Source organism: Methylomonas sp. ZR1 (assembly GCF_013141865.1).
In the GTDB taxonomy this organism is placed as follows: domain Bacteria; phylum Pseudomonadota; class Gammaproteobacteria; order Methylococcales; family Methylomonadaceae; genus Methylomonas.
The window spans coordinates 461372-576714 of sequence record NZ_RCST01000001.1 but is presented as its reverse complement, the minus strand read 5'-3'; the positions used below and the strand labels follow the sequence as shown (position 1 = coordinate 576714).

At 51.4% G+C, this 115343-nt stretch carries 100 protein-coding genes, 3 tRNA genes, 3 rRNA genes and 1 pseudogene (2 of these 107 running past the window's edge); 36 read left to right on the top strand and 71 right to left on the bottom strand.

All coding sequences use genetic code 11. The features are described from left to right. The 22 genes from DDY07_RS23805 to DDY07_RS02510 all read right to left on the bottom strand — a co-directional run. Positions 1 to 157: the beginning of a hypothetical protein gene (locus DDY07_RS23805; RefSeq protein ID WP_216614698.1), read on the bottom strand. Its footprint begins 752 nt before the window's first position; the window shows 157 of its 909 coding nt (coding positions 1-157); the start codon lies at positions 155 to 157; its stop codon lies beyond the left edge, outside the window. 342 nt (positions 158 to 499) lie between these two features. Further along, complete coding sequence (gene ppsA / locus DDY07_RS02610) at positions 500 to 2893, bottom strand: phosphoenolpyruvate synthase (RefSeq protein ID WP_171694702.1); 2394 nt, start codon at positions 2891 to 2893, stop codon at positions 500 to 502. A 447-nt stretch (positions 2894 to 3340) separates the two neighbouring features. Next, on the bottom strand, positions 3341 to 3550 hold the full coding sequence (locus tag DDY07_RS02605; protein ID WP_171694701.1) for a CopG family transcriptional regulator: 210 nt from the start codon (positions 3548 to 3550) through the stop codon (positions 3341 to 3343). A gap of 476 nt (positions 3551 to 4026) precedes the next feature. Beyond that, a complete protein-coding gene (locus DDY07_RS02600) occupies positions 4027 to 6450 on the bottom strand; it encodes a TonB-dependent receptor (RefSeq protein ID WP_171694700.1) in 2424 nt (807 codons plus the stop codon). Positions 6451 to 6544: 94 nt separating this feature from the next. Then, positions 6545 to 7510 carry a FecR family protein gene (locus DDY07_RS02595; protein ID WP_253734388.1) on the bottom strand — a complete coding sequence of 322 codons (966 nt, stop codon included), beginning with the start codon at positions 7508 to 7510 and terminating at the stop codon, positions 6545 to 6547. Positions 7511 to 7596: 86 nt separating this feature from the next. Then, the gene (locus tag DDY07_RS02590; protein ID WP_171694698.1) at positions 7597 to 8151 is read right to left on the bottom strand and encodes an RNA polymerase sigma factor; all 555 of its coding nucleotides are present in this window, start codon (positions 8149 to 8151) and stop codon (positions 7597 to 7599) included. Between the two features lie 438 nt (positions 8152 to 8589). Beyond that, a complete protein-coding gene (locus tag DDY07_RS02585) occupies positions 8590 to 9726 on the bottom strand; it encodes a sensor domain-containing diguanylate cyclase (protein WP_171694697.1) in 1137 nt (378 codons plus the stop codon). Further along, positions 9719 to 10879: a nitric oxide-sensing protein NosP gene (gene nosP, locus DDY07_RS02580; RefSeq protein WP_171694696.1), complete on the bottom strand. Its 1161-nt coding sequence runs from the start codon at positions 10877 to 10879 to the stop codon at positions 9719 to 9721. The genes DDY07_RS02585 and nosP overlap by 8 nt, the downstream gene beginning before the upstream one ends. Before the next feature lie 137 nt (positions 10880 to 11016). After that, a complete protein-coding gene (gene rfaD, locus DDY07_RS02575; protein WP_033157344.1) occupies positions 11017 to 11958 on the bottom strand; it encodes an ADP-glyceromanno-heptose 6-epimerase in 942 nt (313 codons plus the stop codon). A 4-nt stretch (positions 11959 to 11962) separates the two neighbouring features. Beyond that, entirely contained in the window at positions 11963 to 12409 is a 447-nt protein-coding gene (gene rplI, locus DDY07_RS02570; RefSeq protein ID WP_033157343.1) for a 50S ribosomal protein L9, read from the bottom strand. A gap of 46 nt (positions 12410 to 12455) precedes the next feature. Continuing rightward, on the bottom strand, positions 12456 to 13319 hold the full coding sequence (locus tag DDY07_RS02565) for a hypothetical protein (protein WP_225893057.1): 864 nt from the start codon (positions 13317 to 13319) through the stop codon (positions 12456 to 12458). A 67-nt stretch (positions 13320 to 13386) separates the two neighbouring features. Continuing rightward, positions 13387 to 13617 (bottom strand): 30S ribosomal protein S18, encoded by a 231-nt coding sequence (rpsR, locus tag DDY07_RS02560; protein ID WP_020482464.1) that lies wholly within the window; start codon positions 13615 to 13617, stop codon positions 13387 to 13389. Between the two features lie 25 nt (positions 13618 to 13642). After that, entirely contained in the window at positions 13643 to 14068 is a 426-nt protein-coding gene (gene rpsF, locus DDY07_RS02555; RefSeq protein WP_033157341.1) for a 30S ribosomal protein S6, read from the bottom strand. Positions 14069 to 14209: 141 nt separating this feature from the next. Further along, complete coding sequence (locus tag DDY07_RS02550; protein WP_171694695.1) at positions 14210 to 15571, bottom strand: flagellar hook-length control protein FliK; 1362 nt, start codon at positions 15569 to 15571, stop codon at positions 14210 to 14212. A 27-nt stretch (positions 15572 to 15598) separates the two neighbouring features. Further along, positions 15599 to 16051, bottom strand: coding sequence for a flagellar export protein FliJ (gene fliJ / locus DDY07_RS02545; RefSeq protein ID WP_171694694.1), 453 nt, complete (start codon positions 16049 to 16051; stop codon positions 15599 to 15601). Next, positions 16051 to 17400 (bottom strand): flagellar protein export ATPase FliI, encoded by a 1350-nt coding sequence (fliI, locus tag DDY07_RS02540; RefSeq protein WP_033157338.1) that lies wholly within the window; start codon positions 17398 to 17400, stop codon positions 16051 to 16053. Before fliI ends, fliJ begins: the two co-directional genes overlap by 1 nt. Then, positions 17397 to 18101 (bottom strand): flagellar assembly protein FliH, encoded by a 705-nt coding sequence (locus tag DDY07_RS02535; RefSeq protein WP_171694693.1) that lies wholly within the window; start codon positions 18099 to 18101, stop codon positions 17397 to 17399. Before DDY07_RS02535 ends, fliI begins: the two co-directional genes overlap by 4 nt. Next, positions 18088 to 19098, bottom strand: a complete 1011-nt coding sequence (gene fliG, locus DDY07_RS02530; protein WP_033157336.1) for a flagellar motor switch protein FliG — start codon at positions 19096 to 19098, stop codon at positions 18088 to 18090. The genes DDY07_RS02535 and fliG overlap by 14 nt, the downstream gene beginning before the upstream one ends. After that, positions 19091 to 20842, bottom strand: coding sequence for a flagellar basal-body MS-ring/collar protein FliF (fliF, locus tag DDY07_RS02525; RefSeq protein ID WP_171694692.1), 1752 nt, complete (start codon positions 20840 to 20842; stop codon positions 19091 to 19093). Before fliF ends, fliG begins: the two co-directional genes overlap by 8 nt. Before the next feature lie 17 nt (positions 20843 to 20859). Next, positions 20860 to 21171 carry a flagellar hook-basal body complex protein FliE gene (fliE, locus tag DDY07_RS02520; protein WP_033157335.1) on the bottom strand — a complete coding sequence of 104 codons (312 nt, stop codon included), beginning with the start codon at positions 21169 to 21171 and terminating at the stop codon, positions 20860 to 20862. A gap of 55 nt (positions 21172 to 21226) precedes the next feature. Further along, positions 21227 to 22612 carry a sigma-54 dependent transcriptional regulator gene (locus DDY07_RS02515; RefSeq protein ID WP_301539337.1) on the bottom strand — a complete coding sequence of 462 codons (1386 nt, stop codon included), beginning with the start codon at positions 22610 to 22612 and terminating at the stop codon, positions 21227 to 21229. Further along, on the bottom strand, positions 22596 to 23801 hold the full coding sequence (locus DDY07_RS02510) for a PAS domain-containing sensor histidine kinase (RefSeq protein WP_171694691.1): 1206 nt from the start codon (positions 23799 to 23801) through the stop codon (positions 22596 to 22598). Before DDY07_RS02510 ends, DDY07_RS02515 begins: the two co-directional genes overlap by 17 nt. A 207-nt stretch (positions 23802 to 24008) precedes the next feature. Between DDY07_RS02510 and prsT the strand changes: the two genes are divergently transcribed. Beyond that, on the top strand, positions 24009 to 26810 hold the full coding sequence (prsT, locus tag DDY07_RS02505; protein ID WP_171694690.1) for an XrtA/PEP-CTERM system TPR-repeat protein PrsT: 2802 nt from the start codon (positions 24009 to 24011) through the stop codon (positions 26808 to 26810). A gap of 234 nt (positions 26811 to 27044) precedes the next feature. Next, on the top strand, positions 27045 to 27803 hold the full coding sequence (xdp1, locus tag DDY07_RS02500) for an exosortase-dependent surface protein XDP1 (RefSeq protein WP_084153326.1): 759 nt from the start codon (positions 27045 to 27047) through the stop codon (positions 27801 to 27803). 74 nt (positions 27804 to 27877) lie between these two features. On the opposite strand, the gene argC is transcribed toward xdp1, so the two are convergent. Beyond that, positions 27878 to 28906, bottom strand: a complete 1029-nt coding sequence (gene argC, locus DDY07_RS02495; protein ID WP_171694689.1) for an N-acetyl-gamma-glutamyl-phosphate reductase — start codon at positions 28904 to 28906, stop codon at positions 27878 to 27880. Positions 28907 to 28984: 78 nt separating this feature from the next. Here argC and DDY07_RS02490 point away from each other — a divergent pair, with 78 nt between their 5' ends. Then, positions 28985 to 29962, top strand: a complete 978-nt coding sequence (locus DDY07_RS02490; protein ID WP_171694688.1) for an NAD(P)H-quinone oxidoreductase — start codon at positions 28985 to 28987, stop codon at positions 29960 to 29962. A 2-nt stretch (positions 29963 to 29964) separates the two neighbouring features. Next, positions 29965 to 30810 (top strand): sulfurtransferase, encoded by an 846-nt coding sequence (locus DDY07_RS02485; protein ID WP_171694687.1) that lies wholly within the window; start codon positions 29965 to 29967, stop codon positions 30808 to 30810. A gap of 104 nt (positions 30811 to 30914) precedes the next feature. Here the strand turns inward: DDY07_RS02485 and DDY07_RS02480 are convergent, their stop codons facing one another. The 7 genes from DDY07_RS02480 to ettA all read right to left on the bottom strand — a co-directional run bounded on the left by DDY07_RS02480 (position 30915) and on the right by ettA (position 39110). Continuing rightward, complete coding sequence (locus DDY07_RS02480) at positions 30915 to 32210, bottom strand: adenylosuccinate synthase (RefSeq protein WP_171694686.1); 1296 nt, start codon at positions 32208 to 32210, stop codon at positions 30915 to 30917. Between the two features lie 42 nt (positions 32211 to 32252). Further along, positions 32253 to 33449, bottom strand: coding sequence for an ATP phosphoribosyltransferase regulatory subunit (locus tag DDY07_RS02475; RefSeq protein ID WP_171694685.1), 1197 nt, complete (start codon positions 33447 to 33449; stop codon positions 32253 to 32255). A gap of 70 nt (positions 33450 to 33519) precedes the next feature. Beyond that, a complete protein-coding gene (hflC, locus tag DDY07_RS02470; RefSeq protein ID WP_033157325.1) occupies positions 33520 to 34374 on the bottom strand; it encodes a protease modulator HflC in 855 nt (284 codons plus the stop codon). A 1-nt stretch (position 34375) separates the two neighbouring features. Continuing rightward, on the bottom strand, positions 34376 to 35569 hold the full coding sequence (gene hflK / locus DDY07_RS02465; RefSeq protein ID WP_033157324.1) for an FtsH protease activity modulator HflK: 1194 nt from the start codon (positions 35567 to 35569) through the stop codon (positions 34376 to 34378). A gap of 153 nt (positions 35570 to 35722) precedes the next feature. Beyond that, positions 35723 to 37000, bottom strand: a complete 1278-nt coding sequence (gene hflX / locus DDY07_RS02460; RefSeq protein WP_171694684.1) for a ribosome rescue GTPase HflX — start codon at positions 36998 to 37000, stop codon at positions 35723 to 35725. 11 nt (positions 37001 to 37011) lie between these two features. Then, positions 37012 to 37254 carry an RNA chaperone Hfq gene (hfq, locus tag DDY07_RS02455; protein ID WP_020482487.1) on the bottom strand — a complete coding sequence of 81 codons (243 nt, stop codon included), beginning with the start codon at positions 37252 to 37254 and terminating at the stop codon, positions 37012 to 37014. Positions 37255 to 37445: 191 nt separating this feature from the next. Continuing rightward, complete coding sequence (gene ettA / locus DDY07_RS02450) at positions 37446 to 39110, bottom strand: energy-dependent translational throttle protein EttA (protein WP_171694683.1); 1665 nt, start codon at positions 39108 to 39110, stop codon at positions 37446 to 37448. A 93-nt stretch (positions 39111 to 39203) separates the two neighbouring features. On the opposite strand from ettA, the gene DDY07_RS02445 reads away from it, so the two are divergent. The 5 genes from DDY07_RS02445 to DDY07_RS02425 are packed head-to-tail and all read left to right on the top strand — an operon-like array spanning position 39204 to position 42437. Next, the gene (locus DDY07_RS02445) at positions 39204 to 39905 is read left to right on the top strand and encodes a TatD family hydrolase (protein WP_171694682.1); all 702 of its coding nucleotides are present in this window, start codon (positions 39204 to 39206) and stop codon (positions 39903 to 39905) included. Further along, a complete protein-coding gene (locus DDY07_RS02440) occupies positions 39898 to 40653 on the top strand; it encodes a ThiF family adenylyltransferase (protein WP_171694681.1) in 756 nt (251 codons plus the stop codon). Before DDY07_RS02445 ends, DDY07_RS02440 begins: the two co-directional genes overlap by 8 nt. Further along, complete coding sequence (locus DDY07_RS02435; RefSeq protein ID WP_171694680.1) at positions 40646 to 41047, top strand: hypothetical protein; 402 nt, start codon at positions 40646 to 40648, stop codon at positions 41045 to 41047. Before DDY07_RS02440 ends, DDY07_RS02435 begins: the two co-directional genes overlap by 8 nt. A 56-nt stretch (positions 41048 to 41103) precedes the next feature. Then, entirely contained in the window at positions 41104 to 42021 is a 918-nt protein-coding gene (locus DDY07_RS02430; protein ID WP_171694679.1) for a methyltransferase domain-containing protein, read from the top strand. A 5-nt stretch (positions 42022 to 42026) separates the two neighbouring features. Beyond that, the gene (locus DDY07_RS02425) at positions 42027 to 42437 is read left to right on the top strand and encodes a hypothetical protein (RefSeq protein ID WP_171694678.1); all 411 of its coding nucleotides are present in this window, start codon (positions 42027 to 42029) and stop codon (positions 42435 to 42437) included. A gap of 22 nt (positions 42438 to 42459) precedes the next feature. Here the strand turns inward: DDY07_RS02425 and DDY07_RS02420 are convergent, their stop codons facing one another. The 10 genes from DDY07_RS02420 to DDY07_RS02375 form a co-directional block, all read right to left on the bottom strand. Then, a complete protein-coding gene (locus tag DDY07_RS02420; RefSeq protein ID WP_171694677.1) occupies positions 42460 to 43599 on the bottom strand; it encodes a carboxynorspermidine decarboxylase in 1140 nt (379 codons plus the stop codon). Then, the gene (locus DDY07_RS02415; protein WP_171694676.1) at positions 43596 to 44195 is read right to left on the bottom strand and encodes a 5-formyltetrahydrofolate cyclo-ligase; all 600 of its coding nucleotides are present in this window, start codon (positions 44193 to 44195) and stop codon (positions 43596 to 43598) included. Before DDY07_RS02415 ends, DDY07_RS02420 begins: the two co-directional genes overlap by 4 nt. After that, a complete protein-coding gene (gene miaA / locus DDY07_RS02410; RefSeq protein ID WP_171694675.1) occupies positions 44188 to 45126 on the bottom strand; it encodes a tRNA (adenosine(37)-N6)-dimethylallyltransferase MiaA in 939 nt (312 codons plus the stop codon). The genes DDY07_RS02415 and miaA overlap by 8 nt, the downstream gene beginning before the upstream one ends. Beyond that, the gene (gene mutL, locus DDY07_RS02405; RefSeq protein ID WP_171694674.1) at positions 45127 to 46989 is read right to left on the bottom strand and encodes a DNA mismatch repair endonuclease MutL; all 1863 of its coding nucleotides are present in this window, start codon (positions 46987 to 46989) and stop codon (positions 45127 to 45129) included. It lies immediately after the preceding gene. An 85-nt stretch (positions 46990 to 47074) separates the two neighbouring features. Further along, positions 47075 to 48625 carry an N-acetylmuramoyl-L-alanine amidase gene (locus tag DDY07_RS02400; RefSeq protein ID WP_253734387.1) on the bottom strand — a complete coding sequence of 517 codons (1551 nt, stop codon included), beginning with the start codon at positions 48623 to 48625 and terminating at the stop codon, positions 47075 to 47077. A 44-nt stretch (positions 48626 to 48669) separates the two neighbouring features. Beyond that, entirely contained in the window at positions 48670 to 49140 is a 471-nt protein-coding gene (gene tsaE / locus DDY07_RS02395) for a tRNA (adenosine(37)-N6)-threonylcarbamoyltransferase complex ATPase subunit type 1 TsaE (protein ID WP_171694672.1), read from the bottom strand. Further along, complete coding sequence (locus tag DDY07_RS02390) at positions 49140 to 50603, bottom strand: NAD(P)H-hydrate dehydratase (protein ID WP_171694671.1); 1464 nt, start codon at positions 50601 to 50603, stop codon at positions 49140 to 49142. The genes tsaE and DDY07_RS02390 overlap by 1 nt, the downstream gene beginning before the upstream one ends. Before the next feature lie 135 nt (positions 50604 to 50738). Continuing rightward, positions 50739 to 51026, bottom strand: coding sequence for a type II toxin-antitoxin system RelE/ParE family toxin (locus DDY07_RS02385; protein WP_171694670.1), 288 nt, complete (start codon positions 51024 to 51026; stop codon positions 50739 to 50741). Then, positions 51019 to 51231, bottom strand: a complete 213-nt coding sequence (locus DDY07_RS02380) for a hypothetical protein (RefSeq protein ID WP_171694669.1) — start codon at positions 51229 to 51231, stop codon at positions 51019 to 51021. Before DDY07_RS02380 ends, DDY07_RS02385 begins: the two co-directional genes overlap by 8 nt. A gap of 289 nt (positions 51232 to 51520) precedes the next feature. Beyond that, complete coding sequence (locus DDY07_RS02375) at positions 51521 to 52390, bottom strand: DUF5677 domain-containing protein (protein ID WP_171694668.1); 870 nt, start codon at positions 52388 to 52390, stop codon at positions 51521 to 51523. A 215-nt stretch (positions 52391 to 52605) separates the two neighbouring features. Between DDY07_RS02375 and DDY07_RS02370 the strand changes: the two genes are divergently transcribed. Continuing rightward, positions 52606 to 53187 carry a hypothetical protein gene (locus tag DDY07_RS02370; protein ID WP_171694667.1) on the top strand — a complete coding sequence of 194 codons (582 nt, stop codon included), beginning with the start codon at positions 52606 to 52608 and terminating at the stop codon, positions 53185 to 53187. Positions 53188 to 53413: 226 nt separating this feature from the next. After that, entirely contained in the window at positions 53414 to 54724 is a 1311-nt protein-coding gene (gene dctA, locus DDY07_RS02365) for a C4-dicarboxylate transporter DctA (protein WP_171694666.1), read from the top strand. Here dctA and DDY07_RS02360 read toward each other — a convergent pair. Further along, on the bottom strand, positions 54707 to 56062 hold the full coding sequence (locus tag DDY07_RS02360) for a type VI secretion system contractile sheath large subunit (RefSeq protein WP_171694665.1): 1356 nt from the start codon (positions 56060 to 56062) through the stop codon (positions 54707 to 54709). The two genes, dctA and DDY07_RS02360, sit on opposite strands and share 18 nt — an antisense overlap. Positions 56063 to 56183: 121 nt before the next feature. Between DDY07_RS02360 and putA the strand changes: the two genes are divergently transcribed. The 9 genes from putA to DDY07_RS02315 all read left to right on the top strand — a co-directional run bounded on the left by putA (position 56184) and on the right by DDY07_RS02315 (position 70654). Beyond that, positions 56184 to 59264 (top strand): bifunctional proline dehydrogenase/L-glutamate gamma-semialdehyde dehydrogenase PutA, encoded by a 3081-nt coding sequence (gene putA / locus DDY07_RS02355; protein ID WP_171694664.1) that lies wholly within the window; start codon positions 56184 to 56186, stop codon positions 59262 to 59264. A gap of 176 nt (positions 59265 to 59440) precedes the next feature. Further along, complete coding sequence (locus DDY07_RS02350) at positions 59441 to 62506, top strand: hypothetical protein (protein ID WP_171694663.1); 3066 nt, start codon at positions 59441 to 59443, stop codon at positions 62504 to 62506. A gap of 165 nt (positions 62507 to 62671) precedes the next feature. Continuing rightward, entirely contained in the window at positions 62672 to 63466 is a 795-nt protein-coding gene (locus tag DDY07_RS02345) for a ParB N-terminal domain-containing protein (protein ID WP_033157303.1), read from the top strand. 149 nt (positions 63467 to 63615) lie between these two features. Then, on the top strand, positions 63616 to 64662 hold the full coding sequence (locus tag DDY07_RS02340) for an alpha/beta hydrolase (protein ID WP_253734386.1): 1047 nt from the start codon (positions 63616 to 63618) through the stop codon (positions 64660 to 64662). Between the two features lie 126 nt (positions 64663 to 64788). Then, a complete protein-coding gene (locus DDY07_RS02335) occupies positions 64789 to 65565 on the top strand; it encodes an exodeoxyribonuclease III (protein WP_171694662.1) in 777 nt (258 codons plus the stop codon). A gap of 561 nt (positions 65566 to 66126) precedes the next feature. Continuing rightward, complete coding sequence (glnL, locus tag DDY07_RS02330; protein WP_171694661.1) at positions 66127 to 67182, top strand: nitrogen regulation protein NR(II); 1056 nt, start codon at positions 66127 to 66129, stop codon at positions 67180 to 67182. Next, positions 67169 to 68590, top strand: a complete 1422-nt coding sequence (ntrC, locus tag DDY07_RS02325) for a nitrogen regulation protein NR(I) (protein ID WP_171694660.1) — start codon at positions 67169 to 67171, stop codon at positions 68588 to 68590. Before glnL ends, ntrC begins: the two co-directional genes overlap by 14 nt. Positions 68591 to 68760: 170 nt before the next feature. Then, the gene (locus DDY07_RS02320) at positions 68761 to 70128 is read left to right on the top strand and encodes a hypothetical protein (RefSeq protein ID WP_171694659.1); all 1368 of its coding nucleotides are present in this window, start codon (positions 68761 to 68763) and stop codon (positions 70126 to 70128) included. 25 nt (positions 70129 to 70153) lie between these two features. After that, positions 70154 to 70654, top strand: a complete 501-nt coding sequence (locus DDY07_RS02315; RefSeq protein WP_171694658.1) for a hypothetical protein — start codon at positions 70154 to 70156, stop codon at positions 70652 to 70654. Here DDY07_RS02315 and DDY07_RS02310 read toward each other — a convergent pair. Further along, entirely contained in the window at positions 70640 to 71455 is an 816-nt protein-coding gene (locus DDY07_RS02310) for a DUF2066 domain-containing protein (RefSeq protein ID WP_253734385.1), read from the bottom strand. The two genes, DDY07_RS02315 and DDY07_RS02310, sit on opposite strands and share 15 nt — an antisense overlap. 96 nt (positions 71456 to 71551) lie before the next feature. On the opposite strand from DDY07_RS02310, the gene purM reads away from it, so the two are divergent. Further along, positions 71552 to 72595, top strand: a complete 1044-nt coding sequence (purM, locus tag DDY07_RS02305; RefSeq protein WP_171694656.1) for a phosphoribosylformylglycinamidine cyclo-ligase — start codon at positions 71552 to 71554, stop codon at positions 72593 to 72595. A 185-nt stretch (positions 72596 to 72780) separates the two neighbouring features. On the opposite strand, the gene DDY07_RS02300 is transcribed toward purM, so the two are convergent. After that, entirely contained in the window at positions 72781 to 73506 is a 726-nt protein-coding gene (locus DDY07_RS02300; RefSeq protein WP_171694655.1) for a PEP-CTERM sorting domain-containing protein, read from the bottom strand. 145 nt (positions 73507 to 73651) lie between these two features. After that, a complete protein-coding gene (locus tag DDY07_RS02295; protein WP_171694654.1) occupies positions 73652 to 75094 on the bottom strand; it encodes an alkaline phosphatase PhoX in 1443 nt (480 codons plus the stop codon). Positions 75095 to 75275: 181 nt separating this feature from the next. Here DDY07_RS02295 and DDY07_RS02290 point away from each other — a divergent pair. The 4 genes and pseudogenes from DDY07_RS02290 to DDY07_RS02275 form a co-directional block, all read left to right on the top strand. Then, positions 75276 to 75371 (top strand): annotated as a pseudogene (locus tag DDY07_RS02290) (JAB domain-containing protein); the annotation flags it as partial. A gap of 19 nt (positions 75372 to 75390) precedes the next feature. After that, positions 75391 to 76053, top strand: a complete 663-nt coding sequence (locus DDY07_RS02285) for a hypothetical protein (protein WP_171694653.1) — start codon at positions 75391 to 75393, stop codon at positions 76051 to 76053. 253 nt (positions 76054 to 76306) lie between these two features. Then, positions 76307 to 76447 carry a CHC2 zinc finger domain-containing protein gene (locus DDY07_RS02280; RefSeq protein WP_216614697.1) on the top strand — a complete coding sequence of 47 codons (141 nt, stop codon included), beginning with the start codon at positions 76307 to 76309 and terminating at the stop codon, positions 76445 to 76447. Continuing rightward, complete coding sequence (locus DDY07_RS02275; RefSeq protein WP_171694651.1) at positions 76444 to 76890, top strand: hypothetical protein; 447 nt, start codon at positions 76444 to 76446, stop codon at positions 76888 to 76890. The genes DDY07_RS02280 and DDY07_RS02275 overlap by 4 nt, the downstream gene beginning before the upstream one ends. Positions 76891 to 77836: 946 nt before the next feature. Here the strand turns inward: DDY07_RS02275 and DDY07_RS02270 are convergent. The 18 genes from DDY07_RS02270 to DDY07_RS02185 form a co-directional block, all read right to left on the bottom strand. Next, a tRNA-Thr gene (locus DDY07_RS02270) sits at positions 77837 to 77912 on the bottom strand. A 73-nt stretch (positions 77913 to 77985) separates the two neighbouring features. Beyond that, positions 77986 to 78828, bottom strand: coding sequence for a sulfite exporter TauE/SafE family protein (locus DDY07_RS02265; RefSeq protein ID WP_253734384.1), 843 nt, complete (start codon positions 78826 to 78828; stop codon positions 77986 to 77988). Further along, positions 78829 to 81279 (bottom strand): cation-translocating P-type ATPase, encoded by a 2451-nt coding sequence (locus tag DDY07_RS02260; protein ID WP_171694650.1) that lies wholly within the window; start codon positions 81277 to 81279, stop codon positions 78829 to 78831. Between the two features lie 69 nt (positions 81280 to 81348). Then, on the bottom strand, positions 81349 to 81963 hold the full coding sequence (locus DDY07_RS02255; protein ID WP_171694649.1) for a hypothetical protein: 615 nt from the start codon (positions 81961 to 81963) through the stop codon (positions 81349 to 81351). Between the two features lie 90 nt (positions 81964 to 82053). Continuing rightward, positions 82054 to 82305 carry a hypothetical protein gene (locus tag DDY07_RS02250; RefSeq protein WP_225587427.1) on the bottom strand — a complete coding sequence of 84 codons (252 nt, stop codon included), beginning with the start codon at positions 82303 to 82305 and terminating at the stop codon, positions 82054 to 82056. A 63-nt stretch (positions 82306 to 82368) separates the two neighbouring features. Beyond that, complete coding sequence (locus DDY07_RS02245) at positions 82369 to 82554, bottom strand: heavy metal translocating P-type ATPase metal-binding domain-containing protein (protein WP_171694647.1); 186 nt, start codon at positions 82552 to 82554, stop codon at positions 82369 to 82371. A gap of 178 nt (positions 82555 to 82732) precedes the next feature. Further along, on the bottom strand, positions 82733 to 82942 hold the full coding sequence (locus DDY07_RS02240) for a hypothetical protein (RefSeq protein ID WP_064009365.1): 210 nt from the start codon (positions 82940 to 82942) through the stop codon (positions 82733 to 82735). Between the two features lie 278 nt (positions 82943 to 83220). Then, positions 83221 to 84441 carry an aspartate kinase gene (locus tag DDY07_RS02235; RefSeq protein ID WP_171694646.1) on the bottom strand — a complete coding sequence of 407 codons (1221 nt, stop codon included), beginning with the start codon at positions 84439 to 84441 and terminating at the stop codon, positions 83221 to 83223. 176 nt (positions 84442 to 84617) lie between these two features. Continuing rightward, positions 84618 to 85031: a PIN domain-containing protein gene (locus DDY07_RS02230; RefSeq protein ID WP_171694645.1), complete on the bottom strand. Its 414-nt coding sequence runs from the start codon at positions 85029 to 85031 to the stop codon at positions 84618 to 84620. A 5-nt stretch (positions 85032 to 85036) separates the two neighbouring features. After that, positions 85037 to 85255, bottom strand: a complete 219-nt coding sequence (locus tag DDY07_RS02225; RefSeq protein WP_171694644.1) for a hypothetical protein — start codon at positions 85253 to 85255, stop codon at positions 85037 to 85039. Between the two features lie 310 nt (positions 85256 to 85565). After that, positions 85566 to 87170, bottom strand: coding sequence for an HNH endonuclease (locus tag DDY07_RS02220; protein WP_171694643.1), 1605 nt, complete (start codon positions 87168 to 87170; stop codon positions 85566 to 85568). Positions 87171 to 87927: 757 nt separating this feature from the next. Further along, positions 87928 to 90531 (bottom strand): alanine--tRNA ligase, encoded by a 2604-nt coding sequence (gene alaS, locus DDY07_RS02215; RefSeq protein ID WP_367650906.1) that lies wholly within the window; start codon positions 90529 to 90531, stop codon positions 87928 to 87930. 148 nt (positions 90532 to 90679) lie between these two features. Continuing rightward, the gene (locus tag DDY07_RS02210) at positions 90680 to 91000 is read right to left on the bottom strand and encodes a type II toxin-antitoxin system RelE/ParE family toxin (RefSeq protein ID WP_171694641.1); all 321 of its coding nucleotides are present in this window, start codon (positions 90998 to 91000) and stop codon (positions 90680 to 90682) included. Further along, positions 90997 to 91215, bottom strand: a complete 219-nt coding sequence (locus DDY07_RS02205) for an addiction module protein (protein ID WP_171694640.1) — start codon at positions 91213 to 91215, stop codon at positions 90997 to 90999. Before DDY07_RS02205 ends, DDY07_RS02210 begins: the two co-directional genes overlap by 4 nt. An 81-nt stretch (positions 91216 to 91296) precedes the next feature. Next, positions 91297 to 91812, bottom strand: coding sequence for a RecX family transcriptional regulator (locus DDY07_RS02200; RefSeq protein ID WP_171694639.1), 516 nt, complete (start codon positions 91810 to 91812; stop codon positions 91297 to 91299). After that, positions 91775 to 92827, bottom strand: coding sequence for a recombinase RecA (gene recA, locus DDY07_RS02195; RefSeq protein ID WP_171694638.1), 1053 nt, complete (start codon positions 92825 to 92827; stop codon positions 91775 to 91777). Before recA ends, DDY07_RS02200 begins: the two co-directional genes overlap by 38 nt. 88 nt (positions 92828 to 92915) lie before the next feature. Then, positions 92916 to 94208 carry a cobyrinate a,c-diamide synthase gene (locus DDY07_RS02190; protein WP_253734382.1) on the bottom strand — a complete coding sequence of 431 codons (1293 nt, stop codon included), beginning with the start codon at positions 94206 to 94208 and terminating at the stop codon, positions 92916 to 92918. A 28-nt stretch (positions 94209 to 94236) separates the two neighbouring features. Continuing rightward, on the bottom strand, positions 94237 to 94959 hold the full coding sequence (locus DDY07_RS02185) for a hypothetical protein (protein WP_171694637.1): 723 nt from the start codon (positions 94957 to 94959) through the stop codon (positions 94237 to 94239). Positions 94960 to 95317: 358 nt separating this feature from the next. Here DDY07_RS02185 and DDY07_RS02180 point away from each other — a divergent pair, with 358 nt between their 5' ends. The 3 genes from DDY07_RS02180 (at position 95318) to infA (ending at position 98605) form a co-directional block, all read left to right on the top strand. After that, positions 95318 to 95791: a hypothetical protein gene (locus DDY07_RS02180; RefSeq protein WP_171694636.1), complete on the top strand. Its 474-nt coding sequence runs from the start codon at positions 95318 to 95320 to the stop codon at positions 95789 to 95791. A gap of 378 nt (positions 95792 to 96169) precedes the next feature. Further along, positions 96170 to 98284: a bifunctional (p)ppGpp synthetase/guanosine-3',5'-bis(diphosphate) 3'-pyrophosphohydrolase gene (locus DDY07_RS02175; protein ID WP_171694635.1), complete on the top strand. Its 2115-nt coding sequence runs from the start codon at positions 96170 to 96172 to the stop codon at positions 98282 to 98284. Between the two features lie 102 nt (positions 98285 to 98386). After that, entirely contained in the window at positions 98387 to 98605 is a 219-nt protein-coding gene (infA, locus tag DDY07_RS02170) for a translation initiation factor IF-1 (RefSeq protein ID WP_013819653.1), read from the top strand. Between the two features lie 34 nt (positions 98606 to 98639). On the opposite strand, the gene clpA is transcribed toward infA, so the two are convergent. Continuing rightward, on the bottom strand, positions 98640 to 100916 hold the full coding sequence (clpA, locus tag DDY07_RS02165) for an ATP-dependent Clp protease ATP-binding subunit ClpA (RefSeq protein ID WP_033157262.1): 2277 nt from the start codon (positions 100914 to 100916) through the stop codon (positions 98640 to 98642). A gap of 9 nt (positions 100917 to 100925) precedes the next feature. Further along, entirely contained in the window at positions 100926 to 101249 is a 324-nt protein-coding gene (gene clpS, locus DDY07_RS02160; protein ID WP_171694634.1) for an ATP-dependent Clp protease adapter ClpS, read from the bottom strand. A gap of 125 nt (positions 101250 to 101374) precedes the next feature. On the opposite strand from clpS, the gene DDY07_RS02155 reads away from it, so the two are divergent. From DDY07_RS02155 to mtaB, 7 genes are all read left to right on the top strand, one after another. Further along, a complete protein-coding gene (locus tag DDY07_RS02155; RefSeq protein WP_171694633.1) occupies positions 101375 to 101830 on the top strand; it encodes an NUDIX hydrolase in 456 nt (151 codons plus the stop codon). Continuing rightward, positions 101827 to 102924, top strand: a complete 1098-nt coding sequence (gene mnmA / locus DDY07_RS02150) for a tRNA 2-thiouridine(34) synthase MnmA (protein ID WP_171694632.1) — start codon at positions 101827 to 101829, stop codon at positions 102922 to 102924. The genes DDY07_RS02155 and mnmA overlap by 4 nt, the downstream gene beginning before the upstream one ends. Then, on the top strand, positions 102914 to 104212 hold the full coding sequence (locus DDY07_RS02145; RefSeq protein ID WP_171694631.1) for an AAA family ATPase: 1299 nt from the start codon (positions 102914 to 102916) through the stop codon (positions 104210 to 104212). The genes mnmA and DDY07_RS02145 overlap by 11 nt, the downstream gene beginning before the upstream one ends. 2 nt (positions 104213 to 104214) lie before the next feature. After that, positions 104215 to 104907, top strand: coding sequence for an HNH endonuclease (locus DDY07_RS02140; RefSeq protein ID WP_171694630.1), 693 nt, complete (start codon positions 104215 to 104217; stop codon positions 104905 to 104907). Between the two features lie 48 nt (positions 104908 to 104955). Beyond that, positions 104956 to 106323 (top strand): adenylosuccinate lyase, encoded by a 1368-nt coding sequence (gene purB / locus DDY07_RS02135; protein WP_171694629.1) that lies wholly within the window; start codon positions 104956 to 104958, stop codon positions 106321 to 106323. A 20-nt stretch (positions 106324 to 106343) separates the two neighbouring features. After that, positions 106344 to 107573 carry a nucleoside recognition domain-containing protein gene (locus DDY07_RS02130; RefSeq protein WP_171694628.1) on the top strand — a complete coding sequence of 410 codons (1230 nt, stop codon included), beginning with the start codon at positions 106344 to 106346 and terminating at the stop codon, positions 107571 to 107573. 62 nt (positions 107574 to 107635) lie between these two features. After that, positions 107636 to 108922 carry a tRNA (N(6)-L-threonylcarbamoyladenosine(37)-C(2))-methylthiotransferase MtaB gene (gene mtaB, locus DDY07_RS02125; protein WP_171694627.1) on the top strand — a complete coding sequence of 429 codons (1287 nt, stop codon included), beginning with the start codon at positions 107636 to 107638 and terminating at the stop codon, positions 108920 to 108922. A 66-nt stretch (positions 108923 to 108988) separates the two neighbouring features. Here the strand turns inward: mtaB and DDY07_RS02120 are convergent, their stop codons facing one another. Continuing rightward, the gene (locus DDY07_RS02120) at positions 108989 to 109771 is read right to left on the bottom strand and encodes a VacJ family lipoprotein (RefSeq protein ID WP_171694626.1); all 783 of its coding nucleotides are present in this window, start codon (positions 109769 to 109771) and stop codon (positions 108989 to 108991) included. 90 nt (positions 109772 to 109861) lie between these two features. Here DDY07_RS02120 and rnt point away from each other — a divergent pair, with 90 nt between their 5' ends. Continuing rightward, positions 109862 to 110488, top strand: coding sequence for a ribonuclease T (gene rnt / locus DDY07_RS02115; protein WP_171694625.1), 627 nt, complete (start codon positions 109862 to 109864; stop codon positions 110486 to 110488). A gap of 121 nt (positions 110489 to 110609) precedes the next feature. Here the strand turns inward: rnt and grxD are convergent, their stop codons facing one another. The 6 genes from grxD to DDY07_RS02085 all read right to left on the bottom strand — a co-directional run. Continuing rightward, the gene (gene grxD / locus DDY07_RS02110; RefSeq protein ID WP_171694624.1) at positions 110610 to 110930 is read right to left on the bottom strand and encodes a Grx4 family monothiol glutaredoxin; all 321 of its coding nucleotides are present in this window, start codon (positions 110928 to 110930) and stop codon (positions 110610 to 110612) included. A 132-nt stretch (positions 110931 to 111062) separates the two neighbouring features. Then, positions 111063 to 111178, bottom strand: a 5S ribosomal RNA gene (gene rrf / locus DDY07_RS02105). A gap of 197 nt (positions 111179 to 111375) precedes the next feature. Continuing rightward, positions 111376 to 114270: ribosomal RNA gene (locus DDY07_RS02100) — 23S ribosomal RNA — on the bottom strand. Positions 114271 to 114592: 322 nt separating this feature from the next. Next, a tRNA-Ala gene (locus DDY07_RS02095) sits at positions 114593 to 114668 on the bottom strand. Between the two features lie 116 nt (positions 114669 to 114784). Further along, positions 114785 to 114861, bottom strand: a tRNA-Ile gene (locus tag DDY07_RS02090). A gap of 60 nt (positions 114862 to 114921) precedes the next feature. Next, a 16S ribosomal RNA gene (locus DDY07_RS02085) occupies positions 114922 to 115343 on the bottom strand; it runs 1112 nt beyond the window's last position. Together the 16S, 23S and 5S rRNA genes with 2 tRNA genes alongside form the textbook arrangement of a ribosomal RNA operon.

The window sequence follows — 115343 nt, the reverse complement described above, 5'->3', positions numbered from 1 at the left end:
GACCGTCATAAGTGTAATTCCAACCATCGGTTGCACTGGCCGCCGTTGTCGTGAAGGTGTTGTACATGACGTGCGCCGATGCGGTAGATGCACCCGCTGAAAGCGCAACACCCGCGACCGCCATCGAAACAGCTTTAGCCAATTTTGTTTTGATCATACGTTTTTTACCTTAAATCTTAAGTTTTAGGGAGAAAGCACCTTGAGCCCAGGACTTAACAATCTTGTAAGCCATCACTGACAGGCGCCTGCCTCCCTAACGCAATCCTTATGCCACCTATAAAACGTATTAATTACAAACAATTAGAATTTACTTATTCTCAGCCCCTAATCAAAGTCCGTGATTTAGCTCACAAAAAACAGGTGAAATAACATAATTTAGATTTTTCCCTTACTCGAGCAACCGTTTCCGACCAAAGTTCGAGAGCAACACAAATTTAGGTGTAACACGGTATTGAAAACATCAGCGGCAAGTCATAGAGCCATCAAACGCCCAGAGTAGCTATCGTCTCAACCTACGTTCTAAATCCAGCAGACGCTGGGTAGTCTGCAACACCGTATCCGGATTCAAGCTCATCGAATCAATGCCGATTTCGACTAAATATTCGGCCATTTCCGGGTAATCCGACGGCGCTTGACCGCAAAGACCTGAATGCCTGCCGTTGCGGCGAGCACCTTCCACCGCCAGGCGAATCATGGTCTTCACGCCGGCATCTCGCTCGTCGAAGTCATTCGCGACGATTTCCGAATCCCGATCCACTCCCAGAGTCAATTGCGTCAAATCATTGGAGCCGATCGAAAAACCGTCGAACAATTTGGCGAATTCGTCGATCAGGATGACGTTATTCGGTATCTCGCACATCACGTAAATTTCCAGGCCGTCATCCCCGCGTTTTAAACCCAGCTCTGCCATGTAAGCCAATACTCTCTCGGCCTCGTCTATGCGCCGACAGAATGGGATCATCAACACCACATTTTTCAGGCCCATTTGCTCGCGCACCCGTTTCATGGCCGCGCATTCCAGTGCAAACCCCTCGGCATAAGCCGGGTGCACATAGCGCGAGGCGCCGCGAAAACCGATCATCGGATTGGCTTCGTCGCGCTCGAACCAACGTCCGCCCAATAAGGTGGCGTATTCGTTGGTTTTAAAATCCGACATCCGCACGACCACCGGCTTGGGATAAAACGCCGCGCCGATCGTACCGACACCTTCCGCCAGACGTTGAATAAAGAACTCTTCCGGTCGGGCATAGCCTTCGGTCAACTGCTTAAGTTGCTCCGTTTCACCGACATCGGCGACTTTCTCCGGGTGAATCAAAGCCATCGGATGGGCCTTGATATATTCGGTGATGATGAATTCCATCCGCGCCAGGCCGACGCCATCGTTGGGCAGAAAGCTGAGTTTAAACGCCAACTCCGGATTGCCCAGATTGAGCATGATCTTAGTTTTTGGCCGCTGCAGTTGCGACAAATCCGTCTGCGTCACGTCAAAATCCAGCCGGCCGGCATAGACTTTGCCGACATCGCCTTCCGCGCACGATACCGTGACCAGGCTGCCGCTCGCTATCGCGGCTGTCGCGTTCTCGCAACCGATCACCGCCGGCACGCCCAATTCGCGTGCGATGATCGCTGCATGACAGGTTCTACCACCGCGATTGGTCACGATGGCCGCAGCGGTTTTCATCACCGGCTCCCAATCCGGCGTCGTCATATCGGCCACCAACACTTCGCCGGGTTTAAAACTACCGAGTTTGGCGACGTTGTCTATCACCCGCGCCTGACCCACCGCGATCTTGCTGCCCACGGCATGGCCTTTGACGATGGCTTCGCCTGCTTGTTTGAGCTGGTATTGTTCTAACACATTCCCGATTTTTTGCGAGGCCACGGTTTCCGGGCGGGCCTGCACGATATACAGCTTGCCGTCCAAACCGTCCTTGGCCCATTCCATATCCATGGGCCGGCCATAATGCCGTTCAATTTTCAGCGCGTAATCGGCCAATTGCAGCACTTCCGCATCATCGATACAAAATTGCCGGCGCTCGTGATTTGAGGTGGCGACGTTGCGAATCGGTTCGCGGGTACGGCCGTCGCTATAGATCATCTTGATTTTTTTAGCGCCCAGCGTGCGCCGCAATACCGCCTGATAGCCTTGCGCAAACGTGGACTTATGCACGTAAAACTCGTCCGGGTCGACCGCGCCCTGCACCACGTTTTCACCCAAGCCATAAGCCCCGGTGATAAACACGGCATCGCTGAAGCCTGACTCGGTATCCAGCGAGAACATCACGCCACTGGCCGCCAAATCGGAGCGCACCATTTTCATCACGCCAATCGACAAACCGATTTTGAAATGATCAAAGCCCTGATCCAGCCGATAATGAATCGCCCGGTCGGTAAACAGACTGGCAAAACAACGCTTGCAAGCATCCAGCAAAGCTTGGCCGCCGCGAATATTCAGATAGGTATCTTGCTGACCGGCAAAGCTGGCGGTCGGCAAATCCTCGGCTGTCGCGGAACTGCGCACCGCGACGGTTAAGTCGTCCTGATACTGCCGTTGTAATTGCCCAAAAGCATCCAGAATTTGCTGCTGCAAATCAGCCGGCAACGGCGCCGCATACACCAAATCCCGCGCCTGTTGCGCACGGTGCGCCAAGTCTGCAACGTCGTCGGCATCGACGTCGTCGAGTAAGGCGTGCAAGCGTGGCCAAGCATCGGCCTGGTCCAGCATATAACGGTAGGCTTCGGCGGTAATCGCAAAACCATTGGGGACCATCACCCCATCAGCGGCCAGCTCGCGATACATCTCGCCGAGCGAGGCATTTTTACCGCCGACCAGCGGAATATCGTTAATGGTAAGTTCTGCAAACCAGCGGATGTATTGATTGTGCGTGGACATGTTGCGCTCCTTGGCTGTTGTTATGCTTGTCCTGATAAGCATACGCCGTTGGCGGTAATCGGCAAGGTCTGGAGCTGTCGCCTGGGGCGGGTGTAATTCCGGTGAGCGAGGTTTTAGCGAAATTTTAAAGCGGGTGGATTGTGAAGGTCAGGGATAACTCCCCGCCCCGCCAAGAATCGGTGAATTATTTACGCAACAGATAACCGATTATCCCGCCTGTCGCCGCGGATAAGATCGACATCGCCCACTTTTTTTCCTCCGCGCTGGTGGTAGTTGCCACCAAAGTGGCGTAGCACAACCAGACGATTAAAACCACAAAACCGAGCGCAACAACAAATAGCGCTAAATCCTTGAATAAGCGGACATTCCGTTCGGCGTCGGCTTCCTACCGGTCAACCGAGACGCTGAACGTATGATTGGGCGGCGGATTATTGAGATCGATATGGCTCATAAGCCGATAATTTCGGTTTCCAGCTTTTGAGTTTCAGGTTCGACCAAACCGATTTTCAGGCCGCGCCGACGTCCGTCCCTGGCCGCCAGATACAGGGTGATCGCTTTGCGCAAAATTTCGCTTTTATTGGTATCGCCTTCCTCAGCGGCCTTGTCCAGTTCGCGATTCAGATCATCGGACAACACAACATTGAAACGTACAGACATGAGCAGCTCCTCTTGGTTAAATGATGTGATTTTTGTACAGATATTTTGCACATCAGGCAAGCAGAATGCGTGGGCTTCAGCCTGTCGAGTTTAATCAATTCGAAACCTGCTTGGCTGTCGCACATTTAGCCACGCCGAGCCGGTTCCGGACAGTATTAGCCAAGCGTCAAACTCACTGACCTAAACCCCGCCCGTAAGGTTTCGGACGGGGTTTGGAACGGGTTTTAAACCATCGGGCGGGAAGCCGATCCCTTGCGTTTAGGGATTTAAACTCAATCGTGCGGGTACGGTAATTTCGTGCCGCAGCGCGGCCGGAGTTTGGAATTCCCACGCAGCGCGTGGGAACGAGAACAGCACCCCTGGTTCCCGAGCTCCCGCTTGGGAACCAATCACTTGGAAGCTCTTGCTTCCTGTAGAGTTAGGAAGCTGGAGCTTCCAAGGCCGAGGTTCCCAAGCTAGAGGTTGGGAACCAGAAATTAGAACTCAACCCTAACCGATCCCATAAAAGTTCTTGGAGTACCTATTGTTATGAAATTGCCGCTGTTACTGCCTGAGTAATATTCCTTATCCAGTAAGTTATCGACATTGAACTGAGTAGTTACTTTGGATTTTCCAATTTTCATCTCGTAACTTGTCATTAACCCTACTGTCAAAAATCCTGGCAATTGATAGGAGTTCGCCGAATCCCCTTGTCTTTGGTCTAATCCAACAGCTCCAGCGCCAAATTTAAGACCTTTGAATGCAGTATTTCGAAACTCATAGGTACTCCAAACGCTGCCGGAATGTTCCGGCGCTAAAAATAAGCGCTTGCCTGTATTGCCGGGACCTCCATTATTGGTATTGTCTTTGGTGATCTCGGCATATGGCGTATAGGCATACGCGGTTATTACATTCCAGCCAGGTAGAATTTCACCGGTTACTTCAAATTCAATACCATGACTTTCAGCTTCACCAACTGCTCTAGGGGTGAAGAGCGGCGGTGTCGTACCGGGGACGCGGATATTTTGCTTAGTAAGTTCAAAGTAAGATAACGTAGCCCTTAATCTACCATCCCAAAACTCTGTTTTTAAGCCAGCTTCCCATTGTTGCGCCGATTGGGGAGGAAGGATTAGATTATCATTTCTAAATAAGGTGCTGGACGGGCCAAAGTTTTCGGTATAGCTCCCATACAACGATAACCAGGGCAATGCCTGCCAAAGTATGCCGCCACGAGGACTAATTCGGTCTTCTTTGGATGTTACCCGACCTAGGAGATGATTTTCACCTTCGGCATTGTCATATCGAAAGCCGCCTAATAGGTGCCAACCATAGGGCAGCTCAATTTGATCTTGAAAATAGAGTCCATACCAGGATTGAGTATAGTTATTGCGATCAACAGAATTCAATTGTGGAGCAGTGCTAAGATATACCGGGTTAAAAATATTAAAGGCGGGAGCAGGCGTACAACAGTTTCCGCGAATTTTGTCATCTTCCTGAAAGTGGTCGAAACCAAATAACAAGGTGTGTTGAGCAAATCCGGTTGTCAGTTTCCCAGATAAATTTACTGTATTCATGTAGCGCTGAGATTCAGTTTCAGGCGAAAGATTGAAAGACCGAGAAACAGCCCCGTTCGCAGCAGCAGAGCCAAAGAACAAAGTTCGGTTGTCGAAATCGAAAAATTCCGAAGTGAAACGATGGCTTAATTTCCAATCGTTGTTAAATTGGTGTGACCAGTTAAATCCAACCATCACTCTGTCCCCATCATTTTTGTTCACAAGAGGTTCGTGTAATGCCGTTTCAATGGGTACATTTGCAGGCCTATTTCCAAGCGGAGGGATTCCAGGATCTGGCGATTCGTTAAAGTGCTGGTACTCCATTTCAAATGTTGCTTGAGTTTGCTCGCTTATATTCCATTTCAGCACCGGTGCGACAAATACGCGCTCGTTATCAACGAAATTACGAAATGATCCGGCATTTTCATAAGCAATATTAAGCCTGTATAACAGAGAGTTATCATCTGTTATTGGTGCAGTTGCATCAATTGTTGTTCGATAAAAGTCATAGGAACCGAACTGTTGCTGCATTGAATAATAAGGTGTTGAAAGCGGTTGCTTTGTAACCATATTAATAATGCCGCCCGGTTCTGCCCGACCGAACAAAATCGAGCCAGGCCCCTTAAGTACCTCAACCCGCTCAAGATTAGCTACTTCTCGTTTAGTCGTCCCTCCACCTAAGATCGTTGGCAATAATACGCCGTCGCGATAGGTTGTATCATTCAGAAAGCCGCGCATGATAAAACTATCAGTGAATCCTTGGTTGCCTGGAAAAACCGTTACTCCGCTAACGTTCTTTAGCCCCTGCTCGAGACGTGTCACTTGCTGGTCTTGCAAAACCTGCTTGGAGACTACCTGCACCGAAAACGGTGTTTCCATGATCGGCGTGTCAGTCTTGGTCGCAGTGGAAGCATTAGGCAGGCTGTAATCAGCGTTATAAGGATCAGTCGAATCATAAACCGCCTTCCCCACCACCGTCACCGCCGGCATCGTAGCCGCCACGCGCGGCTCGGCAGTCGCGGCTGGTTCCACCGTAAACGTATCGTCCGCCGTCTTCCGCACAGTCAAGCCCGAATTCTGCAACATCCGCTGCATGGCCTGCTCCGGGGTGTATTGGCCGGACACCGGGCTGGAGCGGAGTTTGCCGACCAGGTCCGCCGGATAGAGCAAGCGCAGGTTGGTCTGGTAGGCGAGTTCGGTCAGCGCGCTGTCCAGGGCTTGCGCCGGGATATTGAAGGCTTGCGCGGCGTCGCCGGCCATCGCGGCCAGGCTGACAGTGCCGAGCAGTAATAATGCGGCAATAGGCTTGGGTTTAAACATACGGGCCCGGCCGGGATGGACGCTGCCGGTATCGAGTGATTTTTTCATCTGTAGTCCTTAACGTGGCGGCGGCACCATTGCCGCGTACCGATTAAGACGGACGGTTGGAAAAATCTTGTAATGGCGGCGGGATTATTTTGCGCTAGCCGTGCAACACGGTCAACCACGGCGTGATTTGGCTGATTTTTACCGAGAGGATTTGTTGCAGCATCACCAACGTGGCGGCGCGGTCCGCCAGCGGGAAAACGCCGCTAACCCTTAGCGCCGCCAGTTTGGCGTCGCTGATGACGATCTTTCCGGGGAAATAGCGGTCCAGTTCCGCAACTACATCGGCCAGGGCTTGATTTTTAAAGACCAGTTTACCGCGCTGCCAGGCGGCGCTTTGCTGCGGATCGGCCGCCACTGCGGCTTGCAGGCCGTCGGCGGCACTGTAAACCGCTTGCTGGCCTTCTTGAATTCGAGCGTCAGGCGGGTAATCCGGGGCGTGCAGACCTTTGACACCCACCGCGTGTTCCTGCACAGTGATGCGGGCGGCGTGGTCTTGCTGCAGTACTTCAAAGACCGTGCCTAAGGCTTTGACCACTGCGGTATCGGTAGCTACCTCAAACGGCCGTTTGCGGTCGGCGGCGACCTTGAACAAGGCCTGACCGTGTTTCAATGTCAGTTTGCGGCTGGCATCCGAATAGGCAACCGTCAATGCGGTATCGGTATTCAACAGTACCTGGCTGCCGTCGGCCAAAGTTACGGTTTTTTGTTCGCCGACAGCGGTGTAATAGTCGCTGAACCAGCGGTCGCCAAGGCCGGAAAACGGCAACACCAGCGCCAAGGCAACCGCGGCCGCGGCCAAGCCTCGCCAGACGGGCCGGCTATACCGGCGGCCCATGGCTTGCGCCGGTATCGGCAGATCCGTTACCGACCAGCCCTCGCCCATGTCCAACCACAGTTGTTCGGCCTCGGCAAAGGCGCGACGGTGCGAGGGGCTGCGATTTTGCCATTCGGCGGCCGCACGCCGCTCCTGCTCGCCGGCGTTTCCGGCGCGCAGCCGTATCACCCAATCAATGGCCTGATCGGACAAGGTGGTGATTTCGGAAACGGGTGCGTTACTCATCGGCATAAGGTGTGGACGGTTGAAACTATTATGACGGATGACGCGGCGGTTCTTGCTGATATTTTCCGGGCGGCCGGCAATTTGCTTCAATGTTGCTTGAGTCTGTCCCGGCAATGCCGCATGGCCCGCGCCAGATGCTTGGCAACCATGCTTTCCGAAATGCGCAGGCGGGCCGCGACTTCGGTATGGCTAAGACCTTCGACCCGGTTCCAGTAAAAAGCCAGACGGCAGTCTTCGGGTAATTCAGCCAAGGCCTGATGAATGGCTTGCAAGCGCTGGCTCTGCTGATAACGCTGCTCGGGGCCGGGGGAGTGTTCGGGAACGGCGTTGTAGGTGTCGTCGTCGACGTCCTGCTTGAGCCGATTCGCGCTAAGGCGTTGGTAGTCGATCACCAGATTGCCGACAACCCGAAACACGAAAGCCCGTGGATTCTCGATAGTGTCCTGGGTTTGCTGGCGGCTCAGGCGCAAATAAGCATCTTGCAGTATGTCTGCGGACAGGTCTTCCGAACCCAGTTTACGCACGATAAAACGACTGAGTTCATCGCGATGTTTATCGATGAATGCCGCAAACTGTTCGGCGCTGAGTTCGGCTTGCTCGCCGCTGTCGGAAGGTTTTGTGGAAAATACTTGGTCGGACATGTGCCATCGCTGCGTTATTGTCCTGATGTTATCAGCACAATACGCGCCCAATCGTACAAGCAAATAGAAATCAGGCTATTAAGTTTTTTCGCCGGCACATACCGGGAATGACAGACAGAGAAAATACGTGATATGCCACAGCGCTTTGCGGCGAATCCCTGATTGGCAGCGACATTCTAGGTTTGGTTACGCCCCGTGCGAAAGTATCGAGAATGTGTTTTGGTAAATCCGCGGGCGATGGTGCCGGGCGCACGAAATCGCACGCATGCTGAGCGCGTTGAGCCGAATCCGCCAGAACACCGGCATCTACCGTATCGAATAAAGCGCGGCCAGGCTGCAGCTAGAAGCGGTCAACCTCAGCAGCGGCGAGCAATCGGCAAGCACTTCGCAGCAGAAATTAACCGAATCGGGGCTATCCGGAAAGTGGACTAAAAACGCCTATTGCAATGGCTGGGCAGCTGCGACGACCTGATTGCGGCCAGAGTCCTTAGCTAGATAGAGCGCTTTGTCCGCTGCCCCGATCAAGGCCACCGGGGATAGACCGTTTGCCGGGTAGGTGGCTACACCAAATGATGCGGTGACATGGATACTGATGTCGGCAACGGCAATGGGCTGCGCGCCCAACGCCAAACGTATCGATTCGGCGCGTTCACTAGCGGTTTGCAGCGAAGTATCCGGCAACACCAGAAAAAACTCTTCGCCGCCATAACGGCAATCCAAATCGCTGGCGCGGGCATGATGCTTCAGGATGTCGGCAAATGCTTTCAAAACTGCATCACCGGCCTGGTGCCCATAACAATCATTGATCATTTTAAAATGATCCAGATCGCTCATCACCACGCTCACCTCGTAGCCTTGTCGCTCTGCCAACAGCAATTCACGTTCCAAATTCTCGTTGAGGAACAGGCGGTTATACAGTCCGGTCAACGGATCATGAATCGCCTGATATTGGAGTTGCTCGTGTAGCGCTTGGACTTGCCGCTCAGAGCGCAATCGCTCGCTAATATCCGCCAAGACCGCTATCAATGCAGGCTTGCCACCAATATCTATGGCCGGACTCACCGATACCTCCACCGTGATCATTTGGCCATTCCTACGCACGGCGTTGGCGACAAAATTAATTTTGGCAAGCTCTTGGTTCAGCGCTTTCTGCATCGCTGCGCGCACGGTAGGTTCATCGGCATCGCTGACGAGTTCCATGATGTCCATCGTCATGAGTTCATCGACCGGGTAATCGAAGATTGCCGCGAACTTGGGATTCACATAATGAAAGCGGTCTTCGATAATCATGGTGATACCGACCAAGGATTGATCCAGCACCCGGTGAAATTTCTCCTCGGCTTCCTGCAGGGCCCGATTGATCTTCTGGTTTTCCCGCAATGCCGCATCCAGTTCCTTTGTCCGCACCCGCACCAAATTTTCCAGCATGATGGTGGTTTGAAACTGATCAAAATCCGAATAGTGTTGAGTGGAACTATGCTCTACTCGATTCATTAAGGCTTCCACCACCTTATTCAGGCGAACGATTTCCGCCCTTAATCCGCTCTCTATATCGAGTGCATCTGTATCAATCATCCTCGCCACACCTATCTACTGCCCCGATGGCAACCGCGGCGAAGGTCTGATTCACATGCACGCCGCGAAACTGTTCGCCATAAGTATTGAAACCTATCACCCTGTTATCACTCAGGATTTGTTCCGCCTGCGCCGTCAACCCGCGCTGTACCAGCTCAAGCTTTCTAAGGACGCAATCGCAAGCGACAACAACCTGAGGTTGGCCTATCTCGGCCCGAATTTCGGCAAACACCTGTTGCAGACTTTCGATAGGATCGACGCCCAGCGCCACTCTCAATACCAAGCCTTCCTCAATCGCGCAGTAAAAAGTCAGGCTTTGATCTTGGTTGGCGCTACGAATCGCCCGCACATAATAGTTTCCGTCGATAGATACCACGACCGGCGCCGCGGCAAAGTGCGCTGGGCTTAAAGCGTCTGCCGAAACCCCAATGAGTCTGGCGTATTCCGACGCGGCTGGTAGGCCGTTGATTTCATATACGACGCGGCGTCTGGCATCGGCGAGAGTGACCACCAATCTTTCCGCGGTCGGCTCAAAATGCTGGGCTTTGAATATTTTGAACGGTAACGAGGTATGCACCAGCAACAACACGGCACTGTCCGCATGAAAGTCGCCCTCGCAATAAACGTATGTTTTATGGAACTGCAAGTCGTCGGCCGCCGAGCCGCCAATCATGGCGATATTGCCTAATGCGTCTTGTATCGCATGGGTGACCTGCTCTTCGCGCACCGATAAGCCGTCGATCAATAAAAAACCGAAGCAATTTTCCGCGTTAAGATGCGTCACTCTATCTTGCAAGCCATACAAAAGCTCGTTGGCAAGCGCGTGCCCTTCGGCGATGCGAAACTGTTGCAAATTAGGAATTAGGCCACTGGTTGCAATAAAATCCGGTGCGGAAAAGCCGACACCTACCAGGCTTTGTTGACGTAATCCTGCACCGCCAATTTCGCCGGAAGTCGTACAGCCAAGCACTTGGATACCTTGAAATCGACGTCTTATTTCGGAAGCCAGCACAGTTCGGTCATAACTATTCGAACAAAAGAAAATGACCAAGGTGGTGTCGGCGTGCTGCAAACCTAAAGCAAGCTCTTCGACCGCCCGCTGGGGGTCAGCTAAACAGGAATGGGCAATGCGAATTGCCTTGCGGGGACTCATCTGCGTTCTCGGCAGTTACTGTTGACGAATTAGGGAAATATTCTACAACCGGGCTCCAGACCATGCTGTAGAAAAATCGAGATTTGTCGTTATTTGCTTATAAAAATCATCTGGATCGATGACAGAAATTAACCTGACTAGCCGTTCAACCATTCCATATAAAGTTGTACGCCTTGCTCGACGGTTTGGAACGAATGTTTGCAACCAGCGGCGCGTAATTTATCCAGATTGGCTTCGGTGAAGCTTTGGTAGCAGCCTTTCAGGTGCTCGGGGAAGGGAATATATTTGATATGGCCGCGCTGGTGAAATTTGATCACCGCATTGGCTACGTCATTAAAGGTCTGGCTACGACCCGTGCCACAGTTGTAGATGCCGGACACTTGCGGGTTATCCAGAAACCAAAGATTAATATCTACCACATCGCCGACATAAACAAAATCTCGGCGCTGCTCGCCGTTGCCGTAACCGTCGCAACCTTCGAATAAGCGTAATTCGTCGGAATCTTTGATCTGGTTATTCAAATGAAAGGCTACGCTGGCCATACTGCCTTTGTGGGCTTCGCGCGGACCGTAGACATTGAAGTAGCGTAAACCCACCACTTGCGCGGTCAATTTTTGCTGTCTGCGCAAATATTGGTCGAACTGAAACTTGGAATAACCGTAGACATTCAGCGGACCTTCATAAGCCAGTTCTTCCTTGAAGGTTAAATCGGCACCGTAAGTAGCGGCGCTGGAGGCGTAAATAAACGGGATTTTATGGCTTTGGCAATAATGAAACAGCGTTTTGCTGTATTCATAATTATTGTCCATCATGTAACGGCCGTCCCACTCTGTCGTGCTGGAACAGGCGCCCTGATGAAATATGGCTTCTATCGCTTCGGCATGGAAAGCACCTTGTTGCAGTCGTTCCAAAAAGGTGCTTCTGTCCAGATAATCCGCTATCTTGCACTCGACCAAATTCCGGTATTTGATACCGTTGGTCAAATGGTCGACGACCAAAATATCATCATAACCGCGGGCATTCAGGCCCAATACCAGATTGCTGCCGATGAAGCCGGCGCCACCGGTTACGATGATCACGGTTTTACTCGGCTACCACTTTTACCGGCAGCGTAATAACGACGTCGGTATGCAGATTGATAGCAATGTCGTATTCGCCGATGTTACGGATGACGCCGTTTGGCATACGGATTTCGTGCTTCTCAACTTTTACGCCGGCAGCGGTAATGGCATCAGCAACGTTTTGTGTACCAACAGAACCGAACAAACGGCCTTCGTCGCCGGTTTTGTGGGCAATGGATACGTTCAATTTGCTGATTGCTTCGCCGCGAGCAGTTGCAGCAGCCAATTTTTCAGCCGCTTGTTTTTCCAGCTCGGCGCGACGCTCTTCAAACTCTCTGATTTTCTTGGGCGTAGCAGGCACTGCTTTGCCTTGCGGGATCAAATAGTTTCTGCCGTAACCCGCTTTGATGGTTACTTTATCGCCCAGGTTACCCAGATTGGCGGTTTTTTCCAGAAGAATGACTTCCATCGTTTTCTACCTCTTAGATCGACTTGATTGTCGAAAAATCGGGAGCTTACGCTCCATTTGGTTTTAGTTTATTTCGTAAGTCCAGCCAGGTGTCAGTCAGTCCGCATAACACGATCACCACCATCACATGCGGGATCAACATCAATGTGACATATAAAAAAGGCACCATGAAACGACTACCCTTCATCACCGAGAACGCCGCGTGCAACACTGCGGTGCCTATCATTGTGTAGGTCACCAGCAGCACCAGTAGCACGTTCCAACAAAGTTCCGCGGTTTTACCGGAAGTCAGCATGGCTACTCCGGCCACCAACAAGGTGCCTAATGTCAGATGCACATGCCCTTTCAACGCCAAAAACTCGGCTCTGAAACCGCCCGGGTTGTATAGCGCTGCTTGCCACCATCTGGCCAAAAACAAACCGAACAGCAAGCCGTAAACGCTGCCTGCCGCGGCAACTCCGGACATGAAATGCGCCAACAATTCTGCAGACTGCCTAATTTGCTCAAGCGGCACATCGGTTTTGCCTTCAAGCATGGGCTGCAGCATAAAGCTCAACACTTCGCGCCAAAGCTGTACCGGTTGGTCCTGAATCATGTAAATACCCAGCACCACCGCCACACCCAGCAACACGGCAATTTCAATTGCCAGTGTCAGATAACGGCCTTCGCGCAGTACTATCGAAATCAGCCAAACCGGTAGCCAAAAGGCCAGACCGTAAAGCAATGCGTACTGGTAATTACCGATCAATAAGGTGCTTAATACGGCGGCAGCCAGACATGAGCACATCAGCACATACAAGCCTTCGCTAGCCCCACGCCTCAATGTTACCAATGAGACAGCGGCTGAACTTACGATACTGACAGGAGGAAACAGCAGCGATAGCAAGGCCAGGCTGGATGCGACCGTCATGGCCTGCATCCGTCCTTTCATAATGAAAGTGGCCAGAAATTGCACGCGCTACGCCCCCCGTGCTAAATCACTTGTGTGCGTCGCAGAACGGCAACAAAGCCAGGAAACGCGCTTGTTTAATAGCGGAAGTCAGCTGTCTTTGATATTTCGCACTGGTACCGGTAATGCGGCTAGGAATGATTTTGCCGGTTTCGGTAACATACTCGCTCAATAAATCCAGATCTTTATAATCGATTTTGATCGCGTCTTCGCCGCTAAAACGGCAACCTTTTTTGCGTCTAATGTTGTTACGTGCCATCACAATTCTCTTGGTTCAATGTTGATTATTCGGAATCCGCTGCGACTTCAGTCTCAACGACTTCTACTTCAGCTTCTTCGGTTTCTTCTTCGACTTCTTCCTTAACTCGGCTACCGGCTTTTTGACCGTCGTTACCGCTGACAGCAATCGCGGAAGGCTCGGTTACGGCCGCTTTTTGCGCCAGAGTTTGGCTACGCAGAATGGCGTCGTTGAAACGAAAACCGCTTTCCAGTTCTTCAAGAGTGGCTTGATCGCATTCGATGTTCATCAACACGTAGTGTGCTTTATGAATTTTTTTGATAGGGTAAGCCAAATGTCTACGGCCCCAATCTTCCAAACGGTGAATTTTGCCTGCGGCTTCTTCAACGGTGGATTTATAACGCTCTATCATAGCCGGCACCTGAGCACTTTGGTCAGGGTGGACTAAGAAGACAATTTCATAATGTCGCATGATTTCTCCTTACGGGTTTAAAAGCCTCCCATCCGCTTGAACAGTGAGGCAAGGGGTGGGGATAAATTCCCCAAAAAGCTGGGCATTATAGAAATAGGCGCTGTTTTTGCAAAGCAATTTTTCAACAGCGCCTAAAGTTGACTAGGCAAACAGACTCAATAAGCCATTACTGGCGATGGCACGGCCTGCTTCAATTTCTTCGAGCATAGTGTTGGAGGGCTCGGTTGCCGCAGTATCGGCATGGCCTTGGCTTTGACTATTGCCACTGCGATTTTGCTCGCCGGCCATTTGGAAGGACTCGCGCCCCGGTCTTTGTTCTGATTGTTGCTGGGAAACATTAACATCCGCCAAATTCAAGTTTTGCCCACCCAACATTTCCCGCAACTTGGGGATTGCCGCTTCGATTGCGTCCCTGACCGCCGCGTGCTGGGCGGTGAAGACCACATTGGCTTGATCTTGATTGACATCGATCTTGATGGAAATAGGGCCGAGATGCTCAGGATTCAGCCGAATTTCAGCGGAAGGCACCGCTTGTTTATGCATCCACAACAATTTTTCGCCCAGCTCGGTGTTCCATTCCGGATGAGTCAAATGTTTTTCTATCGTCGGCGCTGACGTTTGCCCGACGCTATTTACCGATTTATTCAGCTGGTTGATGTCGGCCGTCATTCTCGATAACCCCACATCAGCCTCGCTACCGCCAATTTGCTGCTTCGGCACATCGCGCTGCTCGGTTTGAAAAGTATCAGCCGCGCTGTCTTGCGCAAATTGCGGGGACGCGCCGTCTTCGGCGGCCAGGGTTTTGGCAAAACCGCTCTCCGCTACCATCGTCTTCCGCCCTTCATCAGCGCCACTCAATGCCGTCAACGCCTCTTTTTTGGCATCCATACTCAACAGCTCCGGACTGTTTTTGATCGCAGACATCGCCTCGCTGGTTGCTACCGCTGATTTCAGCGCGTCGTTAACAACACTCACGCTATCCGCCACCGGCAAGGGCTGAGCTTGCGTGCTTACATAGATCGCAGCATTCACCGCCTGCTCATCATGTGCAGCCTCGATATTTTCCGTCACTATATCGGCAAGATTCTCTTGATCGGCCGATGCAACCGGTAAAACCGGAGCTTGCGGCGCGGCACCGGTGGCCTCCAAGCCTTGCAAGTATTGCAAAACATCCGCTAAGGCTTGCATGGTATCGTCGAGATTAATATCCTGATCAAGTTTGGTTGCCGTCGGCAAACTCTTGCCGAATAGAGCGGTAAAATCCTGCAAGCTTTGACTGTTCAGAGCATCCGCCCCCAATCCGCCCAGCTGCTGTAAATTCGCCAAGCCGGCGTCACCGGCCGCCCCTTTACTCAATAAACTGTTTTGCAATTGTGCCAGCTGCTCAAGCAGCGTCGCCGAAAACACGCCACCACCACCTTCGCCCAATAGAGCTGTCGTCGCAGCACCGGCGCTATCGGCGGAGGCTAATAGAGACAGCGGATTTAAACCTTGGATATTCATGGCATTTCTCCTGACATTTTTATTTAATCAAGCACTTCCCGTGCCATCCTTGCGTCCTGATCGCGCCGCCCGGTCGTCTTGCTCGGCCTGCTCGCGCTTTTGTTCGACTTTCATTTCTTCAATCAAAGCCAGCTCACTGACTTTTTGCAAACTTTTGGTACGTTGATGCGCCTCTTCCCAGCGCTTACGGGCCCGCTGCATCTCACGTTCATGGTTGCTTACGGTCTGCTGCTGGCTTTCGATAGCCTGATCGAGCTTATCGGCAAAAGCCCTGAATTCCATCAACTGACTGATGTTGATCCCCGCCTGCTGTCTGACGGCGAACTTACCTAAATAATCCAAACGGTAACTTTGTAAATTTTCCAGCTGGGCCTGCTGCTCTTGGAGTTTTTGCTGACAGATACCCAAAGCCTGCAAAGCGTCATGTTCCTGACGCGCATGTAAGTCGATAATGACTTTCAGTCGCTGCGACTTTTTCATCAGCTCGCCAGCAATTGCGCTAACTCGCTCAGACTCCGGCTCAAGTCCACCGATTCGTCCATGCTTTGTTGTAGAAAATCCATGATCGCCGGATTTTTTTCTATCGCTTTATCGATGCGCGGATCGGCTCCCGGCCGATAAGCACCGACGCTAATCAAATCCTTATTCTGTTGATAGATGGAATACAAACGCCGCAAATCGCGCGCCATTTGCAGATGTTCCGGTTCTATGATGTCCGGCATCACCCGGCTGATCGAGGCTTCAATATCGATTGCCGGATAGTGCCCCGACTCCGCCAACGACCGCGACAGCACCACATGGCCGTCCAACACACCTCGCGCCGCATCGGCAATCGGATCGTTGGTATCGTCGCCTTCCGCCAATACCGTATAAAACGCAGTAATCGAACCGCCACCTTCGTCGCCGTTACCGGCACGTTCCACCAATTGCGGCAATTTCGCAAACACCGAGGGCGGATAGCCCTTGGTAGCCGGCGGCTCGTCTATCGCCAAAGCGATTTCCCGATAAGCCTGGGCGTAACGAGTCAAAGAGTCCATCAGCAACAACACGTCCAGGCCCTGGTCGCGAAAATATTCGGCAATACTGGTCGCCAGCAAGGCGCCGTGCACCCGCATCAACGGCGAGTCGTCAGCCGGCGAGGCGACTACCACGGCTCGGCGCAAGCCTTCTTCGCCAAGAATTTTCAACACAAATTCGTTGACCTCCCTCCCCCGCTCGCCGACCAATCCCACCACGACCACATCGGCATTAGTGAACTTGGTCATCATCCCCAGCAACACGCTCTTGCCCACGCCGGTGCCGGCAAACAAGCCCATACGCTGACCGCGGCCGACGCTGAGAATGGCGTTGATCGCCCGCACGCCAACATCCAGCGCCTCGCGGATCGGTTTGCGGCTGAGCGGATTGATGGTAACGCCGGATAACGAGACCTTGGCATCGGTATCCAGCGGCCCCTTACTATCCAAGGGCTTGCCGGCACCGTCTAGCACCCGGCCCAATAAACCAAAACCGACGCTGGCCAGACTGTTCTTGCCCATGGGAATGACACGGCAGCCCGGTTCCAGGCCGTGCGTATCGCCGGTCGGCATCAAAAATAAGCGGGATCCGCCAAAACCGACGACCTCAGCCGTGATGATCTTGCCGGATTTGGTAATTACTTGACACAATGAACCGATTGCCGCCCGGCAACCTTCCGCTTCCAGGGTTAAGCCCACCATCCGCGACAATTTGCCTTCGACCACCAATTCCAGCGGGTCCGCAGCCAATCTTTCCCGATACGGCTGCAAACGCGCCAGCCATAAATCGGAACGGTCGGCACTGGGAATCATCGCCCAAAATCCTCGCGGCGCTCCCCGCCCAATACTGTGGCGATCACGGCGGCTACCCGGCTTTCGACGCTGGCATCGATTCTGGACATTTCAGTTTCAACGGTACAACCGCCACGACTCAACAAGGGATTTTCCTGTAAGCGCCAAGGCGGCATATTTTCATCGAGTTTTAACGCGGTGCGGACCAAGGCCGCATCTTCGGGGTGCAAGTTGACGGTGACCTTCTGAGATGCCAGCGGCAAGGCATTGATCGCCTCCCTGACTACGCCGACGATCTCGCCGGGTTCTAACTTCAATTCCCGGCGAATCAATTGACTGGCAATGGCAATGGTTAATTTCACCAACTCCTGCTCGACCGACTCGTCGAGTTGTTTGAAGGGCTCGCTGAGCGCCTCCAGTAAATTCGCGAACTCGGCCGCTTGCTTTTGCAGCAAATGCACGCTTTCTTCATAGCCTTGTTTGCGCCCTGCTTCAAAACCTTCCTTTTGCCCGTCCACATAACCTTGCTGCTTACCTTGTTCGAAGGCTTCTGCGTAGGCCTGCTTTTGAATTTCTTCAATCTGTTCGGCGGTCAAAATCTGGGTTACTTCCTCCAATTCGACGGCTTCGGAACGCGGGTTGCTGAAATCCTGCAGATTGGTCCAGCGATCCAGAGCCTGTAATTCAGACTCGGAAAACTTATTGCCCTTAGACGAACTCATCGCCACCGCCACCGCCACCCAAAGCTATTTCACCCGCATCGGACAAGCGTTTGGCTATCGCCAGAATATCTTTTTGCGCGGCTTCGACTTCGCTCAAACGCGCAGGCGGCGCGGCTTCCAAATCATCGCGCAGCATTTCCGCCGCGCGTCTGGACATATTGGCAAACACTTTGTCGCGTAAACCGGTTTCCACGCCGCGCAGAGCCAATAGCAGCTGATCGGTGGACACTTCGCGCAACAGGGTTTGAATACCGCGATCATCGACATTGATCAAATCGCCGAACACAAACATTTTATCCTGGATGCGTTGGCCCAAATCGGCGTTGGCTTCGTTGATGTCTTGCATCATCGGATCGCTGATACCGCTTTCGATAAAGTTAAGGATATTGGCCGCTGCATCGATACCGCCGATTTGCGAGGATTTGACGCCATCGCTGCCGGTCAACTGTTTCTCCATGATGTCGTCCAACTCGCGCAAAGCGGCGGGTTGCACGCCTTCCAGCGTGGCGATGCGCATCAAAATATCCGAGCGCATGTTTTGCGGCAATAAGGTCAGCACGTCGGCGGCCTGATCGGCATCCAGCAAGGACAAAATTATGGAAATGATTTGCGGATGTTCCAGACGAATCAAGTCGGCGATGGACCGAGTATCCATCCACTTCAGTTGTTCGATACCCTTGCTGTTGGCTCCCAACAAAATCCGGTCGATGATGCTGCCGGCTTTATCCGCGCCCAGCGCGTTGGTCAGCATATTGCGAATGTATTCGTCGGAGTCCAGACCCAGGCCGGTTTCGTTTTTGATTTCGATGATGAATTCTTCCAGCACCTCATCAACCATGCCCGAACTAATCGGCCCAAGCTGCGCCATGTTCGAACCGATCAATTGCACTTCTTTCGGTCCCATATGCCGCAATACCGAGGCTGCTCTATCCTGTCCCACCGCCAATAACAGCAGCGAAGCCCGTTGCGCATGCGTTAATTTTTCTTGCTCAGCCATCGTCTTTCAACCAGGTTTTGATCACTTGCGCGACCAATTTAGGATCTTCGTCTATGAGTTTTTGCACATATTCCAAACGTTTTTCATAGCTTTGCGGCGCTTCGAGTAACAATAAATCCTCCACGCCAGTGGTGATGGTGCGTACTTCACCGGTTTCTTCATCCACCGACACCGCCACAGCCACCGGCTTGCCGGTCTCGTCGAAACGCACGACACCACCCGTCGCTTCCGCGATTGCTTTGGCTTGCTCAAGGGCTTCTAACTGTTCTTCCTTCGCCACCAAGGTGCGCAGACCGGGACGCAATACCCCCATGATCAGCAACACCACCACAGCAACGGCGGCCAATTGTTTCAGCGCGCTGGCAAACCAGGGTTGTTGCCAGATGGGTTCGGAAGGGACTTCTTCCAGCGCATCGGGCAATCTAAACGCGACATTGGTGACCGTTACCTGATCGCCGCGGCTGTTATCATAACCCACTGCCTGTTTGACCAAGTCGCGAAGTTGATTCAGGTCTTCTTGCGAGTAAGCCACTAAGGTCGCTTTACCGTCGGCTTGCACTACTTTTTTATCGTCGACCACTACCGCCACCGACAAGCGTCTTAAGGCACCTGTGGCCAGTCTAGTATGAGTAATGGTTTTATCCAGTTCGTAATTACGGGTCGCGGTTTTGTTGGACGAGCCGGAACCGGATTCTGCGGCGGCTTGTTTTTCCTGGCCGCTAGCAACTTCCGGCGCGGTGCCCGTGGGAGGGGGTTGATTGGATAAAGCGCCGGGCACACCTTGCACTTTGGATAAGGAGTTATTTTCTTCCTGCGTTTGCTCGCTACGCAGGGCGGGCAAATCCGGGTTAAACATTTCTTGCGTTTTTTCGGTCACGGTAAAGTCGACGTCCGCGGAAATTTGTGCCCGCATGCCGTCACCGCCCACCAGTGGCGTGAGGATGTTTTCGATCCGGCCACGCAGATGTTCCTCTATATTTTTCTTGTATTCGAACTGCTTACTGGATAAGGACATATCTTCGCCGCCTTCTTTGCTGTTCAACAAGCGGCCTTTCTGATCCACAACCGTCACCTGGCTGGCTTCCATCAAAGGCACACTGGAAGCGACCAAGTGTACAATGGATTCAATTTGTTCTTTTTCGAGGGTGCGGCCTTGATACAGCTCGACGACTACTGAAGCGCTGGGTTTTTTGCGTTCGCGGACAAACACCGACTGCACCGGAATGGCCAGCAATACTTTCGCAGATTTGACGTTTTGAATAGTTTGAATAGTCAGGGCTATTTCGCCTTCCAATGCGCGTTGAAAGCGCATTTGCTCGACATTTTTGCTGGCGCCGAAGCCATTGTCTTTATCCAGCAGTTCGTAGCCCAGACTGGCACTGCGCGGCAGGCCTTGTGCGGCCAATTTCAATTTCAGTTCCCGGACATTATCGGCCGGCACCATGATCGCGCCGGAGCCGGTTTCGACCTTGTAATCGACATTTAACTTGCTCAGCGCATCGAGAATTTCCGCAGAATCTTTTTCCGCCACGCCGGAAAACAGTAAATCGTAAGACGGGGCCTGCGACCACAACACCACCGCCACGCCTATTGCCACGCTAAGCGCCAAACCCAGCATCAGACCCAGCTGGCGCACCATCGGCATTTTGCTCAGGCTTTTCAATGCAGGGTGCATTTTGTCGGCGTTTGCCATACTTGATTGGGTATGGGCCTCCATCGGTAGATTTCTGTCTAGTTCGCTCATGGCTTATCTTCCGCTGCCTACATTGACATGCCCATCACGTCCTTGTAAGCATCCACCAGTTTATTACGCACCTGGAGCATGGCCTGAAAGGAAACGCTGGCTTTTTGCGAGGCAATCATCACTTCCGCCAAGCTGACGTCGCTCTGACCCATCTCAAAGGATTTAGCCAAACCGCTGGCGGTTTGCTGAGTGTTATTCACTGCGTCGATGGATTGTTTCAACATGGCGGCAAAATCGCCGGAGGTGTCGCTAGGCTGTGGCTTGGCACCGGCCTCTATGGACATGGCCCGCATTTGTGCGAGCACTTGGTTAACATTCATATCTGACATGATAATGACTCTTTTAGGTTGCCTTGCTTAGCATAAGCATTTTTCAAGCCAAGATTTAACCTGGTACCATCACTCCCGCCTCTTTCATCCGCGCAATTTTATAACGCAAGGTGCGCGGACTGATACCCAGCTTGGCGGCTGTGGTTTTCCGGCTGCCGCTGACGTCGCGTAACATTTGCAAAATGATTTTTTCCTCAGCCGAACGCACGCCGTCGCCCAAGCTGCCGAGCTCGAAAGGGCTATTCTCGCCGTCGGTTTGCCGCGATTCTACGGCAAGACTTTGCACAGCAGCGGGCAAACTCGGCAAAACCAACATATCTTCCTCAAAAATCAGGTCGTCGGCGCCAATTTGATGCCGGCTTTGCAGGATCAAGGCCCGCTGCACCACGTTTTCCAACTCTCTGACATTACCCGGCCAACTGTATTCAGACAACTTGATCATGGCCGCCTCGTCAAAGCCGCCGACCGCTTTCCCAGCCGGACTATGCTTGTGCAACAACTCCAGCGCCAGCGGCAAAATATCGCCCGTCCGTTCCCGGAGTGGCGGAATTTTGAGTGGAAATACGCTCAAGCGGAAATATAGATCTTCGCGAAACCGGCCGTCCTGCACATACTCTTTTAATTTGCGATTGGTAGTCGCCAAAATTCTGACGTTCAGCGCGATTTTGCGATGGCTACCCAGGCGTTCAACCTCTTTTTCCTGCAACACCCGCAGCAATTTGGCTTGCAGCGAAATATCCATCTCGGAAATCTCGTCCAGTAATAAGGTGCCGCCCTGCGCCAGCTCGAACTTGCCGGGCGCCGATTGAATCGCACCGGTAAATGCGCCTTTTTCATAACCGAACAACATCGCTTCCAGCATGTTTTCCGGAATCGCCGCGCAATTAATAGCCTCGAACGGGCCGGCATGATAATGCGAGTTGCGATGAACGTAACGGGCCAGCACTTCCTTACCGGTACCGCTCTCGCCTTCCAGCAACATGGTCACGTCGGTTTTGGCTACCTTACTGGCCAGTGCATAAAGCTTTTTCATACTCTCGTCAGCCACCACCCGCTCGTTAACCACTGGAGCTTGCCGCGTAATCAACGACGCCACCTTATCGACCAACATCCCGGCTTCGAACGGTTTGATCAGATAGTCGGCCGCACCGGACTGCATAGCTTCCACCGCTTTGGGAATGGTGCCGTAAGCCGTCATCAGCAACACCGGTAACTGTTCGAACTTTTGCTGAATATTCTGTAAGAGCTGAAAACCGTCCATCACCGGCATTTGTACGTCGCTGACTACTAGCCGGACCGGATGCTTGGCTAATTGGCTCAAAGCCTCGATACCGTGTTTAGCTGAGATGACCCGATAGCCTTCGATTTCCAAGGTATCACATAGGGCCTCGCATAAAGCCACGTCGTCTTCAACGATAAGTACATCATACTGTTTCATCATTTTGCTCCATTTTGGCATGACCGACGGATAAGCCGAGGGTGTATTGACTGACACAGGGCAGACTCAAACTAAAACTCGTCCCCAGCCCCGGCGTCGAACGGCATATGACACTGCCGCCATGGGCGCGTGCCACACTGTCCACCACCGCCAACCCCAAGCCGGTGCCATTGGATTTGGTGGTGTAGAACGGTTCGAATAATTTAGTTTGCTGGGCTTGGGCTATACCGGGCCCATCATCCGTCACCTTGATGTCGATACAACCTAAATCGCTGCGCCGGACCGTTAATGCAATGTTGCGCGCACCCGCCTCGGCCGCGTTATTGATTAAATTCAGTAGCGCCCCTCGCAGCGCATCCTCATTGCCAAGTAACTGATCGGTGCTGATGCGGTTTTCGATGCTAAATTCGCCGGCAAAACTATCGGCCGCTTCGGCAAGATGCGCCAGTAGCCGCCGCAATGAAAAGCTTTGCATGGCCATTCGACCCTGTTTAGCAAAAATCAACATGTCGTTCACTTGGCGCTCCAGGTGATGCAGACGCTCTAAAATTTTCTCGGAGAACTGTTGGCGCTTTTCGTCGCTTATCGCGGGTTTGCTCATTTGCGACGCATACAAAATCGCTGTCGCCAACGGTGTGCGCACCTGATGCGCCAGACCGGCCACCATTTCGCCCATTGCGCTCAATTGCTTGTGCTGCGCCAGCGTGTCTTGCAAGGAACGCAATTCGCTGACATCCGATAACAAAATAATTTGCTCGTTATCGTTACCCAAGGAACTGTGGGTTATATTGACTTTACGTCCGTCTCGGAGCTGTCGTTCATGCGGCGATTCGAACACCGGTTGCAGACTGCGCGCAGCCACACTCGACCATAATTGGCCCAGCAAAGGTTCACCCAAAAAATCCACGGAATGAACATTGCAATCGATGATTAAACCGTGCGAATTAAGCACAACCACTGCCGCCGGCAAGGCTGCCAGAATTTGTTGCAAGCGGCTGGCGAGCTTTTCCTTCTCAATCAGCGTATTTAAACGCTCGCTACGGGCAGCCTGTAACTCCCGATTGAGCTTGGCCACTTGCTCTTCCAAACCTTGGTAAGAATGCGCCAGATTTTCTGAAAGTTCGTTAAATATCCGGAATGCATCGGTCAAGCGCTCGGTTTTTTGTTGTTGATGCAGCTCTAAAGTACCCATATTTAGTCGCCTAATTGATTGTCTAGACGCTAAAAGCAAAATTTAGACCATTTAAATTTACATTTAAAATCATATTCTTAAATGCGACCAGTCAAGTTTTTGACGACAAGAAGCCGACTGTTAGTTCCGGACTGGTGGCGAGTTGGCTTTGCGACTATGCTATGTGCACACTTGAGCAACTCCATCTTCGTTATGCGCAAAAATCCGATGAAATCCCATTTCCCACTCAATAAACTACTGCTGATTCTGGCGCTCAACCCCGTACAGATAAGCTTTGCCGACGACATCCAGGCCGGCAAGTTTTACGAAGAGGCGTTACAGTCCTACAGAAATCAGAACAATGCCGAAGCGATCATCCAGTTAAAGAATGCGCTACAGCAAAATGAAAGGTATGTTTCGGCTCACATGCTGCTTGGCGAAATTTACTTGCAACAGAAATCGTTGACGGAAGCAGAAGTCCAACTTGGCTTAGCCAAACAATTAGGCGCGGACCCATCTTTAATTGCGGAAAACCTGGCCAAGCTCTATACCTACCAAATCCGTTACAACGACCTACTGAAGGAAATCGATCCGGCGCAGTTCAATAGCGGTTTGCGTCCGGTTTTGCATGTTTACCGCGGTAACGCATACCTGCAACTCAATCTAATCAGCGAAGCCCTGAATGAATTCGACATTGCCTTGCAAATTGCTCCCAATCAGGTGAACGCCACAATCGGGCGCGCGAATGCCCTGTTAAAGCGTGGCGACATTAAAGGCGCCGATCAAGCTGCCGAGAAAGCCATACAAATCCAAGCCAGCGATGCCGGCGTTTGGTATACAAAAGGCTCGATCAAGCATGCCAACATGGAACTGGATGAAGCTTTAAAATTTTACGACAAAGCAATTGAGCTCAACCCCGATCACGTAGACACACGACTTGCCAGAGCAGGCCTGTTAATGGACTTGAAGCAAGATGATCGTGCACGGCAAGATTTGGAATATGTGCGCCGGGCTTATCCATTTGAACCGAAAGCCGCCTATCTACATGCGGTTTTACTCGAACGCAATAACCAGAAAGAAGCGGCGACCAAAGAATTGGAAGTGGCGGCCGACATCATCACCGGCATAAAACCGGAATATTTATCGGCACATGGTCCGACTTTAATGCTCTCCGGCTTGGTTAACTACAGCCTGCAACGATACGACTTGGCAGCGGAGTATTTGCGTCTGTACGTTAAGCAATACCCGGAACAATCAGGCACGTATAAATTGTTGGCCACCATACTTTTAGAAAAAAACGAACCCGAGCAAGCTATTGATCTGCTCCGCCCGGTGCAAATCCGCAATCCCCAGGATCAGCGCCTGGCATTTTTATTGGGAAGTGCTTTCATGAAGGCCGGCAAACACGATATGGCCAATAATATGTTTGGAAAAGCCGCTGCTTTAGGGAATGACAGTGGCAGCCTACAAGCCGAAATAGGCCTTAACCGATTAGCAATGGGCCAGGAGCAGGCAGCAGTTCAAGACCTTGAAGTGGCATTCAAAAAAAATCCGGATGCGGTCAAGGCCGGTATTCCTCTCGTGGCACTTTACATGAGCCGTGGCGAACCGGAAAAAGCGTTGAAAACCGCACAAGCCCTGCATGAAAAAGCGTCGAAAAACTTTACACTACTAAATTTACTGGGGACCGCTCAAGTCAATACCGGGCAATACAAGCTGGCCCGACAAAGTTTCGAGAAGGCGATTGAACTGAACCCCAATTTTCTCGACGCGCAAATTAACCTAAGTAAACTGGACGTCGGCGAGAACAAACTTGATCAAGCCAGACAGCGCCTGCAAACCTTGCAGCAGAATCATCCGGGCGACATCGATATTCTTATCGAGTTGGCCAAAGTCGAACAAAGTGCCGGACGCTATGAGCTAGCCAATGACTGGCTGGCAAAAGCGAAGATGGTTGATCAAAAATCATTACCGACTCTTTTGGCTTTGGTTGAGTTGAATCTGAAGATGGGCAAAGCTGCTGAGGCTAATGCCGCCGCACAAGCAGCTGAAGTGATCGACAAGAACAACCCCCAGGTTATGGACGCCCTGGCTCGAAGTTACTTGGCTAATAACAATAAGGACAAAGCCTTAGGTGTATTTATCCGCATGGCTGACCAAGCCCGGTTTAATGTCAAACAACTTTACAAAGCGGCTCGTTATCAAATAGATGCAGGCGATTATTTTGAAGCCATAAAGACCTTGAAAAAAGCCGTTTTGGTCGACGAAAATCATATACCTTCGCAAATTGCCTTGGTGGAAATGGAACTGCTCCATGGGAAACCGGTATTTGCATTGAGCCGCGCAGAAAGCCTGTTAAAACAATATCCCAAACGCGCCTTTCCCCACCGACTATTGGGAAACATCGCCGATCATGACAAAAACCTTAGTTTGGCCAACAGCCATTACCAAGCGGCTTTCGAGCTGGAGCCGGATACAGCTTCATTGATGCTGCTTTATGAAAATTTGAAAAAAATCGATCAGGCGGACAAAGCCTACAATTTACTGGATCAGTGGGTCAAAAAGCATCCTCAAGACCAGCTACCGATGGCAGCCTTTGCAAACGAATTACTGAAAAACGGAAAGTTTAAAGAGGCGGAAAAGTACTACGTCGAGCTATTGAAACAATTCCCCAACGAACCGCAGTTCCTGAACAACCTTGCTTATGTATATCTCAATAACGGCAACAGCAAAGCCTTGTCGATTGCCGAACAGGCCCATAAATTGGCCCCTGACCAACCGGCAACGAACGACACCTTGGGCTGGATTCTGGTTAACACGGGACAAATAGAACAGGGGCTTCATTACTTACGAAATGCACACTCACTACTCTCGCAAGATTCTGAGATACGCTACCATATCGCAGTTGCCCTCAATCAGTTGCAACGCCAGGAAGAGGCTAAGCAAGAATTACAAGAAGCGCTAAAAGGCGAAGCTATTTTCAATGGCCGCGAACAAGCCAAAGCACTGCTTGAAAAGCTGAGCAGATAGTCGATTTTTCAAAACATGTCGTAATTTTTTACACCATGCGTAATCGCCGACTTATTTTATTCACAAAAAAACAATTAACGCATTGTATTAGAATAATAATTTTTACTATGGCCCAATAAGTGCTCAGATATAAACAGACCGTAAAACTTTGTTCATGACCAATAGTACAATGGTTATTTCCAGGCCGACGAAGACAATACCGGAAGGTAAAATTTCAAAAATTGCGAGGACATTATGACCCCAAAACTCTTGGCTATAGCAACTCTGCTGCTGGCCCCGTGGTCGGTTAACGCCACCATATGGACTATAAACGGTACTAGTTCAGTGACACCGACGGGCATTCAAAGTATGGCTGCATACTCAGTTGGGACTACAAGCACTTCAACTTTTTCAGCAGCCACACTGGCTTGGTACGGTAGTGCTAACGGCCTGGGTGTATTAAGCGGCTCGGAGACGACAAATAGCTACCCAGACCATGCGGTTGATAACAACGGCAGAATCGAAGCGGTGCTATTTCGGTTTGATGGCAGCACGATTTTAGACAAACTAACTGTCGGTTGGCCGGATACCACAGCCTACGACTCAGATATATCGGTTCTCAGGTACACCGGCGCAGTACCGGCTACCGGTGCGCTCACTGGCGCAGCAGATATTTCCGGAAAAAGTATTTCCGGTCTTCTTAGCAACAGCTGGGAATTCGTAGGTAGTTACAATACCGTTGGCGACGTGGCTGAAGACATCAACCCAAACAGCCTGTCTTCAAGTCTTTGGCTGATTAGCGCGTACAGCAGCAGATGGGGTTCCGGCTTGGGAGACTCTAACGTCGACAACAGCAACGACTACTTCAAGCTCACCAAGCTTGAAGGCACAGCAGGAACGCCAGGCGGTGGCGGCGGTGCAGGCAGCGTGCCGGAACCAACCAGCCTGTTGTTACTGGCTGGCGGCATGCTGGGCTGGAGAATGAATCGCAAAAGCCAAGCCTTGGCCGCATAAGCGCACAGAAGCTCTAAATAAAAAACCGTCTTCCAGACCAAACTGGAAGACGGTTTTTTTATGCACCACACATATTAAGGATATAAAGCAACCGTCTCTAAAGACAGATACTCGGGCAGCCCGAACATCAGATTCATATTTTGCACCGCCTGCCCCGACGCGCCTTTCACCAAGTTATCAATCACAGACAAAATCACTACCGTATCACCGCCTTGCGGTTGATGCACGGCAATTTGACAGCGATTACTGCCGCGCACGTTGCGAGTGTCGGCATGACTGCCGCTTGGCAACACATCGACAAATCTTTCATCGCGATACTTCTCTTCAAACAAACTTTGCAAATCCAACTTCCTATTTAAACGCCCATACAGCGTGGCGTGAATACCGCGTATCATCGGCGTCAGATGCGGCACGAAAGTTAAACCAACTGCCTGTTTGGCGACATTTTGCAAACCCTGCCTGATTTCCGGCAAATGTCTGTGCCCGGAGACTGCGTAAGCCTTAAAACTCTCACCTGCCTCACTCATCAACGAAGAAATTTCCGCCTTGCGCCCCGCACCACTGACACCGGATTTCACATCGGCGATCAAATACTGCTCATCAATCGCTCCGACCTCCAATAACGGCAAAAATCCCAATTGCACGGCAGTCGGATAGCACCCAGGGCATGCGATCAAGCGCGCCTGCTTAATCTGCTCCCGATTGACTTCCGGCAAACCATAGACCGCTTCGGCAATGAGATCCGGGCTCGCATGTTGCATGCCATACCATTTCTCCCATTCCTGCCGGTCTTTGATTCTGAAATCGGCGGATAAGTCGATGACTTTGATACCAAGTTCCATCAATGCCTCAGCCATCAGCATCGCAGTACCGTTTGGCGTTGCGAAAAACACCACATCGCAGTCTTTTAACTTATCCAGCTCCGGCAGGCTAAATGTCACATCACAGCAACCCCGTAGACTCGGATACAACTGATCCACTCGCATTCCGGCATCCGCGCGCGAAGTCACCACACTCACTTCGACCTGGGGATGCAATACCAAAATTCTTAATAATTCGACGCCGGTATACCCGGTGCCGCCGACGATGCCTGCACGTATCATGAATGCTCTCGTTGAAAAAATACTGTTAGTCAAATGCGGCGCATATAATACGCTACTCTCTCCGCAAAGCTTAACACCATGCGTGCCATCGAGATTTATCGCTCCGCTGAGTTGACCGATTTAATCGTCGCCGATCAGGCTCTACCCTCACCCGCCCCACATCAAGTATTGATAAAAGTCGTTGCCGCCGGGGTAAACCGCCCAGACCTGATGCAGCGCAAAGGTCTGTATCCCCCGCCACCTGACGCATCCCCGGTTCTAGGCCTGGAAGTAGCCGGCACTATCGCTGAACTCGGCAGCCAAGTAAAACATCTCAACATTGGGGACCCTGTGTGCGCATTGCTGACCGGCGGCGGTTATGCGGAATATTGCCTGGCAAGCGCCTGTTGCTGCATGCCAATACCTCAAGGCTTCAGTTTTATTCAGGCCGCCGCGCTGCCGGAAACTTTTTTTACCGTGTGGAGCAACCTATTTGATCGCGCGAAACTGCAAGCCGGCGAAAGTTTATTAGTTCATGGGGGGACCAGTGGTATCGGTACCAGCGCGATTCAACTCGGTAAAGTCTTCGGTAGCCAAGTGATTGTGACGGCCGGCAGCGATGACAAATGCCAGTTTTGTCGAGAGCTCGGCGCGGACCTGAGCATCAATTATCGGCAGCAGGACTTTGTCGAAGCCGTTATGCATCACACTGGCGGCAAAGGCGTTAATGTCGTTTTAGATATGATCGGCGGCGACTACTTGCCCCGTAACTTGAAATGCCTGACTATCGACGGCCGACTCCAACAGATTGCCATCCAAAACGGCGGCAAGAGCGAAATCAATCTGGCATCCGTATTGATGAAGCGCCTGACCATCGCCGGCACCACCTTGCGTCCCCGCGACGACAACTTCAAGGCTAAAATAGCCCAACAACTTTTTGCAAAGGTTTGGCCGCTACTGGAATCCGGCCAAATCAAACCTATCATCGATTCGGTTTTTCCACTAGCTAGGGCATCGCAAGCCCACGAGCGCATGGAAAGCAACCAACATATCGGTAAAATTATTTTGGAGGTTTAAACATGTCCTACACCACACTGGTTTCCACAGACACTCTGGCTGCTAATTTGGACAACCCGGATTGGCGAATATTCGACTGCCGTTTCTCGCTCGCCGATGTGACAGCCGGCTATAAATCCTATCGACAAGGCCATATCCCCGGTGCGCGCTATGCTGATTTAAACCAGGATTTGTCTTCGCCAGTGCGATCCTATACCGGCCGCCACCCATTACCGGACTTTACATTATTAGGCAAAAAGCTAGGCGATTGGGGCGTTAACAACCGCAGTCAAATCGTGGTGTACGACGATGCCGGTGGCGCGTTTGCCGGGCGGATGTGGTGGCTGCTACGCACGATGGGGCATACTCAAGTCGCGGTGCTGGATGGCGGATTTACACGCTGGCAAAAGCAAGACTTGCCGGTCACTACCGTGCTTCCGAAAATTACCGCCAGTCAATTCCGCGTCTATCTTGACAACAAACAATGGCTGGATGCCGATCAAGTGGCAAACGGTTTGGCGACACGAAAAATCACCTTGATAGATGCCAGAACACCTGAACGCTTCCATGGTCGACAAGAGCCTATAGACCCAGTAGCCGGCCATGTACCCAAAGCGCGAAATAGGCCCTTGCACACCAATCTGGACAAATCGGGATTATTTTTACCCGCCGCTCAGTTACACCAGCAATTTAGCGCGCTAGTAGCTCCTTATCCAGCCGAGCAAGTAGTACATATGTGCGGATCGGGTGTGACCGCCTGCCATAACCTGTTAGCGATGGAAATTGCAGGACTAAAGGGTTCTAAACTTTACGCCGGCTCATGGAGCGACTGGATTACTAACCGGAATAGAGCTGTCGCTAGAGATTGACCCCAGCATAAGCCGAAACAGCGGTGCTGTATTTTCTGAACGATTAAAACTGTAAAGACGCTGAATATATTCAGCGTCTTAAAGGCAGGTTTATTGCTTAAGCGTTAAGCCTGGAACGGATTTTCCAAGACTATGGTTTCGTTCCTGTCCGGGCCCGTAGACAAGATCGTGACTTTTACACCGACCAGTTGTTCCAGCCTAGCAATATAGGCTTTGGCATTTTCCGGCAATTGTGCAAAATCAGTAACGCCAGCAGTCGTACCTGTCCAACCCGGCATTTCCTCGATCACGGCTTCACATGCGGCATATTGATCAGCACCTAGCGGGGCGGTCTCAGTCATTTCACCGTTAATCTTGTAAGCGGTACAGATACCAATTTTATCCAGGCCATCCAGCACGTCGAGCTTGGTCAGGCAGATACCGCTCAAGCTATTTAATTGCGCCGATTTACGCATGGACACCGCGTCGAACCACCCGCAACGGCGTTTACGGCCCGTAGTAGCGCCAAACTCGTGGCCTTTCACGCCCAGATGCTCGCCGTAATGATCCAGCAATTCGGTGGGGAACGGACCATTACCCACTCTAGTGGAATAGGCTTTGGTGATGCCCAATACATAATCCAGTGCCAAAGGCCCCACTCCAGTACCAGTAGCCGCACCGCCCGCCGTGGTATTGGATGAAGTGACGTAGGGATAAGTACCGTGGTCTATATCAAGAAGTGCACCCTGCGCGCCTTCGAACAGCACGTTTTCACCTTGGTTTTGATAGCTGTAGATAGCCTCGCCAACGTCGGTCAGCATCGGCTTGATGATCTCACCCAAACGCAAGGTATTTGCCAGTACCTCGTCATAATTAACCGGCTCGACATGGTAATAATTAATCAGCATGAAGTTGTGATATTCGACCAGCTCTTTTAAGCGAGCGGCGAATTCTTCGGTATTGCGCAAATCGCCGGCTCGCAAGCCGCGTCTGGCTACCTTGTCTTCATAGGCAGGCCCAATACCGCGGCCAGTCGTGCCGATGGCCTTGCTGCCTCTAGCCTTCTCACGAGCCTGATCGATAGCAACATGTATCGGTAAAATCAAGGCGCAGGCTTCGCTGATCTGCAACCTATGCCGGACCGGTACGCCGGATTTTTCCAAAATCTCGATTTCCTTCAATAACGCTTCCGGGCACAGCACGACGCCATTGCCTATCATGCATTGCACGCCTTCCCGCAATACACCGGACGGAATCAGATGCAATACGGTTTTTTCGCCGTTAATCACCAAGGTGTGACCGGCATTGTGGCCGCCTTGAAAGCGCACCACCGCAGCAGCTTGTTCGGTTAAAAGATCGACCAGCTTACCTTTACCTTCATCGCCCCATTGCGTGCCGATAACAACAACATTCTTTCCCATATTTCTAACCTTAAACTAGTGGTTTAACGACAGCTTATTGATCTAACGACAGCTTATTGATTTAACAACCCAGCGTTGATTGTGTTTTTCTAAAATAGCATTGCAGCCCTGCTGTTCAGCGCCGCCTTGTTGTTCCGGCAGATGTTGAATCACTGCCACGCCTTGCGCACGTAAATCTCTAATAGCTTCCCGCAAATCAGCATCTTCCGCAAAAGGGGCAAACACTAACTGCGCTGCTTCGTCATCGACTTTATACATGCCCGCCAATACTTTTAAATCTGCACTAAAACCGGTAGCGGCTCGCGCTCGGCCGAATACTTCGCCGATATTATCGTAGCGGCCGCCGCGGGCAATTTCCTTGCCCAAAGCAGGCACGAAAGCGGCGAATACCATGCCGGTATGATAGTGATAACCCCGTAACTCGGCCAAATCGAAACTCACCGTCAACGCCGGAAAATCTCGGCGTAATTTATCGGCTATACCCTGCAAATCCGCCAAGGCGCCGGCAATTTCATCAGCACCGGCAAAACCGGTCAATAAGGCTTTAGCTTTATCAAGTACATCCCGGCCGCCATTCAGTTTAGGCAAAGCATTGAAGACGTCTTTATAGCGCGCGTCTATATTAAACTCGGCAAGCAATTCCGCTAGCTCAGTTCTGGCCTTACGCTGCAGAACATCGAACAATTCAGCTTCCTGTTGCGGATCAAGACCGGCATGTTCAGCCAAAGCTCGGTAGATAGCCACATGCCCTAAATCCAGATGCACGTTTTGCAAACCGCTAATCGCCAACATTTCCAGCATTAACTGGATGACTTCGTAATCGCTTTCCAGACCGGCATGCCCGTATAGTTCAGCACCAATTTGCATCGGGCTACGGCTTTTTTCCAGAGGATCGCCCAAAGTGTGCAGCACGGTACCGGCATAGCATAAGCGAGTTGGACCGTCGTGCTGGAAGTGATGAGCATCGATTCTCGCCACTTGCGGCGTCATATCCGCGCGTACCCCCAACATTTCGCCACTCAATTGATCGGTCAGCTTAAACGTCTGTAAATCCAGGTCATGTCCTGAACCGATCAGCAAGGAGTGGAGAAAGTCCACAAACGGCGGAATGACCAACTGGTAACCCCAGCAGGCGAAAGTATCCAAAAGCTTTCTGCGCAACTTCTCCAGATGCGCGGCTTGTTCCGGCAATACTTCGCTAATTCCTTCCGGCAATAGCCAGGTGTCTTTTTTTTGCATTTTGTCTGTCTCAAACACAGCAAACGCCCCGCATAGCGGGGCGTTTGACTACTAGTCATTCAAACGGAGGTTATTTCTGATTCTTGAAATATTTGAAGAAGTCGGAATTCGGTTCCAGCACCATGATGTTGCCGGATTTGCCCAAGCTTTCTTTATACGCTATCAGGCTGCGATAAAACGCAAAGAAATCGCTGTCTTCACTGTATGCTTTAGCGAAAATATCCGCAGCTTTAGCGTCACCTTCACCTCGCATCACTTCAGAATCGCGGTAAGCGTTGGCCAAAATGATCTCCCGCTGCTTATCAGCATCGGCGCGAATCCGCTCGGCGGCTTCCGAACCTTGTGAACGGAACTCCCGAGCCACCCGCGCCCGTTCGGCTTCCATTCTTTGATAAACCGAGGTGCTGACTTCCGCCGGCAAATCAATGCGTTTTACTTGAACGTCAACGATCGTGATGCCTAATTTTGCTGCATGCGGCGAGACATTGGTAATCAAAGCATCGCGAATGGCACTGCGATCCGTAGATACCAGTTGTTTGATCTCGCGTTTGCTAAACTCGCTGCGTGCAGAATCTTTGATGATTTGATCGAGACGAATATTAGCCTGGTTCACATCACCGGCAACGGTGGTGTAAAAGGTCTTGACATCACCTATCCGCCATTTGACAAACGAATCAACGATAACATTTTTCTTTTCCGCCGTTAAAAAGCGCTCCGGCGTGGAATCCATCGTCAGAATGCGCGCTTCGAACTTTTTAACATTATTGATAAACGGTAGTTTAAAGTGCATGCCCGGTTGAAAATCGGCACCGACAATCTCGCCTAATTGAAACTTAATTACCCGCTCGGTTTCTGCCACGGTAAATACCGACATCGAGAGCAAGATGACTACTGCGCCAACGGCGACTAAAATCTTATTTCCCATCTTAGCGTCCTCTCACATCGCGTTCACGGCTTGACGTGCGCACATCGGTTTTAATTTCTTTCACAGGTTGGGGGCTTAAAGAAACCGGCTCGTGACTGACTACGGGGGCCGGGGCGGCATCTTCAGCAGCCTTATTCGCCAACTTTTCCAACGGCAGATACATAATGTTATTACCGCCTTTCACATCCACCAGCACGTTGTTGGAACGGCCCAGGACCAATTCCATTGCTTCGATATACATCCGCTGCTTGGTTACCGCCGGTGCTTTTTTGTATTCGGCCAGCAATTGCGAGAAGCGGCTGACATCACCGTTTGCGCGGGCAATCACTTTTTCTTTATAGGCTTCAGATTCCTGCACAATACGTGAAGCAGCACCACGGGCTTTGGGCACTACGTCGTTAGAATAGGCTTCAGCTTCGTTGATCAAGCGCTGCTTGTCTTCCCGCGCCTTGATGGCATCTTCAAAGGATCCTTGTACTTGTTCGGGTGGCTGTGCGTCCTGCAAGTTGACGCTGGTGATCAAAATACCGGTTTTGTAGGCATCCATGACCGCTTGAATTTCTGACTTAACCGCCAAAACAATGTCGCTACGGCCTTCGGTCAGCACAAAGTCCATATCACTGCGACCGATCACGCCACGCTGCACGCTTTCGGTGACTTGTTTCAGCGTTGAGGCTGGGTCGAGTACGTTAAACGCATAGTCCTTGGCATCTTTGACTTGGTATTGGACGGCTAAACGGACGTCGACGATATTTTCGTCTTTAGTCAGCATCATCGCTTCCTTAGGCACTGAACCCATACCCTGCCCGCCACCGGAACGGTAACCCACTTCAATAAAGCGTTGCTGCTCGACATTGATGACCGCCACTTGCTCTATAGGCGACGGGATATGCCAGTTCAGACCGGGCTGTGTGGTATTGACATAGGCACCGAAGCGAGTCACCACGCCGCGCGTACCTTCGTCGACGGTATAGAACCCGCTCAAACCCCATAGAACGATTGCACCTGCAGCCAGCAAACCGACACCTTTCATTGACGGGCCGTTGCCGATACCACCTTTAGAACCGCCACCGAAAATACCGCCCAGCTTGTCCTGTAGCGAACGAATTACCTCGTCCAAATCGGGTGGATCATTCTTATCATTACGACCACTCCAGGGGTCTTTTTTACCACCGCCGGGTTCATTCCAAGACATACCAAACACTCCAAAGATTGGATTTGAAAACTCTAAAGCTATTTCGTAATGACCGCCTGTTCGATGATTCGAAGCACTGGCTGGTCTATCCGAAAAGTCGCCATTCTATCGTAACTTAACCATTTCCGAGCAAATAACTGGGGGATTCTTACGTCAATCCCCCGGCTGAGCCTGCTCATGAACGTCAATACCCTTCAACAAGCCCAAATGCTTTTTGTCGATTTCTATCGTCAATTCGCAATCGCCGCTGTCCTTATTTACTTCGTTGATAATTTTCACAAAAGTAAACAATTTCGCCTTTAAGCCCGCTTGGCTAGCCGGCAAATAGCATTTTCGAATCACCTTGCTGCTCGCGAATAATTCGGACAAGGCCTGTTGCAACAGATCACAGCCTACCCCGTTTTGCGCGGAAATCCAGACGCTGACAGGTTTACCGTCCGCATCGTAGTCGATGTGCGGTGCAACGTCCTCGAGCAAATCAATTTTGTTGAAAACCATCAACTGGGGAGTTTTAGCGGCATCAATGTCGCTCAAAACTTGGTTTACCTGATAGATCGTGTCTTCGCGATCTTCCGCCGCCGCATCGATCACGTGCAATAGCAAATCCGCCTCGCTGGCTTCCTGCAACGTAGATCTGAATGCCGCCACCAATTCATGAGGTAAATGCCGAATAAAGCCCACGGTATCGGCCAAAATAATTTCGCCGCCATTACTCAGCGACAATTGCCGCAAGGTGGGATCCAATGTGGCAAACAATTGATCGGCCGCATAAATGTCGGCACCGGTTAAGGTGTTAAACAAGGTGGACTTACCGGCGTTGGTATAGCCAACTAAAGATACGGTAGGAGTTTCGGCCTTTTTACGCTTACTTCGGCCTTGATGACGCTGCTTTTCAACCTTACCCAGGCGCTGTTGAATCTGCTTGATACGCACCGCCAATAATCGCCTATCGGTTTCCAACTGGGTTTCGCCAGGACCACGCAAACCGATACCGCCTTTTTGCCGTTCCAAGTGCGTCCAGCCGCGAATCAACCGAGTGGACAAATGTTTAAGTTGCGCCAGTTCGACCTGTAATTTACCTTCGAAGGTTTGCGCCCGCTGCGCAAAAATATCCAGGATCAGGCCGTTGCGATCCACCACCCTGACTTCCAACGCTTTCTCCAAATTACGCTCTTGGCTGGGTGTGAGTGGATGATTGACGATAACGATATTGGCTTCGTGCTCGATGATCGCCGACCTGATTTCTTCAACCTTGCCCGTGCCGACAAAATATTTCGGATCAGGCCGATACCGGCTACCGGTGACTACATGAGTGGGTTGGGCGCCTGCGGATTTGGTTAGTTCTTTCAGCTCGTCGAGGTCTTCTTGACCAACTTGCAAATTGAGGTGAACGAGAATGGCTCGTTCACCCGCATCGGGACGTTCAAACAAAAAATAACCTCTTAGCTTTCGTCGCTAACGTCGGGGTCACGGTGCATCGTGACATTTTTGCCGGGAACGATAGTGGATATGGCATGCTTGTAAACCATCTGATTCACAGTGTTTTTCAGCATCACCACGTATTGGTCGAAAGAATCGACGCGGCCTTGCAGTTTGATACCGTTAACCAAAAAAATCGACACGGGGGTGTGTTCTTTTCTGAGGGCATTCAAAAAGTTGTCCTGCAAGTTTTGTGCTTTCGACATCCTATTTCTCCTTATTATTGTTCGGTGCGCTATTAATACATTACCCGCTAGACCCACCAATTTCAACACGCGGGCTGCGGATCAATAAAAAACTGTTAGTGACTTTGGGACTACTCGCCGCTATTTCAAGTTCAATCGAATCTTTATTAGCAAAGCCGTTGCGAAAATAACAACGGCTGCTTAAGTTCAGCTTAGCCGATTTTTTTATATTTGATACGACGCGGATTATCGGCATCTGTGCCCAGGCGGCGATGCCTATCGGCCTCGTAGTCGGCATAATTACCCTCAAACCACACAACTTCGCTATCGCCTTCGAACGCCAACATATGTGTGGCGATCCGATCCAAGAACCAACGATCATGCGAGATCACCACCGCGCAACCAGGGAAAGCCAGCAGAGCCTCTTCCAGTGCCCGCAAGGTTTCCACGTCCAAATCGTTGGTCGGCTCGTCGAGCAGCAGTACGTTGCCGCCGCTTTTCAGCAACTTGGCCAAATGCACGCGATTACGCTCGCCGCCGGACAATTCGCCTATGCGTTTTTGCTGATCGCCACCCTTGAAGTTGAACCGGCCGATATACGCCCGCGACGGCGTTTCGTATTTGCCGACGGTAATCATGTCCAAACCGTCGGAGATTTCTTCCCAAACCGTCTTGTTGTTGTCCATGTCGTCGCGCAACTGATCGACATAGGCCATTTGCACGGTTTGCCCAAACTTGATTTCACCCGAATCCGGTTTTTCAAATCCCGCCATCATCCGGAACAGCGTGGTTTTACCGGCACCGTTCGGGCCGATAATGCCGACGATGCCGCCCGGCGGTAATTTGAAGCTCAAATTGTTGATCAACAACCTGTCGCCAAAACCCTTGCTGATGTTCTCAACGTCGATCACCACATCGCCCAGACGTGGACCGGGTGGAATATAAATTTCCTGGGTCTCGTTACGTTTTTGCGTTTCGACCGATGATAACTCTTCAAAACGTGCCAGACGGGCCTTACTCTTGGCATGGCGGCCTTTCGGATTGGAACGCACCCACTCCAGCTCGGCTTTCATGGCTTTTTGCCGAGAAGACTCTTGTTTCTCCTCCAGCTCCAGACGTTTTTCTTTTTGTTCCAGCCAAGAAGAGTAATTGCCTTCCCACGGAATCCCCATTCCGCGGTCCAGCTCCAAGATCCAGCCGGCCACATTATCGAGGAAATACCTGTCATGGGTTACCGCTACCACGGTACCTGGATAATCGTGCAGAAAGCGCTCCAGCCAGGCCACCGATTCGGCATCCAAATGGTTGGTAGGCTCGTCCAGCAACAACATATCAGGTTTGGACAGCAATAAACGGCACAACGCTACCCGGCGCTTCTCACCGCCGGACAACTTGGTGACATCGGCATCCCAGTCCGGCAGGCGCAACGCATCGGCCGCCACTTCCAGCGTGCGATCCAGATTATGCCCGTCACACGCATTGATAATGTCTTCCAGCTTGGCTTGTTCGGCGGCCAGCGCGTCGAAATCGGCATCCGGCTCCGCGTAAGCGGCATAAACGGCGTCCAATCGGGCCAGCACATCTTTGATTTCCGCAACCGCTTCTTCGATATTGCCCCGCACAGTTTTATTCGGATCCAATTGCGGTTCTTGCGGCAGATAGCCGATCTTGGTGCCTTTCAGCGGAATCGCTTCGCCTTCGATTTCCTTGTCGATGCCAGCCATGATGCGCAGCAGCGTGGATTTACCGGAGCCGTTCAAACCGAGCACACCTATTTTGGCGCCAGGAAAAAACGATAAGGAAATGTCTTTAAGGATGTACTTCTTGGGCGGTACGATCTTGCCGACCCGGTTCATCGAGAAAATATATTGCGCCATTGTTTTTCTGCTGAAGAAATAAAATAGCATTATACCGTGCGATAACGGTTTTTTAAGGGTGTTAATTTTTATCGAGTATCAGGTGGTAATTCAGTGAAAATTGAAACAACTACGGGGGCGCTGAGCTTGGCCGATGCCTACATTGACATTCATTGCCACCAAATCGGCAATCAGCAGACCGTTGAAATGAGCAGCATTGCCACCCAGGATTTCGACGTCACGGCAACACAACACGGTTTTTACAGCTTGGGTTTACATCCCTGGCATCTCGATAAAGAAGACGCCGAAACCGCTTTAGGGAAAATCAGCGCAGCAAGCCAGGATCCACAGCTATTGGCAATTGGCGAATGCGGACTGGACAAAGCTATTGCCACGCCATTGGCCATGCAAATCCCCGCATTCATGAGCCAGATCAAACTCGCCAACCAACTTGGCAAACCGTTGATCATTCATTGCGTACGCGCCTTTAACGAGCTGATCCAGATTAAAAAATCCACCCCAAACACCGAGACACCCTGGGTCATTCACGGCTTTAACGGCAAACCCGCCTTGGCTGAACAATTACTAAGACACGGGGTTTATCTATCCTTTGGCGCCGCGTTATTGAATCCCCGCAGCCATGCCGGCGAAGCGCTAAGATACACGCCAACTGATCGCTTATTCCTGGAAACCGACACCGCAAACGTATCCATTGACGCGATATATGCCGCAGCGGCTAAAATGCTAGGTTTGGACATCGCGACCTTGCACCAACAAATCCTGAGCAATTTCAAACGAGTATTTCTGCATGACTGATTTAAGCTGGCTGTCCCGTACCGAACTATTAATCGGCAAACCCAAACTAGACAAGCTGCAACAATCCCATGTGTTGGTGGTGGGCATGGGCGGTGTGGGCTCGTTTGCGGCCGAATTTATCTGCCGGGCCGGGGTTGGCGAAATGACCATCGTCGATGGCGACGTGGTCGACCCGAGCAATCGCAATCGGCAGTTGCCGGCGCTGGCCACCACCCACGGCCAATCCAAAGCCGACATCATGGGTGAGCGTCTGCTGGCGATCAATCCGGATTTGAAATTGCATATCCGCCACGAATTCATCACCCCGGACACCGCCGCCGACTTGCTGACCACCCATTACGATTACATCGTCGATGCCATTGATAGCTTGACACCGAAGATTCATCTAATCCGCGCCGCGAAAACTAACAAAATGAAAATCGTCAGTTCGATGGGCGCGGGTGGCAAGATGGACCCGACCCATTTGAAAGTGGTGGACATCTCCAAAACTTATAACTGTCCGTTTGCACAATTCATTCGCACACGCCTGCGCAAACACGGCATCAGCCGTGGCGTGAAGGTGGTATTTTCGCCGGAAGTGGTGAATAAAGATTCGTTGATGTTTACCGACGGCAGCAATTATAAAAAGTCGGCTTACGGCACGATTTCCTATTTGCCGGCGGCATTCGGCGGCGTCTGCGCTTCGGTAGTCATCCGCAACTTGATTCACGATCCCGTACATTCGCACCACAACAAACATCATGGATAAATTACCCAGCCGTCCAGCGGATTCCTTGCTGGTCAATCCAGGCAAAAGTTCACGTTTGCAGGAGATGCGGCAGCGAGCGACCACGGCAAATCAGCCAGCACCCGCGCCTACTCAACCTAAGCTCAAAGCGACGGATGAAAGCATAAGTCCAGAGCTAGCCTTGGCTCGACAATTGATCGATCAACGCCTAACCGAAATTCTTGCAGCGCTTCCAATTGGTAAACAGCGTCGTTTGTTCAAGATTCGCTTTGGCGTGGAACCAGAGCAAATCAAAGACTTAGCAATAAAACAGATATTCGCCATGCTGGAAATCAATCACCCGCAATTCAACAATCTGTCGGCTAACATGAAGCGAATCGCCGATCTGAATTATAATGGCCGGCAACCCAACTAATTCGGCCGTTTACCTTGCGTTACGCTCAGCCGTCCCGTTCCTCGATTCCCGCTACGATGTACACCCTAGAACCCAACCAAGATTACCGCGACCAAAGCCTGCGCGATGACACCGAATTATCCAGCAGCGAGCTGCAAGCCGACGCCGCCAAACACTACGATGACTGCTACAACGATTATTTGGTGGCATGGTGCAACCGCGACAATCTGGCCTTGCATTATGGCTATTGGGACGAAGCCAAGCCTTACGATCAACATCAAGCCTTGCTGAACAAAAACCAGGTGCTTTATGAAAAAGCCGGGATTCAGGCCAGCGATAAGGTTCTGGACGCCGGCTGCGGCATCGGCGGCAGCACGATCTGGATGGCTAAACAACACGGCAATCGGGTAACCGGCATCACCATCAGCGCCAAGCAAGCCGACTATGCCCGTCAGCACGCCAAGCGCCACGGCGTTGCAGAATTAGTCGATTTCGAAGTCGCGGATTTTTGCGCCACGCCCTTCCCCGACGCCTCGTTTGATGTCGTCTGGGCTTTGGAAAGCTCTTGTCATGCGTTAAAAAAAGGCGACTTTTTGCGCGAAGCCTGGCGGGTGTTGCGTCCCGGCGGCCGAATTGTGGTTTGCGACGGCTTTGTATTACAGCGTCAATTCAGTGAACAGCAATGGCGGGCGGTAGTGACCTGTTTGAACGGTTGGGCCGTGCCGAATCTGTGCTCGCGCGACGAATTTAGCGGCTTGTTGGAACAGCAAGATTTTCAAGCCATCGTTTGCCACGACATCACCACACAAACTCAGGCATCGGTCGAGCACATGTTCAAAGTCGCCAAACGCCTGAAACCGGTACAAACCATCAGCCAATGGCTGGGGCTACGTTCCAAGGCACAAACCGCCAACTATTTGGTCGGTCTGGCCCAACATCAGTTGTTTACCGAAAAACTCACCGAATATTGCATTTTTACTGCGCAAAAGGCTTAAACACGATGCCGATGGTTTTACCGCGTTTGAAGTTTCTGACTCTATTTACATTGGTAGTATGCGGTGCAATGGGTTGCGCCAGCGTGCCGGCCAATAGCCAGCATGACAGCTTTGCCGACTACGCCGAATCGGTATTCCGCCACCAGAGTACGATATTAAGCCGACTGATGATGCTCAGTGAAGCCGAGCAATTGCCGGATAACGAGACCTTCGAAAATGCCGAACAAACCATGCACGATGCCTGTCATCTGTTGAACGAATATGCGGAAAGGGAAAGTGATGGCGAACACATGGGCTTGCGCTTTAAAGCCAAGGTACAAGCCAGCATCGAAGGTTGCGATGCCAGCATTCAGAAGATGGAAGCGCTAATGAGCGGCCTGGACCAAGAGCAAGCACCGCCGCACGCCCACCCTTAAAACACAAAACCAGCGCGAAACGCTAATCGCCGCTATTCGCCCATTGCCGGCAATAATCGGCATAACTATCGCGCTTTTGCAGCACCCAGCGGGCCGGATTGACGATGTAAACATCCGGCAACTGGTAACCGTTAAACCGATTGGCCTTGATCAGCGAATACGCCCCCACATCGGCAAATACTAAACGCTCGCCAACCTCCGGAATCCGCCTAAACCGATATTCGCCAAACACATCGCCGGCCAGGCAGGTCGAGCCGGCCAAAATTGCCGACTGTTCTCCGGCACCCTCTTCTTCCAGCAACCGAGGTTTCATCTGATATTCGAACACTTCCGGATGATGATTCACCGAGGTGTCCAAAATCAACACCTGCTTGCCGTCACTAACAAACCGATCCAGCACGGTGGCCAACAAATAACCAGCATTACCGACCAGCCCCTTACCCGGCTCCAGATACACATCGACGCCAAATTCGGCTCGCACATCCCTGATCAATTCCGCAACATCCTGCTGTTCGGCGATGGCGTGATACAAATAGCCGCCGCCCAGATTCAGCCATTTAAGCCGGTTGCGTTTTAGAATAGGCCGCAGCTTTTCCAGCGTCTGTTGCAAGGGCCTAAAATCCCGGCAGGCAAACACCGTGTGAAAATGTAATCCTTCCACATCAGCCGGCAAACCATCCCGCAGCAGCTCGATATCGACACCCAATTTGGAATGCGGCCGGCACGGGTCATAGCGTTGATCATCGGCAAAAGACAGCTTGGGATTAACTCGCAAACCTGGCGAATAATCGCCGACTGACGCCTGTAGCCGCTGATGCTGCGGCAAGGAATTGAAACTGATATGACTGCAAAGCCGGCCCAACTCTGCGAACTCGTCGGGGCGCAAGCCCGGCGTGGTCAAATGGATGCTACCGCCCGCATCTGCCAACACCTCTCCCGCCAAGCGCGCCTCGAACAAGGAACTGACCGAAAAGCCGTCGATTTGATCTTTTATCAGCGCCAGCAATGCCGCCAACGGCAGCGCCTTCATCGAATACAAAATCTTGCAGCCGCTTGCCTGCTTCAGCGCTTGCAGCGGTTTTAGATTGGCAAAAATTTGCGCCTCGTCCAGCACCAAGGCGGGGCTAGTGGGAATTTGTTGCTTTAGCTCGCTCCAATTCATCGTTGAGCATGCCTGTTGCCTGAATAAATCGCGCGCTCGGTAAGCACATAGTCCATGAACACATCGTGTGTATCCATCGCCACCTGCGGCAATAGTTGGGCTTCATAACAAATCGCCGCCAACACCGCGTCGGGCCGCACTTTTTGCAGTAGCCGATCGTAATAACCGGCACCGTTGCCCAAGCGCCCGCCTTGCTTGTCAAAAGCCACGCCGGGCACGACGACGACATCCAGCTCATCAGCAACCACTTGCTTAGCCGGCTCCAGCCAACGTGCACGCGGCGGCTCAAGAATATTCCACATGCCCGCTTGCAATTCGTCGAGTGATTCCAACTGCCACAAACCCAGTTGCTTATGGCCCGCGGTATCGACCGTACAATAAGGTACGACTATGCGCTTACCCGAATTTAGTTCTGCAGCTACGGTAGGTAGCGTCTGCACCTCTGAACGGCAATGCAAATACCACATCACCGTCTTAGCTGCTTGATACCAGGCTTGCTCGACGGCACGCCGGCAAATGTCGGCGCTGATCGCATCTTTATTAGCCTGAGCGTGGCGCGCTGCGTAGGCGATTTGGCGTTGTTCGGATTTATTCATAGGCGCGGCAATAGGTTAAGGCTTGTCCCAACAGCTCTTTAGAACCGGTAATCAAATGATGGGCATCCTGTTCCTTACGTAGCCAGGTAAATTGCCGCTTGGCCAACTGACGAGTCGCGATAATGGCTTTGTCCCGCATGGTTGCCAGATCGTATTCGCCGCTTAGATAGGACCAAGCCTGCCGGTAACCGACGCAACGAATCGATGGCATGCTCTCGTCCAGATCGCCGCGTCGCCATAAAGCCTGCACTTCGTCGAGAAAACCGTGTTTCAACATCAGATCGAAGCGCTCGGCAATCTTGTCATGCAAGGTACTACGCTGCTCAGGCGCAATAATCAATTTGATAAACCGGTACGGATGCTCGGCCTGCTGGTTGGCATCGAAGAAACTGGATAACGGCCGGCCGCTGATTTCAAAGACCTCCAGCGCCCGTTGAATACGTTGCGGGTCGTTGACATGTATCCGCGCCGCGGCTTGCGGATCGACTTGCGCCAGGCGGGCATGCAAGGCATCCTTGCCCAAGGTTTGCAATTCGTGGTCCAATCGCTGGCGAATCTCTGGGTCAGCGGCCGGCAATTGCGCCAAACCTTGGGTCAAGGCGCTGAAGTACAGCATCGTCCCTCCCACTAAAACCGGCAACTTGCCACGTTCAGTCATATCCGCCATCAACGCCAAAGCGCGGTCACGGAATTGACCGGTGGAAAAACTTTCGCTGGGATCGAGAATATCGATTAAATGATGCGGCACGCCACCGCGCTCGGCGATGTCGGGCTTGGCAGTACCAATGTCCATGCCACGGTAAACCAAGGCCGAATCGACACTAATGATTTCGGTGTCCAAGGCTTGCGCCAGCGCCACGCCCAGCACGGTTTTGCCGGATGCGGTCGGCCCCATCAACAGAATGGCCGACGGTTTATGCGTCTCACTCATTTATTGCCCACGCATGAAAAACCTGTCCAAGTCCTGATGGCTAAGCGCCACCCAGGTTGGACGACCGTGGTTGCATTGGCCGATGCGCTCGGTTTGCTCCATGTCGCGCAGCAAGGCGTTCATTTCTTCGATACTGAGTTTGCGCTTGGCCCGCACCGAGCTGTGACAAGCCATCGTCGCCAAAATCGCATTAATGCTTTCCTGGGCTTTATGGCTGACGCCGTGGGTGGCTAGATCGGCCAGGATGTCACGCACCAACTGATCGACATCGGCTTTCGCCAGCAGGGCCGGGGTGGCTCTGAGCACCACCGTTTCGGGGCCGGAACGGTTGATTTCGAAACCCAGATTCATAAAAAATTCGTGCTCTTGCTCTGCGAGATCGGCCTCGGCGGCGGTGACTTGCAATTTGATCGGCAACAGTAAGGGCTGGGAGACGATAGCCCGATTGTGGTAATGCTGTTTCAGCCGTTCATACGTCACCCGTTCATGGGCGGCGTGGGCATCCACCAAAATAATGCCGTTGGCCGTTTCCGCCAGGATGTAAATATTATGGATGTGCGCCAGCGCAAAGCCCAAGGGCGGTATTGCCGATTCGATGTTTGGCTTGACGCGGTCCGATTGCGGATAAAGCTTGCCGTAGGCTGTGATTTGCTCGGCCACATCCGACATATTGGCTCGTTCGGACGGGTAGCGATAAGCGCCGAATGCTTCAGGTGTAGGCCGTTGCGGCATACTATCCACACCCGACTCCGGCATCGTCAGAGGTAAAGAGGTTTGTTGATTCAAAGGCGTCCGCAACGGCGTTTGCGCCGCCGAAACTTCGCCTACAGTTTCGATTTGCTCCGCCACCAAGGCAGCGCCGGGCCGTTGATCCGCCAAGCTGCGATGCAAGGCCTGAAACAGAAAATCGTGCACCATCCGTCCTTCCCGAAAACGTACTTCCAATTTGGTCGGATGCGCGTTGACGTCAACCAGAGCCGGGTCGAGCTCCAGGTACAACACAAATACTGGATGCCGGCCGTGGTACAGCACGTCCTGGTAGGCCTGCTTAACGGCGTGGGCGACCAAGCGGTCTTTGATCAAGCGTCCGTTAACGTAGAAAAACTGCATGTCCTGCTGGCTGCGGGAAAAGGTTGGTAAGCCAACCCAGCCGTGCAAATGCAAACCGGATGCGGCAAAATCGATCTTCACGCAATTCTCGACAAAGGCCGAGCCGCAAATAGCGGCGATGCGTTTTTCCTGGGCAGCCTGCATCGCCGCGGGTTTGAGATTCAGCACTTCGCGCTGATTGTGATTCAACACAAAACCGACATCAAAACGCGCCAAGGCCAATTTTTGAATCAAGCTTTCTATGTGAGAAAACTCGGTCTTCTCGGCTTTTAAAAATTTACGCCGGGCCGGCGTGTTGTAAAACAGATCGCGGACATCCACCGTAGTGCCGGGGGGATGCGGATCGGGTTGCGGATCGAAATTTTGCTCGGTGCCGTCGGCGCTGACTTGCCAAGCGCATTCGGCATCGGCAGTACGGGAGATCAAAGTCAATCGCGCCACCGAGCTGATACTGGGCAAGGCCTCGCCGCGAAAGCCCATGCTGATCACATGCTCCAAATCGTCCAAGGAGGCAATCTTGCTGGTGGCATGCCGGGATAAAGCCAACGCCAAGTCATCCTTGACGATGCCGCAACCGTTGTCGCGGATTCGGATTTGCCGGGTGCCGCCCTGCTCCACATCAATTTGAATCTGCGTCGCGCCCGCATCGAAACAATTTTCCACCAGTTCTTTGACCACAGACGCCGGCCGCTCGACCACCTCGCCGGCGGCGATTTGATTGACTAATTGGGTAGGTAAAGCATGAATCCGCATCGGCCGAGCTCAAACAAAAGCGCGTATTTTAGCGGATGAAAATGAAACGGGGCGAAATGATTCGCCCCGCTTTAAGATAGTTTAATCAGCTGTCATGCGGAATTTGCAACACCTGACCAACCCGAACATTGCCGTCATTCATCGCATTGGCCATCCGCAAGGCTCGCATGCTTATGCCATATTGCTGGGCGATGCCGGACAGGGTTTCGCCGCGATTAATCACATGATGCGTGCCGGCACTATTGCTCGCGATTGTGGCTGGAGCCGCATCCAACTCTCTAGCAGCCAACACCGGTTTTTGTTCCGGTTTTACTTTAGCCACCGGTTCATTGTCATCCACATCCACTTCCGCCAATTGCACGGCTTTGGATTTGCCGGAACGATTCAACTGCGCCATCATCGTATCGGCCGGCGCATATTGTTTAAAGTGACCGACGATCCCGCTAAATACCGCCGAGGCCATTTTGTTTTGATAAGCCTTGGTGTTTAAACGGCGCTCTTCTTCCGGATTGGAAATAAATGCGGTTTCGACCAGGATAGACGGAATTTCCGCCGACTTTAACACGACGAATCCGGCTTTTTGCACGGTATTGCGATGCAAATGACCGACGCCTTTCACGCTTCTCAACACCTTATTACCGATGTTTTGACTGGCTTCCTTCGCCGCCTTATTGGATAAATCCATCAACACCGAGGTCAAGGTGTCATCTCTGTCCTCGGCGGCACCGCCATCCACCGCGTTTTCGCTATTAGCCAGCCACGTGGCGCCGGCACTGGACGCGCCTTTATTGGCCAACGTATAAACCGAAGCACCGTGCGCCTGACTGTCGCTAAACGCATCGGCATGTATCGACACAAACAAATCGGCCTTGGCCGCACGGGCAATACGGCGGCGTTCGTTTAATTTCACAAAATAGTCACCATCGCGAATCATCACCGCTTTCATGCCCGGCTGGCTGTTAACCATGCCTTGCAGGCTCTTGGCAATCGCAAACACCACGTCTTTTTCTTGCGTACCGTTCGCGCCCTGCGCACCGACATCCTTACCGCCATGACCAGCGTCGATGGCCACAATGATGTTACGACCCTTGGCTTTGGCGACCGATTTAACCGCGACAGGTTTGGCAGTGGTCTCGGATTTTTTAGTGGATTTATCGGTTTTTTCGGCAGCAGCAACCTCCGGGATAGCTGTCGGCTTTTCCGTTTTAACCGCCGCAACCGGAGTAAATGCTCTTTCCGCCGGCTTGGCTGTCAATTGCGGCTGCGCTGGCTGATCTTTTGCCGCCAAATCGATTTGTAAATTCTTACCGACCATCGCGACTTTGGCGTCCACATCAGATTTCAATTCGACGACGATACGCAAATCCTTGTTGTTACGCATTGCGCTGCGGGCAAAACCAAACAAGGGATGATCCGCAACCGGTTGATTCAAATCCTGCGCCATTTTGGCATCGCTAAAATCCATAACCAGACGATTAGGACTTTTCAACACAAACGCATGATGCTTGACCGTGCTCGGCAAATTGACCAGCAGTTGATTGGTGGATGAATAACTGATCGGACCCAGTTCAGTCTGAGCCGCGAGCACCGAAAACGTGGGTAATAACAAACCCCATATCCAGAAAATTTTAGACATCTGCTGCATACCCCACATTTCCACTAGTGACAACTTCGTTGAAATTATAGCAGTAGGTTATTGTTTTTCCAGTTTAGTTTTATGTCGCCAAGCCGATTTTTTGCTAACACATTGATTTCAGCGGTACGTTGCTGCTGAAAATAATTCAAGCTAACCTCCACATCGGCATTGGGCAGAAAGCCGGCACCCTTTTGCGGCCATTCGATGCAGCACAATGCGTTTTGGTTGAGATAATCGTCCATGCCCATCCACTCCAATTCCTCGGGGTCCTTCAGCCGATACAAATCAAAATGAAACAAGCGCCGACCATCGACTTCGTATTCCTCGACCAAGGTGTAAGTAGGGCTTTTCACCGCGCCTGAATGGCCGGCAGCGCGCAATAAGCCGCGCACCAGCGTCGTCTTGCCGGCACCCAAATCGCCGTACAAAAACAGCAGACATTTTGCCGGTAAGACTTGCCACAGCGCCGCGCCCAGCGCTTCGGTATCTTCGGGGGTTTCCAGCGTGATGTTCATTAATTCAATAATTTCCTGATTCGTTCCGGCAAATCAGCGGCCAACAAGCCGCGCTCGCCCAATTCTGCAGCCAGACTGTCAGCCGCTTCGCCATGCACATAAACACCCAGCCTAGTCGCCTGCTCCAAACTCAAGCCTTGCGACAGCAAACCGCCGATCAAACCCGACAACACGTCACCCATGCCGCCGCTAGCCATGCCGGGGTTGCCGGTGGTGCCGACATAGATCGTTTCGCCGCCGGTAATCAAGGTACCGGCGCCTTTTAATAAACAGGTACCGCCATATTGACTGTGCAAATCCGCCAACGCAGCAAAGCGGTCTGCCGAGATTTGCCGGGTATTACATGCCAACAAGCGCGCGGCTTCGCCGGGGTGCGGTGTTAAAACCCAGTTGTCGTGGCGCTTCTGTTGCTCCGCCAGCAAATTCAGCGCGTCGGCATCAAGCACGCAAGGCTTATCGCGACCCATGACGGTGCCAAACATTTCCCTGGCCCAATCGTCCTGACCAAGGCCGGGCCCGATCACGATGACATTGGCTTTATCCAGTAAGGCGTGCAGCGTTTCGCCGCATTCCGCACCGTGACACATCAACTCCGGCCGGCCGATATTGATCAGCCCGCTATGCGCAGCGCGGGTGGCGATACTAACCAGACCGGCCCCGGAACGCAAGGCCGCCTCACCCGCCAAACGAATCGCCCCGGTATAACCCAGATTGCCGCCAATCAGCAGTACGTGACCAAAATGGCCTTTATGCGCCGTCCGCGAACGACGCGGTAACGCTAACTTTTCCAGCAATTCGGCGAACGGCGGCATTGCCGCCAACACTGCGGCGTCGATATCCAAAGTGTCGCAAATAATCTCGCCGCAATATTCTGGCGCTGCGCCGGTAAACAAGCCGCACTTCAAACCGATAAAAGTCACCGTCACATCGGCCTTAACCGCGCAGCCCAATACCGAGCCGGTGTAGGCATGTAAACCGGACGGTACATCCACGGCAACTACCGGACAGTCTGAATCGTTAATTGCGGCGATGGCTAACGCATAACCTTGCCCGACTTCGCGACTCAAACCAATTCCGAATAAGGCATCGACGATCACGCCTTGCAGCCTGGATTGCCCGGCTTGGAAGTCACTGACACATCCCCCTGCCTTGATAAAATCTTGGTATGCACTGAGCGCATCGCCCGACAAACCTTGCGGATCGGTCAAGGCGTAAACGGTTACCTGATAATTAGCCTGCAAGGCCAGCGTCGCCACCTCATAACCATCGCCGCCATTATTGCCGCAACCGCAAAACACCGTGATCGCGGTGTATTGCGGCCAACGCCGCTGTATTTGTTCGAACAGCGCGTATCCGGCCCGCCGCATCAATTCCCTACCAGGAATCCCCAGTTCGTCGATCACATAACGCTCGGCTTCGCGGATTTGGGCGGTGCAAAAGAGTTTGTTTGAGGGTGTTTGCATGGGGTGACCTTGGGAAAGTCGATAGGATTTTTGTCGGTGATCTTGCCAAGATTGCTTAGCTGGATTGCTCCAGTAACTGTCGGCAAAACTAACTTAAATCAAACTCACGACCATTTGCAAAAAATCAATCGGCGTTCAAGGTTGATTCTCGCGGTACACGGTTAATATCTCAATGGCATCGCCGTTTAAACGGTAAACAAAGCTGTATTGTTGATAGACCACCCGGCGAATGTTGTCGCCAAACTCCGGCATCTGCGTACCCGACTCGGGAAACAGCACCAGCAGGGTGTTCAGCCAATCTTCAAAACGTTGCAAATACTCCAACACAAAGCGCTGCGACAAGTTTTGCCGATAAAGATAGTCCGCAATTTCCGCCAAACGCTGCTGGGCGCGCGGCGAAAAAACAATGCGGTACTCACTCATATTTCCGGCGAATGTCCTGCATCACCAGTTGCAACGGCAGGCCCTCGCCGGCATCCAATTCAGTAATCGAGACACCGATGTCTTGCTTGATTTTACGCTGCTGTACAAACTCGGCGAAGGCACTGGTAATGGACTGCTGATTAGTGCCAAACAACTGGTGCAAGCTGGCTTCCAGCTCAGGGTTATCGATTTCGATGTTTAACATGATGAATTCCAGAGATTTAGTTAGCTTGTAATTTTCCAGACCTCTTTAAGTACAAAGCCGGCCAAGTCTGTAAAGCATAACGCCAAACCATTGCATAGCCAATTCTGAACGTAGGTCGGATGGGTTGTTCAAACCGCTCCAAAGGTTTTGCCAAACTTCCACATATTTTCGAAACATTCAGTATGGGTTTACAAACTCCGTTGTGCTCAGCGTTGCGATACCACTCCCACCAAGTCATATGGGGTAACGCTTGAGTAGCAGTGCTAGCACATCACACCGCGAACCGTCCTTATTTGACATTGTTAAGTTCTTCTTCATACTCTACTTTTGTGAAATTCTGTCCTGCCTTTCTCAATTCATCGAAGAGAATTTGGTAGCGTTCTTCAATGTTATGAATGACATCAGTTTTCTGATTGCAAAACTTCAGAAGCCAAAATAGTCTTAGCTTAGAGAATGTACAGAGATCTGAAACAATTCTGGCACAGTGCGCTAGCTTCACCGCAAACTGCTCATCTTGATTGCGGCCATATCGTTCCCAAACCATACCAACGCCATCACCGTCTTTATGAATCAGGTGACTACTCATGCCATAACCATGTGCAAGATGTACTAATAAGCGCAGCCCTTTGGATTGACTTACGCTAAAGCTTTTAGTTATTTCGGAAAATGACCACTTTTGTTCAAGCTTGTTTCTATCTGCCCGGTTGGTTCCATTTCTTAATGAATCTATTTCCTGTTCAGTTAAGAGGAGTTTTTTAAAGGGAATCCATTCTGGATCATCCGGGTTCGGCACTTCGTTCAAAAAATTTGATGCCCGCTCGTGATGCTTTATAGCCATATAATTTGGGAGCTGCTCCCAATACTCATATGCTTTGATCTGTATATCAGAGGATTTTCCGTCCATGAGAAAGACATACTTAATTGTCCCTTCCATGACAGATCTATTGATAATATCAGCATCCCACTCCTTAGCCTCTCTAATCAAAAGCAACGAGCTTTCACTACTCAAATGACAATCAATAAATAAATGCGAGCTAACAAATCTAACATATGCATCCATACCTCCATACTGCTTATCCAGGTATGGTTTGGCTATATCAAAGCAATCGCCGATAAAATGACTCGAAAGCCCCGCCCAAGTAGCTAGTATCTTCTGCATCAATTGTCTACTTCAAAAGGAGTTGGTTAATTAACAGGTTGGCAAAAACTTTTCACGTTACTGTAAGTTTTGCCGATCACCACGAAGTCTGGACCTATCGCAGAGAAAGATTTCCGTAAAATACTCTGCTCCGTCTCGCCGAGCATAATTTTACGGACAATCCATCAAGCCGGCTATGTCACAATTGCCCCAATAAACCGACACGGAGCCAAACTATGCGCCAATTTCTATTAATCATCATGGCACTGCTTGCGCTGAGCGGCTGCGCATCGGAATCCTGCGAGAAAGATGTGGTGGGCATCCTCAACCCCAATCAAACCAGCGCGAAATTGCTGATGGATTACGCCAAAACCGCCGTCTGTAAGACGGATTCAACGGGCACGGCAAAGCCTACAACTGTAGACGAAGAACGCAAGCTGGTGTTGATTTACGATTTGTATGTTAAAGCCAGGAGTTATGCGATTTTAAATAAAGTGTTTTTCTGGCTGTCGCTGATTTCGGCGGTGGCGGTATTTTTGTGGCCTTCGCTGGGGGTGTTGTTGAAAGACCGGCTGGGCGAGCGCGAATGGTATAAATCGGCGATTGTGCAAACCACCGTTACCGGCATCGCGGCGTTGATGTTTGCGTTTTACAGCCAATACAAAGACAAGCAAACCTACACGGAAAATCTAATGCGCTACGCGGTGTTTTCCGATAAGCCGGTAGATGAATTGAGCCAGAAAGTGATCGAGGAAATCGGCAAAATCGATATTGGCTTTAGCTTCAGCGGGGTGTTTGACAAGAAGGAAGACAAATAACTGGAAGGCGCTAACAGTTGCTTTATCTAAGTCAAAAAGATTCCAGCAGCCTTTTACTGCATTAATAGAGTCCACCATAGCCTTGTGGTTTAAGTTGGCGACGAACGATTCGCTACCATCGTAAGACGGGCTGTTGGCCTCGTAACTTATCCTTGCCATACGCGCAGCTTTTAACCGATAGTGCGCTCAACACCCGCGCTACATTCTAAGAGCCACGCGCTAAACCATGAACTCGGAAAACGTCAGCAAACCGCCATCGTCACAAGCAGCCAGCCCCTCCGCCCGGCTTTATCTATGGGTTCTATTGGCTATCGTTGCCGGCGGCCTGTTCGGTTACCTGGACGCCGAACACGCTATCTCGCTCAAACCCATAGGAGACGGCTTTATCAGCCTGATCAAGATGCTGATAGGCCCGGTGGTGTTTTGCACTATTGTGCTGGGCATCGCCGGTGCCGACGATATGAAAAAGGCTGGCCGGGTGGGCGTCAAAGCCTTGCTGTATTTTGAGATTGTCTCGACTTTCGCGCTGGCGCTGGGTGTGATGGTGGCCAATCTGCTCAAGCCCGGCCAAGGCTTTAATGTCGATCCGGCCACGCTGGATGCGCAGGCGGTGTCCGGCTATGTGAAACAAGCCAGCCAGCAAAGCACCGCCGACTTTTTGCTGCACATCATCCCTAAAACCTTTACCGACGCCTTCACCGGTTCCGGCGATTTGCTGCAAGTGTTACTGGTGGCGGTGTTGTTTGGGTTTGCCTTGCAGCAAATGGGCAGCGCCGGCAGATCGGTGTATGTGTTTATCGAAGAATGCTCGCACATCTTTTTTGCGATGATGAGCGTGATCATGAAGCTGGCGCCGTTCGGGGCCGGCGCGGCGATGGCGTTTACCATCGGCAAATACGGCGTCGCGGCATTGAAACCGCTGGCCGCGCTGATGGGTAGCTTTTATCTGACCTGCGCGTTGTTTATCGTCTTGATACTGGGCAGCATAGCCGCGCTGACCGGCTTCAATATTTTTCGACTGCTGCGTTATATCAAGGAAGAAATGTTGCTGGTTCTGGGCACTTCTTCGTCGGAATCGGCGCTGGTGCCGCTGATGAATAAGCTGGAAAAACTGGGCTGCTCGCGTTCGGTGGTGGGCTTGGTGATACCGTCCGGCTACTCGTTCAATCTGGACGGTACCAATATTTATCTGACCATGGCCGCTCTATTCGTTGCCCAGGCCTTGAACGTCGATTTAAGCCTATCGCAGCAATTGACCTTGCTAATGGTAGCGATGCTGACCAGCAAAGGCGCGTCCGGTGTCACCGGCGCCGGCTTTATCACCTTGGCGGCTACACTGGCGGTAGTGCCGGCGGTACCGGTCGCGGCACTTTCGCTGATCCTGGGCATAGACCGCTTTATGTCGGAAGCGCGGGCCTTGACCAATATCGTCGGCAATGCGGTAGCGACGATAGTGGTGTCGCATTCGGAAGGCGAGCTGGATAGGGAAAAGATGCGGGCACAGCTTGGTCAAAACCGATCAAGCCAGGGTGTCTAACCCCAGTAAGCGCAGCCCTTGCCGTTGCCGATAGCTGACTACCGGCATGATGTTTTGCGCCAATAGATTATTCGCCTGCACTTCGTTCAACACCACTTCCGTCGCCGGCTGCAATACCTGCTCGCCGTCCAGTTCGTAGCTAAACGCCGGCACATCGGCAAAAAAGAATTGCTCCGCGGTGGCGTCATCCTGGGCAGCTCTCAACAACACCCTGGCCGCTAAAAAGGCCGAATTTCCCCACAACAACTCGTCGGTCTGCGGGATATTACTACACTCTTCAAACGCCAAGCTCTCCAGTGGATCGCGTTTGCTGCCATAAGGTAAACGCATCAGCACGCGGGGATAGGTCAAGATCACACTATCGGCCTGGATCTGTTGGCGATATGCTAGCCAATCCGACGGATTCTGCAATGCCTCGACCACCAAACCGTTCCCTGCGCCCGCCAGAAAACCCGCCCCGCATTTAGCGGCTAAATCCGCACAATAACCGAGCAAGGCTTTGTCGTCCGCATTATCGGCAAACAGATAATCGGCCACGATCAACACATCCTGCTCGCCGTCACCGGTTTGAATATGTTGCTGCAAACGCTGAACCACGCTCTCGCCGCCTTTTTCCAACTCCGCCAACAATTGGGCTTGGCTAATATCCAGCAAATAGAGTTGTTGCGCGTCGGCGGCTTCTTCATGCACCAACTCATACGTCGCCCGCCACAAAGCTTCCAACGCTTGAAAATCCTGCCGGTGTAACAGGGCTTTCACAAACTGTGCGGTGGCGGCGTCGATCACATCGATTAAAACCCGATGCTGCGGATTAGCGTCCTTGGCGACATGCGGCTCCACAATCTGTTTCAACAAACTATCCAAGGAATCGGATGCCGCGACCGCGCCTTCCGGTTTTTTCCCCAGCAGGCGTTCCAGCATATCCTCCTGGCTTTCCGTTGCCAATGCGGGGGCGGCTGGTTCGCTGGCGCTTATCGAGGGAAAAAAGGCCTGAATTTTCGCCGCCGCCTGCGCGGCGGTATTGGGGTTGCCCAGTTCCGATTTTAAAGTCCGCAAATCGGCCAGCAGCTTGATTTTCCCCAACCAGGCATCGGGATGAAAATCCTCCAGCGCCGGAAATTGCAGCGTGATGCCCGAACTGACTTCCAGTGTCGGTGTAACTTGCGCCTGCACTTGCTCAAAGTTATCGACATCGATTTTGCGGATTTTGCTTTGCTCCCAAGGCACGGCGGCACCGGAAAAATTGCCGAAAATATAAACCCGGTAGCTACTGTCGCCGCCGGCCTTGGCCGTTTTTCCGGCGTTAACACCCATCGTAAAATCAATTCTGCCTGACATATAACCTCCTCGCGTTCAGCGCGTTAGCATCAACAGTAGCAGAGCAAACCCGGTCCAACAAGCCAGCCGGTTTTTCCGGATAGCGGTATGCTTATGGGTGTCAGTCCAACAGGTGATAGCCATGAGCAACGCCAACCGTTTAGCCAAACTGCGCCGGCGCATCAATCAAGCATTTACCCAAGCAGAGCCGCAAGCCATCGCCAGCCTGATCGCCAGGTTGGGAGATTACGATAGCCAGGCAATATGCGCGTGTTCGCAAGCCTTGATAGAAGCGGTACGCGCCAAACACAAACAGCCCGGCATTTTCGAAGCCTTCTTGCACGAATACAGCCTGAACAGCGATGAAGGCATCGTGTTGATGAGCATCGCCGAAGCCCTGCTGCGGATTCCGGACAGCGACACGCAAAACCTGTTCTTGCGCGACAAACTCGCCGATGCCGATTGGTATAGCCACTGGCTGCATAGCGATTCGTTGTCGGTTAACCTGGCAAGCGGTGCGTTATGGATGAGCGGCAAAATGGAAGAACTGGTTCGGCAGCGGGTTGTCGATGGATTATTAAGCCGTCTGGGCGAGCCGCTGATCCGCACGGCGATCAAGCAAGCCATGCAGCATATGGCCGAACATTTCGTCATCGCCGAAAACATAAACGCGGCTATCGAACGAGCCGGCCGCAATCCGGCCTACCGCTATTCTTTCGATATGCTCGGCGAAGCAGCCCTGACCGAAGAGGACGCGGAACGCTATTTCGCGGCCTATCGCCGCGCCATTGAATCTCTAGCCGAATCAGCGAACGCCGAGTTATTCGCCAATCCCGACATTTCCATCAAGCTGTCGGCGTTATATCCGCGTTATGAGCCATTTCAGCAGCGTTATGCGGTGCCGGTAATCAGCGACAAGCTGTTGGCTTTGACCAAGCTGGCCCGCGAGGCGAATATTTCCGTGACTGTCGATGCGGAAGAAGCCGAACGGCTGGATATGTCTTTGGATATTTTCGCGGCGGTGTTTAACGATCCGGCGCTGGCCTCTTGGCCTGGTTTTGGTCTGGCGGTGCAGGCTTATCAAAAACGCGCGTTGGCGGTGATCGATTGGCTGGCGGCATTGGCCGAATCGCGGCAGCGCATCATTCCCATTCGCTTGGTAAAAGGCGCGTACTGGGATAGCGAGATCAAACGCGCCCAGGAAAACGGCTGGGACGACTACCCGGTGTTCACCCGCAAGCCTGCCACCGACTTGTCCTATCTGGCTTGCGCTCGGCTGATCCTGTCAAAGCCTCAGGCTTTTTATCCGCAATTTGCCACCCACAACGCCCATAGCGTGGCGGCGATTGGCGAGCTCGGCAAAGGCCACCCCGGGTTTGAATTCCAGCGTCTGCATGGCATGGGGAGCGCTTTGTATGATGAATTGCTCAATCAACGCCCGATCAATTGCCGCGTCTATGCGCCGGTCGGCAGTTACCGGGATTTGCTGCCGTATCTAGTCAGACGCTTGCTGGAGAACGGTGCGAATACCTCGTTTATCAATCAAATCGAAAATCCGGCGATTAGCGCCGCCATGCTATCCGCCGATCCATTGGTCCAGCTAGACAAGGTGGAATCTAAACCGCTTGCGGTTCCCGCTGAGTTATTCGGCGCGCAACGCCGGAATTCGGAGGGGCTGAATTTGAGCGATCCCGAAGTGTTACAGCAGTTGCAACAGGAATTGGCTGCCATGTCGGGCCAGACTTGGCAAGCCGCACCATTGATTGCTGGTCAACAAATGCGTGGCGAACCGCATCCGGTTTATAGCCCGCACGACCAACACAGCCTAGTTGGCGAGGTGGTGTTCAGTTCCGCAAATGATATAGAACAAGCCTTGCAACAAGCCACGCGCGCGTTCGATGACTGGCGTTTATGCCCGGTTGCAACCCGCGCCGGGTATCTGCAAAAAGCGGCGGATTTATTGGAACAGCAGCGCCTGGAATTGGTGGCGCTGTGCATACGCGAAGGCGGCCGAACCGTGCGCGATGCGCTGGCGGAAGTCAGAGAAGCGGTCGATCTATGCCGGTATTACTCGGCCTGCGCAGTCGAACAATTTGCGCAACCACTCCGCTTACCGGGTCCAACCGGTGAAGACAATCAATTATTTAGTGTCGGGCGCGGCGTGTTTGTCTGCATCAGTCCGTGGAATTTTCCGATTGCGATTTTCATCGGCCAAATCGCCGCCGCGTTGGTGGCCGGCAATACGGTGATCACGAAACCGGCGCTACAAACATCATTAACGGCCATGGCCTGTTTGCGCCTGTTGCATAGCGCCGGCGTCCCGGAACAGGTACTGCAGTTTTTGCCGGGCGACGGCGCCGAGATTGGTCGGCACTTGTTGATCGACGAGCGCGTCGCCGGCGTGGCGTTTACCGGTTCCAGTGCCACCGCCCATCTGATCAAACGGCAACTGGCGAGTCGTAACGGCGCCATCGCCACGCTTATTGCCGAAACCGGCGGGCAAAACGCGATGATCGCCGACAGCTCGGCGCATCAGGAACAGCTGGTCGCAGACGCAATGCAATCGGCGTTTAACAGCGCCGGCCAACGCTGCTCGGCGTTACGGGTGTTGTTTCTACCCGAGGCTATCGCCGACAGCGTCATTGCCCGCTTGATCGGCGCGATGCGCTTGCTGCGGGTCGGTTCACCGCTGGATATTGCCACCGACGTCGGCCCTATTATCGATCAACGCGCGTTAGCCGCCCTGCAACAGCACATCGAGAAGCTTGAACACGACGCCAAGCTGTTATATCAACTGCCCTTGACCGACGATCTAACAAACGGCTGTTTTTTTCCACCGACGTTAGCGGAAATACCGGCCCTATCCTTCCTTGACCACGAAGTGTTCGGCCCCATCCTGCATATTGCCCGTTACCCAGCCAACGAGCTGGCAAAAGTGGTCGAGGCCATCAATGCCAGCGGCTACGGCTTGACACTGGGCATTCACAGCCGCATCAACGCCAATATGCACTATATCCAACAGCACACGCGGGTCGGCAATATCTACATCAACCGCAACATGATAGGCGCGGTGGTGGGTGTGCAGCCGTTCGGCGGCATGGGCCTGTCCGGCACCGGGCCGAAAGCCGGCGGCCCCCACTACTTGCAACGCTTCGCCAACGAACAAACCCTGACCACCAACCTCACCGCTATCGGCGGCAATCCTTGGTTGTTGCGAAAATAAACATGGATTTTACGGTCTCGGTTCGCGAAATTTGGAATCCACGCCCTGATCGATAGTGTAATTTTACAAAAAACGTTGTTAGTTTCTGCCTTTGAAGCCGAAAACCTCTAGTGTTAGTCTAGTTGCACAACCGGGTATGCCCCACTACTCTCCATCGCAATCAGAGATTGGCGCTTATGTCTAGAGAAAACAAATCCACAGCGATCTCGCCTAACTTATTAAGCGTGCTATTGATCATTTTGGGCGGCAGCCTGTTCGTAGGCCAAAGCCCTTTCAACGATTCCAGACCCAATAAAGCGTCCTTATCGCAATTGCAACAAGCCGGCTTTAAGTCCGACGTAGACGCGCGCTTGTGGCAAGATCCATTCGAAGCTATCGCCAACCAAAATGTGAATAGTCAGGGGTATCAGCAATATAAAGACCAGAAGGAATTGATAAAAACCCTTCAGTCCCACTTGGAAGACATTCCCGACGGGCGGCAAATCGTCATCGCCACACTAATGCCCAATGGTCATTATCAAGAAGACGTGGAAACCCGGCGCCGTATCCGCTACGCGGTATTATCAGGGTTAATCGGCAATTCCAAACAAGAGTACGGCCCAAGCGACGAGGAGCATATCGGTTACGTCAATTACCTGCTGAACAAATCGAGTACCTTGATCGCATTCGAACATTTGGTTTGGAAAGCCCAACCGATGGCCCGGAGTCCGGAAACGGAGAAACATCCGCCTATTTTGCTGCTATACCTTGACAGCAAAGCCTTCGGCTATGAGCCGCTAAAAGATCTTTTCAAAAATTTGCGCAAACTTTACGAGAAAAACAACAAGCTAGAGCTCAACGTACTGGGACCGGCAACTTCGGACGATCTGCAAGCCATGGCGAGCGAGGCACTGAAAGTTGGCAAGCCCAAGGACGCGCCGTTGTTTCGAATGTATTCGCCCCGAGCAACGGTCGATGAAGGTAAATTAATGTACGGCAACCAAGCGGCAACGGCCCATCAACCGAGCAACTTGGCCGAGCACTTCAAGAATCACCTGTCGTTCCTCCGCACCACGGCGACCGACAGCCAGCTGGCGGGCGCGCTGAGCCAGGAACTGGAACTCCGCGGCGTACGGATCGGCGACCAAGCCGAGCTGGCTAAGCCCACTAAACACGTGGTATTGATCTCCGAAACCGAATCACTGTACGCCTACCATATTGGCACCACATTTGCCGATGCGTTAGTCGAAACCGCCATGAACGCAAAACACTCGTTTGGCGCATGCCGCGACCCCATGATTTCAACAGCGGGTTGCGCGAATTACTTGCAAAAATACGTACACCAATACACCTATTTCCGAGGCTTGGACGGCAAAACCCTGCGCGGCCAAAGTAGTTCCAGCACCGGCAACAAATCCGGCAACAATGATACCAACAGTGCCGCCGAGGCTTCCAAAGCCATGGAGCATGCCGACGGCGACAGTCAGTTTGATTACATGCGCCGGTTAACCGACAGGGTTGAAGAACTGGAACAGGAACTGGAAGACCACGACCAAGCCATAGGTGCCATCGGCATCCTCGGCAGCGATGTCTACGACAAACTACTGGTGCTGCAAGCGCTGCATGCCAAATTTCCGGATGTTTGGTATTTCACAAACGTGATGGATGCCCGACTTCTACACCCGGAGCAAAACGAGTGGGCTCGTAACCTGATTGTTGTCTCGAGTTTCGGTTTGCAATTACCGCCGGCATTACAAACTCGTATCCCGCCGTTCCGCGACAGCTATCAAACTGCATATTTTTTAGCCGCGCAAATGGCCTTGTGGGATTCCAACCATGAGCCCTCCGAAGCGACTGGCGCAGCAACTGCGTGCGATACGACCAAGCGCCAACAATTGCTGGACAGCAAGGTATTCAATCAACCCGCCTTGCATGAAATCGGCCGCAGCAAAGCTTTCCCTCTCAACACGGACACCGGCAAAACCGAACAGCAAGAATGTGATGCCTTAGGGCCTATGGAGACCCTGATACAATCCGGAGGCGATCTCAGCGACACCGCGCCGACACCGGATTCGGCAGCCGCGCAACCGTTTTCAAGATTTCCGCGCCTGACATTGAAAATTTTAATCGGCGCATTCGTATTGATCGGGCTAGGGCTGTATTTTCGGCGCAAAATCAAAATCGCGACTGCCGCCAAACTCCCGGTGAAAGCCGCCGTGCTGCGCCGGCAAAGAGTCTGGTTGCTAACCGCTTTCGCCATTGGCTGCGGACTAGCGGCTTTCGTGCTCAATACCCCACAAAACGAACCATTGGCCTTAATCGAAGGCGTAAGCATGTGGTCGACGGAGGCAATCCGCTTCGCCGCACTGGTTGTCACAGTGTATTGGGTTATCGAAACCGCCAAGTTTCCGCTATTGCTTTGGGAACAGCTGAACTTCAGCGGTAAGTTCGGCGTATCCGCCGACAATCGCTGTTACGCGCATGATAGATATTTGGACAGGCGACTGAAACGAAATATGCATGTTAGGCGAATCAGCATTTTGACATTTTTAGCGTGGATCTTATCGTTTGTGGTGATTTTGTCCTTGGGCGTGCCTTTTACGCCGTATCGCGGCCCTTTCGTCTATTACCTCGATTTAATCCTGCTGAAGGCGATCTTGGTGCCGGCATTCCTGTTTTTGATGATCAGCGTCACCGAGGCAGCGCAAGCGATCATCCAGTTTATCCGCACCATTCCGCGCGCGGCGCCCTGGCCGGCGTCCATGACGAAGGAATACAGCGACACATTGAATATCGATGCAACGTACCTTCAGGACTGGGTGACGATACGTTTGGTCGGCGATATGACGCAACAGACAAGCCGCCTGATCTCGTATCCGCTATTCGCCGCCGCTCTGATGGTTTTGGCGCGCATGAGTTATTTCGATAACTGGCATACGCCGCCCGGTCTGCTGATCGTGATCGGCGTTTGCATCGCATACTTGTTCTATTGCGACTTCCGCCTGAAAGCGTTAGCGGATGAAACCGAGCAAAACGCCATGAAAAACCTGCGCCGATTATCGATAGCCAATCATGGCAAAGTGAAAGATTCATCCCTCGCCGGTAAACTGACCAGCCTCTCCGAGTTGGCGGAACGCTACGCCGAAGGTACCTATAAACCGTTTGTGCAGCGCCCGATTTTTCAGGGCATGCTGCTAATTATCATGGCCGCCGCCATCGGTTATACAGACTACTTATCCATCATGATGAAAGTACTCGGTTAGCCTCGCAAAGCCGTCCACCGTCCGCAGGAGCCGCGTATCGCCAATGCCAAACGATTGAATTTCGTTAGAAAAAATGCGATGGTGGCTGCTTATCTGCCCGGACAAGGGAATAGGCACCAGGCCGACACACCCCGAGGCGGACCCCGCTTTCTCGGAGAATCGAATATGCTAGCCACCAAACGCTATGAATATCTTCCCATCGACCAAATCGAATTTCACCACACCCTCACCAACCACAGAGAACTGGATCGGGCGAAAGTCGCGCATTTGGAAAAAGACATCGTGGTCAATGGCTTGTTCGAACCGTTAGTGGTGTGGGAGCGCAACAACCGCGAATATTATCTGGTCGGCGGCTTTCACCGCATGGAAGCCATTCAAGGTATCCGCCGCGCCAATCCCGGCTATTTCGACAGAGTGGACGTCAGAATCGTCACCGGCGATCCGGACGAGATCAAGGCACTGAATCTGAAGCTGAATTCCGACCGGGTCGATACCCGCATCACCGATTATTTTCAAACGGTGATTTACTTGAACAATGCCAACTGGTCCAGGGAGCGCATCGCCGAATTCTTCGACAAAAGCGTCAGCTGGATTGACGACATCATTCGCTACGCGCCACTGACGACGGAAGCCATGCGCGAAAAACTGGCGGGTGGAGAGCTATCCTGGGCCAGGGCCCGCGACATCTTGCGTAAAGCCTTAAACGCACCGCCCGGCAACGAAAAAGCGATTATCGAAAGCGAACTGTCTCGGCCAGCGCAACCGGCCGCCAAGCCTTTGCCGTTCCGCACGGCCATCAAACACCTATCGAGCGCCGTTAAAGCTGATCCCAAACGCACGTTTAAAGTCAGCACTCAGGATGTTTACGCGCTGGTACTGGCTTTGCGTGGCAAAAATGTCGATCAAGAAGCCATCGAGCGGGTGCGTAAAGCATTTCCCGTATTGTGGGATGATGAATAGTTCGATAACAGGAAACTAGCCATTCCTGAATTGTCATAAAATTGGCCATCCGCTTCAGCTAAGATAAGTTTGACCGGAACAATGCCCCGTTTTGCGCATCACACTCGGGGATATTTTGGGAAATTCAATACTGAAATAATGTGTTAGCGATGAACAATCTTGTTTTGGAAATAGTGAACGCTCGCAAACCCTATCGACAACGCATGCAGCACGCCAGAGCCCTGGCCGGCTTGTTAGTGCTGCTCTCACTGAGCGGCTGCATGCCGATGAGCTATCCGCCCGGCGCCAAAATCAACACCGCACAGCTGGGAGAAAATACATTTCTCACGGAAGACGGCGCAAGTCTGCCGCTACGGCGGTGGCTGCCCGAGGCAGAGCCCAATGCAGTGATCATCGCGCTGCACGGCTTCAACGATTACAGTCACTTTTTCGATGCGCCGGGCAATTATTTCAGCAAACTCGGCATCGCCTGTTTCGCTTACGACCAACGCGGTTTCGGCGCGGCGCCGCAACGCGGTTTGTGGGCCGGCAGTGATGCATACGCGCAGGATTTAAAACAATTAACCCGACTGCTGAAACAGCGCTACCCAAACAAACCGCTTTACCTGCTGGGCGAAAGCATGGGCGGCGCGATTGTGATCACCGCCATGCAGCAGGAAAACATGCCGGACGTCGCCGGCATCATCCTGGCCGCACCGGCGCTATGGGCCAGATCAACCATGCCTTGGTATCAAACCAGTTTGCTGTGGACGCTGGCGCACAGCATGCCCTGGCTGACTTTGACCGGCAGCGGACTGGAAATTTTACCGTCGGATAATATCGATATGTTGCGGGCGATGGGCCGCGATCCGATGGTCATCAAAGCCACCCGGGTGGAAACGGTATATGGCTTAACCAACCTGATGGATGCGGCGTTCGATAGTGCAAACTCGCTAAGGGCTCATACCTTGATGCTGTACGGCGAGAAAGACGAAGTCATCCCCAAAGAACCGACTTACGCTTTCTTGCAGCAAATGCTGACTACCGATACCGCGGAAAAAACCGTTGCCATTTACCAAAATGGTTACCACATGCTGCTCCGCGACCTACAAGCCCCCACCGCCTGGCAGGATATCGTCGCCTGGATCAAATCCGGCCCGAACCAGCTGCCTTCCGGTGCGGACAGCCGCGCCCGGCAATTGTTGAGTAAGGGCTAAAGCCTTTTTTACCGGCAGACGCGCGCGGAGTGTGTCGGCCAAAAGTCAGTAAGCGCTTTTGGGGCGATGGCATCGAAACTGTTAAACTGCGACGCAGTTTATTAACCTATTCCCCAACCAAAGTCCATGCTCCGCATCATCTCCGTCAATCTAAACGGCATTCGGTCGGCAACCAGAAAAGGTTTTTACGACTGGTTAGACACCCAAAATCCAGACTTCGTCTGCCTACAAGAACTTAAAGCCCAGGCCGGCGATATGACAGCCGAGATGCTGACACCGAAAGGCCTGCACGGCTATTTTCATTATGCCGAAAAGAAAGGCTACAGCGGCGTCGGTATCTACAGCAAACAGCCGGCCGATAACGTCATTGAGGGCTTGGGCCATGCGGACATCGATAGCGAAGGCCGCTATCTGGAAGTGCAAGTCGGCAATCTATCGGTCATTTCCCTGTATCTGCCTTCCGGCTCCAGTAGCGAAGAGCGACAAACCGTCAAATACAGCGTGATGGAACGCTTCTATCCGCATCTTGCCGACTTGAAAGCCAGCGGCCGGGAAGTGGTCATTTGCGGCGACTGGAATATCGCCCATACGGAAGCCGATTTGAAAAACTGGCGCGGCAACCAGAAAAACTCCGGGTTTTTACCGGCGGAACGGTCCTGGATGACCCAAATATATGATGAGCTCGGCTGGGTAGATGTTTATCGCAGACTACATCCAGACGCTACCGACGCCTGCTACACGTGGTGGAGCAATCGTGGCCAGGCTTGGGCCAAAAATGTCGGTTGGCGAATCGATTACCAAGTCGCCACGCCGGGTATCGCCAATCGTGCACAGTCAACCAGCATTTTTAAAGAGCAACGCTTCAGCGACCATGCGCCATTGATCGTTGATTACGCAGACTAGCCGCCAATCGACAAACGCACCGAATTAGCGAAGCAGCTATTCGACTGACGCACCAGCCTGGTTACCGATGCCGAAAGGCGCACCAATTCAGATCAAAGTGTGCCATTGCCAGAGATCACCTACCGGTTTATTCACTAGCCTTTCAACCCATGACACCTTCATCTCCGCGGGAACAGCGACCAGAATACACGATGCAAACGGCTTGAATGGGTCACTCTCACCCCGGAACGTCGCTTGATTCAACTCAACCTTTATCGCACCAATATTGTGCAATCATATGACACATAACCGCGTATTCGAGCTGCTGATAGGGTTCCCAAACATTTTAGCCGCCTTAATCGATATTGATCGTATTCCTAAGCATAAGGCTTAAAGCCGGAATAGCGATAAAAATCCCACTCCGCATCCACCCTTGCACTAACATGAACCATCAAATTGGGCTAACGCACTAATATTGTGCATTAGAGCCGTTTTTTATCAGACAAATGAGGCAATAAGGCAACTTTACGCTTGGCGTGCAAATTGCTTGTTCACTACAACTCTTAACACTTAAATTAACCCGTGCACAAAAAGATACTGGATCATTTAAACGAAGCAATCCTGCTGTTCGACAAGGACTTGCGCCTGACCTATATCAATCCCGCCGGCGAAATGCTGCTTGCCGACAGCGCCAAGCATTTGCTCGGCCAAACGGCGCACAAACTGTTCAAAACCGCGCACAACACGCTATTTAACGATTTATTACCGCGCTTGTATTTGCTCGAGCCGCTGGTCGATAGAGAATTAATCCTAGAACGGCTCAGCCAATCGATTACGGTTAACCTCAGCGCCACGCCCTTGCTCGAGGATGGGAAATTAAGCGAAATCCTGATCGAACTGCAACAGGTAGACCGACATTTGCGGATCACCAAAGAAGAACAGTTGCTGGCCCAGCAAAACACCAGCCGCATGCTGGTGCGCGGCCTGGCGCATGAAATCAAGAACCCGCTAGGTGGTTTGCGCGGCGCAGCACAATTGTTGGACCTGGAATTGCAAGATCCTGAATTAAAGGAATATACGCAAATCATTATCGCCGAATCGGACCGCTTGCAGGATCTGATGGACAAAATGCTCGGCCCCAACAAACCTGCGCATAAAAGCCAGCTGAACATTCACGAGGTATTGGAACGGGTCCGACATCTGGTTTCGGTGGAGGCCGCCCACGGCATTATGCTGCATACCAATTACGATCCGAGCATCCCGGAGATCTTCGCCGACAAAAACCAGCTGATCCAGGCCATACTCAATATCGTCCGCAACGCCGTACAAGCCGTGCAAAACCATGGCGTGATTACGATAAAAACCCGGGTGCAGCGGCATATGACTATAGGCCGCAAACGCTACAAGCTGACCGTGAAAATCGACATTATCGATAATGGTCCGGGCATTAAACCCGAGCTGATGGGACAGATTTTTTATCCGATGATCACCGGCCGCGCCGAGGGTACCGGACTTGGCCTGTCGATTGCTCAATCTTTGATCAACCAGCATAACGGCTTGATTGAATGCGAAAGCGAGCCGGGCAATACCGTATTTTCCATCTACCTACCTTTGGAGACGAATCATGCAAATACCTGACAAGGTCTGGATTGTCGATGATGACAAATCCATCCGCTGGGTACTTGAAAAAGCCTTGCAAAAAGCCGGCGTGCATACCCAAAGCTTCGCCAGCGCCAACGAATTGCTGAAATCGCTGCCCGGCGGCCTACCGCAAGTGCTGATCACGGATATTCGCATGCCGGGCATGGACGGCTTCGAGTTGTTGCGGAACATTCAAAACAGTTATCCGGATTTACCGGTGATCGTGATGACCGCGCATTCCGATCTGGAAAGCGCGGTGTCGGCATTTCACGGCGGCGCTTTCGAATACCTGCCCAAACCCTTTGACGTAACCGAAGTGGTCGAAACCGTACAACGCGCCTGCGCGCACAGCAAACAGCGGCAAAGCGACCTTGTGCAAGCACCGCCTACCGTCGAGGAAACCCCGGAGATCATCGGTGAAGCGCCGGCCATGCAGGAAGTGTTTCGGGCAATAGGCCGTCTGGCCCGCTCGCACATCACCGTGTTGATTAATGGCGAATCGGGTACCGGCAAAGAACTGGTCGCCAAAGCCCTGCATCGCCATAGTCCACGCGCCGACCAGCCATTCATTGCCTTGAATATGGCCGCGATCCCCAAAGATTTGATGGAATCGGAACTGTTCGGCCACGAAAAAGGCGCGTTTACCGGCGCCCAAGCCCGGCGCATCGGTCGGTTTGAGCAAGCCAATAACGGCACGCTGTTTCTGGACGAAATCGGCGACATGCCCGCCGAATTGCAAACCCGCTTGCTGCGGGTGCTGGCAGATAACGAGTTTTATCCGGTGGGCGCGCATACCTCAGTGCGAGTCAACGTGCGCATCATTGCCGCCACCCACCAGGATCTAGAAGCGTTGGTGGCGCAAGGCCGGTTTCGCGAAGATTTGTTTCACCGCCTGAACGTGATTCGAATTCATATCCCACCGTTGCGCGAACGCCGGCAGGATATAGGCTTGTTGATGCGGCATTATCTCTATCAAAGCGCGAAGGAACTGAATACCGAAATCAAACTGTTAAAACCGGAAACCGAGGCATTTTTAAGCGGCTTGAGGTGGCCAGGCAACGTGCGGCAATTGGAGAATATCTGCCGCTGGCTGACGGTGATGGCCTCGGGCCGGGAAATTCATCTGGAAGATTTACCGCCGGAACTGACCCACAATAGCGGCGATTCCGCATCCAGCGACACAACACCGGGAGATTGGGAAAGCCAGTTTAAAAGTTGGGTCAAGCAGCAATTATCGACCGGTAAAGTGGACATCGCCAAGCAGGCTATCCCCACCTTGGAAACCCTGTTGATCGAGGCCGCGTTGAATCATACGCATGGCCGCAAACACGAAGCAGCACTATTGTTGGGCTATGGCCGTAATACCTTGACCCGCAAAATCAAGGAGCTGGATATTAGAGAATAAGCGCGGCCGGAAAGCCGCCATTTTCGGCGCAGCTTGGTATTTGCGGCAGCCGTTTGCCGGGGCATTTTGACCGGCAAAAACCGGCAGGTTTTTTATCCGTTTAAATGCCATCGGTGTATACTCCCGCCGTCTGATTAACCTCAATAACAAGCAGAGAAGGTTCATATCTAATGGCGGATAAAACGGTAAGTAAACACCTGAGCAATCTTGAACGGCAGTTCGCGGCGAACGATCCGGTTTTGCAAAAAACCGCCAAGATATTCCAGGACCTGGATGAAATCGAGTTTGAACTGGGGTTGATCGATAACGACGAGACCACCGCACGCAAAACCAGTTGGTGGCCCATCGTCAGCACGCTGGGCGGTTATTCGCCCGCCAAATCAGACTTTGTTAATCGTTACCTGGGCGTGCAACTACACACCGCCCGCCATAAATTCACCGTACTGCAATATACGCCACAAACCAATACCGCGACGCTACCCGGCACCGCACTGGACGCCGACCACCGCTTACCTTTCTATCAAATCAGCCGTCAAATCGATTTGGTCGCCAACGGCGAAGGCAGCAAACTGAACGGCTATCTGGAACTGGTCACGGTCAATAGCAGCAAATTAAAAAACAAACTGTTGATCGACACGCCGGTATTCAATCCCGCCACGGAAAATCCAGTCTCCGGCCTGTTGCGAAAATACGTGATAGGCATCTCCGATTTGGTATTGGTATTTAACGACTTGTTCGAGGCCGATGCCGATTTGATCAAGGACACCCTAGCAGAGATCGTTGCTCACCAGGATGCCAATAAATTCATTTTCGTGATCGATCATTCCGAAATAATGATCGATGCGCTGAAAAGCCAGGAAATCGCCGCATCCTGGCAACGCCGCCTGGCCGAACTGGGCATCCACACCGGCCAATTTATTGTGTTATCGCAATCGGGCGATACTTCGCTGTTCGATCAGCGCTTCAACAACATTTATAACGACCGCTCGTACCGCATACTCGGCACGCTGGAAAACAGCATCCGCGCCATCGACGACACCATTTTTTCGGAAGTGGAAGAAGCGTTAACCACCTGGAAGGACAGATGCAACGCCTCCACCCTCATTGTGCTGGGCTTTATCGTAATGCTGATGTTATTTGCGGAAATTGCGGTGGGGATACTCGAACTACTGATCGACCCGATTATCGGCCCGGCCATCCTCGCGACACTGATTGCCTTATTGACGCCGCTACATATAATCGTCAGCCGCGTGCATGCCAAATTCCTGATCAAGCACTTGCACAAGCGGCAGAAACAATTGAATCTCAGTGAAGACTTGGCGGGTTTGTTTGAAAAAAGCCTGAGTTTCTGGCGAATTTTAATGCCCATCACCGACCCCGTCGGTAAAAACAAGAAAAACCGCAAAAAACTGAACGGTCTCATAGAACAAACCAAAGATCTGGTACAAGCATTGAACGACCAGTTCAGCCACGGTCAGCAACCGGAATATCGCAGCCAATACGACGCATATTCTTATGCCGACTCAGAGGAAAACTGATTAAGTAGCGTGAGCGTGCGTCGTGATGGAAATTTTCAGACATTATTTCCCGCTGTGCTGGTTCAATGTCTCGGTATTGGATCTGCCCAGATCGACGCGCTTTTTTAAAAACAATGCGATTTTTTATTTTATCGCGGTGTTTTTTATTCAATTCAACATGTCGGACGACATTGATTCGGCCTTCGAAGTGCTGCTGGAGACCTTGCTAACGCTGGGCTTTATCGCGCTGGTATTACTGCTGAATAGAACTTTTAACACCTTCATACAAGTCGCGTCGGCTATTTTGTTTTGTGAAAATGTCGTCGCTATCTTTCTGATTCCTATCGTATTTTGGGTGACCATAGCAGAAGATACGCCCAGCTATGCAACCTTGGCGTTGTTTTTGATTTGGGACATGGCGATTATTGCGCGGATATTTAAAGACGTATTGCAGGTTAATACTCCGGCCAGTTTGGTGGTGTCTTTATTCTATTTTCTAACCACTTACGGCGGGGCCTACGGCATCTACAGCTTAGTGGGCGGCTGAGGACTCCGGTTTAACGCCGTAATAATTCGACAGCACATCATAGGCGCCTTGCGCGCCCGCAACCGCTGCCGCTTTCAAAGGTAAACAAGCCCCGCTCCATTGCTTGATCTTGCCATCGAAATAAAACGCCCATTCGCCCTGCCAGCAATCGCCTTTTTTGGCGATGCGACCCGCCATCACGGAGGTCACTTCGTAGCGAGCGGATACTGCCAACAAATTGCGGGAATCAGCTCCTAGCACTTCGCTTAGTGAAATTTTTTGCTGTTCCTCCAAATCCAGCATCGGAAATATCATCGGTACGCCCTTAATTTTGGACGCAAACGCCAATGCACTTTCCAACTCCGGCATGCTGTCAGCGTTGTAAAACCGTCTACCCTCTTCGTCATCGACAACCAGCCACACCAAAGTTTCGGGCCGGATTTCACTCCAGATACCTACCTGGCTTTTGCGCATGACTTCCATCAATTGATCTTCATCAAACTGCACTCTAAGCAAGCGCGCGTCGGTGTCAGGCAGTTCATCGGCGGAAATCAAGGAAAATTGCGATTGCTTGACATAGTTCTGCGCACTGGACAACGCCTGCTGCACTACCAGAATTTTGGAAATATCCTCAGACACCAAGACCCGACTCAAAACGGCATACATGGCCTGTTTGATTGCTTGCGTCCTATCCTCAGCGGATTGACTGTTGGCGATCAGTTCAATCTCATACAAACCTTTTACTTCGACAGCCTCCGTTAACGGGCAATTGCACAACAATCCCCACAGACATAGGCTGAAAAACCCCGATTTACCCTTCATAAAAACTTTGACCACAAGCCTACCCTGACAGTGCATTAATGGGAACTATAGTACAATATCGCCCGTTTCAACCTTAACTTTAACGAGAGACTGACATTGAGCGAACAACAACAAGACCGCCTGAATTATAAAAGCGCGGGCGTCGATATTGAAGCCGGCAACGCTTTGGTCGAGCGCATCAAACCCATCGCGGCCAAAACCCGTAATGCGGGCGTCATGGCCGGTTTAGGCGGCTTCGGTTCGCTGTTCGAATTACCGCTGGATCGTTATAAACAGCCGGTGTTGGTCTCCGGCACCGACGGCGTCGGCACCAAATTAAAGCTGGCGCTGGATTTAAACATCCACAACAGCGTCGGTATCGACCTGGTGGCGATGTGCGTGAATGACATCATCGTGCAAGGCGCAGAACCGCTGTTTTTCCTGGATTATTTCGCCACCGGCAAACTGGAAGTCGATACCGCCGCCAGCGTCATCGAAGGCATAGGCAAAGGCTGCGAACAGTCCGGCGCGGCACTGGTTGGCGGCGAAACCGCGGAAATGCCCGGCATGTATGCCGACGGCGATTACGACTTGGCCGGCTTTTGCGTCGGCATCGTCGAAAAAGATCGCATCATCGACGGCAGCCAAGTCAAAGCCGGCGACAAACTGATCGCCCTCGCCTCGTCCGGCCCGCATTCCAACGGCTATTCCTTAATTCGCAAAATCGTTGCCCGTAGTGGTCTAGCTTGGTCTGATGATGTCAACGGCAAACCACTCGGCGAAACCTTGCTGACTCCAACCCGTATTTACGTCAAGCCCCTACTGGAACTACTGAAAACTGTGCCGGTGCACGCAATGGCCCATATCACCGGCGGCGGCATTACCGAAAACCTGCCGCGCGTGCTGCCCAACGGCCTGAATGCCAGTGTCCAGCTTTCCGCCTGGCGATTGCCGGAGATTTTCGTCTGGCTGCAACAACAAGGCAATGTCGAATTAGCCGACATGCTGGTTACCTTTAATTGCGGCATCGGCATGATAGTCTGCGTCGCGGCAGAAGACGAAGCCGCTACCTTGGAAATATTGGCACAGCAAGGCGAAACCGCGTTCAGCATCGGCGACATAGTCCTCGGCGACGGCAAACCACACGTAATCTACTCCTGACTCTGAAAATATCTCCGCCATGCCTGAAATCCACAGGCATGGCGTTAAAAGATCTTCAGTTTCATCTGCGATCAATTCAACACCAAGAAGGTCATTTCCTGATCAGTGAGTTGCCAACGGCTTTGAAGCAAGCCACCTCATGTCGCCATTCCTAAAGAAATTGCCAATATCTTGAACTACGGTGATTAAGCTTTGCGGCGAACGCCCAAAAAACCTAACAATGCGGAACCGAACAACCAAACTGCGCCAGGGACTGGTACGGCTGCTAACGCAGTGCCTGATACCGTTACCATATCAAAACGCCAGGTGCCGGTAGAACCATAAGTACCGGTTGGAGAAGATGCCGCGTATGTGCTTGTTGAAGGCGCGAATGCCGCTAAGACACGAAAGCCGAAATTAGCATTGTTGGCTACCCCGGCGATACTGCTGAAATCGACTGAACGGCCGTTGAACCAAGTATCGCCTGCCGCGCCGCTAAACAAGGCAAAATCAGTCCAGGTACTACCGTCCGTAGTGTATTGCACTTGCTCATATTTAGAAGACGTATTGCTGTGGCGTAAGTCGTAACTAACCTGAATGTTATTGAAACCCACCGTGCTAACCAGATACCGCGTACCGCGGGTTTTATTGCCGGCACCTTGAGCCGCATAACTGGTGGTATTCCAACCACTGTCATCGCCTATCGCCGGGTCGGATGAACCGCCACTCGCATCGCCGCTAGCAAAAGTTGCTGTGGTGCCTCCTACCAGCGAAGCCGAGCCGCTACCGATGCTAGGGGCGCCTGTGCCGGTACCGGTGGCAGAATCAGCAGGATTCGAGTTGAAATTCCATTGTGTAATTACAGCCGCTTCCGCGCCGGCACTAACAGATAGAACCACTAGCGCGCTAGCCATCATCATTTTTTTGTTCATGTTTGGATTCTCTTAATTATTGGTGGTCAAGAAGACATTTCCGGACTGCTTATCTGGCCCGAAAGACTGCCCATCACAAAAAAGCCCGACATAAAGTCGGGCTTTCGATCAATCAATTTGGGAACACGCCCTGCCCCCTAAGCAATCAGGCTTTACGGCGGCGCAGGCCGATCATGCCGGCAATTGCTGAACCGAACAACCAAACCGCTCCAGGTACCGGTACTGGCGCAGCAGTCAACTCAATGGTGCGATCAATGCCATCAGCTGGATGCTGTACGTTGATATACGCTTTGTTTGGATTGAATTTGTCGAAATACAAACCGGTGCTTTCAGCACCTTGAGTAGTCAAACTGATCCATTTGGAGAGAGACTCGGCAACCCCGTCACGATCTGCATCCTTGGCAAACCATACATCTTCCACACCACCATCTTGATCTTCAACGATGTAGATATTGCCTTCGGCATCAATAGCCAAGTTATCGGCATTTTTGAATTCACCGCCTGCCGCCAAACCAGTCGCCAAATCGATGGTGTTGCTGTCGGCAAACAGTTTGACTTCGCTAGTACCAAGATCAATAGAATAAACGCGGCTGCGGCCGGTGCCTTGGTTGCCGTCGGTGTCTGAATCGGTAGTCGTGAAGTACAAAAACTGGTTACCGTTAGCCAAGTTTTGAATTTCCATGTCTTCAGGGCGATTAAAACCTGTGCCTTTTACAGCGGCATTATCAGCGCTGACGCGGCCGTCGATCGTGCCGTCGCTAAGCTGTGCGGAAATACCGGCTAAAACGCCACCGTTGACATCGGTAATAGCTTCCCATGTTGATGCACCGGTGATAGCAGCACCGGTAGTGCCTTCAAACTGGGCTCCTGCACCGACTTTTAAAGCAAATGTTTGCCCCGCGGCAAAAAAGCTGTCGCCGCTAGTGGCAAATGGATTGGCCGATACGTATTTGTATACAGACCCACCGTTCAATTCATCGACAAAATACAAGTTGTTGTTTTTGTCGAACGCCAAACCTTCGTGAGAAACGCGCGGCAGAATGGAACGTTGGATAAATGTGCCGCCATTCGCCGCCGCAGTGGTGGCATTGGTCACTTCAAACAAACGGCCTTTGCTGCTGCCAGTTCCCCAAGATTCTTCAGCCGTCAAATAGCCGCCCCATGGTGTCCACAAAGAAGCATCGCCGGAAACAAAACCTTGCGTACCTGGCGCCACGATAGTGGTGGTGCGCGAGTTGTAGTCGTTATTCCAAAGATCGATACGTTGCACGCCCGCGGAACCGGTTTCGAACGGCATGAACAAATAACGGCCGGCGTCAGGACCGGTTTCGTTGGCGGCTATCATGTCCCAGCTACCTGAGTTGGAACCTGGCACCAAGGTGTTTTGGGTCTTACGGTCGGCGATGGTTTGTTGAGTAAAATTGGGCGAAGACAATTTATAAGGTGTCGCTGAACCTGGGTTAACAGGAACCGTGTTGCCTGTCATTGGCGTAAAATTGTCGAATTCGGTTGAAGCCGCTTGCGCAGTCAAAGGTGAAACGCCAGCGGTAACAGCTGCGGCAATCAGAGTTAATTTAAAAGCTTTCATAAAAAAGTCATTCCTAAAGCAAAGTCGGTTAATTGTTTTTGGTCTTCCGCAAAAATCTGCCTCACAGAATTTGCAGAAAGAATGTTAACCAGCGCTCAAGAAATTAAAGTTGCAGTTCTGTTAAGTTTTCATGACATGTAATACGCCGCTAGCACCCATTCTGGTGCGACTAAAATCACCTTATCGACTCTTAGCCTTGTTCGATATTCGCACGCTTGACCATTTCATTATTGGCGACGGCGAGCCGTTATCGTTTGCCGAGCGTGGCTTAATCTGAATAAAGCGGAGATGCTGAGATGGCAAAGCCCAAAAAAGACGTTGTTTACTTAGGGTATCGGGGAAGCAAACCGTATAACAACGAGCAAATCATCAAGGCCCTGTATGCTGGCGACCCACCGCCCTATGACCGGGAGCTTTTGTTTGGGTATTTAGCGCGAATTCTTGAAAATCAATCCGAACACGACCCTGAAACTTTCGCCGCTGCCTGTGCTTTGCGTGATGCCTTGGTTGGAGTGGATTTAATGAAACAAGTCGGGATTAAGTGGAAAAAAATCACCGAAAAGGACGAGCGCGAATTGTTACACCACCCTGCGACATCGATTGTTAGGGCGGCATACAATAACGAATTTCCCCACGATGGCAAAAAGCCACGCCAACATGCAGTTGCTGAGCTGGTCAAAATGTTTGGCTATTCAACGCGAAGCGCGGAAACGTTTTTTGACAAGGTAAAAACATCAGCCAAAACCACCGCAAACACTTTTAAAACAATGTTTGAGGCTGGCGGGCTTGAATACAAAGAAAGGAAAACCCTTGAACAGTCAATTGAAAATCAAATCGGGGAAATGCCTACTGGAAGCATTAACACCAGAAAAAACATAGAGCGAGTTATGGAGTTGACCGGCCAAACCTACCGAGACGCACAAGCCATTTACCATAAGACGCGCAACAACAAGCAATAAATAAGCCACCACTACCGAAGCAATATATAGCCATTTTTGCTTGGGTGAAAACTTAGCCCTTAACTCTGATTATGTGACCATCTAAACCAGCCTTTAGGAGGCTTTACGATGGCTAAGACCACCCAACCCAACCAGCCCCAACCAAATGACCCGCTACGCAGCAACGCGGAAGCGGCTGCAATTCTAGGCGTAACCACTGCAACCATGGACGTTTGGCGCTCAACAAAGCGCTATGCAATCCCGTATATCAAAGTTGAACACCCAAACCGGCGGTTTTAAATGCTTTTCTTGCGGCGCTGCGGGCGGCGACGTGATCGCGTTCGAGCAAAAACGTCACGGCCTAACCTTTCCGGAAGCCCTGGAAAAGTTGGCGCGGGAATGGTGGCTCACATGATCCAGTTACCCAAAACCTACAACAACAAACCTTTGCTGTTTGCCTGGACATACAACGACGCAAAGGGCGAAGCTTTGGGCGTGGTGGGCCGGTATCAAGTCGAAGGCAGCAAAAAAGATGTTGTGCCATTTTTCCGGCGGCGCGGCGCTGACTGGACACCCGGCATAGATGCCAACCCCCGGCCTTTGTTTGGCCTAGATCGATTGGCGGCACATGACAAAGCCAAGGCGGTTTTTATTGTTGAGGGCGAACCGTGCGCCACGGCGCTGCAATCTATCGGCCTTTGCGCCGTCACCAGCTTAGGCGGATCGCAAGCGGCAAAAAAGGCCGACTGGACACCGTTAAACGGCTTCGGCGCTGTCTATATCCTGCCCGACAACGACGAACCCGGCGAACGCTGGTGGCCTTGCCTACTATGCCTTACCCTGTCGGCTGATCGATGACCGGCGGCGCTGGTGCCCAGTTGAGCGGCTGGCCTTTTGTCGGTTTAGTCAGTTTTGTCGGTGGGGGGTGGTCCGCGTTTTCGCGTGAATAGGCCAACCCCAACCGGCGGCCATGGTGGACCGCAATCGGGCGCGGGGGCCTGGTGGCTACTATCCATGCAATACAAACACGGCGACACCGGCGCACACTATTAGCATGTGGCTTTTTGTATTTCCAAAAAATCACCCAGCGAAAATATAGCTAGGGCGACGCAAAGGGCCGGGTAAGCCCTAGACTTTTGACCCGCCCCTACCCGGCGGGCCTTTGGCGTCGGTTTTGTCGGTGCTTATATAAAAAGACTATATTAGTATTCTATTATTATTTTTATATAACAAAAACTTATTATGGTTCTAGTGGGCTTTTTCTATTCAATAACCCGTTAGCGAAAATGTAGCTAGGGCGACGCAAAGGACCGGGCAAGCCCTAGACTTTTGACCCGCCCCCACCCTTTAGGATCGCTGCCTGGTCTGATTGCTTATACCTGACCTGATCCACATACAACCCAACCAAGCCAACGCGGCGGCGCTGATCCTGGTTGCTTGTGCCTGGTGGCAAGGTATCAGCTATCGATGGCCGGCGGGCCGGGGGATCAATACCAAATAAAACGCGGCGCCCCCCTACCGACAAAACTGACTAAACCGACAAAAGGCCAAAGGTGAGTATTGATGGCGGGCGGTAGTTGCCTGGACTGATCGACATACAACACAGCCAAGCCAACAAGGCGGCGCTGATCCTGGTTTCTTGTGCCTGGTGGCAAGGTATCAGCTATCGATGGCCGGCGGGTCGGGGATCAATAACGAATAAAAACGTGGGCCGCAAAACAAAACTTTTTCGCGAAGCCGTAGCACCAGCGTAGCACCAATAAAAAAGGCCTAGGTGAAAAAACACCTAAGCCTTTGATATATATGGAGCTGGCGATGGGACTCGAACCCGCGACCGGCTGATTACAAATCAGCTGCTCTACCAACTGAGCTACACCAGCAATTCATTCGCGCATTATACCTGTAATTTCGAACTTTTCCAGCACTAAGTTCGATCAACTCGCCGAATTGCAATCACACACCTTGAATACTGCTCAGCATGCTGCCGATGTAATTGAGGGTTTCGTGCAGAAAAACGATTAGTTCATCAAGTTTATCCTGCACAAACACCAGAAAATGACTGTGGTTGAAGTTTTGATCTTTGTAAAAACTCAAACCGTTGTTAATGGTATTGGCCCCCATTAACAGCATGATGAACGCCGCCGCTTTCAACATTAAACCTCGTAATTTCACACTCATTTTGCCGAAGGCGACGCTGATAAACAGCATCATCGGTAAAGTCCCTACTCCAAATGCCAACATCAACGCGCCACCCTCGAGCAACGTAGCAGCCGTGGTAGCTTTCACGGCCATAGCAAACGTCAACATACAGGGCATCAAACCATTCAATAGGCCAGCGATAACCGAACCTAGTAGGGGCCCTTTTTGATTCGCCGCAGCATAGCCTTTGCGTAATACTTGCATGGGAATCAAGCGTATCGAGCCTTGCCAAGGTATCCAGCCCAATACGCCCAGCGCCAACACAATGACCACCGTGCCCATCAACATTTGCAAGATACTTTGGATTTTGCCGAACAAGCCGCTGGATACCAGCACTACGCCCAAAGAAGCAGCCAATACGCCGATCAGGGTATACACGGAAATGCGAGCGGCTTGATAGGCAATATAAGGTAGATAACTGCGGCTTTTCCCAGCTCGCATGAAGTAACCGGATACTAGCGCCCCGCACATCCCCAGGCAGTGCCCGCTACCCAAGAATCCGGCAACGAACGCCAGGGAGTAATCAAATCCCGTGGCCGCAGCCATTTCGGTCATGCCGTGCATGGCATGATCCATACCTTCCATATTGTGTTCCATTTATTTGTTCAATCGAAGTGAATTGACGATGACAGACACCGAGCTCAAGGCCATCGCCGCGGAGGCGATCATCGGATTGAGCTTGCCCAGTGCCGCCACCGGTATCGCTATAGTGTTGTAACCGAACGCCCAGAATAGATTTTGTTTAATGACGCGAATGGTAAATGCGCTAAGTTCGATAGTATCCGTGACCTTGCCTATATCACCTTGCACCAGCGTCAGATCGGCTGATTCGATGGCAATGTCCGTACCGCTGCCAACTGCAAAGCCAACATTGGCCGCGGCCAGCGCCGGCGCATCATTGATGCCATCACCTATCATGCCGACATTGTGCCCTTCATCCTGCAACTGGCGAATGATTTGCAGCTTTTGCTCGGGCTTGGCATTAGCGACTACATCCGCGATGCCGACCGTATCCGCGATGCAATAAGCGGTTCTTTCGGTATCGCCAGTGACCATCATGGTTTTAATACCCAATTCGTGCAGCCGCGCAATAGCGGCTGCAGCTTCCGGGCGTGGATTGTCGGCAATCGCGAATATAGCCGCTTCCTTCCCGTTGATCGCCATATAAACCGGGGTTTGCCCTTGATCAGCAAAATTGTCGGCTTGCTCCACTAAGCGGCTTACATTAACTTGCTGATTTTCCAGCCAGGCCCGATTGCCCAGCAATAATTTATAACCGTCTACCTCGGCGCGAATACCGTGACCGGTTTCGCTATAAAAATAAGCACAATCCTGTAACTCGACACCCGCGTCGCGGGCATAGGCCACCACGGCTTTGCCGAGAAAATGCTCGGAGTTGTTTTCGGCGGATGCCGCCAACATGATTACCTTGTTTTCAGCCAGACGAGATAATTTATAGACCTTGCTTACCCGGGGTTTGCCTTCTGTGATGGTGCCGGTCTTATCGAAAACAATGGCATTCAATTTACTGGCGATTTCCAGACTTTCGCCGTTGCGGATATATACACCCTGCTTAGCGGCTTGACCCGTGCCGACCATGATAGCCGCCGGCGTCGCCAGTCCCAACGCGCAGGGACAAGCAATCAACAAAACGGTGATGGCATTACCGAAAGCAAACGCAAACGGCGCGCCGGCCAACAGCCACCCCACCAGCGTTGCACCGGAAATCGCCATCACCGCCGGCACGAACACTGCCGAGATTTTATCGACCTGTTTTTGAATCGGCAGCTTGGCGGCCTGGGCTTGATCGACCATATGCACAATACCCGCCAGCACCGTATCCATGCCTACCGCCGTGGCCTTGACATGCAATACGCCATTGCCGTTGACACAACCGCCGATCACGGCATGGCCGACACTTTTCACCACCGGCATGCTTTCGCCGGTGATCATTGCCTCATCGACCGTGGAAAGACCAGCAATCACCACGCCGTCGGTGGGAATTTTTTCACCCGGCCTGACCAGCATCACATCGTCGATCTTAATTTCGTCTACATCGATGCTGCGCTCGCTGCCGTCATCTGCCAGTAAAGTCGCGGTTTGTGGTTGCAAATCCACCAACTTGCGGATCGCTTCCCCGGCTTTGCCTCTGGCCCGTTCTTCAAGATAACGCCCCAGCAACACAAAGGTGATGATAGCGGCGGCGGCTTCGAAATACACATGCCCGCGCCGCCGGAACAGGGACGGAATACTGTAGCCGTAAGCGGAACCCACGCCCAGCGCGATCAAGCTATCCATGTTGGCCGCGCGTTGTTTAGCCAGCCGATACGCCTTGCTGAAAAATTGCCAGCCTGTGCCAAATACGACTTGCGTGGTCAGCGCAAACTGCAACCAATGCATCCAGGTTCGGCCGCCCATCATCATGGCTATCGTCACCACGGGTGTGGTTAACAGCCCTGCCCATACAAATCGACGCCGGGCTACGTCAATTCGTTGCAACTCCTTTTCGATGAGCTTCTTCCGCTGCGACAGCGTGTCGATGGGCATGGCGCTATAACCCAGTTTTTCGATTTTATCGATCACCTCCGCCTTGCTGATCTGGCCCTGCACCGTCACGGTTTCAGTGGCAAAATTGACGCCGGCTTTTTTAACCCGTTCGTCGCGGTTTAACACCATTTCGATCAATAGCGCGCAGGACGCGCAACTCATGCCTTGCACGGCTAAATCAACTTCTTGCAGGGGCCCGTCGAATGCTTTTTTCTTGTCTTTTTTTAACTCAGTCTGCTTTAACGCGATATTACCCAACACCGCGTCCAACATGATCAGCAAGTTTTTTGCCGGCAAAAGGCTGGAATCGAATTCGATGACTACCGAACCGATTTCAAACACCGAGCGCACACTTTTAATTTCCGGGCGCTTTTTCAGCAGGATTTCCAGGATATAGCCACGCTCCGGGTCGTTAAGCAACACCGGCGTAATGATCCGAATCCGATTTTTTAGCTGATGTCGAACGGAAAAATGCGCGTAATTTAGAGTATCGGTTTCCATGGGCGACTGAGGATTTGATGGACTAGCGAGCCGATCCTATGGAAATCATAGGATGGGCGTTGACAATCTCTACTTGGGCCGGCGCGAACGTACTAATAAGAAAAACATATAAAACACCGCCATCCACTCGTAACGATGCACGATGGGTTTGACCAGCCACTCCTGCGTGATGCGGGTCCAGTGGGTTTTTATCAAATACAAGACCAGCACATCATTCAAGAAATCTATCGTGGCTTTTTCGGGATCTTTAAACAGGGCTTTCGGGCCTTTGGTACTGACTTTGCCGATAATTTTGGCCGCCTGTACCGTTTCCTTGCCGGCTTGATATTTATCACTGAACCAGCCACCAACCCGGGTGCTTTTCAAGCGCTTTTTAATGCCGAGAACAGACTTTTTAGCCTTCTCCGCTAACGGCTTACTGTCGAAATAACCTTGCTGTTCCAGCTCGGCAAGAATTTGAAACAGCTGTGCCGCCAAACTGGTAAAGCCACAGACAGCCCCATCGTAACGGATTGATAATTTGCCCTGCCCACGATAAAGGTTCACCGAGTGCACGCCGCTAATCGCAGCGAGCTTGGTGCTTATCAAGTTCGCCGCAGTCGGTTGACAAGCTTGCGCGGGCACCTGAAAACGCACATGACCGTCATGGCGGTAACGTAGTACAAATTCTTTTTGGATAGCCATAGTCAACAGGGAAAAGTAAAACGGGCGGTCCTGCCATGGCAACGACCACCCGTTTCAAGTTACAGCCAAATGTCCAAGAATCGAACGGGGTTAATTGCCTTCTTTCGCTTCGGCAACGATGTCTTCGAGGTTTTCTTTTTGATGCAATACAAAATCCTTGCCGGCATCAATCGTTTTTGTGGCGCTGGAAATAATTTCCTTTCTGTATTTGTACACAAAATAGCCCGCCACCATGCCTGCACCGAACACCAACAGAGGGTGTTTCGCTAATTTAGTCATCAATTTTCCTCCAGTGTTTACAGTTGCAGTGGCTAGTGTACCAGCCACCACCTGCTTAGTCATGGATGAATCGTTCGAGTTCTTTTTTTGATTGTGAACATGAGCCATATGCGTCCTCGTCGCTGGTTAAGGCTGGGGCTGGGTTGAATCGTCGGCGTCTTCAGGTAAAACCTGTGCCTCGTGCAACATTTGATAGATTCCCTTGCAGCCCTCGCAGCAAAAGCGCTTGTCGCCTTGCAGGGTTTTTAATCTAAACCCTTCCACTTCAACAGCTAGCCCGCAAAGATCGCAGCTTTTCTTATTATCATCCATTGTTACACGAACTCACTTATTACCTGTGCACATGTGCGGATTATAGCGCCTAAATAACCTTGGTAAACACGGCACGAGCGAAAACAAAATCATACGCTGACAAGGCCAGCGCAAGCAGGAAATGATCGATCAATCTGAAGCTGACCAATCAATACATCCGCTGAGGTAGCGACTGCGATCATCGTTTGCCGTGTGCGGCTCGGCTGGATGCCTTCATCAATGCAATTCTCAGTGCGCCAGTCAAACTCGCGCTCAAACCAAGACGCATCGCCAAGGCAGGTACCAAGATCATTGACGCCACCGCCAAACCCGCCCCCAGCATCAAGCCAGCAGTATTGATTTGCTGTGCCACGACTTCTTGATTTACAACAATTAATTCTTGAGCCATTCAGATACCTCACGCAGAAAAAATTTAAAATCCACCGGAGCTAAACAGCATAAAAGATGCCAAAATATAATCGTTTGATTATATTGACTAAAAGTAAATGCCTTATAAAAAACCAGAAAAAATCAGGGAAATGCCTCGTTATTTTTAAGTTATTTAACATAGTTTTTGAAAAGGACATTCAAAAAAAATCCCCAGCCTTGCATCTGAATACGATACAAAAAACTGGGGATTTATTGACTCTCTAGCGCTCGCAACGAGCAAACATTAGAGTGCCGGAACTACTCCTGATCGAGACCAAACGCTTTGTGTAACGCACGCACCGCCAGTTCCAGGTACTTCTCGTCGACCACCACGGAAATCTTGATTTCGGATGTCGAGATCATTTGGATATTGATACCCTCGTCGGCCAGCACTTTAAACATGGTGCTGGCGATACCGGCATGCGAACGCATACCGACGCCGACAATCGACACTTTGACGATACTGTTATCACCGATCACCGTGGTATTGCCGCCCAGATCGGCGCGCAAACCGTCCAACACTTTCTGCGCGCGGGCGAAATCGTTGCGGTTGACGGTAAAGGTAAAATCGGTGGTGCCATGCGCGGAGATGTTCTGCACAATCATATCCACTTCGATATTCTCGGCGGCGATAGGCCCCAGGATTTTCGACGCCACGCCCGGCAGATCAGGCACACCAGTCAAGGTCAACTTGGCCTCGTCCCGGTTAAACGCGATGCCTGAAATTAACGCTCTTTCCATTTCTGATTCCTCGTAGGTAATAAGGGTACCGTTGCCTTCCATAAACGAAGACAACACGCGCAATTTGACATTGTATTTGCCGGCGAACTCGACCGAGCGGATTTGCAAAACTTTGGAACCCAGGCTGGCCATTTCCAGCATTTCTTCAAACGTGATGCGATCCAATCGGCGAGCTTTTGGCACCACGCGCGGGTCGGTCGTATAGACGCCGTCCACGTCGGTATAGATATGGCATTCGTCGGCTTTCAAGGCCGCCGCCAAAGCTACGCCGGTGGTATCCGAGCCGCCGCGACCCAAGGTCGTGATGTTGCCGTGCTCGTCCACGCCCTGGAATCCGGCTACAACCACGACCCGGCCGGCATCCAAATCGGCACGCATATTAGCTTCGTCGATTTCCCGAATCCGCGCCTTGGTATGCGCGCTATCGGTAAGTATCCGCACTTGCGCGCCGGTGTAGGAACGCGCCTCGCAACCGATTTGGTGCAAGGCCATCGATAGCAAAGCGATGGTGACTTGCTCGCCTGTGGACAGCAACACGTCCAACTCCCGGTCGGTCGGCTGCGGCTGCAACTCTTTCGCCAAGGCCACTAGGCGATTGGTTTCGCCGCTCATCGCCGACACCACCACCACAATCTGATCGCCCGCATCGCGGGCTTTTTTCACTTTCTCGGCGACCGCCTTGATACGTTCCACCGTACCAACGGAAGTGCCGCCAAATTTATAGACGTACAATGCCATGTTTTTATTGACCTTTTGGCTTTTATTACTCCCTCGCCTTGCCGGAGAGGGTTGGAGTGAGGAAAATCGAATGCGATCTCTTCATTAGGATTTTTGCTTACTTGGCGATTTATTGTTTGATGTCGCCAAGACAACGGACAATTTTAACGCGAGATACCTATTTAGCCGATGCAAAATTATCCGGCGTCATCGGTTGGTAAAAAGAACGCATCAAAGCCGAGTGCGTCAAGCCCCATTCGCAACTGCTTGTCGCCGGTCCATAACAAGCCGCCCATTTCAATGGTCAGCGCAACAAACAACAAATCCTTAGCGTCCACATCTTTCACCAATGCCCATGCTTTTTGTAAAGCTTCGGCCGAGATACTATTTTCGTCAAAGAAATCAATATGTCGGATCAATTCATAAAGCAGCTCTAGGACTTCATCTTCGGAGTGTTTGCTGACCGCACAGATTTTTTCTTTGTATTTGAACAGTTCCACAAACCCATATTTTGGCATCAATAAAGGCTGCTCCGAGCGCAACAATAATGTGGCTATTTTGGAGTTTTTATTCACCAACGCCGAAAAAACGATATTGGTATCGACAATCACCGGTTTCATTTAATTTTTGCCAGAAACCTTTCTTGATTCTCCCGCCACCAATTTTCTTTCAGTTCATTATCAAGCAAGCTTGCGTCATCATCGGACATTTGGCTTTTGGAAATCAGCTCTTTAACACGCAGCATTTCGATCAATCTTGTTAATTCATGGGCCGATAGAAACTCCTTAGAAAAACTTAAATTGACTGTTTTGTCTGTGGTTTGGTAAGTCAACATGGTTAGGGCCTATTCCGACTAATTTAAAACCTGCAATAATAATGTGTCGCTATCGCAACGGATTATTTTAACGTCGGATCTCGGACCGACAGCCGAGATACTTTTCTTTGCTTGTCCAAAGAAAAGTATCCAAAAGAAAAGACACCCAGACGCCGCATTTTTCCTGCGCTCCTCGCTTTCGGCGGGGGTTGGAAAGGGGCTTCCTGCCCATTCGGGCTAATCCCGCCAAAAACTCCGGTGCTCGGCTCGGCATACGGGATGTAAACCATCTCAAAACTCAAGAGCTAAAATGAATGCAATTTACGTTCGTTTATTTGATCATCTCAATCAAGTTGAGTGGCCTTACTAGCACTTCCATGCCTTGCGGCGTTCTGCCAGTCTCAAAAACGGTCTTCCAGAAACTATTGTTTTGTTTTCCACCAAATACTGTGGCGGAAAGATCAGTATTCACCCAAAGCGGAAGGGAAGCCAAGTTCTGTAGAAACTTGCGCATATTTTCCCAAACCTGCTCTGGAAACGGATATTGAAAAAGTCGTCCTTGCGGATCGGGACGACCTTGCATAATGAAATACTGTCTAGCAATCTGACCAGAATATTGCAACCAGTTATATACGATCTCCTCCTTGCTCATTCGAAAAGCACGCAAATGATCATGGTTAAATGATTCACCGTTTTGCAATCGGTTTTCGATTTTATCTGTACCAATCTCTGGATCAAATTTATCAACGTAAATTTCCTCAGCCGCGAGATTCATCAATTTGAGAATTTGCTCTCGCTCCAGTTGTCGTGGATTGGAACCTTCTTCAAGATGAAAATTTATAGGTGCCTCTAATACTTCCTGATAAACGAAGAACGAGTAAAAGGTCTTCTCGATGGTACTGTATGACAGTGGACGCTCTTTTCCTCGACCGCCAAAATCGATGTAATCTCTTAGCTTATTATCTGGGTCAGAAATTACACCATCCCGCAACGCATCAAGGATATAGCGTTTAATTTCCCTAGACTGTCCTTTGAAGTGATTCACCAGGTCCCGTTCCGAAAATCCAAGATCATCTTCACTACGCCCCGTTTCCTTTTGAAAACGGGCTATGCGGTCGTGATATAGCGAACTACCAAGATGTCTTTGTACTGATTTATCAAATGCTACTTGCTTGAGAGTTGTTCCCGCGTTGGTGTTCGTCGTAATCAGCGTGTCTGGATCAGGATCGATGAATACTCGAACGGGTAAGTATCGTGCACCCAGCATGATTTGAGCAGCAGCCTTATGTTGACCATCAAAGATGTGGATTGCGCATTTGTTGTTATCTGACCGAACCCAACCCAATGGTACATGCAATTGCGGGCGCTTCTGATAAAACTCTTCTATAAGTTTTGAGATGTTAGGACCAATTGACCGCGGATTGATATGGTTGTCATGAGCAAGATATTCAATTGGGATTCTGGCGAAGAAATACCGAAAACCACTCATCTCATCTTCATACACCGGCACGTTGAAGAGGGTATTATTTCCTAATTCACTCAGACTGTAGGTAAAGCCCGCATCAGCTAGGTTGAAACCCAGCTCATGACATCCTCCTCCAACCTGTTTGAGAATATCGCCAAGGTTTGGGCTACGATTTTCTGGCTCCAAAGTTTCTTTTAATCGCGCGAAACGTTGAAGCACTCTCGCAACTTTGAGGTTAGAAGCTTGTTTACTTCTATTGCAACTTGCGTGAGCTAACGCAAAATTATCTTCATCGTCTTTACCACCAAGTTTCAAAGGAACAACATGGTCAATATCTACCGCCCCTTTGTGTACTTGCAAATCGATTGCCTGCTCACAAATAAAGCAATTCCCTCCTTGGATGCGATGCAGTTTAATTTCTAATACCTGCCTGTCTTCTGTACTCAATCGATTTAAAAATAACGATGCCACTAGATTTTCCCTTCCAAATTATTTTTGTTGATACTGACAGTTCGACAAATACTAAAAATTAGCCCATACAAAGTGAAGCGCATCGATCACGAATGCTACACCTCATAACGCTGGCAATATATTTTAGTAGCATAGGTTTGAGCAACGCGAAACCCAGAAAAATCGTCAATACTGGGTTTCGTTTCATACAACTTAGCCTACAAAAACCAGCCTTAGCCCAACGCTTGCCGTTCCGAATTGTTGGGTTACGCTATCGCTAACCCAACCTACATTGGAGGCGGGTTTTGTCCCGTATGCCGCGCCGAGCACCGGAGCTTTCGCCGGGATTAGCCCACAGGGGCGATGCAGGGATGCATCGCGTTGACGAAGGGGCAGGAAGCCCCTTTCGGCAACCCCCGTCAAAAGCGAGGAGCGCAGGGAATAAGCGGCATTCGGGTCGCCTTTTCTTTGGATACTTTCTTTTGGCGATGCAAAAGAAAGCATCTCGCCCGTCGGTGCGAGAACCGACTTCAAAACAATCCGTCGCGATAGCGACACATCACCGCCAGAAATGCCTATCGGCCTAATTCAAGCCTACAAACCCTATCGTTGCGATCCCGAACATCTTCGGTATTGGCAGCTTTCAATAGGCCGCGTAATTGTTGCAAAGTAAGCAACTCAGCTTGATTTGACTTAAGCAAGTCCATCCTCTGTTTTAGAATCGCCTTATGCCAATTCGGAGACCTAGTTTCTGCATTTGTCATAGCCTTCTCCGAAATTAACCAGGCAAACGTTCCCTCACCCACTCCGGCACTGCCGCCAACGCCGCCGGCAATCCAGCCGGATCGCTACCACCAGCCTGCGCCATGTCCGGGCGGCCGCCGCCTTTACCACCAACTTGAGTAGCGACAAAATTAACCAGTTCGCCGGCCTTAATCTTGTCCATCGCATCCTTGGATACGCTGGCAATCAGGCTGACTTTATCGCCGCTGACCGCCGCCAAGACCAAGGCTGCGCTACCCAGTTTGTTTTTCAACTGATCAGCCAAGTCGCGCAAGGCTTTTGGGTCGACGTCGTCCAATTTTACGGCCAGCACTTTCACGCCGTTGACATCGACGGCTTGGCTGGTCATTTCGTCACCAGCCGAGCTGGCTAATTTGGCTTTGAGTTTTTCCAGTTCTTTTTCAAGGCCACGAGTTTTTTCCATCAGTTGATGGACCTTGTCGGCGGCTTTGTCCGGTGCGGCTTTCAATAAACCGGCGATGCTGAGCAGAGCTTTTTCGCGCTGGTCGATCCAATCCAAGGCCCCTTGACCGGTCACGGCTTCCAGACGTCTGACGCCGGCCGCGACGCCGGTTTCGCCGATGATTTTGAACAAGCCGATGTCGCCGGTACGTTGCACGTGGGTGCCACCGCAAAGCTCCGTGGAAAAATCACCCATCGTCAATACCCGCACTTCATCGCCGTATTTCTCGCCGAACAGGGCCATCGCCCCGGCTTTCACCGCATCGTCCTTGGCCATGATTTCGGCGGCGACCGCGTTGTTTAAACGAATCTGTTCGTTGACCAAGCGTTCGACGGTCGCAATTTCCGCTGGCGTCATCGGTTCGAAATGCGAAAAGTCGAAACGTAAGCGTTCGGAATTAACCTGCGAACCTTTTTGCTGAACATGCTCGCCCAAGGTCGCCCGCAGCGCGGCGTGCAATAAGTGCGTCGCCGAGTGATTGCGTTCGGTCGCTTTGCGGATTTCGGCATCGACGCTGACTTCGCAAGCTTGGCCTTCGCTGAGCGTGCCGCGCAACACTTTGCCTTTATGCAGGAACAATTTACCGCCCTGTTTCTGGGTGTCGTGTACTTCGAATACCGCGTCGCCACATTCGATGCGCCCAGTGTCGCCCACTTGGCCGCCGGATTCCGCATAGAATGGGGTTTGATCCAGAATCACCACACCTTCGTCGCCGGCTTCCAAAGCCTCGACCGGCTGGCCTTGCTTGAACAAGCCCAGAATTTGTACCGAGCCGTCCAGATGAAAATAACCGGTAAATTCGGTGCTGCTGTCGTGTTTGATGTCTTGATCGTAATCAGCGGCGAACGTACCGCCGGCCCGCGCCCGGTCACGCTGAGCGGCCATTTCCACTTCGAAACCAGCGTGGTCGACACTCAGTTTGTGCTCGCGGGCGAAGTCGGCGGTCAAATCGACCGGGAAACCATAGGTGTCGTACAGCAAAAACACCACATCGCCGGGGATGACATGGCCGTCCATTTTGGCGACGCAGGCTTCCAGAATTTTCATGCCCTGTTCGAGGGTTTCCGCAAAGCGCTCTTCTTCTTTTTTCAGCACCCGTTCGACTTGTTCCTGGGCATTCGCCAGTTCCGGATAGGCCGCGCCCATCTCGGCAACCAACGGCGCGACCAGTTTATAGAAGAACGTATCCTGAATGCCCAAGCGGTAACCGTGCCGAATCGCCCGCCGGATAATTCGGCGCAACACGTAACCGCGACCTTCATTCGACGGCAACACACCGTCAGCGACCATGAAAGCGCAAGAACGAATGTGGTCGGCGATGACCCGCAAGGAGCTATTCGCCAAGTCGGTGGTGCCTGCCAGTTGCGCGGCGACTTTTAACAGGTTTTGGAACAGGTCGATTTCGTAGTTGCTGTGCACGCCCTGCATTACCGCCGAAATCCTTTCCAGGCCCATGCCGGTATCGACCGATGGCGCGGGCAGCGGCGTCAAATTACCGTCCTTGTCGCGGTCGTATTGCATGAACACCAAATTCCAGATTTCGATGTAACGGTCGCCGTCTTCGTCCGGGCTGCCGGGAGGGCCGCCGGCCACGTGTTCGCCATGATCGTAGAAAATCTCGGTACAAGGACCGCAGGGGCCAACATCGCCCATCGACCAGAAATTGTCCTTGGCGCCGATGCGTGAGAAGCGCTTGGGATCGTGTTTGACGTCTTCCAACCAGATCGCTTCGGCTTCGGAATCTTCATCAAATACCGTCACCCACAGCCTTTCTTTGGGAATGCCCAGCTCCTTGGTCAGGAAGTCCCAGGCAAAATGAATCGCATCGCGCTTGAAATAATCGCCGAAACTGAAATTACCCAGCATCTCGAAGAAGGTGTGATGGCGCGCCGTATAACCGACGTTTTCCAAATCGTTATGCTTGCCGCCGGCCCGCACGCAGCGTTGGCTGGTGGCGGCACGGGTGAAATCGAGCTTTTCCCGCCCCAGGAATACGTCTTTGAATTGCACCATCCCGGCGTTGGTAAACAACAAGGTCGGATCATTACCCGGCACCAGCGAACTGGAGGGACGCACGGCGTGGCCGTGTTGGCGAAAGAATTCCAAAAAGGCGGCCCGCAATTCGGCGCTAGTCATTTTTTTCATTGTGGTTACTTCAATGTTTTTCGTTTTAACAAATTGTTTGTAAGCATGTGCCGATGCCAGAGCTGCATCAATCGCGATCGATGCGCTTCACTTCGTTCAGCACATCCTACGGGCTCCGCGAATCCCAAAGCTATTAAAGTCAATCACCCCATCGCCTAATTCGCTCATTTTCCAAACGCGCTTTAATATTTATAGGGTCTTGCCGACAATCCATCACGGCATAAACAGAAACAAATTCATCATCGACAGTGTAATAAATCGCATACGGAAAGCTTCTTGCTAACAGCCGATGAAAGTCAGCAAACTTTTGGGGATGAATGCCGGCATAAAGAGCCAGCGAATCAATATCCGCATAAAGAGAGTCCAAAAAATAACGGCCGACGCCCTCTTGTTGCCGCTCGTAAAACTCAAAGCCATCCAGCAAATCAAATTTCGCGCTGTCAAAAATTCGAATTTTCATCGAATCCTATCTTGAATTTCCCGCTTTGCTGCTTCCCAATCCGTAAAACCAATCTCACCCGACTCCGCCAGGCGCTTTCTTTCCGCCAACAAATGACCATGCCAATCAGGTGATGAATAGTCAGCTGCTCGAGTGGATAAATCGTTCCATAGCTCTTCCATCATGCCAATTTTCTCGGCAACCGACATTTCTTTTAGCGGCAGTGTAACTTTCATAAATTCGCTCCCGAAAGGCCTAGCAGGAAACCGAGGCGGATCGCGGAATGCACGATTGGGTCCGCCAAATGCCAACTTAGTTTACTTTGCATGCGTATTGGCATCCGCTCTAGCCAATTTTATTTTCAATTCCGCAAACAAGCGCTTGATCATCTCGCCGCTGAAGCCGCGTTGCTGTAAAAAGCGACTGCGCTTCAACCATTCGTTTTGGGTCAGCGATTTTTCGTCGTCGTATTTACGCGAATACACATCCAGCAGCACATTTTGCCAGCCGCCTTGCTCCTCGGCCTGTGCATCCAGATCGGCGTCGTTGATACCGCGCTGTTGCAGTTCGTAGCGAATTCGCATCGGGCCATAGCCATTCTGGATACGTTGTCGGACATAGCACTCGGCATAGCGTGCATCGTTTTGCCAGTTCTGCTCGGCTATCTGATCGATAACCGGTTCAACGTCGTCGCGGTCAAAACCGCGCAAGGCCAGTTTATCCAGCAGTTCCCGGCGGCTATGTTCGCGCCGGGCCAACAACCTTAGGCAAACCGCTTCGATCTGTTGCCGGCGCTCAATCGCCGTCGACAAACTCGGCGTCGTCGTCTTCACTGACTGCTGCCGGCGCTGTGGCTAATTTGGCAAAGGCTTTCTCACGAATCGCTTTTTCCAATTCGGCGGCCTTATCCGGGTTATCGCGCAAAAACTGCTTGGCGTTATCCTTGCCCTGGCCGATTTTCTCGTTGTTGTAGGCATACCAGGAACCGGATTTTTGGACGAAGCCGAATTCCACGCCCAAGTCCACCAACTCGCCGAAGAAGGACACGCCTTCGCCATAGAGGATTTCGAAATCGGCTTGCTTGAACGGCGGCGCCACTTTGTTTTTGACCACTTTAACGCGGGTCTCGTTACCGATCACCTCGTCGCCTTTCTTGATCGCGCCGATGCGGCGAATATCCAGTCGCACCGAGGCATAAAACTTCAGCGCATTACCGCCGGTAGTGGTTTCCGGGTTACCAAACATCACCCCAATTTTCATCCGCAACTGGTTGATGAAAATCACCAAAGTGTTGGAACGTTTGATATTGGCGGTCAGTTTGCGCAAGGCTTGCGACATCAAGCGCGCTTGCAAGCCCATGTGCGAGTCGCCCATATCGCCTTCGATTTCGGCCTTGGGTGTTAGAGCGGCCACCGAGTCGACCACCACAATGTCGACCGCGCCGGAGCGCACCAACATATCGGTGATTTCCAGGGCTTGCTCGCCGGTATCAGGCTGCGAGACCAGCAAGTCGTCGATGTTGACGCCGATCTTTTGCGCGTAGATAGGGTCCAGCGCATGCTCGGCGTCTACGAAGGCCGCCGTGCCGCCCAGCTTTTGCATCTGGGCAATGGTTTGCAGCGTCAAGGTGGTTTTACCGGATGACTCCGGGCCATAAATTTCGATAATCCGGCCGCGCGGCAAACCGCCGACACCCAGCGCAATATCCAAGGACAGCGAACCGGTTGATACGACTTCGATGTCGCGGCTGGCAGCGACATCGCCCATCCGCATCACGGAGCCCTTGCCGAATTGCTTTTCGATCTGCATCAAGGCGGCGCCCAGCGCCTTTTTCTTGTTTTCATCCATTTTAGTACCTGCTGTTGTCTGGCCGGTGAAAGCCGCACATTATCCCATAGACCCTGGCCGTGAAACAGTTTTAATCGTTCTGCAAAGCCTAGAAAAAACCGGCAGCAAGTTTCGGATTGAAAGAAAAATACAAGTGCAGATAGGAGGCTTGTAAGGAGCCGTTGCGGAAAAAGCCCTCGCCATGACCAAAGCTGCGTTGCGGCGAGGAAACCACAATCGGCTCCAGCGTGGTTTCCAGCTTGGAAAAATGAAAACTGTGACCGCGAATCTCGCCCTGCGCCAATTGCAGACTGTGCATACCCAAATTGGCCAAGCGGGTTTGCATGACTGCGCTGCCGGGTAACAAGCCTACCATCGCCGCTCGCTGGCCTTCTTTATCAGCCAGACTATCCAGCAAATACAAAAAGCCGCCGCATTCGGCATAGATGGCTTTGCCGACCTGATGATGCTCGGTTAAAGCCTGCTTCATCGCCAAGTTGTCGGCTAAAGCTTGCAGATGCAGTTCCGGGTAGCCGCCCGGCAAGTAAACGCTATCGGCCTCCGGCAAAGCACTATCAGCCAACGGCGAGAAGAACAACAGCTCCGCCCCCATCGCTCGCAAACAATCCAAATTGGCTTGATAAATAAACGAAAATGCCGCGTCGCGCGCCACCGCGATGCGTTTACCCTGCAACAACCGTGGCGGCAGATCGGTGGAAACGGCGGCAAAGGTAGCTGGCTCGGGCAAAACACAGGGCGTAAAGCTATTCAATAATTCCGCGGCCCGCACCAACCGGGTATCCAGATCGCCGATTTCATCGGCCTGCAGCAAGCCCAAATGCCGGGAAGGCAAGCCGACTGCCTCGTCTCGACTCATCGCCGCCAACAAGGGCATGCCGGCCGGCAAGGCTTCTCGCAGCATCCTGGCGTGACCGGCGCTACCGACTTTATTGGCGATCACACCCGCGAACGCCAAATCCGGCTGATAGTTCGCCAAACCGAATGCGACCGCGGCAAAGGTTTGCGCCATGCCCTGGGCGTCGATCACCGCAGCCACCGGCACCGCCAAGGCTTGGGCCAAATCGGCGCTGCTGCTGTCGCCATCGAACAAGCCCATCACACCTTCGATCAAGATCAGATCGGCTTCGCCGGCGGCGCGGTACAGCAGTTCGCGACAATGCGCATCGCCCATCATCCATAAATCCAGCTGATAAACGGGCTGGCCGCTGGCGTAAGCCAAAATCTGCGGATCGATGAAATCCGGGCCGGTCTTGAATACCCGAACCCGACGGCCTTGCTGTCTATGATAGTAAGCCAGAGCGGCGGTGACGGTCGTTTTGCCTTGCCCGGAAGCCGGGGCGCTGATTAACATGGCCGGACAACCGCACGGGTTGGTCGTCATGGATAAAACGGGAGAAACAGTCAAAACATCAGTCCTTTTGGTAAAACCACATTTGATAAACACTCATTAATATTTGGACGCCCATCGATAAGCCCATCAACGCACCGCTGAGCACTACCACATAGGCAAATTCGGAAATATGCTTGGTGACAAACCAGGACACCACGTCCAATAGCATTGCAAAAAACGGAATCACCAGCGCCACCCGCTTGACGTAGATATTCATATCGCAGAGCAGAAAAATTTTGCCAATGAAAAACAGGATGAAGGCAATGCCAAATAAATGAATATGCGACACCCTGACCAGCGCCGGCGTCGACGCCCCGCCTTTATGCGCCACTTCCGCGACACCTTCGTAATGCGTCAGATTGGGCAGGCCCGGGTTGGCGGCCGGGTTATGACAGTGGATGCAGTCGCGGTTCAAAATCGGCGCAATTCTTTGCTCGTAAGCAGGCTGCCCCGCGCCATCCTGGATCCATTTCAAGATCACTTCCTTATCGCTTTTGTACTTCAGATTGGGCTCCATGATGCCGTTGATCGCCGCGCCCAGCCGCGATTGCGTGGTGGAACCGTGGTACATGATGACAATGTCGTCTATCGACAGACCGCGCTTACCATCGCGGCCCTGATGGGTGTAATACAAATTCACCAGGGCCATCAGATAGCCCAGCCCGATGGTCAACAGGAACACGGTGTTTAATATTTTCTCACTGGTGGAAATATCTCGAAAACGGCGATATTGCTTCGGCATAGGCAATTTAGAAAAAGGCAAAGTGGGCACGATCCATGGCGCTAGACTGGTGCTGCGGAAGCTTCTGACAAGCCGCATCAGCTCCCCAGCTACTCAAAGGCATCAAATGGCTTTTAGAATAATCGATATGTAAATATTGATCTATGCCAAGTTCGCGGAAAAATCCTACCGGCGATTTTTATTTTTATCGCATAATCGACCATGGTTAAGCGCCAAGAGTGATTCAAGCTCTCAGAAGAGCACGTTCTGGTTTTGAATGAATTTTCCAACGTCCACTTTTGCTAATACCGCAAAATCAACGATGAAACCATCCCCAGCGCTTTAAGTCATTGGGGCATCCAACACAGCAGGAGAACATATGCGTACTTTATTACTTTCCTTACTTGCCGCTACCGCCTTTTACAGCAGCTTATCAACCGCTCAAGCCCAAGATTCCGCTAGCGTGGCAATTCCGGATAAAGTCAGGGCCAATATTTTGAAACGACACCCGCAAGCGCAGGACCTGAAAGCGACTCAGGAAACCCACTTTGGTCAACAGCTACTAGAAGTCAGCTTCAAGGATACGGAAGACGAATTGAAGCATGAGTTATTTAGAACCGACGGCGCGTTGTTTGCGAACGAAATCCTGCTGGACAACGGTCTAGAAATATCACCTGACGTGACCAAAGTGCTGGCCGATAACTTCCCCGGCTATAAGCTGCATAAGGCGGAATTGGTGATTAATCCGAACGGCGTGGGCGAAGAATACGAATTGTTTATTGAGGTGGGTGGCAGCAAATGGAAGGTGGCGGTCAACGACAAGGGCAAAATCACGGATAAAGATGCTTATTAATGGCTGTCTTCCCAGGCACTTAATGCTAAGAATCTTAGAATTTCCTGCCTGTTAACCGGGCACTTAAATTTTCCTGCTCCGTCATTCCCGCGTAAGCGGGAATCCATCTTGAAAACTCGGCCTAAGCATAAGCGTGAGCGACTATATTGAGGGCCGGCTTAATAAATCCGGCCATACTTGAGTGGTTTTCTTACTGCCTGAGTAGGCCGCTTGAGAGTGTCCTGAATTTTGCCCAATAGCTTTGCCCGTATAGACACTCGGGGAGCGCGGACGGGTAAAGCGCGTCGCTAGCCGTTTACTCTGACACCTGGATTCGAACCCCAAGTTTCAGGAAATTCCCTATTTTCCGCCCCACCTCGCTAGTCTTACAATATTGGTATGACTCAAAATAATTCTTCCGTCACCGAACTGTTTCCCGGATTTTCAGACGCCGATAGCTTACAGATAAGCCACGCGCTGAAGCTGGTCGAGCAACTTTCGGCAAACTGCAAGGACACTCTCCGCCCCAAAGGCGTCGATGTCGCCTCGATTTTAATGAGTGTGCATATCGATCTGGAAACTATTCTGGCGGCGCTGCTCAGTGATTCACGTGTTGCCGGGAAACTCAGCGACTCGACAATACGCGAGCAATTCGGACCGTTAGTCGCCGACTTAGTTAAAGACGTGAGCTGGTTGAATAATGTCAGCATTTACAGTACCGACATGGCAAACCAGCCCAATCAAGCTGAGATATTGCGACGCATGCTGCTGGCAATGACCCATGACGTGCGGGCGGTGCTGATTAAATTGGCTTTTCGCATTCAGCGGCTGCGCGGACTCCAACACGAGCAAGAAAATATCCGCCGCTTCATTGCCAGGGAAACCCTGGATATTTATGCGCCGCTCGCCAATCGCCTGGGTATTAATCAATTCAAATGGGAATTGGAAGACCTGGCGTTTCGTTATGCCGATCCTGAGCATTACCGCTTTGTCACCGACTCATTGGCTGTCAATCGGGAACAACGCCAAGCCTTTATTGAGCGGTTTTTAGCGGCACTTCAAGACCGTTTAAACCAGGAAGGCATACAGGCCAAGGTCTACGGTAGGCCCAAGCATATCTATAGCATCTGGAACAAGATGCGCCGCAAGCAACTGGCGATAAACGAACTGTACGACTTATTGGCAGTGCGCGTGGTGGTGGACAGTTTGTCGGCCTGCTACATGGTGCTAGGCTTGGCGCACAGCCATTGGCAGCATATTCCGCGGGAATTCGACGATTACATCGCCAACCCTAAGGAAAACGGCTATCAGTCCCTGCATACCGTAGTTTTGGATGAAGACGGCAACCGTATCGAAATTCAAATCCGTACCAAAGCCATGCACGACTTTGCAGAGCTGGGTGTGGCGGCGCACTGGCGTTATAAAGAGGGCAGCAAGTTCAACGCCGCCACCGAGAAGAACATCGCCTCGCTCCGACAACTGCTGGAAGACAAAGATAACACTGACGGCTTGCTGGAAAACTTTCATACCGAGCTGTTCTCCGACCGGGTATTCGTGCTGACGCCTGCCGGCAAATTGATCGACTTGGTCAAGGGCGCCACGCCGTTGGATTTTGCGTATGCCATCCATACCGAGGTGGGTCATAGCTGCCGCGGCGCCAAAGTTAACGGCCAGATCAAGCCCTTGACTTACAAGCTGTGCTCTGGGGAGCAGGTGGAAATCATCACCGTTAAAAACGGTCAACCCAATCACAATTGGCTGAATCCCAATCTCGGTTACCTAAAAACCCCGCGAGCCATCAGCAAGGTAAAAAGCTGGTTCAAACAACAACAGCAAGCCGAAAATATTGCGGCCGGCAAATTGCTGCTGGATAAGGAAAGCAAGCGGCTAGGCTTGAAAACCGTCGATATCAACGAATTATTAAGGCATTTTAAATTCGCGGATACAGAACATTTTTATGAAGCGCTAGGCCACGGCGACATCAACAACCGGCAATTGGCCGGCGCGTTGAAAATTCCGGAATTGGAACCAACACCGATCAAATTGGTGCCCAGCAAATCCTCTACGCAATCAGCGATCACTATCGACGACATTGATAATGTAGTGACCACGCTGGCGCATTGCTGCTCGCCGGTAAAAGGCGACGAAATTATCGGCTTTATCTCGCATAAACGCGGTATCACTATTCATCGCCGCGACTGCGAGAATATTCGGCATCTGTCGCCCGAGCAGCAATTGCAATTGTTGAAAGCCGATTGGAGTGGTCAACAAACTGTACATCACAGCGTACCGATTTTGATTCATGCCTTTAACGCCCAAAATTTGCTGAACGACGTTTCTCAGGTATTAGCCGCCGGGAAAGTACATATCAGCAACGCCTCGTTGAAAACCCACGACGATTTGTCCGCGATTCTGAATATGACAATTCAAATCGAAAATACCGAGCAACTTAGTTTGGTGCTGGCACGTATCAGCCATTTGCCAAATATTATTGAAGTGAGAAGGAAAGTCTGACGCGCCCTGTATCAGCACAAATTCAACTATCCGGGAGACTTTTTTAGCGGCTCGGCAGAGGATTCATGCTAACATAGGCGTTTTAAATTTAGAGCTTTGACTATGGCAAAAGAAGATCAGATTGAAATGGATGGCAAGGTTATCGATACCCTGCCCAACACTATGTTTCGCGTCGAATTGGAAAATGGTCACATCGTTACCGCCCACATCTCCGGCAAAATGCGCAAACACTACATCCGCATCCTGACTGGCGATAAAGTCCGCGTAGAAATGACACCTTACGACTTGACCAAAGGCCGCATTACTTTCCGCAATCGCTAACCCGTCTTTCGGGAAAGCGATTGCTTCCCTCGTTTTATACTACTTGATTCAATTCCGAAACGATTAGTTGTTTGCTCTCGATGGCAAAAGCCAACGCATCGTTCTCGACATGCACTCGCACGTGACCGCCATTCGCTAAACGACCGAACAATAAATCTTCTGCCAGCGGTTTTTTGATCTTTTCCTGAATCAATCGCGCCATTGGCCGCGCACCCATTTTTGGATCGCAACCATGTTCGGCCAGCCACGCTCTCGCCGCAGGCTCTAAAGTCAATGTGACATTTTTGTCCGCCAATATGGCTTCCAGCTCGAAAATAAACTTATCGACCACACTGCCCACCACCGCCAAATCCAGCGGTTTGAATTGCACAATCGCGTCTAAACGGTTTCTAAATTCCGGCGAAAAACCGCGCTCGATCACTTTCATACTATCGGAAGCATGATTTTGCTGGGTAAAGCCGATAGATGCCCGGCTGCTTTCCTCCGCACCGGCGTTGGTGGTCATGATCAGGATGATGTTTCTGAAATCGGCTTTACGGCCGTTGTTGTCGGTCAGAGTACCGTGGTCCATCACCTGCAATAACAGATTGAACACATCCGGATGCGCCTTTTCCAACTCATCCAGCAACAACACGGCATGCGGATGCTTGGTCACCGCTTCGGTCAGTAATCCACCTTGATCAAAGCCGACATAACCCGGAGGCGCTCCTATCAGCCTCGATACTGTGTGCCGTTCCATGTATTCAGACATATCGAAACGAATCAACTCAATGCCCAATACTTTGGCTAGCTGCCGAGTCACTTCGGTTTTACCGACACCAGTAGGACCGGCAAACAGGAACGAACCGATCGTTTTAGTGGTATCGCGCAATCCGGCCCGCGATAGCTTAATTGCCGACGCCAGCTCTGAAATGGCTTCGTCTTGGCCAAACACCAGCATCTTCAGGTTTTTTTCCAAGCTCGACAATTTATCAATGTCGTTTGACGATACCGATTGTGCCGGAACCCTGGCAATTTTGGCGACGATTTCTTCTATCTCGGCAGTATCGATCAGATCCTTGCGATCAATACCGGCAAACAACCGCTGCCTGGCCCCGGCTTCGTCGATCACATCAATGGCTTTGTCAGGCAAATGCCTGTCTGTGATATAACGCGCTGATAATTCCACCGCCAGTCGCAATGCTTCTTGGGTGTATTTCAGGCCATGATGCTCTTCAAACCGCGACTTCAAGCCCTTCAAGATTAATACAGTATCTTCTATCGATGGCTCTATCACATCGATTTTCTGGAAGCGCCGAGCCAGAGCATGGTCTTTTTCGAAAATACCCCGATATTCTTGATAAGTAGTAGACCCAATACAACGCAATTGTCCGGATGCCAACACCGGTTTGATCAAGTTAGAGGCATCCATCACTCCACCGGAAGCGGAACCCGCACCAATAATGGTATGAATTTCGTCAATAAATAAAATCGAGTCCGGTTCTTTTTTGAGCTGGCTAATTAAAGCCTTCAGGCGTTTTTCAAAGTCGCCCCGATATTTGGTACCGGCAACCAGTGCGCCCATATCCAATGAATAAATGACACTATTCAACAAGATATCCGGCACTTGTTCTTCAACAATTCTTTTCGCCAAACCTTCGGCTATGGCAGTTTTACCGACCCCAGCCTCCCCTACCAATAGTGGATTATTTTTGCGGCGACGGCAAAGCACCTGTATCGTTCTTTCCACTTCCAGCTCGCGGCCAATTAAAGGATCTATGTTGCCTTTCAGGGCTTCTTCGTTCAAGTTGGTTGCGTATTTTTCCAATGGGCTGGACAAAGCTTCATTGCTACCGCGCTCGGATTCAGGCTCTTCGTTATTCTCTTTCCTGAACTGCTCGATTTTGGAAACCCCATGCGCCAGATAATTGACCACATCCAAACGAGTGATGTCTTGTTTATTCAACAGATAAACAGCGTGCGAATCCTGTTCGCTAAACAAGGCTACAAATAAGTTGGCTCCGGTGACTTCTTTTTTGTCGGAGGCCTGCACATGAAACACCGCACGCTGTAAAACCCGCTGAAAACCCAACGTGGGTTGAGTTTCGCGCTGGATACCTTCTGGAATCAATGAGATGGTTTCGTCTATAAACCGGGTTAATTCCGCCCGCAAGGCATTCACATTACAGCCACAAGCGATCAGAATCGGTATCGTCGTGACGTTGTCCAACAAGGCCAGCAATAAATGCTCGACCGTGATGAATTCGTGTCTTTTGGCATGAGCTCCGGTAAAAGCAGCATTCAATGTCACTTCAAGTTCTTTACTTAGCATGGTAAGCCCTCACGCCTCTTCCATCGTGCACATCAGCGGGTGATGGTGCTCGCGGGAATATTCATTAACAATATGTACTTTGGTCTCGGCAACGTCTTTAGTGTAGGTCCCACAAACGCCGACCCCCTGCGTATGCACCTGCAACATTACCTGTGTCGCTTTTTCTTCGCTCATGTTAAAAAAATCGGTCAATATTTCGACGACAAAATCCATCGGTGTAAAGTCGTCGTTCAGCAACATAACCTTATATAGCGGCGGCTTTTTCAGCTGCGGTTTGGCTTCCTGCAACGCAGTGTTACCGTCAATATCTTTTAAGGGTTCAAAATCGGACATAAGCTTTGGTACTGCGAATCATTGTGGCCTTAAAAATAGCGTTTTAAGTACTAAATTTCAATCTTTGCGCATATAAAAAACATTTCTAGTAAAATGCGCGCCTTTTACCGTTTTCTATCGACATCATGGTTTGGAAACCTCACGTCACGGTAGCCGCCGTGATCGAAAATGACGGCCGTTTTCTGTTGGTTGAAGAGACAACAACACGAGGCCTCGCGTTCAATCAACCCGCCGGTCATTTGGAAGAAGGTGAGGATTTGATCAGCGCCGTCAAACGCGAAGTTTGCGAGGAAACAGCTTGGCAATTTGAACCGGAGGCATTAATCGCCACACAACTATGGCGTAAAAATCCACATATGCCCAGTTTTGTTCGCTTCTGTTTTTCCGGCACGGTCAACAACCACAATCCAGAACAAGCTCTCGACGACGGCATTATCGACACTCACTGGCTAAGCCGCAATGAAATTTACGCAAAACGCCAACAATTGCGCAGTCCTTTGGTATTGACCACTGTGGACGAATACCTGAAAGGTCACCGCTATCCGCTCAGTATCCTTCAGTCATTTATCGATTTAGAATGAGCAAACACATCATCGTCGGCATGTCCGGCGGCGTCGATTCTTCCGTTACCGCTCTAGCCTTGCAAGAACAAGGCCATAAAGTCACCGGCTTGTTTATGAAAAATTGGGAGGAAGACGACGGCACCGAGTATTGCACCGCGATGCAAGATTTAGCTGATGCCCAGCAAGTTGCCGACAAACTGGGCATCGAATTAAAGACAGTCAACTTCGCCGCCGAATATTGGGACGATGTATTTGAAGTGTTTTTGTCGGAATTTAAAGCCGGCCGCACTCCCAATCCCGACATACTTTGTAACAAACACGTCAAATTCAAAGCGTTTTTGGATTACGCCATCGAAGACTTGGGCGCCGAATATATCGCTACCGGCCACTATGCCCGGGTTCGCGAACAACACGGCGAATTCCAGCTATTAAAAGGCCTGGATCCCAACAAAGAGCAAAGCTATTTTCTCTACGCGACGGGACAGAAAGCCCTATCTCGTACCCTGTTTCCAATAGGCCACCTGCACAAGCCGGAAATCCGTGCGATGGCGGATAGAGCCGGATTTGCCAACAGCCGCAAGAAAGACAGCACCGGCATTTGCTTCATCGGCGAACGCAAATTCAAGGAATTTCTGCAACGCTATTTGCCGCACCAACCTGGTGAAATGCGCACCCCGGAAGGGCAATATATCGGCAAACATCATGGGTTGATGTATTACACGCTGGGCCAACGCCAAGGTTTAGGGATTGGCGGCGTCAAGGACGCGCCGGACGAACCGTGGTTCGTACTGGAGAAAGACCTGGACAATAACGTACTGATTGTCGGCCAGGGCCACGACCACCCGTTGATGCTGCACAACACCCTGGAAGCCGGCCAACTGGACTGGTGCGGTAGCCAGCCTTTGACTGAAACCATTCGTTGCACCGCCAAGACCCGCTACCGTCAGCCCGACCAGGATTGCGTCGTCGAACCGCTGGATGGTGGCACCCGCGTTAAAGTCCGCTTCGACAAACAACAACGGGCGATCACGCCGGGGCAGTCGGTGGTGTTTTATCAGGGGGAAGTTTGTTTGGGTGGCGGGATTATTGAGGTTAAGTACAATGAAAATTAACAAATTAATACTGAATAATTTTCGTTGCTTTGAAAAATACGAAATCGATTTTTCTGACAGATTTACCTTGTTGATTGGTGATAATGGCAGCGGTAAAACAGCTATTTTAGATGCTTTAGCGATTGCAGTTAGCAAGTTTTTAGAGTCACCTGGAATCCATGAGCTTTTGAATCAAAATCAGCCAAAAATAACCAATGATGATATTCGCGATGTAAGGTTAATAATGGGACAAAATCCCATTAAAGAGAAAACAACATTCTCAAAATTAATTAGCGTTGAAGGATGCATTAACAATAAAAACATGACTTGGTCTGCATCTAAAGGCGGCTTATTAAGTAACACCACACCAGACTTATTAAATGCGTTCCCAAGAAACATAACAGATCCACTAACTTTATTGCCATTGATTTCCTACCAAAACACCGATCGTTTATGGGGCAAAAAAGAGCATTTCAATGTTGATACCGCTAGTCCCACAACAAGACTTTTTGGTTATCTAAATTGTTTAAGCAATACATCCAATATAAAACTGATTTTTAGCTGGTTTAAAACCCAAGAATTTGCCGCACTACAAAAAAACGAACGCCGCCATGTTTTAGAGGCCGTCCGCAACGCCATCGTTGAAATGATTCCCGGCGCCAAACATGCATGGTGGGATGTCGATTGGGACGAAATCCTGATCGAAACGGAAATTCAGGGCAAAGCTCAAACTATCCCCTTCCACCTGCTCAGCGACGGCTACCGCAACATGATAGGCATGGTCGCCGACATCGCCTACCGCATGGCGACGCTGAATCCACAACTGGAAGCCGATGTCATCAAGCAAACCGAAGGCATCGTGCTGATCGACGAAATCGATCTGCATTTGCATCCCAAATGGCAACGTGAAGTTGTTGGTCGTTTGTTGAATACTTTTCCAAAAGTGCAGTTCGTCGCCAGCAGCCATTCGCCGTTTATTATTCAGTCGCTGTACGGGCGGGACGATTGTTTATTGTGGGATTTGGAGAAAGCCCAGCCGATCACGATTGAAAGCGAAAGTATCGAAGATATTGCCGAAGATCAGCAGCATGTCGAAATTCCGCAAAAGAGCAAACGCTATCTGGACATGATGGAGGCTGCCGAAGCTTACTATCGAAAACTGCACGAAGCAAATAACGAATCGGATATGGAAGTCATGCAGTTACGCTCGAAATTGGACGAATTATCCATTCCTTTCAGTGACGATCCGGCATTCGCAGCACAATTAAAATTCGAACGCGATTCCGTATTAGCCTCAAAAGATAAATAACCATGCGTCCGGTTAATAAAGGAACAGACCTGGGCGAAATTAAACCCTATGAAAATGCTCAACAGCCGTTAATAAAACGACTCGGCGAATATTGTTCATATTGCGAACGCTGGATTGCCAGCGGTATTCATGTAGAGCATAAAAAACCAAAAAATGAATACCCGGAAACCAAATTCAGTTGGAATAATTTTTTGTTAGCCTGCGGCAATTGCAATTCAGGCAAAGGCCATGGCCAATTGAACCTTGACGATTATGTTTGGCCCGACAGCGACAATACCTTGCTAGCCTTTAGCTACGATGCGCAAGGCAGAGTATTATCGAATAAAATTCATGCCGAGCCTATCAACGGAAAAATCGAAAAGACCTGGTTGGCATTAGGCCTAAATAAACATCCTGATCGCCAGATTAATGGTCAACAAGTTCCAACAAACAAAGACAAACGATGGCTGCATCGGCAACAAGCTTGGCAAAATGCCGCGAAGCGAAAATCACAGCTGGCAGCCTTCGACACCGAGGAACGTAGAGCCGAAATTGTCGAAATGGCAACGCAACGAGGTTTCTGGTCTGTCTGGATGACTGTATTCCAGGACGATGCCGACATGCGCCACCGCTTGATCGAAGCTTTTCCCGGCACTAGCAGAAATTGTTTCGACGGCCGATTTCAACCCATTTCACGCCCCGGCGGCCAAATTTAAAACCACCGCCAACAGCTATCCCATTTCAGCTTTATTCAGGAAACGTACATGAGCCATTCAGAACTCACCGCCATCTCCCCCATCGACGGCCGCTACGCCGGCAAAGTCGACGCCTTGCGCCCTATTTTCAGCGAATACGGCTTGATCCGTTACCGGGTCGAAGTCGAAGTGCGCTGGTTGCAAGCTTTGGCCGCCGAAGCCAAGATTGTCGAAGTGCCGGCCTTGTCGGCCGAAGCGACCGCCGTGCTGAATAAAATCGTCAGCGATTTTTCCGAAGCCGACGCCCAAGCGGTCAAGGATATCGAGAAAACTACCAATCACGACGTCAAGGCTGTCGAGTATTTCCTGAAAGCGAAAATCAAGGACAATGCTGAGCTACGTGCGATCAACGAGTTCATCCACTTCGCCTGCACCTCTGAAGACATTAACAACCTGTCTTATGCGCTGATGTTGAAGGAAGGTCGTGGCCTGATGCTGGCGGAAATCACTGCGACGATTGCCGCGATCAAACAACTGGCGTTGGCTAGTACCGAACAACCAATGTTATCACGCACCCACGGCCAGTCGGCCACGCCAACCACGGTGGGTAAGGAGATGGCTAACGTCGTAGCGCGCATGCGGCGTCAACGCAGGCAATTGGCCGACGTTGAACTACTCGGCAAAATCAACGGCGCGGTCGGCAATTACAACGCGCACAACGTGGCCTATCCGGAAGTGGATTGGCCGCAATTCGCGCAAAACTTCGTCGAATCGCTGGGCCTAACTTTCAATCCTTACACCATCCAGATCGAGCCGCACGATTACATGGCGGAATTCTTCCACGCCCTGTCACGCTTCAACACCATTTTGCTGGACTTCGACCGCGACATTTGGGGTTACATCTCTCTGGGTTATTTCAAGCAAAAAACCGTGGCTGGCGAAGTCGGCTCCTCGACCATGCCGCACAAGGTCAACCCCATCGACTTCGAAAACTCCGAAGGCAACTTGGGGCTAGCCAATGCGATTTTCGGCTTTTTGGCCGACAAATTACCGGTCTCCCGTTGGCAGCGCGACCTGACCGATTCCACGGTATTGCGCAACATCGGCGTCGGCATCGCCCATACCAGCATCGCCATTCAATCGACCTTGAAAGGCATTTCCAAACTGGAACTCAACCCTGCCATGCTCGATCAAGACTTGGACCAAAACTGGGAAGTGCTGGCCGAACCGATTCAAACCGTGATGCGCCGCTACGGCATCGAAAAGCCTTACGAAAAATTGAAAGAACTGACCCGCGGCAATCGCGTCACCGGCGACGGCATGCGCGCCTTCGTCGAAAAGCTGGAAATTCCGGCCGAAGCCAAGGCCGAGTTGCTGAAATTGACCCCGCATAGCTACACCGGCTACGCAGCGGATTTGGCCAAGAAAATCGACTAACTAAAAGTAAGGCTGAATTTTTGCTCAATTTCATCTGGATATTCTTCTTCCTGGCCGCCTTCGCCACCGCCGCCTTCAAGCTGCTGGTGCTGGGCGACACGAAAGTTTTTTCCGAGTTGATGAATGCGATGTTCAGCCTGTCCAAGACCGCGTTCGAGATTTCGCTGGGCTTGAGCGGCGTGCTGGCCTTGTGGCTGGGCATCATGAAAGTCGGTGAACACAGCGGCTTCATCGATCTCTTGACCAAGGTATTGAATCCACTGTTCAGCCGGTTGATGCCGGAGATTCCCAAAGGTCATCCGGCGCAGGGGGCAATGGTGATGAACATCGCCGCCAATATGTTGGGGCTGGACAATGCCGCGACGCCGATGGGCATCAAGGCCATGCAGGAAATGCAAACCTTGAATCCGCATCCCGAGCGAGCCAGCGATGCGCAGATTTTGTTTCTGGTGATCAACACCTCGTCGGTAACGCTGTTTCCGGTGACGATCTTCGCTTACCGTGCCCAGCTCGGTGCAGCAAACCCGACCGACGTATTCATCCCGATATTGATCGCCACCTATATGTCGACGCTGACCGGCTTGCTGGCGGTCGCCGTAGTGCAGAAGATCAACCTATTGGATAAAGTGGTGCTGGCCTACTTGGGCGGCATCACCATGCTGGTCGGCGGCATTCTGGCTTATTTCGCCGGACTCGATCAGGCGGAAATGCTCAAGCAGTCGGCACTGGTCAGCCATGTGATTTTGTTCAGTTTGGTGATTTCATTCATCGCCGCAGCCGCTTACAAACGCCTGAATGCTTACGAACTGTTCGTGGATGGCGCCAAACAAGGTTTTCAAACCGCGACCACCATCATCCCGTACTTGGTGGCGATGCTGGTGGCTTTCGGCGTATTCCGGGCCAGCGGTGCGCTGGAATTGATCACCGACGGCGTAAGGCTACTGGTCAATGTTGCCGGCATCGACAACCGCTTCATTGACGGCTTGCCGACCGCGTTGATGAAGCCGTTCAGCGGCAGCGGCGCGCGGGCGATGATGATAGACACCATGCAGACGCACGGCGCCGATTCCTTCGCCGGCCGGCTGGCATCGGTGGTGCAAGGTAGTACCGAAACGACTTTTTATGTGTTGGCCGTGTATTTCGGTGCAGTCAACATCAAGCAGATTCGTCATGCCGCCACCTGCGGCATCATCGCCGACCTCGGCGGCATCGTGACCGCCATTTTGGTAACTTATTGGTTTTTTGGTTAACGCCTATTGTTTGAATTCGTTGGGTTACGTTTCACTAACCCAACCTACATTTTAGATATTTCATGCAGATACATTTAAAGACACTCGGCTGCCGCCTCAACGAAGCTGAACTGGAAACCTGGGCTCAAGCCTTTCAAGCTAAAGGCCACGGCATCACCCGTAACTTAAGCGACGCGCAATTGGTGATCATCAATTCCTGCGCGGTGACTCAGGACGCCGTGAAAAAATCCAAACAGATGATCCGCCGCATCCACCGCGATAATCCGCAAGCCAAGCTAGTGGTCAGCGGCTGCTATGCAACCTTGAATGAGGAAGAAGCCGCGCAATTAATGGGTGTGGACGTAATCGTCGGCAACCAGGATAAAAACCAACTGGTCGAAAAAACCCTGGCCGAACTGAATCTGGACAGCATGCCGGCGATGTCGACCGAACCTGGCGAAGTGTCCTTGTTCAGCCGCGGCCGACAACGGGCCTTCGTCAAAGTCCAAGACGGTTGCCGCTACCGCTGCACCTTTTGCATCGTCACAGTCGCCCGCGGGGAAGAGCGCAGCCGGCCAATTCAGGATGTAATAGACGAGATTAATACTCTGCACAACCAAGGCATCAACGAGGCAATCATCACCGGTGTACATTTGGGGGGATATGGCAGCGATATTTCCAGCAATCTGGTCGAATTAATTACAGAAATACTCAATAAAACCGCAATTCCACGCCTACGCCTAGGCTCGCTAGAACCTTGGGAATTACCCGAAGGTTTCTTCGAGCTTTTCAAAAACCCACGGCTAATGCCTCATTTGCATCTACCCTTGCAAAGTGGCAGCGACAGCGTGCTACGACGTATGGCCAGACGATGTAAAACAGAAGAATTCGGCCAAATCGTCAAATTAGCCCGAGCGGTAATTCCGCATTTCAATATCACGACCGACATTATCGTCGGCTTTCCGGGCGAAACCGAACAGGAATGGCAAGAAAGCTACGAATACGTCAAGAACTTGGGCTTTAGCCACATTCATATTTTTAGCTACTCGCCCCGAGAAGGCACCAAAGCGGCGGGTTTACCTGATCAAATTGATCAGAACACGAAGAAACAGCGTAGCAAGCAGTTGCATGATTTAGCTGACACCATGAAACAAACCTTTATTGCCGAAAACCTTGGCGAACGCGCCAATATTCTGTGGGAAGGCCAAAATGAACCGCAGAGTAACGGTAGTATTCGCTATTTTGGCTATACGCCGAATTATCTGCGGGTAGCTTGCGACGTGCCGCCGGAGCTAATATTGGAAAATAAGATGGCGATGGCGGAATTAATTAAAGCTGAACAGGATTTCGTACTTGTCAGTTTGATTTAATCCCACAAAAAAGCCGCAAAGCTTATCGCTTTACGGCTTTTTTGTATCCAAATAGATCAGTCCAAATTAATATGGATTCGGGTCGAGTGGTCCATGCCCGCCGCCTTGCATCTCTTCGAATTTCAATACATCTTCTTCAGGAACATTACCATCGTGAATCAAGTAATTACGCCTGGAAAGATAGGCATTTTTAAAAAACTCATAACGATCAAGCGCCGCCTCGCTGGCGACTTTTTCCATTCCCAGTAGATCTGAACGCGCGTCGATGACTTTCAATGCCCCCGGCCCAATTGAAACGGCCGCACCAATCCAATTCGGATTTATATAGATACCGGCATAAGTAAACGGATTCATCGCGGCATCGCCAACCAACCCGAACACGCCACGTGGCGAACTAGGTCCGAAAAACGGCAGGACCAAGTAAGGGCCGGTAGGTATTCCCCAATAGCCTAATGTTTGATCAAAATCTTCATTATGCTTCGGCAAATCGATCATCGTCCCAACATCTATAAGCCCGGCAACACCTACTGTGGTGTTCACCAAGAAACGCGCGCCGTCTTGGCCCGATTGCAGGAGTTTTCCTTGCAAAACATCGTTGGTACAAACACCTATGTCATCGACATTGCTGAAAAAATTAGTAACCGCTTGGTCCGCAAAATCGGGCATAACCCAATCGTAGCCTTTGGCAACCGGTTTCATGACATAATCGTCCACGCCGTCATTAAATGATTGCACGCCTCTGTTCCAGCCCTCCCAAGGATCTTTAGGATCGACACCGCGGGTCGTGGCACAACCGTTTAATACGGTCAGTAACCCTAAGATAACCCAACCTTTTTTCCGATCTTGCATAACTTCACCTCACCAATTGAATATTGTTTATACCTATCCAAAACTCACGTAACATAACGCACAACCGACTTTTTTAGCCCATCAAACTCAATGGAAATAAACCTAAATCCGTTAGGCAACCGTTTCAGAGGTTACCTTCCTGTTATTGTCGATATAGAGACCGCCGGCTTTAATTCAAAAAAAAATCCACTATTGGAAATTGCCGCCGTAATAGTCGAACCAGACACTGATGGATGGCTGCATGTCACCGAAAAACATCACTGCAATATCATTCCTTTCAAAAACTCAGAGCTGGACGACGCAGCGCTCAAATTTACCGGTATCGATCCATACCATCCTTTCCGCATGGCGATAGAAGAGAAGGATGCGCTTACCAAGCTGTTTACCCCTGTCAAAGCCGCTGTAAAACGTAACGAATGCAAGAGAGCCATTTTGGTTGGTCACAACCCAGCTTTCGATATCAATTTTTTGAACGCCGCTATTGAACGAACCAACTACAAACGAAGCCCGTTTCATCCATTCAGTAGTTTCGATACCGCCACACTCGGAGGGCTAATGTACGGCCAAACAGTTTTAGCAAAAATTGCTCAAGCTGCCGGAATTGTCTGGGATAACGAAAAAGCACATTCAGCGCTTTACGACGCCGAACAAACTGCCGAGTTGTTTTGTATGATTATCAACCGCTGGAAAAAATTAAGCGAGTACGAAGCGACGTAAATGTAGCCAATTAGCGACTTAGAACACATGCACCCAAACATATTGGCGAGAATGGCAGAAAGTCCATCGCAATACACGGTCGAATAGGCACGCTGCTGCTTAATTAATATACCTTTTTCGACTAAAGCTTGGAGCCAACGCTCGCCAGCATATTATTAAGCTCACCTTTATTAAAGAGATCGATGACGATGTCGCAGCCGCCGATTAATTCGCCGTTGATATACAGTTGGGGATAGGTAGGCCAGTGCGAGTATTCTTTTAAGGCTTCACGCACTTCAGGGTCTTCGAAGATATTGATGTGGGCATAATCCGCATTGCAAGCCTGCAAGACTTGCACCACCCGGCTGGAAAATCCACACTGAGGGAAGTCCGGGGTGCCTTTCATGTACAAGACCACAGGATGGCTGGCTAATTGGGCTTGGATTCTGTCTATTGCACTCATGCGTTTTCTCGTTAAACATTGATGAGAGGGGATTCTAACAACCCCGTCCGCAAAAGAGAAGAGAGCAGCAGTAGGGGTGATTGGGGGGTAAAAAAAAGCCCCGCTATGGCTAGCGGGGCTTTTGGTTTAAGAGCTTGGCGATGACCTACTTTCACATGGCAACCTGCCACACTATCATCGGCGCTAAGCGGTTTCACTTCCGAGTTCGGGATGGGATCGGGTGGTTCACGCTTGCTATGTTCACCAAGCAAACTGGTTTGGCTGCTTTTAGTCAGCCGTCATAAACAGGTTATAAGCTTTTGCTTTTAGGAAAAACCTTTGGGTGATGCGTTCGCATTTAACTTAGGTTGTTCCCCGTCCTGTTTTTCATGGAAATCTGTATCGAGTGTGTCGTTATCTTGCGTTTATCAGCGTGTCAGTGACACCCAAACGCATTGGGTGTTATATGGTCAAGCCTCACGGGCAATTAGTACACGTTAGCTACGCCCATTACTGGACTTCCACACCGTGCCTATCAACGTCGTAGTCTCCGACGGCCCTTCAGGGGACTTATAGTCCCAGTGAGATCTCATCTTGGGAGGGGCTTCCCGCTTAGATGCTTTCAGCGGTTATCCTGTCCGAACGTGGCTACCCGGCAATGCCATTGGCATGACAACCGGAACACCAGAGGTTCGTCCACTTCGGTCCTCTCGTACTAGAAGCAGCTTCCCTCAAATCTCAAACGCCCACGGCAGATAGGGACCGAACTGTCTCACGACGTTCTGAACCCAGCTCGCGTACCACTTTAAATGGCGAACAGCCATACCCTTGGGACCTGCTTCAGCCCCAGGATGTGATGAGCCGACATCGAGGTGCCAAACACCGCCGTCGATATGAACTCTTGGGCGGTATCAGCCTGTTATCCCCGGCGTACCTTTTATCCGTTGAGCGATGGCCCTTCCATACAGAACCACCGGATCACTAAGACCTACTTTCGTACCTGCTCGACTTGTCCGTCTCGCAGTCAAGCACCCTTATGCCTTTGCACTCATTGCCTGATTTCCGACCAGGCTGAGGGTACCTTCGTGCTCCTCCGTTACTCTTTAGGAGGAGACCGCCCCAGTCAAACTACCCACCAGACACTGTCCCTAATCCAGATAATGGATCGAGGTTAGAACTCCAAACATACCAGGGTGGTATTTCAAGGTTGGCTCCACGAGAACTGGCGTTCCCGCTTCAAAGCCTCCCACCTATCCTACACAAGTAGGTTCAAAGTCCAGTGTCAAGCTATAGTAAAGGTGCACGGGGTCTTTCCGTCTAGCCGCGGGTACACTGCATCTTCACAGCGATTTCAATTTCACTGAGTCCCAGGTGGAGACAGTGTGGCCATCGTTACGCCATTCGTGCAGGTCGGAACTTACCCGACAAGGAATTTCGCTACCTTAGGACCGTTATAGTTACGGCCGCCGTTTACTGGGGCTTCGATCAAGAGCTTCTCCGAAGATAACCCCATCAATTAACCTTCCAGCACCGGGCAGGCGTCACACCCTATACGTCCACTTTCGTGTTTGCAGAGTGCTATGTTTTTGCTAAACAGTCGCAGCCACCGATTTTTTGCAACCCCCTTCCGCTCCAGTCGCGAGGACCTTCACGTAATGAGGGCATACCTTCTCCCGAAGTTACGGTATCATTTTGCCTAGTTCCTTCACCTGGGTTCTCTCAAGCGCCTTAGAATTTTCATCCCACCCACCTGTGTCGGTTTAGGGTACGGCCACTAGTAACCTGAAGCTTAGAGGTTTTTCCTGGAAGCAGGGCATCTATCACTTCGCTGTTCTTTCGAACCGCTCGTCATCACGTCTCGGCATAGAGCACCCCGGATTTGCCTAAGATGCATGCCTACCTGCTTAAACGGCCACTTCCAACCGACCGCTGATATAGCCTTCTCCGTCACCCCATCGCAGTTACTACTGGTACAGGAATATTAACCTGTTTTCCATCGACTACGCTTTTCAGCCTCGCCTTAGGTGCCGACTAACCCTGCGTCGATTAACGTTGCGCAGGAAACCTTGGGTTTTCGGCGAGGGGGTTTTTCACCCCCTTTATCGTTACTTATGTCAGCATTCGCACTTCCGATACCTCCAGCCGACTTCTCAATCGACCTTCGCAGGCGTACGGAACGCTCCTCTACCACTCACACTTACGTGTAAATCCGTAGCTTCGGTACTATGCTTAGCCCCGGTAAATCTTCCGCGCAGACCGACTCGACCAGTGAGCTATTACGCTTTCTTTAAAGGATGGCTGCTTCTAAGCCAACCTCCTGGCTGTCTGTGCCTTTCCACATCGTTTCCCACTGAGCATAGATTTGGGGACCTTAGCTGACGGTCTGGGCTGTTTCCCTTTTCACGACGGACCTTATCACCCGCCGTGTGTCTCCCGTGCTGGCACTTGCTGGTATTCGGAGTTTGCATCGGGTTGGTAAGTCGGGATGACCCCCTAGCCGAAACAGTGCTCTACCCCCAGCAGTGATACACGAGGCGCTACCTAAATAGCTTTCGAGGAGAACCAGCTATCTCCGAGCTTGATTAGCCTTTCACTCCGATCCACAGCTCATCCCCGTCTTTTTCAACAGACGTGGGTTCGGCCCTCCAGTTAGTATTACCCAACCTTCAGCCTGGCCATGGATAGATCGCCCGGTTTCGGGTCTACACCTTGCGACTAAACGCCCTATTAAGACTCGCTTTCGCTACGCCTCCCCTATTCGGTTAAGCTTGCCACAAAATGTAAGTCGCTGACCCATTATACAAAAGGTACGCAGTCACCCCACGAAGGGGCTCCCACTGCTTGTACGCATACGGTTTCAGGTTCTATTTCACTCCGCTCTCCGCGGTTCTTTTCGCCTTTCCCTCACGGTACTAGTTCACTATCGGTCAGTAAGGAGTATTTAGCCTTGGAGGATGGTCCCCCCATATTCAGTCAAAGTTTCACGTGCTCCGACCTACTCGATTTCACTAGAAAAAGGTTTTCGTGTACGGGGCTATCACCCTGTATCGCCGGACTTTCCAGACCGTTCCACTAACCTTATCCTAGCTTAAGGGCTAGTCCCCGTTCGCTCGCCACTACTTAGGGAATCTCGGTTGATTTCTTTTCCTCCGGGTACTTAGATGTTTCAGTTCTCCGGGTTCGCTTCAGTGAGCTATGTATTCACTCAAAGATGACGCGCTTATGCACGCCGGGTTTCCCCATTCGGACATCTCTGGATCACAGCCGGTTTGCAGGCTCCCCAAAGCTTTTCGCATGCTACAACGTCCTTCATCGCCTCTTACTGCCTAGGCATTCACCGTATGCGCTTATTCACTTGACCATATAACCCGAATACGTCTGTACTTTGGCTATACTGTCAGCTGACATTTTCGCTGATTTTTTCTGCTTGAGAACGACATGCTGTTTGCTTTCCGCCTTTCCCTTTCGAGACAGACCTCATTCAAACCGCAACTCGTTTTAGTGTTGATCATTGCTGATCATTACTATAGTTACAGATTTCCATATTGTTAAAGAGCTATCGGTACGAGTACCAATGCTATAAAGTCTTTATCTGCTACCACCGAAAAACCCTATAGCGTTGATGTTCACCCACTATTTTTCTTACATTTGACGAACTGGTTAACCCTCAGCGTTCAGCATGATGGTGGAGCCAGGGAGGATCGAACTCCCGACCTCCTGCGTGCAAGGCAGGCGCTCTCCCAGCTGAGCTATGGCCCCTAAAGCAGACTAAAGCCAAGACTCAAGCCGAAACGTGACTAAGCACAGCGCCAGTTATTCTAACCAGGCGTGTGGTCTGATTGTGTTTCGCCTTATTGCTTTCGCCTTTTATGCGTTGGTGGGTCTGGGAGGAGTTGAACCTCCGACCTCACCCTTATCAGGGGTGCGCTCTAACCAACTGAGCTACAGACCCAGGTGCGTCTTTCAATCGAAATAATTTGTTGTGAGTACGTGTAACGGTGTGCCGTCTTTGTAAGGAGGTGATCCAGCCCCAGGTTCCCCTAGGGCTACCTTGTTACGACTTCACCCCAGTCATGAATCACAAAGTGGTAAGCGCCCTCCCGAAGGTTAAACTACCTACTTCTTTTGCAACCCACTCCCATGGTGTGACGGGCGGTGTGTACAAGGCCCGGGAACGTATTCACCGCGGCATTCTGATCCGCGATTACTAGCGATTCCGACTTCACGCAGTCGAGTTGCAGACTGCGATCCGGACTGGGACCGGCTTTTTGGGATTCGCTTACTCTCGCGAGTTCGCAGCCCTCTGTACCGGCCATTGTAGCACGTGTGTAGCCCTACCCATAAGGGCCATGATGACTTGACGTCGTCCCCACCTTCCTCCGGTTTATCACCGGCAGTCTCCCTAGAGTTCCCGGCATGACCCGCTGGCAACTA

Coding starts and splice junctions, on each gene's coding strand:
- ppsA (WP_171694702.1), bottom strand. CDS start 2,893: ATGTCCACGCACAATCAATACATCCGCTGGTTTGCAGAACTTACCATT.
- DDY07_RS02605 (WP_171694701.1), bottom strand. CDS start 3,550: ATGTCTGTACGTTTCAATGTTGTGTTGTCCGATGATCTGAATCGCGAA.
- DDY07_RS02600 (WP_171694700.1), bottom strand. CDS start 6,450: ATGAAAAAATCACTCGATACCGGCAGCGTCCATCCCGGCCGGGCCCGT.
- DDY07_RS02595 (WP_253734388.1), bottom strand. CDS start 7,510: ATGAGTAACGCACCCGTTTCCGAAATCACCACCTTGTCCGATCAGGCC.
- DDY07_RS02590 (WP_171694698.1), bottom strand. CDS start 8,151: ATGTCCGACCAAGTATTTTCCACAAAACCTTCCGACAGCGGCGAGCAA.
- DDY07_RS02585 (WP_171694697.1), bottom strand. CDS start 9,726: ATGATTGATACAGATGCACTCGATATAGAGAGCGGATTAAGGGCGGAA.
- nosP (WP_171694696.1), bottom strand. CDS start 10,879: ATGAGTCCCCGCAAGGCAATTCGCATTGCCCATTCCTGTTTAGCTGAC.
- rplI (WP_033157343.1), bottom strand. CDS start 12,409: ATGGAAGTCATTCTTCTGGAAAAAACCGCCAATCTGGGTAACCTGGGC.
- DDY07_RS02565 (WP_225893057.1), bottom strand. CDS start 13,319: ATGACGGTCGCATCCAGCCTGGCCTTGCTATCGCTGCTGTTTCCTCCT.
- rpsR (WP_020482464.1), bottom strand. CDS start 13,617: ATGGCACGTAACAACATTAGACGCAAAAAAGGTTGCCGTTTTAGCGGC.
- rpsF (WP_033157341.1), bottom strand. CDS start 14,068: ATGCGACATTATGAAATTGTCTTCTTAGTCCACCCTGACCAAAGTGCT.
- DDY07_RS02550 (WP_171694695.1), bottom strand. CDS start 15,571: ATGAATATCCAAGGTTTAAATCCGCTGTCTCTATTAGCCTCCGCCGAT.
- fliJ (WP_171694694.1), bottom strand. CDS start 16,051: ATGAAAAAGTCGCAGCGACTGAAAGTCATTATCGACTTACATGCGCGT.
- fliI (WP_033157338.1), bottom strand. CDS start 17,400: ATGATTCCCAGTGCCGACCGTTCCGATTTATGGCTGGCGCGTTTGCAG.
- DDY07_RS02535 (WP_171694693.1), bottom strand. CDS start 18,101: ATGAGTTCGTCTAAGGGCAATAAGTTTTCCGAGTCTGAATTACAGGCT.
- fliG (WP_033157336.1), bottom strand. CDS start 19,098: ATGGCTGAGCAAGAAAAATTAACGCATGCGCAACGGGCTTCGCTGCTG.
- fliF (WP_171694692.1), bottom strand. CDS start 20,842: ATGAGCGAACTAGACAGAAATCTACCGATGGAGGCCCATACCCAATCA.
- fliE (WP_033157335.1), bottom strand. CDS start 21,171: ATGTCAGATATGAATGTTAACCAAGTGCTCGCACAAATGCGGGCCATG.
- DDY07_RS02515 (WP_301539337.1), bottom strand. CDS start 22,612: ATGATGAAACAGTATGATGTACTTATCGTTGAAGACGACGTGGCTTTA.
- DDY07_RS02510 (WP_171694691.1), bottom strand. CDS start 23,801: ATGGGTACTTTAGAGCTGCATCAACAACAAAAAACCGAGCGCTTGACC.
- prsT (WP_171694690.1), top strand. CDS start 24,009: ATGAAATCCCATTTCCCACTCAATAAACTACTGCTGATTCTGGCGCTC.
- xdp1 (WP_084153326.1), top strand. CDS start 27,045: ATGACCCCAAAACTCTTGGCTATAGCAACTCTGCTGCTGGCCCCGTGG.
- argC (WP_171694689.1), bottom strand. CDS start 28,906: ATGATACGTGCAGGCATCGTCGGCGGCACCGGGTATACCGGCGTCGAA.
- DDY07_RS02490 (WP_171694688.1), top strand. CDS start 28,985: ATGCGTGCCATCGAGATTTATCGCTCCGCTGAGTTGACCGATTTAATC.
- DDY07_RS02485 (WP_171694687.1), top strand. CDS start 29,965: ATGTCCTACACCACACTGGTTTCCACAGACACTCTGGCTGCTAATTTG.
- DDY07_RS02480 (WP_171694686.1), bottom strand. CDS start 32,210: ATGGGAAAGAATGTTGTTGTTATCGGCACGCAATGGGGCGATGAAGGT.
- DDY07_RS02475 (WP_171694685.1), bottom strand. CDS start 33,449: ATGCAAAAAAAAGACACCTGGCTATTGCCGGAAGGAATTAGCGAAGTA.
- hflC (WP_033157325.1), bottom strand. CDS start 34,374: ATGGGAAATAAGATTTTAGTCGCCGTTGGCGCAGTAGTCATCTTGCTC.
- hflK (WP_033157324.1), bottom strand. CDS start 35,569: ATGTCTTGGAATGAACCCGGCGGTGGTAAAAAAGACCCCTGGAGTGGT.
- hfq (WP_020482487.1), bottom strand. CDS start 37,254: ATGTCGAAAGCACAAAACTTGCAGGACAACTTTTTGAATGCCCTCAGA.
- ettA (WP_171694683.1), bottom strand. CDS start 39,110: ATGGCGCAATATATTTTCTCGATGAACCGGGTCGGCAAGATCGTACCG.
- DDY07_RS02440 (WP_171694681.1), top strand. CDS start 39,898: ATGACTGATTTAAGCTGGCTGTCCCGTACCGAACTATTAATCGGCAAA.
- DDY07_RS02435 (WP_171694680.1), top strand. CDS start 40,646: ATGGATAAATTACCCAGCCGTCCAGCGGATTCCTTGCTGGTCAATCCA.
- DDY07_RS02430 (WP_171694679.1), top strand. CDS start 41,104: ATGTACACCCTAGAACCCAACCAAGATTACCGCGACCAAAGCCTGCGC.
- DDY07_RS02425 (WP_171694678.1), top strand. CDS start 42,027: ATGCCGATGGTTTTACCGCGTTTGAAGTTTCTGACTCTATTTACATTG.
- DDY07_RS02420 (WP_171694677.1), bottom strand. CDS start 43,599: ATGAATTGGAGCGAGCTAAAGCAACAAATTCCCACTAGCCCCGCCTTG.
- DDY07_RS02415 (WP_171694676.1), bottom strand. CDS start 44,195: ATGAATAAATCCGAACAACGCCAAATCGCCTACGCAGCGCGCCACGCT.
- miaA (WP_171694675.1), bottom strand. CDS start 45,126: ATGAGTGAGACGCATAAACCGTCGGCCATTCTGTTGATGGGGCCGACC.
- mutL (WP_171694674.1), bottom strand. CDS start 46,989: ATGCGGATTCATGCTTTACCTACCCAATTAGTCAATCAAATCGCCGCC.
- DDY07_RS02400 (WP_253734387.1), bottom strand. CDS start 48,625: ATGTCTAAAATTTTCTGGATATGGGGTTTGTTATTACCCACGTTTTCG.
- tsaE (WP_171694672.1), bottom strand. CDS start 49,140: ATGAACATCACGCTGGAAACCCCCGAAGATACCGAAGCGCTGGGCGCG.
- DDY07_RS02390 (WP_171694671.1), bottom strand. CDS start 50,603: ATGCAAACACCCTCAAACAAACTCTTTTGCACCGCCCAAATCCGCGAA.
- DDY07_RS02385 (WP_171694670.1), bottom strand. CDS start 51,026: ATGAGTGAGTACCGCATTGTTTTTTCGCCGCGCGCCCAGCAGCGTTTG.
- DDY07_RS02380 (WP_171694669.1), bottom strand. CDS start 51,231: ATGTTAAACATCGAAATCGATAACCCTGAGCTGGAAGCCAGCTTGCAC.
- DDY07_RS02375 (WP_171694668.1), bottom strand. CDS start 52,390: ATGCAGAAGATACTAGCTACTTGGGCGGGGCTTTCGAGTCATTTTATC.
- DDY07_RS02370 (WP_171694667.1), top strand. CDS start 52,606: ATGCGCCAATTTCTATTAATCATCATGGCACTGCTTGCGCTGAGCGGC.
- dctA (WP_171694666.1), top strand. CDS start 53,414: ATGAACTCGGAAAACGTCAGCAAACCGCCATCGTCACAAGCAGCCAGC.
- DDY07_RS02360 (WP_171694665.1), bottom strand. CDS start 56,062: ATGTCAGGCAGAATTGATTTTACGATGGGTGTTAACGCCGGAAAAACG.
- putA (WP_171694664.1), top strand. CDS start 56,184: ATGAGCAACGCCAACCGTTTAGCCAAACTGCGCCGGCGCATCAATCAA.
- DDY07_RS02350 (WP_171694663.1), top strand. CDS start 59,441: ATGTCTAGAGAAAACAAATCCACAGCGATCTCGCCTAACTTATTAAGC.
- DDY07_RS02345 (WP_033157303.1), top strand. CDS start 62,672: ATGCTAGCCACCAAACGCTATGAATATCTTCCCATCGACCAAATCGAA.
- DDY07_RS02340 (WP_253734386.1), top strand. CDS start 63,616: ATGAACAATCTTGTTTTGGAAATAGTGAACGCTCGCAAACCCTATCGA.
- DDY07_RS02335 (WP_171694662.1), top strand. CDS start 64,789: ATGCTCCGCATCATCTCCGTCAATCTAAACGGCATTCGGTCGGCAACC.
- ntrC (WP_171694660.1), top strand. CDS start 67,169: ATGCAAATACCTGACAAGGTCTGGATTGTCGATGATGACAAATCCATC.
- DDY07_RS02320 (WP_171694659.1), top strand. CDS start 68,761: ATGGCGGATAAAACGGTAAGTAAACACCTGAGCAATCTTGAACGGCAG.
- DDY07_RS02315 (WP_171694658.1), top strand. CDS start 70,154: ATGGAAATTTTCAGACATTATTTCCCGCTGTGCTGGTTCAATGTCTCG.
- DDY07_RS02310 (WP_253734385.1), bottom strand. CDS start 71,455: ATGAAGGGTAAATCGGGGTTTTTCAGCCTATGTCTGTGGGGATTGTTG.
- DDY07_RS02300 (WP_171694655.1), bottom strand. CDS start 73,506: ATGAACAAAAAAATGATGATGGCTAGCGCGCTAGTGGTTCTATCTGTT.
- DDY07_RS02295 (WP_171694654.1), bottom strand. CDS start 75,094: ATGAAAGCTTTTAAATTAACTCTGATTGCCGCAGCTGTTACCGCTGGC.
- DDY07_RS02285 (WP_171694653.1), top strand. CDS start 75,391: ATGGCAAAGCCCAAAAAAGACGTTGTTTACTTAGGGTATCGGGGAAGC.
- DDY07_RS02275 (WP_171694651.1), top strand. CDS start 76,444: ATGATCCAGTTACCCAAAACCTACAACAACAAACCTTTGCTGTTTGCC.
- DDY07_RS02265 (WP_253734384.1), bottom strand. CDS start 78,828: ATGGAACACAATATGGAAGGTATGGATCATGCCATGCACGGCATGACC.
- DDY07_RS02260 (WP_171694650.1), bottom strand. CDS start 81,279: ATGGAAACCGATACTCTAAATTACGCGCATTTTTCCGTTCGACATCAG.
- DDY07_RS02255 (WP_171694649.1), bottom strand. CDS start 81,963: ATGGCTATCCAAAAAGAATTTGTACTACGTTACCGCCATGACGGTCAT.
- DDY07_RS02250 (WP_225587427.1), bottom strand. CDS start 82,305: ATGACTAAGCAGGTGGTGGCTGGTACACTAGCCACTGCAACTGTAAAC.
- DDY07_RS02245 (WP_171694647.1), bottom strand. CDS start 82,554: ATGGATGATAATAAGAAAAGCTGCGATCTTTGCGGGCTAGCTGTTGAA.
- DDY07_RS02240 (WP_064009365.1), bottom strand. CDS start 82,942: ATGGCTCAAGAATTAATTGTTGTAAATCAAGAAGTCGTGGCACAGCAA.
- DDY07_RS02235 (WP_171694646.1), bottom strand. CDS start 84,441: ATGGCATTGTACGTCTATAAATTTGGCGGCACTTCCGTTGGTACGGTG.
- DDY07_RS02225 (WP_171694644.1), bottom strand. CDS start 85,255: ATGTTGACTTACCAAACCACAGACAAAACAGTCAATTTAAGTTTTTCT.
- alaS (WP_367650906.1), bottom strand. CDS start 90,531: ATGACTAGCGCCGAATTGCGGGCCGCCTTTTTGGAATTCTTTCGCCAA.
- DDY07_RS02210 (WP_171694641.1), bottom strand. CDS start 91,000: ATGAAAATTCGAATTTTTGACAGCGCGAAATTTGATTTGCTGGATGGC.
- DDY07_RS02205 (WP_171694640.1), bottom strand. CDS start 91,215: ATGAAAGTTACACTGCCGCTAAAAGAAATGTCGGTTGCCGAGAAAATT.
- recA (WP_171694638.1), bottom strand. CDS start 92,827: ATGGATGAAAACAAGAAAAAGGCGCTGGGCGCCGCCTTGATGCAGATC.
- DDY07_RS02190 (WP_253734382.1), bottom strand. CDS start 94,208: ATGACGACCAACCCGTGCGGTTGTCCGGCCATGTTAATCAGCGCCCCG.
- DDY07_RS02185 (WP_171694637.1), bottom strand. CDS start 94,959: ATGCCGAAGCAATATCGCCGTTTTCGAGATATTTCCACCAGTGAGAAA.
- DDY07_RS02180 (WP_171694636.1), top strand. CDS start 95,318: ATGCGTACTTTATTACTTTCCTTACTTGCCGCTACCGCCTTTTACAGC.
- DDY07_RS02175 (WP_171694635.1), top strand. CDS start 96,170: ATGACTCAAAATAATTCTTCCGTCACCGAACTGTTTCCCGGATTTTCA.
- infA (WP_013819653.1), top strand. CDS start 98,387: ATGGCAAAAGAAGATCAGATTGAAATGGATGGCAAGGTTATCGATACC.
- clpA (WP_033157262.1), bottom strand. CDS start 100,916: ATGCTAAGTAAAGAACTTGAAGTGACATTGAATGCTGCTTTTACCGGA.
- clpS (WP_171694634.1), bottom strand. CDS start 101,249: ATGTCCGATTTTGAACCCTTAAAAGATATTGACGGTAACACTGCGTTG.
- DDY07_RS02155 (WP_171694633.1), top strand. CDS start 101,375: ATGGTTTGGAAACCTCACGTCACGGTAGCCGCCGTGATCGAAAATGAC.
- mnmA (WP_171694632.1), top strand. CDS start 101,827: ATGAGCAAACACATCATCGTCGGCATGTCCGGCGGCGTCGATTCTTCC.
- DDY07_RS02145 (WP_171694631.1), top strand. CDS start 102,914: ATGAAAATTAACAAATTAATACTGAATAATTTTCGTTGCTTTGAAAAA.
- DDY07_RS02140 (WP_171694630.1), top strand. CDS start 104,215: ATGCGTCCGGTTAATAAAGGAACAGACCTGGGCGAAATTAAACCCTAT.
- purB (WP_171694629.1), top strand. CDS start 104,956: ATGAGCCATTCAGAACTCACCGCCATCTCCCCCATCGACGGCCGCTAC.
- mtaB (WP_171694627.1), top strand. CDS start 107,636: ATGCAGATACATTTAAAGACACTCGGCTGCCGCCTCAACGAAGCTGAA.
- DDY07_RS02120 (WP_171694626.1), bottom strand. CDS start 109,771: ATGCAAGATCGGAAAAAAGGTTGGGTTATCTTAGGGTTACTGACCGTA.
- rnt (WP_171694625.1), top strand. CDS start 109,862: ATGGAAATAAACCTAAATCCGTTAGGCAACCGTTTCAGAGGTTACCTT.
- grxD (WP_171694624.1), bottom strand. CDS start 110,930: ATGAGTGCAATAGACAGAATCCAAGCCCAATTAGCCAGCCATCCTGTG.